General features: G+C 58.7%; 115 protein-coding genes, 3 tRNA genes, 2 other RNA genes, 1 riboswitch and 1 other annotated feature (1 of these 122 cut by a window edge). Of the genes, 75 read left to right on the top strand and 45 right to left on the bottom strand.

What is annotated here, in order from left to right:
• From smpB to ACZO0A_RS02545, 5 genes are all read left to right on the top strand, one after another.
• A protein-coding gene (gene smpB / locus ACZO0A_RS02565; RefSeq protein WP_215692034.1) for an SsrA-binding protein SmpB crosses the window boundary here: on the top strand, positions 1-321 show its 3' portion. 147 nt of this gene lie to the left of the window's left edge; 321 of the gene's 468 nt are visible here — the last part of the coding sequence; its start codon lies beyond the left edge, outside the window; the stop codon is at positions 319-321.
• A 48-nt stretch (positions 322-369) separates the two neighbouring features.
• Positions 370-722, top strand: a transfer-messenger RNA (tmRNA) gene (gene ssrA, locus ACZO0A_RS02560).
• 79 nt (positions 723-801) lie between these two features.
• The gene (locus ACZO0A_RS02555) at positions 802-1,350 is read left to right on the top strand and encodes a GNAT family N-acetyltransferase (RefSeq protein WP_486845999.1); all 549 of its coding nucleotides are present in this window, start codon (positions 802-804) and stop codon (positions 1,348-1,350) included.
• Positions 1,351-1,448: 98 nt separating this feature from the next.
• A tRNA-Pro gene (locus ACZO0A_RS02550) sits at positions 1,449-1,525 on the top strand.
• Between the two features lie 241 nt (positions 1,526-1,766).
• Positions 1,767-1,843, top strand: a tRNA-Pro gene (locus tag ACZO0A_RS02545).
• Between the two features lie 216 nt (positions 1,844-2,059).
• Here the strand turns inward: ACZO0A_RS02545 and ACZO0A_RS02540 are convergent.
• Entirely contained in the window at positions 2,060-2,899 is an 840-nt protein-coding gene (locus tag ACZO0A_RS02540) for an SDR family oxidoreductase (RefSeq protein WP_486845998.1), read from the bottom strand.
• 208 nt (positions 2,900-3,107) lie between these two features.
• On the opposite strand from ACZO0A_RS02540, the gene ACZO0A_RS02535 reads away from it, so the two are divergent.
• Positions 3,108-4,439, top strand: a complete 1,332-nt coding sequence (locus ACZO0A_RS02535; RefSeq protein WP_294717837.1) for an MATE family efflux transporter — start codon at positions 3,108-3,110, stop codon at positions 4,437-4,439.
• 193 nt (positions 4,440-4,632) lie between these two features.
• On the opposite strand, the gene ACZO0A_RS02530 is transcribed toward ACZO0A_RS02535, so the two are convergent.
• From ACZO0A_RS02530 to rpmB, 3 genes are all read right to left on the bottom strand, one after another.
• Positions 4,633-5,826 carry an ATP-grasp domain-containing protein gene (locus ACZO0A_RS02530; protein WP_486845996.1) on the bottom strand — a complete coding sequence of 398 codons (1,194 nt, stop codon included), beginning with the start codon at positions 5,824-5,826 and terminating at the stop codon, positions 4,633-4,635.
• A gap of 36 nt (positions 5,827-5,862) precedes the next feature.
• Positions 5,863-6,036 carry a DUF4250 domain-containing protein gene (locus ACZO0A_RS02525; RefSeq protein WP_215692029.1) on the bottom strand — a complete coding sequence of 58 codons (174 nt, stop codon included), beginning with the start codon at positions 6,034-6,036 and terminating at the stop codon, positions 5,863-5,865.
• Between the two features lie 78 nt (positions 6,037-6,114).
• Positions 6,115-6,303: a 50S ribosomal protein L28 gene (rpmB, locus tag ACZO0A_RS02520; protein ID WP_040917667.1), complete on the bottom strand. Its 189-nt coding sequence runs from the start codon at positions 6,301-6,303 to the stop codon at positions 6,115-6,117.
• A 214-nt stretch (positions 6,304-6,517) separates the two neighbouring features.
• Between rpmB and ACZO0A_RS02515 the strand changes: the two genes are divergently transcribed.
• From ACZO0A_RS02515 to nrdR, 29 genes are all read left to right on the top strand, one after another.
• Entirely contained in the window at positions 6,518-7,174 is a 657-nt protein-coding gene (locus ACZO0A_RS02515; protein WP_302375652.1) for a site-2 protease family protein, read from the top strand.
• A gap of 4 nt (positions 7,175-7,178) precedes the next feature.
• Positions 7,179-7,904, top strand: coding sequence for a segregation and condensation protein A (locus tag ACZO0A_RS02510; RefSeq protein ID WP_215692027.1), 726 nt, complete (start codon positions 7,179-7,181; stop codon positions 7,902-7,904).
• Positions 7,901-8,476: an SMC-Scp complex subunit ScpB gene (gene scpB / locus ACZO0A_RS02505; protein WP_215692026.1), complete on the top strand. Its 576-nt coding sequence runs from the start codon at positions 7,901-7,903 to the stop codon at positions 8,474-8,476. Before ACZO0A_RS02510 ends, scpB begins: the two co-directional genes overlap by 4 nt.
• 6 nt (positions 8,477-8,482) lie before the next feature.
• On the top strand, positions 8,483-9,343 hold the full coding sequence (locus tag ACZO0A_RS02500) for a hypothetical protein (protein ID WP_302375648.1): 861 nt from the start codon (positions 8,483-8,485) through the stop codon (positions 9,341-9,343).
• Positions 9,344-9,376: 33 nt separating this feature from the next.
• On the top strand, positions 9,377-9,772 hold the full coding sequence (gene ytfJ / locus ACZO0A_RS02495; RefSeq protein ID WP_215692024.1) for a GerW family sporulation protein: 396 nt from the start codon (positions 9,377-9,379) through the stop codon (positions 9,770-9,772).
• Between the two features lie 7 nt (positions 9,773-9,779).
• Positions 9,780-10,589: a pseudouridine synthase gene (locus ACZO0A_RS02490; protein WP_252261501.1), complete on the top strand. Its 810-nt coding sequence runs from the start codon at positions 9,780-9,782 to the stop codon at positions 10,587-10,589.
• A gap of 147 nt (positions 10,590-10,736) precedes the next feature.
• Positions 10,737-12,059, top strand: coding sequence for a carboxyl transferase domain-containing protein (locus ACZO0A_RS02485; protein WP_302375646.1), 1,323 nt, complete (start codon positions 10,737-10,739; stop codon positions 12,057-12,059).
• Between the two features lie 31 nt (positions 12,060-12,090).
• Entirely contained in the window at positions 12,091-12,468 is a 378-nt protein-coding gene (locus tag ACZO0A_RS02480) for a biotin/lipoyl-containing protein (RefSeq protein ID WP_078783769.1), read from the top strand.
• Positions 12,469-12,490: 22 nt separating this feature from the next.
• Positions 12,491-13,894 (top strand): oxaloacetate decarboxylase subunit alpha, encoded by a 1,404-nt coding sequence (locus tag ACZO0A_RS02475; protein ID WP_302375644.1) that lies wholly within the window; start codon positions 12,491-12,493, stop codon positions 13,892-13,894.
• Positions 13,895-14,055: 161 nt separating this feature from the next.
• Entirely contained in the window at positions 14,056-14,934 is an 879-nt protein-coding gene (locus ACZO0A_RS02470) for a YicC/YloC family endoribonuclease (protein WP_302375642.1), read from the top strand.
• 15 nt (positions 14,935-14,949) lie between these two features.
• The gene (locus ACZO0A_RS02465) at positions 14,950-15,204 is read left to right on the top strand and encodes a DUF370 domain-containing protein (protein ID WP_215692020.1); all 255 of its coding nucleotides are present in this window, start codon (positions 14,950-14,952) and stop codon (positions 15,202-15,204) included.
• Between the two features lie 2 nt (positions 15,205-15,206).
• Positions 15,207-15,785 (top strand): guanylate kinase, encoded by a 579-nt coding sequence (gmk, locus tag ACZO0A_RS02460; protein ID WP_302375640.1) that lies wholly within the window; start codon positions 15,207-15,209, stop codon positions 15,783-15,785.
• Positions 15,782-18,049, top strand: coding sequence for a replication restart helicase PriA (gene priA, locus ACZO0A_RS02455; protein WP_302375638.1), 2,268 nt, complete (start codon positions 15,782-15,784; stop codon positions 18,047-18,049). The genes gmk and priA overlap by 4 nt, the downstream gene beginning before the upstream one ends.
• Positions 18,050-18,067: 18 nt before the next feature.
• A complete protein-coding gene (gene def, locus ACZO0A_RS02450) occupies positions 18,068-18,583 on the top strand; it encodes a peptide deformylase (protein WP_215692017.1) in 516 nt (171 codons plus the stop codon).
• Between the two features lie 5 nt (positions 18,584-18,588).
• Complete coding sequence (gene fmt, locus ACZO0A_RS02445) at positions 18,589-19,509, top strand: methionyl-tRNA formyltransferase (RefSeq protein ID WP_302150126.1); 921 nt, start codon at positions 18,589-18,591, stop codon at positions 19,507-19,509.
• Positions 19,506-20,813, top strand: a complete 1,308-nt coding sequence (rsmB, locus tag ACZO0A_RS02440; RefSeq protein WP_302375636.1) for a 16S rRNA (cytosine(967)-C(5))-methyltransferase RsmB — start codon at positions 19,506-19,508, stop codon at positions 20,811-20,813. The genes fmt and rsmB overlap by 4 nt, the downstream gene beginning before the upstream one ends.
• A 37-nt stretch (positions 20,814-20,850) precedes the next feature.
• Positions 20,851-21,888 carry a dual-specificity RNA methyltransferase RlmN gene (rlmN, locus tag ACZO0A_RS02435; protein ID WP_291208770.1) on the top strand — a complete coding sequence of 346 codons (1,038 nt, stop codon included), beginning with the start codon at positions 20,851-20,853 and terminating at the stop codon, positions 21,886-21,888.
• 35 nt (positions 21,889-21,923) lie between these two features.
• A complete protein-coding gene (locus ACZO0A_RS02430) occupies positions 21,924-22,673 on the top strand; it encodes a Stp1/IreP family PP2C-type Ser/Thr phosphatase (RefSeq protein ID WP_302150129.1) in 750 nt (249 codons plus the stop codon).
• Entirely contained in the window at positions 22,666-24,567 is a 1,902-nt protein-coding gene (gene pknB / locus ACZO0A_RS02425; protein ID WP_302375633.1) for a Stk1 family PASTA domain-containing Ser/Thr kinase, read from the top strand. The genes ACZO0A_RS02430 and pknB overlap by 8 nt, the downstream gene beginning before the upstream one ends.
• Before the next feature lie 14 nt (positions 24,568-24,581).
• Positions 24,582-25,442: a ribosome small subunit-dependent GTPase A gene (gene rsgA, locus ACZO0A_RS02420; RefSeq protein ID WP_302375631.1), complete on the top strand. Its 861-nt coding sequence runs from the start codon at positions 24,582-24,584 to the stop codon at positions 25,440-25,442.
• Complete coding sequence (locus ACZO0A_RS02415; RefSeq protein ID WP_302375629.1) at positions 25,439-26,071, top strand: thiamine diphosphokinase; 633 nt, start codon at positions 25,439-25,441, stop codon at positions 26,069-26,071. Before rsgA ends, ACZO0A_RS02415 begins: the two co-directional genes overlap by 4 nt.
• Before the next feature lie 226 nt (positions 26,072-26,297).
• Positions 26,298-27,842 carry a DUF3794 domain-containing protein gene (locus ACZO0A_RS02410; protein WP_302375627.1) on the top strand — a complete coding sequence of 515 codons (1,545 nt, stop codon included), beginning with the start codon at positions 26,298-26,300 and terminating at the stop codon, positions 27,840-27,842.
• A 15-nt stretch (positions 27,843-27,857) separates the two neighbouring features.
• Entirely contained in the window at positions 27,858-29,333 is a 1,476-nt protein-coding gene (gene spoIVA / locus ACZO0A_RS02405; protein ID WP_215692009.1) for a stage IV sporulation protein A, read from the top strand.
• A 12-nt stretch (positions 29,334-29,345) separates the two neighbouring features.
• A complete protein-coding gene (locus ACZO0A_RS02400; protein WP_291208788.1) occupies positions 29,346-29,558 on the top strand; it encodes a hypothetical protein in 213 nt (70 codons plus the stop codon).
• Positions 29,555-29,809 (top strand): pro-sigmaK processing inhibitor BofA family protein, encoded by a 255-nt coding sequence (locus ACZO0A_RS02395; protein ID WP_302375625.1) that lies wholly within the window; start codon positions 29,555-29,557, stop codon positions 29,807-29,809. Before ACZO0A_RS02400 ends, ACZO0A_RS02395 begins: the two co-directional genes overlap by 4 nt.
• A 47-nt stretch (positions 29,810-29,856) precedes the next feature.
• An RNA gene (rnpB, locus tag ACZO0A_RS02390) (RNase P RNA component class A) lies at positions 29,857-30,195 on the top strand.
• A gap of 217 nt (positions 30,196-30,412) precedes the next feature.
• Entirely contained in the window at positions 30,413-31,696 is a 1,284-nt protein-coding gene (locus ACZO0A_RS02385) for an aspartate aminotransferase type Ic (protein WP_294717850.1), read from the top strand.
• A 53-nt stretch (positions 31,697-31,749) separates the two neighbouring features.
• Entirely contained in the window at positions 31,750-34,062 is a 2,313-nt protein-coding gene (secF, locus tag ACZO0A_RS02380) for a protein translocase subunit SecF (RefSeq protein WP_215692005.1), read from the top strand.
• Positions 34,063-34,088: 26 nt separating this feature from the next.
• Complete coding sequence (nrdR, locus tag ACZO0A_RS02375) at positions 34,089-34,562, top strand: transcriptional regulator NrdR (protein ID WP_302375622.1); 474 nt, start codon at positions 34,089-34,091, stop codon at positions 34,560-34,562.
• Here nrdR and ACZO0A_RS02370 read toward each other — a convergent pair.
• Positions 34,542-34,910, bottom strand: coding sequence for a DUF4363 family protein (locus tag ACZO0A_RS02370; protein WP_302375619.1), 369 nt, complete (start codon positions 34,908-34,910; stop codon positions 34,542-34,544). The genes nrdR and ACZO0A_RS02370 overlap by 21 nt on opposite strands.
• Before the next feature lie 9 nt (positions 34,911-34,919).
• A complete protein-coding gene (locus ACZO0A_RS02365; RefSeq protein ID WP_302375617.1) occupies positions 34,920-35,570 on the bottom strand; it encodes a DUF421 domain-containing protein in 651 nt (216 codons plus the stop codon).
• A gap of 67 nt (positions 35,571-35,637) precedes the next feature.
• Here ACZO0A_RS02365 and ACZO0A_RS02360 point away from each other — a divergent pair, with 67 nt between their 5' ends.
• Genes ACZO0A_RS02360 through ACZO0A_RS02350 form a run of 3 tightly spaced genes read left to right on the top strand, consistent with a single transcriptional unit; the run spans position 35,638 to position 38,955 of the window.
• Positions 35,638-37,083: a spore germination protein gene (locus ACZO0A_RS02360; protein ID WP_302375615.1), complete on the top strand. Its 1,446-nt coding sequence runs from the start codon at positions 35,638-35,640 to the stop codon at positions 37,081-37,083.
• On the top strand, positions 37,073-38,071 hold the full coding sequence (locus ACZO0A_RS02355) for a hypothetical protein (protein ID WP_302150361.1): 999 nt from the start codon (positions 37,073-37,075) through the stop codon (positions 38,069-38,071). Before ACZO0A_RS02360 ends, ACZO0A_RS02355 begins: the two co-directional genes overlap by 11 nt.
• On the top strand, positions 38,041-38,955 hold the full coding sequence (locus ACZO0A_RS02350) for a hypothetical protein (protein ID WP_291230483.1): 915 nt from the start codon (positions 38,041-38,043) through the stop codon (positions 38,953-38,955). Before ACZO0A_RS02355 ends, ACZO0A_RS02350 begins: the two co-directional genes overlap by 31 nt.
• 90 nt (positions 38,956-39,045) lie before the next feature.
• On the opposite strand, the gene ACZO0A_RS02345 is transcribed toward ACZO0A_RS02350, so the two are convergent.
• The 3 genes from ACZO0A_RS02345 to ACZO0A_RS02335 all read right to left on the bottom strand — a co-directional run bounded on the left by ACZO0A_RS02345 (position 39,046) and on the right by ACZO0A_RS02335 (position 42,317).
• Complete coding sequence (locus ACZO0A_RS02345; protein ID WP_486845994.1) at positions 39,046-40,233, bottom strand: DHHW family protein; 1,188 nt, start codon at positions 40,231-40,233, stop codon at positions 39,046-39,048.
• A gap of 16 nt (positions 40,234-40,249) precedes the next feature.
• A complete protein-coding gene (locus ACZO0A_RS02340; RefSeq protein ID WP_291230487.1) occupies positions 40,250-41,644 on the bottom strand; it encodes an MBOAT family O-acyltransferase in 1,395 nt (464 codons plus the stop codon).
• A 76-nt stretch (positions 41,645-41,720) separates the two neighbouring features.
• Positions 41,721-42,317, bottom strand: coding sequence for a DUF4358 domain-containing protein (locus ACZO0A_RS02335; protein ID WP_302375613.1), 597 nt, complete (start codon positions 42,315-42,317; stop codon positions 41,721-41,723).
• A gap of 292 nt (positions 42,318-42,609) precedes the next feature.
• On the opposite strand from ACZO0A_RS02335, the gene ACZO0A_RS02330 reads away from it, so the two are divergent.
• The 26 genes from ACZO0A_RS02330 to ACZO0A_RS02205 all read left to right on the top strand — a co-directional run bounded on the left by ACZO0A_RS02330 (position 42,610) and on the right by ACZO0A_RS02205 (position 64,020).
• A complete protein-coding gene (locus tag ACZO0A_RS02330; RefSeq protein WP_291208822.1) occupies positions 42,610-43,143 on the top strand; it encodes a Gx transporter family protein in 534 nt (177 codons plus the stop codon).
• A 120-nt stretch (positions 43,144-43,263) separates the two neighbouring features.
• The gene (locus tag ACZO0A_RS02325) at positions 43,264-43,800 is read left to right on the top strand and encodes an NADH peroxidase (RefSeq protein WP_078783802.1); all 537 of its coding nucleotides are present in this window, start codon (positions 43,264-43,266) and stop codon (positions 43,798-43,800) included.
• Positions 43,801-43,879: 79 nt separating this feature from the next.
• Positions 43,880-44,509 carry a sporulation protein YunB gene (locus ACZO0A_RS02320; RefSeq protein WP_291230491.1) on the top strand — a complete coding sequence of 210 codons (630 nt, stop codon included), beginning with the start codon at positions 43,880-43,882 and terminating at the stop codon, positions 44,507-44,509.
• 69 nt (positions 44,510-44,578) lie between these two features.
• Entirely contained in the window at positions 44,579-46,570 is a 1,992-nt protein-coding gene (ligA, locus tag ACZO0A_RS02315; RefSeq protein ID WP_291230493.1) for an NAD-dependent DNA ligase LigA, read from the top strand.
• Positions 46,571-46,742: 172 nt separating this feature from the next.
• Positions 46,743-47,630, top strand: coding sequence for an ATPase, T2SS/T4P/T4SS family (locus ACZO0A_RS02310; RefSeq protein WP_302375611.1), 888 nt, complete (start codon positions 46,743-46,745; stop codon positions 47,628-47,630).
• Entirely contained in the window at positions 47,627-48,100 is a 474-nt protein-coding gene (locus ACZO0A_RS02305) for a hypothetical protein (RefSeq protein ID WP_302375609.1), read from the top strand. Before ACZO0A_RS02310 ends, ACZO0A_RS02305 begins: the two co-directional genes overlap by 4 nt.
• Before the next feature lie 13 nt (positions 48,101-48,113).
• On the top strand, positions 48,114-48,308 hold the full coding sequence (spoIIIAC, locus tag ACZO0A_RS02300) for a stage III sporulation protein AC (protein WP_215691991.1): 195 nt from the start codon (positions 48,114-48,116) through the stop codon (positions 48,306-48,308).
• Positions 48,309-48,311: 3 nt separating this feature from the next.
• Positions 48,312-48,695, top strand: coding sequence for a stage III sporulation AC/AD family protein (locus tag ACZO0A_RS02295; RefSeq protein WP_215691990.1), 384 nt, complete (start codon positions 48,312-48,314; stop codon positions 48,693-48,695).
• The gene (locus tag ACZO0A_RS02290; protein WP_302375607.1) at positions 48,692-49,723 is read left to right on the top strand and encodes a stage III sporulation protein AE; all 1,032 of its coding nucleotides are present in this window, start codon (positions 48,692-48,694) and stop codon (positions 49,721-49,723) included. Before ACZO0A_RS02295 ends, ACZO0A_RS02290 begins: the two co-directional genes overlap by 4 nt.
• Positions 49,720-50,151, top strand: coding sequence for a hypothetical protein (locus ACZO0A_RS02285; RefSeq protein ID WP_302375605.1), 432 nt, complete (start codon positions 49,720-49,722; stop codon positions 50,149-50,151). The genes ACZO0A_RS02290 and ACZO0A_RS02285 overlap by 4 nt, the downstream gene beginning before the upstream one ends.
• The gene (locus ACZO0A_RS02280) at positions 50,148-50,675 is read left to right on the top strand and encodes a SpoIIIAG-related protein (RefSeq protein WP_302375604.1); all 528 of its coding nucleotides are present in this window, start codon (positions 50,148-50,150) and stop codon (positions 50,673-50,675) included. The genes ACZO0A_RS02285 and ACZO0A_RS02280 overlap by 4 nt, the downstream gene beginning before the upstream one ends.
• 13 nt (positions 50,676-50,688) lie before the next feature.
• On the top strand, positions 50,689-51,339 hold the full coding sequence (locus ACZO0A_RS02275; RefSeq protein ID WP_215691986.1) for a SpoIIIAH-like family protein: 651 nt from the start codon (positions 50,689-50,691) through the stop codon (positions 51,337-51,339).
• Between the two features lie 98 nt (positions 51,340-51,437).
• Positions 51,438-51,800, top strand: coding sequence for an Asp23/Gls24 family envelope stress response protein (locus tag ACZO0A_RS02270; RefSeq protein WP_302375601.1), 363 nt, complete (start codon positions 51,438-51,440; stop codon positions 51,798-51,800).
• Between the two features lie 31 nt (positions 51,801-51,831).
• Positions 51,832-52,245: a transcription antitermination factor NusB gene (gene nusB / locus ACZO0A_RS02265; RefSeq protein WP_486845991.1), complete on the top strand. Its 414-nt coding sequence runs from the start codon at positions 51,832-51,834 to the stop codon at positions 52,243-52,245.
• Positions 52,239-53,186, top strand: coding sequence for a tRNA (adenosine(37)-N6)-threonylcarbamoyltransferase complex transferase subunit TsaD (locus tag ACZO0A_RS02260; protein WP_302375598.1), 948 nt, complete (start codon positions 52,239-52,241; stop codon positions 53,184-53,186). The genes nusB and ACZO0A_RS02260 overlap by 7 nt, the downstream gene beginning before the upstream one ends.
• Positions 53,165-54,379 (top strand): exodeoxyribonuclease VII large subunit, encoded by a 1,215-nt coding sequence (gene xseA, locus ACZO0A_RS02255; protein WP_302375596.1) that lies wholly within the window; start codon positions 53,165-53,167, stop codon positions 54,377-54,379. The genes ACZO0A_RS02260 and xseA overlap by 22 nt, the downstream gene beginning before the upstream one ends.
• 6 nt (positions 54,380-54,385) lie before the next feature.
• Positions 54,386-54,607, top strand: a complete 222-nt coding sequence (gene xseB / locus ACZO0A_RS02250) for an exodeoxyribonuclease VII small subunit (RefSeq protein ID WP_291208859.1) — start codon at positions 54,386-54,388, stop codon at positions 54,605-54,607.
• Positions 54,597-55,490 carry a polyprenyl synthetase family protein gene (locus ACZO0A_RS02245; RefSeq protein ID WP_302375595.1) on the top strand — a complete coding sequence of 298 codons (894 nt, stop codon included), beginning with the start codon at positions 54,597-54,599 and terminating at the stop codon, positions 55,488-55,490. The genes xseB and ACZO0A_RS02245 overlap by 11 nt, the downstream gene beginning before the upstream one ends.
• 15 nt (positions 55,491-55,505) lie before the next feature.
• Positions 55,506-55,973 carry a divergent PAP2 family protein gene (locus tag ACZO0A_RS02240; protein WP_215691980.1) on the top strand — a complete coding sequence of 156 codons (468 nt, stop codon included), beginning with the start codon at positions 55,506-55,508 and terminating at the stop codon, positions 55,971-55,973.
• A gap of 16 nt (positions 55,974-55,989) precedes the next feature.
• On the top strand, positions 55,990-57,864 hold the full coding sequence (dxs, locus tag ACZO0A_RS02235; protein ID WP_302375593.1) for a 1-deoxy-D-xylulose-5-phosphate synthase: 1,875 nt from the start codon (positions 55,990-55,992) through the stop codon (positions 57,862-57,864).
• Positions 57,861-58,682 (top strand): TlyA family RNA methyltransferase, encoded by an 822-nt coding sequence (locus ACZO0A_RS02230; protein WP_215691978.1) that lies wholly within the window; start codon positions 57,861-57,863, stop codon positions 58,680-58,682. The genes dxs and ACZO0A_RS02230 overlap by 4 nt, the downstream gene beginning before the upstream one ends.
• 18 nt (positions 58,683-58,700) lie before the next feature.
• Positions 58,701-59,546, top strand: coding sequence for an NAD(+)/NADH kinase (locus tag ACZO0A_RS02225; protein WP_291230514.1), 846 nt, complete (start codon positions 58,701-58,703; stop codon positions 59,544-59,546).
• The gene (locus ACZO0A_RS02220) at positions 59,543-60,013 is read left to right on the top strand and encodes an arginine repressor (protein WP_215691976.1); all 471 of its coding nucleotides are present in this window, start codon (positions 59,543-59,545) and stop codon (positions 60,011-60,013) included. The genes ACZO0A_RS02225 and ACZO0A_RS02220 overlap by 4 nt, the downstream gene beginning before the upstream one ends.
• A 29-nt stretch (positions 60,014-60,042) precedes the next feature.
• On the top strand, positions 60,043-61,710 hold the full coding sequence (recN, locus tag ACZO0A_RS02215) for a DNA repair protein RecN (RefSeq protein WP_291230516.1): 1,668 nt from the start codon (positions 60,043-60,045) through the stop codon (positions 61,708-61,710).
• 106 nt (positions 61,711-61,816) lie between these two features.
• Positions 61,817-62,069: a binding site (T-box leader), on the top strand.
• A 63-nt stretch (positions 62,070-62,132) separates the two neighbouring features.
• The gene (tyrS, locus tag ACZO0A_RS02210; protein WP_302375591.1) at positions 62,133-63,353 is read left to right on the top strand and encodes a tyrosine--tRNA ligase; all 1,221 of its coding nucleotides are present in this window, start codon (positions 62,133-62,135) and stop codon (positions 63,351-63,353) included.
• Between the two features lie 136 nt (positions 63,354-63,489).
• Positions 63,490-64,020: a hypothetical protein gene (locus tag ACZO0A_RS02205; protein ID WP_178845557.1), complete on the top strand. Its 531-nt coding sequence runs from the start codon at positions 63,490-63,492 to the stop codon at positions 64,018-64,020.
• Between the two features lie 118 nt (positions 64,021-64,138).
• Here the strand turns inward: ACZO0A_RS02205 and ACZO0A_RS02200 are convergent, their stop codons facing one another.
• From ACZO0A_RS02200 to ACZO0A_RS02190, 3 genes are read right to left on the bottom strand one after another with little or no spacing between them, the layout of a single operon-like run.
• Positions 64,139-65,575 (bottom strand): M20/M25/M40 family metallo-hydrolase, encoded by a 1,437-nt coding sequence (locus tag ACZO0A_RS02200; protein ID WP_486845988.1) that lies wholly within the window; start codon positions 65,573-65,575, stop codon positions 64,139-64,141.
• A 21-nt stretch (positions 65,576-65,596) separates the two neighbouring features.
• Positions 65,597-66,277: a hypothetical protein gene (locus tag ACZO0A_RS02195; protein ID WP_215691969.1), complete on the bottom strand. Its 681-nt coding sequence runs from the start codon at positions 66,275-66,277 to the stop codon at positions 65,597-65,599.
• Between the two features lie 14 nt (positions 66,278-66,291).
• On the bottom strand, positions 66,292-67,026 hold the full coding sequence (locus ACZO0A_RS02190; RefSeq protein ID WP_291209524.1) for a DUF5058 family protein: 735 nt from the start codon (positions 67,024-67,026) through the stop codon (positions 66,292-66,294).
• A gap of 181 nt (positions 67,027-67,207) precedes the next feature.
• On the opposite strand from ACZO0A_RS02190, the gene radA reads away from it, so the two are divergent.
• The 3 genes from radA to ACZO0A_RS02175 are packed head-to-tail and all read left to right on the top strand — an operon-like array spanning position 67,208 to position 70,442.
• A complete protein-coding gene (gene radA / locus ACZO0A_RS02185) occupies positions 67,208-68,608 on the top strand; it encodes a DNA repair protein RadA (RefSeq protein ID WP_486845987.1) in 1,401 nt (466 codons plus the stop codon).
• A gap of 11 nt (positions 68,609-68,619) precedes the next feature.
• Positions 68,620-69,516 (top strand): enhanced serine sensitivity protein SseB C-terminal domain-containing protein, encoded by an 897-nt coding sequence (locus ACZO0A_RS02180; protein WP_294780862.1) that lies wholly within the window; start codon positions 68,620-68,622, stop codon positions 69,514-69,516.
• A complete protein-coding gene (locus ACZO0A_RS02175) occupies positions 69,513-70,442 on the top strand; it encodes a DUF7916 family protein (protein ID WP_215691965.1) in 930 nt (309 codons plus the stop codon). Before ACZO0A_RS02180 ends, ACZO0A_RS02175 begins: the two co-directional genes overlap by 4 nt.
• A 53-nt stretch (positions 70,443-70,495) precedes the next feature.
• Here the strand turns inward: ACZO0A_RS02175 and ACZO0A_RS02170 are convergent, their stop codons facing one another.
• Together ACZO0A_RS02170 and ACZO0A_RS02165 are read right to left on the bottom strand one after the other, a co-directional pair.
• Positions 70,496-70,795 carry a hypothetical protein gene (locus tag ACZO0A_RS02170; protein ID WP_294717876.1) on the bottom strand — a complete coding sequence of 100 codons (300 nt, stop codon included), beginning with the start codon at positions 70,793-70,795 and terminating at the stop codon, positions 70,496-70,498.
• A gap of 12 nt (positions 70,796-70,807) precedes the next feature.
• Entirely contained in the window at positions 70,808-71,014 is a 207-nt protein-coding gene (locus ACZO0A_RS02165) for a hypothetical protein (RefSeq protein ID WP_291230530.1), read from the bottom strand.
• A gap of 427 nt (positions 71,015-71,441) precedes the next feature.
• Between ACZO0A_RS02165 and ACZO0A_RS02160 the strand changes: the two genes are divergently transcribed.
• Entirely contained in the window at positions 71,442-72,512 is a 1,071-nt protein-coding gene (locus tag ACZO0A_RS02160) for a tyrosine recombinase XerC (RefSeq protein WP_302375580.1), read from the top strand.
• Here the strand turns inward: ACZO0A_RS02160 and ACZO0A_RS02155 are convergent.
• The 6 genes from ACZO0A_RS02155 to queA all read right to left on the bottom strand — a co-directional run bounded on the left by ACZO0A_RS02155 (position 72,450) and on the right by queA (position 76,858).
• The gene (locus tag ACZO0A_RS02155; protein ID WP_302375578.1) at positions 72,450-73,100 is read right to left on the bottom strand and encodes a hypothetical protein; all 651 of its coding nucleotides are present in this window, start codon (positions 73,098-73,100) and stop codon (positions 72,450-72,452) included. The two genes, ACZO0A_RS02160 and ACZO0A_RS02155, sit on opposite strands and share 63 nt — an antisense overlap.
• Positions 73,100-73,456 carry a TIGR04086 family membrane protein gene (locus tag ACZO0A_RS02150; protein ID WP_302492937.1) on the bottom strand — a complete coding sequence of 119 codons (357 nt, stop codon included), beginning with the start codon at positions 73,454-73,456 and terminating at the stop codon, positions 73,100-73,102. The genes ACZO0A_RS02155 and ACZO0A_RS02150 overlap by 1 nt, the downstream gene beginning before the upstream one ends.
• A gap of 122 nt (positions 73,457-73,578) precedes the next feature.
• The gene (gene yajC / locus ACZO0A_RS02145) at positions 73,579-73,929 is read right to left on the bottom strand and encodes a preprotein translocase subunit YajC (RefSeq protein ID WP_291209531.1); all 351 of its coding nucleotides are present in this window, start codon (positions 73,927-73,929) and stop codon (positions 73,579-73,581) included.
• Positions 73,930-74,010: 81 nt separating this feature from the next.
• Positions 74,011-75,144, bottom strand: coding sequence for a tRNA guanosine(34) transglycosylase Tgt (gene tgt, locus ACZO0A_RS02140; protein WP_291209532.1), 1,134 nt, complete (start codon positions 75,142-75,144; stop codon positions 74,011-74,013).
• A gap of 146 nt (positions 75,145-75,290) precedes the next feature.
• Positions 75,291-75,551 (bottom strand): GyrI-like domain-containing protein, encoded by a 261-nt coding sequence (locus tag ACZO0A_RS02135; protein ID WP_302375573.1) that lies wholly within the window; start codon positions 75,549-75,551, stop codon positions 75,291-75,293.
• Between the two features lie 278 nt (positions 75,552-75,829).
• On the bottom strand, positions 75,830-76,858 hold the full coding sequence (gene queA / locus ACZO0A_RS02130; RefSeq protein ID WP_302375571.1) for a tRNA preQ1(34) S-adenosylmethionine ribosyltransferase-isomerase QueA: 1,029 nt from the start codon (positions 76,856-76,858) through the stop codon (positions 75,830-75,832).
• Between the two features lie 69 nt (positions 76,859-76,927).
• Positions 76,928-77,104, top strand: a riboswitch (Lysine riboswitch).
• 126 nt (positions 77,105-77,230) lie between these two features.
• Between queA and asd the strand changes: the two genes are divergently transcribed.
• The 5 genes from asd (at position 77,231) to ACZO0A_RS02105 (ending at position 81,775) form a co-directional block, all read left to right on the top strand.
• A complete protein-coding gene (asd, locus tag ACZO0A_RS02125; protein WP_291209536.1) occupies positions 77,231-78,307 on the top strand; it encodes an aspartate-semialdehyde dehydrogenase in 1,077 nt (358 codons plus the stop codon).
• 40 nt (positions 78,308-78,347) lie between these two features.
• On the top strand, positions 78,348-79,238 hold the full coding sequence (gene dapA, locus ACZO0A_RS02120) for a 4-hydroxy-tetrahydrodipicolinate synthase (protein ID WP_302375568.1): 891 nt from the start codon (positions 78,348-78,350) through the stop codon (positions 79,236-79,238).
• Positions 79,239-79,304: 66 nt separating this feature from the next.
• Complete coding sequence (gene dapB / locus ACZO0A_RS02115) at positions 79,305-80,072, top strand: 4-hydroxy-tetrahydrodipicolinate reductase (RefSeq protein WP_302150229.1); 768 nt, start codon at positions 79,305-79,307, stop codon at positions 80,070-80,072.
• Entirely contained in the window at positions 80,063-81,292 is a 1,230-nt protein-coding gene (locus tag ACZO0A_RS02110) for a CapA family protein (RefSeq protein ID WP_302375566.1), read from the top strand. The genes dapB and ACZO0A_RS02110 overlap by 10 nt, the downstream gene beginning before the upstream one ends.
• A gap of 27 nt (positions 81,293-81,319) precedes the next feature.
• The gene (locus tag ACZO0A_RS02105; protein ID WP_291209538.1) at positions 81,320-81,775 is read left to right on the top strand and encodes an ACT domain-containing protein; all 456 of its coding nucleotides are present in this window, start codon (positions 81,320-81,322) and stop codon (positions 81,773-81,775) included.
• Between the two features lie 118 nt (positions 81,776-81,893).
• Here the strand turns inward: ACZO0A_RS02105 and ACZO0A_RS02100 are convergent, their stop codons facing one another.
• Genes ACZO0A_RS02100 through ACZO0A_RS02090 form a run of 3 tightly spaced genes read right to left on the bottom strand, consistent with a single transcriptional unit; the run spans position 81,894 to position 83,547 of the window.
• Positions 81,894-82,883 carry a CPBP family intramembrane glutamic endopeptidase gene (locus ACZO0A_RS02100; protein ID WP_302375564.1) on the bottom strand — a complete coding sequence of 330 codons (990 nt, stop codon included), beginning with the start codon at positions 82,881-82,883 and terminating at the stop codon, positions 81,894-81,896.
• On the bottom strand, positions 82,870-83,346 hold the full coding sequence (locus ACZO0A_RS02095) for a DUF6773 family protein (RefSeq protein WP_291230557.1): 477 nt from the start codon (positions 83,344-83,346) through the stop codon (positions 82,870-82,872). The genes ACZO0A_RS02100 and ACZO0A_RS02095 overlap by 14 nt, the downstream gene beginning before the upstream one ends.
• Before the next feature lie 3 nt (positions 83,347-83,349).
• Entirely contained in the window at positions 83,350-83,547 is a 198-nt protein-coding gene (locus tag ACZO0A_RS02090; protein WP_291230559.1) for a helix-turn-helix transcriptional regulator, read from the bottom strand.
• Between the two features lie 169 nt (positions 83,548-83,716).
• Here ACZO0A_RS02090 and ACZO0A_RS02085 point away from each other — a divergent pair, with 169 nt between their 5' ends.
• Positions 83,717-85,654, top strand: a complete 1,938-nt coding sequence (locus ACZO0A_RS02085; protein ID WP_302375562.1) for an NAD(+) synthase — start codon at positions 83,717-83,719, stop codon at positions 85,652-85,654.
• A gap of 47 nt (positions 85,655-85,701) precedes the next feature.
• Here ACZO0A_RS02085 and ACZO0A_RS02080 read toward each other — a convergent pair whose 3' ends face one another.
• The 6 genes from ACZO0A_RS02080 to alaS are packed head-to-tail and all read right to left on the bottom strand — an operon-like array spanning position 85,702 to position 93,024.
• Positions 85,702-86,298, bottom strand: a complete 597-nt coding sequence (locus tag ACZO0A_RS02080) for a ribonuclease M5 (protein ID WP_302375560.1) — start codon at positions 86,296-86,298, stop codon at positions 85,702-85,704.
• Complete coding sequence (gene holA / locus ACZO0A_RS02075) at positions 86,298-87,326, bottom strand: DNA polymerase III subunit delta (RefSeq protein WP_302375558.1); 1,029 nt, start codon at positions 87,324-87,326, stop codon at positions 86,298-86,300. The genes ACZO0A_RS02080 and holA overlap by 1 nt, the downstream gene beginning before the upstream one ends.
• Positions 87,313-89,385: a ComEC/Rec2 family competence protein gene (locus ACZO0A_RS02070; protein WP_302375556.1), complete on the bottom strand. Its 2,073-nt coding sequence runs from the start codon at positions 89,383-89,385 to the stop codon at positions 87,313-87,315. The genes holA and ACZO0A_RS02070 overlap by 14 nt, the downstream gene beginning before the upstream one ends.
• A 3-nt stretch (positions 89,386-89,388) precedes the next feature.
• Positions 89,389-89,928 carry a phosphoribosyltransferase family protein gene (locus tag ACZO0A_RS02065; protein ID WP_215691942.1) on the bottom strand — a complete coding sequence of 180 codons (540 nt, stop codon included), beginning with the start codon at positions 89,926-89,928 and terminating at the stop codon, positions 89,389-89,391.
• A gap of 51 nt (positions 89,929-89,979) precedes the next feature.
• Positions 89,980-90,324 carry a histidine triad nucleotide-binding protein gene (locus tag ACZO0A_RS02060; protein ID WP_291209546.1) on the bottom strand — a complete coding sequence of 115 codons (345 nt, stop codon included), beginning with the start codon at positions 90,322-90,324 and terminating at the stop codon, positions 89,980-89,982.
• Between the two features lie 39 nt (positions 90,325-90,363).
• Entirely contained in the window at positions 90,364-93,024 is a 2,661-nt protein-coding gene (gene alaS, locus ACZO0A_RS02055) for an alanine--tRNA ligase (protein WP_215691940.1), read from the bottom strand.
• Between the two features lie 401 nt (positions 93,025-93,425).
• Here alaS and ACZO0A_RS02050 point away from each other — a divergent pair, with 401 nt between their 5' ends.
• On the top strand, positions 93,426-94,115 hold the full coding sequence (locus ACZO0A_RS02050) for a DUF421 domain-containing protein (protein ID WP_302375553.1): 690 nt from the start codon (positions 93,426-93,428) through the stop codon (positions 94,113-94,115).
• A gap of 41 nt (positions 94,116-94,156) precedes the next feature.
• On the opposite strand, the gene ACZO0A_RS02045 is transcribed toward ACZO0A_RS02050, so the two are convergent.
• The 16 genes from ACZO0A_RS02045 to ACZO0A_RS01970 all read right to left on the bottom strand — a co-directional run.
• Positions 94,157-94,232 (bottom strand) — tRNA-Ala (locus ACZO0A_RS02045).
• Between the two features lie 150 nt (positions 94,233-94,382).
• On the bottom strand, positions 94,383-95,357 hold the full coding sequence (gene pfkA / locus ACZO0A_RS02040; protein WP_215691938.1) for a 6-phosphofructokinase: 975 nt from the start codon (positions 95,355-95,357) through the stop codon (positions 94,383-94,385).
• 166 nt (positions 95,358-95,523) lie between these two features.
• The gene (locus ACZO0A_RS02035; protein ID WP_302375551.1) at positions 95,524-99,066 is read right to left on the bottom strand and encodes a DNA polymerase III subunit alpha; all 3,543 of its coding nucleotides are present in this window, start codon (positions 99,064-99,066) and stop codon (positions 95,524-95,526) included.
• Positions 99,059-99,991 (bottom strand): DNA-binding protein WhiA, encoded by a 933-nt coding sequence (gene whiA, locus ACZO0A_RS02030; RefSeq protein ID WP_291209825.1) that lies wholly within the window; start codon positions 99,989-99,991, stop codon positions 99,059-99,061. The genes ACZO0A_RS02035 and whiA overlap by 8 nt, the downstream gene beginning before the upstream one ends.
• 16 nt (positions 99,992-100,007) lie before the next feature.
• Positions 100,008-100,871 (bottom strand): RNase adapter RapZ, encoded by an 864-nt coding sequence (rapZ, locus tag ACZO0A_RS02025; RefSeq protein ID WP_294717948.1) that lies wholly within the window; start codon positions 100,869-100,871, stop codon positions 100,008-100,010.
• 16 nt (positions 100,872-100,887) lie between these two features.
• Positions 100,888-101,814 (bottom strand): UDP-N-acetylmuramate dehydrogenase, encoded by a 927-nt coding sequence (gene murB, locus ACZO0A_RS02020; protein WP_294717949.1) that lies wholly within the window; start codon positions 101,812-101,814, stop codon positions 100,888-100,890.
• A gap of 23 nt (positions 101,815-101,837) precedes the next feature.
• Entirely contained in the window at positions 101,838-102,794 is a 957-nt protein-coding gene (locus tag ACZO0A_RS02015; protein ID WP_294717950.1) for an ROK family protein, read from the bottom strand.
• On the bottom strand, positions 102,791-103,540 hold the full coding sequence (locus ACZO0A_RS02010) for a phosphatase (RefSeq protein WP_291209818.1): 750 nt from the start codon (positions 103,538-103,540) through the stop codon (positions 102,791-102,793). The genes ACZO0A_RS02015 and ACZO0A_RS02010 overlap by 4 nt, the downstream gene beginning before the upstream one ends.
• An 18-nt stretch (positions 103,541-103,558) precedes the next feature.
• Positions 103,559-104,491, bottom strand: a complete 933-nt coding sequence (hprK, locus tag ACZO0A_RS02005) for an HPr(Ser) kinase/phosphatase (RefSeq protein ID WP_215691931.1) — start codon at positions 104,489-104,491, stop codon at positions 103,559-103,561.
• Between the two features lie 137 nt (positions 104,492-104,628).
• Positions 104,629-105,609, bottom strand: a complete 981-nt coding sequence (locus ACZO0A_RS02000; protein ID WP_302375676.1) for an acyltransferase family protein — start codon at positions 105,607-105,609, stop codon at positions 104,629-104,631.
• A 39-nt stretch (positions 105,610-105,648) separates the two neighbouring features.
• Positions 105,649-107,055 (bottom strand): rhamnan synthesis F family protein, encoded by a 1,407-nt coding sequence (locus ACZO0A_RS01995; protein WP_302375546.1) that lies wholly within the window; start codon positions 107,053-107,055, stop codon positions 105,649-105,651.
• Between the two features lie 6 nt (positions 107,056-107,061).
• Positions 107,062-109,005, bottom strand: a complete 1,944-nt coding sequence (locus tag ACZO0A_RS01990; RefSeq protein ID WP_215691928.1) for a rhamnan synthesis F family protein — start codon at positions 109,003-109,005, stop codon at positions 107,062-107,064.
• A gap of 23 nt (positions 109,006-109,028) precedes the next feature.
• Positions 109,029-109,877: an NAD-dependent epimerase/dehydratase family protein gene (locus tag ACZO0A_RS01985; protein WP_302375543.1), complete on the bottom strand. Its 849-nt coding sequence runs from the start codon at positions 109,875-109,877 to the stop codon at positions 109,029-109,031.
• Positions 109,874-110,890 (bottom strand): glycosyltransferase family 2 protein, encoded by a 1,017-nt coding sequence (locus tag ACZO0A_RS01980; RefSeq protein WP_302375541.1) that lies wholly within the window; start codon positions 110,888-110,890, stop codon positions 109,874-109,876. The genes ACZO0A_RS01985 and ACZO0A_RS01980 overlap by 4 nt, the downstream gene beginning before the upstream one ends.
• 19 nt (positions 110,891-110,909) lie before the next feature.
• Positions 110,910-112,628: an HAD family hydrolase gene (locus tag ACZO0A_RS01975; RefSeq protein ID WP_215691925.1), complete on the bottom strand. Its 1,719-nt coding sequence runs from the start codon at positions 112,626-112,628 to the stop codon at positions 110,910-110,912.
• On the bottom strand, positions 112,625-113,185 hold a 561-nt coding region (locus tag ACZO0A_RS01970; RefSeq protein WP_486845984.1), incomplete at its 5' end, for a glycosyltransferase family protein. The genes ACZO0A_RS01975 and ACZO0A_RS01970, both read right to left, overlap by 4 nt.

Raw genomic sequence — 113,185 nt, 5'->3', positions numbered from 1 at the left:
GATTCCTGGGCGGATATCGATGACGGCGAGTTGATAGCAAAAGGTATCCACATCAGCCCCTATGAGCAGGGCAACATCTTCAACAAAGACCCGCGCCGCCCGCGGCGGCTGCTGGCGCACAAAGCAGAGATTCGCCGCCTGGGCCAGCAGATCAAGCTGCAAGGGTATACGCTGGTTCCTCTTTCGCTCTATTTCAAAAAAGGGCGCGTCAAGCTGGAATTGGGTCTTTGTAAAGGCAAAAAGCTCTATGACAAGCGTGCAACTGCTGCGGCACGCGATGCCAAGCGCGACATTGACCGCGCACTGAAAACGCAGCGATAAGTTGTTTTCCCTTATCTTTCCCGGCAGGCTCACACCTGCCGAATATGCGGGGCTGTAATGGTTTCGACGGGGAGAGAGAGGCGTGAGCAGCGGGCCGTGGCGGTGACCCACGATAAAAGCGCCAACTTAAATTAACTGACAACAATTATCCTGTTGCCGTAGCTGCCTAATTAGGCTCTACCGTTCTGCCCGCGTTAGTACCGCGCGGGGTCAGGGCGTCGATTAGGTACTGAACGTGAACGGGCTTAAGCTTTGCGGTCCGGCATGAATTTATGAAGCTACCGCGGTGTAGTGCGTGTGTGTTCGCCCGCACCAAGGGAAATTCAATAAGCACACTGCGCCCGGAGATACTCTAACCGATTTCTTTTCGGACACGGGTTCGACTCCCGTCAGCTCCACCATGAAAAACGTCGTAGATTTGTTAAAATCTACGACGTTTTTGTTTATAAGTACACACATTAGTGCGCTAAGGAGGGTACCATGCAATATCAAAAGAACTTGACCCTGCGCGACGGCACGCCCTGTGTGCTGCGCAATGCTGGGGCAGACGACGCCGAGCAGGTACTGCGCATTTTCAATCTGACCCACACACAGACCGAGTTTCTGCTGACCTATCCGGGGGAAAGCCCGATGACCGTAGAAAATGAGCGGGATTTTCTCGCCAAATCCGCTGCCAGCTCCAACAGTATTGAAATCTGCGCTGTTATCGGCGGCGAAATCGTCGGCACCGCCGGCATAACCCTCATAGGCAGTCAGGAGAAGCTGCGCCACCGCGCCGAGTTCGGCATCAGTATCGACCGGGCCTATTGGGGCAGGGGCATCGGCCGCGCCCTGACGGAGGCCTGTATTGAGTGCGCCAAAACGGCAGGGTATACTCAACTGGAACTGGACGTCGTGGCCGAGAATACCGCCGCACGAATGCTGTATGAACACGTTGGTTTCACCGAGTATGGCCGCAATCCGCGCGGTTTCCGCACCCGCAGCGGCGCATGGCAGGAGCTTATTTTGATGCGCTTGGAGTTGGACTGAAATTCGGACAAAATTTCCCATTTATTTTTCAAAATTGCTTGACATTTGTGATTTCCTCCGCTATAATGAATAAGCTGATTTGAGACAGCCCGGTTCGACCGGGTGTAGCGCAGTTTGGTAGCGCGCTTGAATGGGGTTCAAGAGGCCGTGAGTTCGACTCTCGCCACTCGGACCAAACGTTGGGCTGTCTGTTCAGTATACCGCCAAATCCTTATGGGTCTGGCGGTTTTTGTTTTGTGGTAAACTTGGGGTCAAGTTGGTCAACAATCGGGACTTTGGGGACAGCCGCTACGGTTGCAGCATAATCCATGAAAATTAAAAATGTCAAAATCCGCAACTTTTTATGGTGCAGGGTATTGACATTTTCTGCGCAGTCGGTTATAATATATAAGCTGATTTGAGACAGCTCGGTTCGACCGGGTGTAGCGCAGTTTGGTAGCGCGCTTGAATGGGGTTCAAGAGGCCGTGAGTTCGACTCTCGCCACTCGGACCAAACGTTGGGCTGTCTACTCAGTATAACCGCCAAATCCTTTCGGATTTGGCGGTTTTTTATTACGTCTTTGAGAAAGCGATATTTTGAAAGAACAAACTTGCCATCCGCTGCTACCAGCGTGCAGGCTTCGCCATTGACGGCGGCATCGTTCACCAGGCAACGACCGCCGGGGACGGCGACTTTTACCGTATGGTGCGCCGCTGATTTTCGCCGCACTTATTCCAGCCCATACTCCCGCAAGCAGTGCTTTATACCGGCCTGTGTGTCTGCAAATCCCACACCTGCGGCGTTGCGGAACTTGCTGCCGTCCATCAGCAGGCTGCGCGGCCACTCCTGTTTTTCAATCTCTGGGTGGATGCCCAGCGTCTCACAGACCCGCAACGCGGTCGTGTACATGTTGCAGTCGTTCTCACTGCCAAAGTTGTACACGCCGCCGGGCAGTTCCATTGCCTGGGTCAGCTGCTCCACGGCCTCGCGCACGTAGGTAATGCCGCGGTAGTCACGGCAGGAGAACCGCAGTGTGCCGCCGTGCAAAGCCGCACTGTACAGGTTCAGCAGAAAATTTCCACGGATCGGCAAGCCATACCCGGGCAGATCGTACATCCAGGTAGCACGCAGCAGCACAGCATCGGGCCGGGCATCCAGCACGCGCTGTTCGGCTTCCAGCTTGTGGCGGCCATAGACGTTGGCAGGGGCGAGCGGCGTATCCTCGGCAAACGGCCCAATGTCCGTCAGCCCCGTGTATACCTGATCCGAGCTGAAACACACGAGCTTTGCACCCACTGTCTGCGCGGCCCTGGCCACCCAGAGCGGCAGCTGCACATTGGCGCGATAGGATTCCTCCGGGTGTTTTTCGCTGTATCCAGTGTCCGAGATTGCCGCTGTGTGCAAAATTACGTCAGGCTGTTCGTGCCACACAAGCTCAGCCACCGCCGTTTCATCGGCGGCGGCCAGCATCCCTTTCGGGAAAGCGCACAGTTCATACCGGCCTGCCAGCTGCGCCATAATGCGTGCCCCCACAAAGCCGCCTGCACCGGAAACCAACACTTTTTTCATCAGAGATTCTCCTTACAGAACTATTTTGTCTTTATTGTACCGTTTTTGCGCACCCGGCGCAAGCATCTTGACAAATTCGGCGGTAGTTTGTATAATAAAGGCACCTAAAATAAGGTGTGGATTTTTACAGTTTTGATACTACTTTTCGCCACACAATGGCCCGCCGGGCTGTTGTGTGGCGTTTTTGCGTGCCGAAAAGGAGAAACCCATGAACGATACCTTTATGAAAGAAAAACCGATTTTCCCGCTGCTGACTTCGATGGCGCTGCCCATGGTCATTTCCATGCTGGTCAACGCGCTGTACAACATTGTGGACAGCCTCTTCGTTGCCCGCATCAGTGAGGAAGCCATGACCGCGCTCTCGCTGGTGTACCCGGTGCAGAACCTCATCAATGCAATCGCGGTTGGTTTCAGCGTCGGCATCAGTGCGCTGATCTCGCTGCACATGGGCGCAGGCAATAAGGAAAAGGCTGACACTGCCGCCACCCACGGCATGGTGCTTTCGCTGATTCACGGCGTCATTATCTCCATCGTCTGCACGGCCATCATGCCGCGCTTTCTGCGGTCCTTCACCAGCGATGAATCGGTCATCGCCATGGGTCTGACCTATTCCAGCATCGCCTTTATGTTTGCCGTTGTCATCATGGCGGCCATGTCGTTTGAGAAGATTTTTCAGGCCGTTGGCCGGATGAACGTCACAATGATTGGCCTGATGGGCGGCTCCGTCTGCAACATCATCCTTGACCCGCTGCTGATTTTCGGCATCGGCCCCTTCCCGGAAATGGGCATTGCAGGCGCGGCGCTGGCTACCGGCATCGGCCAGCTGGTACCGGTCGTGTTCTACCTCATCGTTTATAACGTGCGGCCCATCCCGGTCAAGCTGCGCCGCGCCTGCCTGCGGGCCGACGCCAAGCTGGACCTGCAGCTGTACGCCATCGGCGTGCCAGCTATCCTGAATTTGGCGCTGCCTTCGGTGCTTATCTCTTTCCTGAATGGACTGCTGGCGGCGTTCTCCCAGAGCTATGTTGTGGTGCTGGGCATCTACTACAAATTGCAGACTTTCCTGTATCTGCCCGCCAACGGCATTGTGCAGGGCCTGCGTCCCATCATTGGCTACAACTACGGCGCAGGGGAGTATGACCGTGTCAAGAAGCTCTACCGCACGGCCATGGGGATGTGCGCGGCCATTATGGCGGCGGGCACGGTACTGTGCCTGGCGCTGTCCGGGCAACTGATTGGGCTGTTCAGTTCCAGCGCGGAGACCATCGCCATCGGCACAGTCGCATTGCGCATTATCTGCGCGGGCTTCATCGTCTCGACGATCTCGGTCGTTGTCTCCGGTGCGCTGGAGGGCCTAGGCATGGGCGTACAGTCGCTTGTTATTTCGCTGTGCCGCTATGTGGTAGTCATCATGCCGCTGGCCTGGGCGTTCTGCCGCGTGCTGGGTGCAAACGGCATCTGGAACGCCTTCTGGGTGACGGAGGTCATCACCGCCGTGATTGCGCTGGGCGTATACCATAAGAGCGTGAAATTGAAGTAAGGGTATACAAAGAGAGCCTGACCGGGGATGGTCAGGCTCTCTCTGTATAAAGGTCTCCCCTTGGGGGAAGCTTGTCACCGAAGGGGACTGATGTGGGGCGCACTTGCTGCAGCAGCCCATTTATGCGTAATCATGGGCACGCCTCCCCTCATCCGGCCCTTTGGGTCACCTTCTCCCTCGTGAGAAGGCTTTTTTACGCTTTCTCCTGCACGTAGCGAATGAACGCGTCGCGCTCGGCGGTGGAGCGCACGACGGCGGTGTACATTTGGTCGCCCATGTCCAGGCGCAGGGCCTGGGGGATGCGCTCTGCCATCTTCATGCGACTGCCGTACTTGGCCATGATCTGTGCGTGGGTGTGCTTGTACTCGTGGCAGTCGCGGCGGCCTGCATAGACGCAGAAATACTTGGGGCCGTCCAGCTCAGCGTTGCGCACCTCATCATAGCAGACCATGTCGGCCCAAATCTGGTAGCAATCCACCGAGTTCGCATAATTGATCATATCTGGCGTGTAGCCGCCGGCCGGGCGCATATTGACTTCCAGCGCAACGTAATCGCCCTTTTTGCCAAGGCCTGGCTTGTCCTCGTTGAGCTGGAAAAACTCACAGTGGAAGAACCGGCTCTTTGCGCCGAACGCCTTGATGGTGCGGAAGCCCGCATCCTTCAGCGCGGCGGGCACAGTTTTCTGCGTCCAGTAGCTCAAATCGCCATTCTCGCTGACGATATCCAGTATCGGGGTGGGGAACACATTGGAGGTGTAGAACAGCGGCACGCAATGGCTGTCGGCCACGCCGTCAAAGCTGACGATGGTGCCGTTGATATATTCCTCCATAATATACTGCACATTATGCGGCTCTGCATAGAACTTTTTCAGTTCGGTAAAGTTATTCAGCTTGTAGGTGGCCTCGGCACCGCAGCCGTTGTCCGGCTTGACGATGACCGGGTAGCCGACTTCCTTAATAAAGGTGCGGGCCTCATGCAGGGTGCTGACCATATGGTGGCGGGCCACCGGCACACCGGCGGCAATGTAGCTTTCCTTCATCTTGCTCTTGTACTTGATGCGCTCGATGAAGTCGTTCTGTGCGCCGGTCGTGATGTTGAAATCCGTGCGCAGCTGGGCATCCATTTCCAGCCAATATTCGTTGTTGGACTCGATCCAATCGATTTTGCCGTAGTGGAAGGTGAAGTAGGCGACAGCACGGAGCATCTCGTCATAGTTACCGAGGTTGTCCACGCGGTAATACTCCGTCAGGCAGTTTTTCAGTTCCCACGGAATCTCGTCGAACGGCGCGTCGCCGATGCCCAGCACATTGACACCATTGCGGTGCAGGCGGTCGCAGAAATTCCAGTAGGTCTTGGGGAAATGCGGGCTGACAAAGATAAAATTCATCGGGTTCTTCAACTTCCTCTCTCTATTTGGGGGGTATCACACAAATCGGTTCTGTTCGGCGTTGTACTCATAGCCGATTTCGGCCAGAGCCGCACACAACGCCTGCTTGTCGGCATCCTCGCGGTCGCAGAGCGCATCCAGAGAAGCGTCCCTGTCGCGCAACTGGGTGTTGACATAGCTCAATAGCATTACGGGGTCATGGGGGAGCATGGGCGAACCTCCTTAAAAAAGCAAACCAAAAGAGAAAAAGCCGGTCACACGGATGTGACCGGCATTTTTTCCTTCCAATCAGACCGCGCGGGTAACTTTACCAGAGCGCAGGCAGCGGGTGCAGGCGTAGATATACTTCGGGGAACCGTCCACGATCGCCTTCACGCGCTTGACATTGGGGTTCCAGGTACGGTTGCTCCGACGATGAGAGTGAGAAACCTTGATACCGAACGTGACACCCTTGCCACAGCAAGAACATTTGGCCATAATGCTTGCACCTCCTTTTCAATAGCTTTAACAGTATAGCGTATGATGGCAGAAAATGCAAGTGTTTTCGAAGATTTTTTTTGAATTTTTTTCATAATTTTGCGTTTTTGCTCAATTTTGCCCCCAAATATTGTGTTTTGCCGCTCTGCGGGGCTTGTTTTGCTGCCGTTTCTACGATATAATAGACTAAGTTTTAATGGGGTGGTGTGTGCTTTTGAACGGTTTGTTGTCTTCCGCAGTGATTTTGCAGTATCTGCTGCGCGCCATCGTTGTGCTGATTGCCATACCATTCCACGAGTCCGCCCATGCGCTGGCCAGCCACCTGCTGGGCGACGACACCGCCGTGCGGGCGGGTCGGCTCTCACTGAACCCGATGCGCCACTTTGACCCGCTGGGCGCATTGTGCATGCTGGTGGGCGGTGTCGGCTGGGCCAAGCCTGTTTCCATCAACCCTTACAACTATAAGAACCCGAAAGTCGGCATGGCGCTGTCCGCCGCAGCCGGGCCTGCCAGCAACTTTTTACTGGCGTGGGTATCGATGATCCTGTACAAGCTCTGCTGGTACAGCGGCGCGGGGCAGGCTGTGCCCGCGCTGTCGATGTTCCTTTATTATATGGTTGCCATGAACCTGAGCCTGGGTGTGTTCAACCTGCTGCCGGTGCCGCCGTTTGACGGCAGCCGCATTGCGCTGTTGTTTTTGCCGCAGCGGCTTTACTTCAAGGCGATGAAGTACGAGCGGTATATCATGCTGGCCGTGCTGGCGCTGGTATTCCTGGGCCTTTTGAACACGCCGCTCTCGATGCTGGTCAACGCCATGTGGAATTTGATGCTGCGCCTGACAGGCTTTGTGGAACTATTGTGGGGGTATTGAGTTTTTGCCGGAAGTTCTGACATTTAAAATTGAAGATTTTGAGGGCCCGCTTGATTTGCTGCTGTATCTCGTGGGCAAAAATAAAATGAACCTCTATGATGTCAACATCATGGAGCTGATCGAGCAGTACACCGCCGCCATCCGTGAAATGCAGCAGAACCGCATGGAGATTTCCAGCGAGTTCATCGATATGGCGGCCCATCTCGTACAGATGAAAAGTGCGCTGCTGCTGCCCCGCAGCCCCGAGGCCGAGCGGATGAAGGCCGAGCTGACCGGCCGCTTGATTGAGTACAGCGCCTGCAAGGAGGTCGCCGCCCAGCTGGGCAGCCGTGCGCGGGATTTGTATACCGTCGCGCGTGAGCCGATGCCGCTGGTGGGCGCAGCCGAGTACACTCGCCGCCATGACCCCAACTGGCTGGTGCAGGCATGGTTCAACTTAATGGGCCGCAGCACCCGCAAGAAAAAGCCCACGCAGGAAAAGTTCGAACCTCTGGTCACAGCGCCGTTTGTCTCGGTGGCGAGCCGGGTCTCCCATATGCTGCGCGGGCTGCTCAAGGGCAGTTTGCAGAAGATGGGGGAGCTGTTCAGCCACGAGGAGAGCCGCAGCACCAATGTCGCTACATTCCTGGCACTGCTGGAACTGATCCGCGCAGGCCGCGTCAAGGTAGATGACAGCGGCACTTTGCAGCTTGACCATACCCACCGCAGAAGAAAGGACAAAACGCAATGACAGAACGACAGGAGTTGGGCTCGCTGGAAGCCATGCTGTTTGCCCACGCCGAGCCGGTGGAGACCGCCCGCCTGGCCGACGCCCTGCGGCTGGACACAGACGAGACCGCCGAACTTTTGCAGAAATTGCAGAAGCTCTACGACGAGCGGGAAAGCGGTATGGTCCTTTTGTATTTTGAACCGGACCGCTGGCAAATGACGACCCGCCCGTACTACGGCGAGATGGTGAAGCGCATTTTGGACACCCGCCGCAACGCGCCGCTTTCTCCCGCTGCGCTGGAAGTACTGGCTGTCATCGCCTACAATCAGCCGGTCTCCCGCAGCTTTATCGAGCAGGTGCGCGGCGTGGATTCCTCGTCCACCGTCACAAAGCTGCTGGACAAAGGGCTGATTGAAGAAGCAGGCCGCCTGGATCTGCCTGGCAAACCGGTGGCGTTTCAGGTCACGGATACCTTTTTGCGGGTGTTCGGTCTGGGCAGCCTGGCCGACCTGCCGCCGCTGCACGGCGAAGCACCGGAAAACAGCGAGCCGGAGGAAGCAGAGGACGACGACGGCCAGTTGGAATGGAAGTGATTGCCTATGGCCATTCTTTTCTTCATCCTGCGGCTGATCGGCTGGGTATTGCTGACAATCCTGCTGCTTTTGGTCGTCGCGCTGCTGCTGCCACTGGGCATACAGGCGGCGTACAGGCCGGGGGAGGCATTCGCCAAAGCCTTTTACGGGCCGCTGAAATTCACCCTCTGGCCGCGCGGCGGCACGCAGGGCGCACAGTCCAAAGCGAAATCCAAGCCCACGCAGAAGTCGCCGGAAAAGCCCGACACATCCCCGCCGCCCACTGTCATCAAGACCGTGGAGGGCGAGAAGGCCAGCGTGACCATCAAGGTCGAGCCGGATAAGTCTGCACTGCCTGCCCCCGCACCGCGGCCCGCAGCGACAGCTGCGCAAGCCGAGGCCAAAACCACACCAGCGTCCGCGCCAGAGGAAACGCCCCCCGCACAGGACAGCAAGGGTGGTCTGCCGTTCGGCATTTCTGACCACATCGACGCCGCTATGCAGCTGCTCTCCGATGACCCGATGGCCTTTGCAAAATGTATGCTGGGGCATACCGGTTGGCTGGGCCGCCGCCTGCTGCGCACCGTGCGGGTGCAGCATCTGGATGTGTTCTGGACCGTCACCGCAGACGAGGCCAGCACCACCGCCGAGCTGTACGGCGCGGAGATAGCAGCGCTGAACAATCTGCTGGCGTTTTTGCAGCAGTACATCCGTTTGCAGAGCGACCGCCTCTGGCTCGAGCCGGATTTCACCGGTGAGCGGACAGGGGAGCGCAACATCTCTTTCCGTGTATCCATCGGTACCGGCGTGCTGCTCTGGTTGCTTTTACGGCTGCTTTGGCGGCTGTGGAAAGACCCGCAGCTGCAGCCCGCCGCCAAAAATTCATAAACGATTTTCGTATTATAAAAGGAGGAATTTCTTATGGCTGAACATCCTATCCAGGGCCTGATGGGCGTCACCATCGAAAAAATCCGCAACATGGTCAACGCCGAAACCATCATCGGCGATCCCATCCATGTGGACGATACCACCATCATCCCGGTCTCCCGCGTCACCTTCGGTTTTGCATCCGGCGGTTCCGACGTCGGGCCAAACTCCAACAAGCAGATGTTCGGCGGCGGCAGCGGCGCGGGCGTCTCGGTCACGCCGGTGGCGTTCCTGGTCGTGTCCAACGGCAATGTGCGCACCGTCCAGCTGGTGGAAAAAGTCTCCGCCGTGGATAACGTCATTGCGTCCCTGCCGGAGCTGGTGGACAAAGTTGCCGCGCTCATCAAGAAAGAAAAGCCGGGTGCTGACGCCCCCGCTGATAAGGAGTAAATTTTTCATGGCAGAACAAAGAGTTCAAAAGGTACTGGCTGACCAGGGTATCTGCTCCCGCCGCGAGGCCGAGCGTTTGATTGCCGCTGGCAAAGTCAAGGTCAACGGCCACCCGGTCGGGCTGGGCGACAAGATGGACCCTGATTTTGACAAGGTCATGATTGACGGCAAGACCGTCCGCATCGTGCGTAAGCGCCAGTACACCTATATCATGCTGCACAAGCCCCGTGGCTACCTGACTACCCGCTCCGACGATCGCGGCCGCAAGACCGTCATGGACTTGGTGTCCGACGTGCCCGCCATGCTGCGCCCTGTCGGCCGCCTGGACAAGGACAGTGAGGGCTTGCTGCTGATGACAGACGACGGCGCGTTCATCAATATGCTGACCCATCCGTCCGGCGGCGTCGGCAAGCTGTACCGCGTCACGGTCAACCCCCGCGCCACCGAGCAGCAGATCATTGAGATGTCCTCCGGCGTCGTGCTGGACGACGGCGTCAAGACCAAGCCCTGCGTCATCCATGTTGTGGTGGACGAGCCGGGCCGCAGCGTGCTGGAGATCACCCTGCACGAGGGCCGCAACCGTCAGATCCGCCGCATGTGCTCGGCAGTCGGCCTGCAGGTCGTGCGCCTGCGCCGCAGCGCCGAAGGCCCGGTCAAACTGGGTATGCTGCAGCCGGGCGAGTACCGCGAACTGAAAAAGAGCGAGATCAACGCCCTGCGCAACGCGGCCATGAAATCGTCTAATAAGGGTGAAAGCCGCCCTTCCGGCACGGCACGCCGCCCCGGCCCCATCAGGAAGCGCACAAATTCTGACTAAAATTGCAGAAAATCCTGAAAAACGTGCAAAATTCCACTTGTGAAAATAGCGCAATCGTAGTATAATTATGTTAAATGGCGGATTTTTGTAAAATATTTTTATAAGATTTTATAAAAAACAGTCAGTTTTACCATAGGAGGAAACTGTATGGCAGCAAATAAGCCCGGCAAGGCAGAGATCCTTGCAGCATTTTTTGATGACGGCACCTACGCGCCGCTGTTTACTGACGGCGCTGTAAGTGCAGCTTACGGCTGTGCAAACGGCCAGAACGCCTACGTCGTGTTTGAGGACGGTTCTCCCGTCGGCGTGCAGGATATCGAAAAGAATATCCGCGTGCTGGAGATGGCCGCCGAGACCGGTGCACCGGTCGTTACGTTCTATGACTCCACCGGCGCTAAGCTGGAGGGCGGCCTTGACCTGCTCAACGCCAACGCCCGCCTGACCGCTGAGATTGCGCGCGTGTCCGGTGTTGTGCCCCAGGTCGCCGTTGTTACCGGCACCTGCGCCGGCACCAACGCCATCAACGCCGCCGCCGCTGACGTCTGTGTCATGGCTGAGGACGCCGAGCTGTTCCTGAACGCTCCGTTCAACGCTGAGGACAAGGTCGCCAACGCCGGTTCTGCTGCGTTCGCCGCCAAGGCCGGTGTCGCCGCCGTTACCGCCGCGGACGCTGTTGCCGCTGCCAAGCAGGCTGCGTCCATCGTCGCCCTGCTGCCCGCCAATAACCTGGCCGGCCCCGCTCTGTTCGACTTTTCCGCACCTTCCAAGGCTCTCGACCTCGTAAAGTACACCGCCGCTGACGCCGTCGCCGCTTTGGCTGACGAGGGCAGCGCCGTCGAACTGTACGCCGGTTACGGCGAGAATGTCGTTACCGCGCTGGCTACCATCAACGGCAGCGCCGTCGGCATTGTCGCCACCGAGAAGAAGGCCCTGTGCCACAAGTGCACCGCCAAGGCTGCCCGCTTTGTCCGCCTGTGCGATGCGTACAGCATCCCGGTCGTGACCGTCGTCAACACCGAGGGCTTCGGCCGCAGCGAGGGTGACGACGAGGCCGGCGGTATCCGCCAGGCCGCCCGTATGGCCGGTGTCTATGCCGAGGCTACCACCGTCAAGGTCGCCGTTCTGGCCGGTGAGGCTGTCGGCCCTGCTTACACCGTCTTTGCTGCCTGCGCTGACTGGCGCGTCGCCGTGCAGGGCTGCACTGTGGCTCCGCTGGCCCCTGAGGCCGCCGTCACCGTTCTGTACAAGGACGAAATTTTTGCTTCCGATAACATCGTCAACGCCACCAAGGCCAAGGCCGCCGCTTACGCCAAGGACGTTTGCAGCGCTGACGCCGCTGTTGCCAACGGTGCCGCTGACGCCGTTGCCGATGCTGCCACCGCCCGCGGCGCTGTTGTCCAGGCCCTGGATATGCTGGCCAGCAAGCGCGCTGTGCGTCTGGCTAAGAAGCACGGCAATATCACGCTGTAATCATCAACCTTGAAATAGGGAGGAACTTTCTATGAAAAACCTGATCGTTACCGTAAACGGCGTTGCTTATAATGTCACCGTTGAGGAAGGCACTGGTGCCCCCGTTGCCGCTGCCGCTCCTGTTGCTGCCCCCGCAGCCGCACCGGCTCCCGCCGCTGCACCGGCACCTGCTGCCGCCCCCGCTGGCGCTGCCGGTGCTGTCTCTGTCACCGCTCCCATGCCCGGCAACATCCTGGATGTCAAGGTCAAGGCCGGCGACTCCGTCAAGGCTGGCGACACCCTGCTGATCCTCGAGGCCATGAAGATGGAGAACGAGATCAGCGCCCCGCAGGACGGCACCATTGCCAGCGTCAATGTGCGCAAGGGCGACGTTGTCAACTCCGGCGACCTGCTCATCACCATGAACTAATAGAAAGGCCGGGTGAATCACATTGGCTAAGAAACCCATTAAGATTACTGAGGTCGTCCTGCGTGATGCCCACCAGTCTCTGCTGGCCACCCGCATGACCATGGACGAAATGCGCCCCATCCTGCCCGAAATGGACAAAATCCCGTACTTCTCTGTGGAGTGCTGGGGCGGCGCTACGTTTGACTCCTGCATCCGTTTTCTGGATGAGGATCCTTGGGAGCGCCTGCGCATCCTGCGCAAGGAGCTGCCCCACCAGAAGCTGCAGATGCTGTTCCGCGGCCAGAATATGCTGGGCTACCGTCCCTACGCCGATGATGCCGTCGAGTACTTCGTCCAGAAGTCTGTCGCCAACGGCATTGACGTCATTCGTATTTTCGACGCTCTGAACGACCCGCGCAACCTGCAGACCGCCATCAAGGCCGCCAACAAGGAAGGCGCTCACGTTCAGGCCTGCATCAGCTACACCTTGAGCCCGGTACATAACAACGAGTACTTCGCCAACTACGCCAAGACTCTGGAAGAGATGGGTGCCGACTCTATCTGCATCAAGGATATGGCCGGTCTGCTGAAGCCCTACACCTGCTATGACCTGGTCAAGGAGCTGAAAGAGACCATCAAGATTCCTGTGGATATCCACAGCCATTACACCGCAGGTCTTGCTTCCATGTCCATTCTGAAGGGCATCGAGGCTGGCGCAGATATCGTTGATACCGCCATGAGTCCCCTCGCTCTGGGCACCTCTCATATGCCCACTGAGAGTTTGGTCGCCGCCCTGCAGGGCACCGACTACGACACCGGCCTTGACCTGAACCAGCTGAATGTCGTCCGCGCTTACTTCAACAAGCTGCGCGAGAAGTACATCGCCAACGGCCAGATCAACCAGAAGTCCCTGGGCGTTGACGCCAATACCCTGCTGTATCAGGTGCCGGGCGGTATGTTCTCCAATATGCTCAAGCAGCTGAAGGACGCCGGCAAGGAGGACAAGCTTCAGGAGGTTCTGGAGGAGATTCCCCGCGTGCGTGAGGATGCCGGTTATCCGCCGCTGGTCACCCCGACCAGCCAGATCGTTGGCACCCAGGCTGTCTTTAACGTCATCATGGGTGAGCGCTACAAGATGGTCACCAAGGAGTTCAAGGGCCTGGTTCATGGCGATTACGGCAAGACCCCCGCGCCCATCAAGAAGGAATTCAGCGACTTCATCCTGAAGGGTGAGGAGCCCATCACCTGCCGCTTTGCCGACACCCTCGAGCCCGAGATGGAGAAACTGAAGGCTGAAGCCTCCAAGTACGCTATCCAGGAGGAGGACGTCTTGACCTACGCCATGTTCCCGCAGGTTGCGCCCAAGTTCTTCGAGAAGCGCAACGCCCGCCTGCAGGGTGTGGATGCTCTGCATGCCGACTACGAGAACAAGTCTCATCCCGTCTAATTGGCACTATGCCGTCTCCGCTTTGCTGCGGGGGCGGCTTTTTGTTTTGGATAAATTGTAAAAATCCACGTGAAATTTTGCAAAATACGACTGCCAGCCTTGCATCTGGCCCCCAAAAATAGTACAATATACAATATATGTGTTTTATGAGGTGTAAGGTTATGGTTTTGAGCATGACAGGGTATGGCCGCGCGGGTGCGCTGCTGCACGGCCGTGACATCAAAGTGGAACTTCGCAGCGTCAATGCACGATTTTTTGAGTATTCCTCGCGCCTGCCGCGCTCCTGCGCATTTTTGGAAGATAAGCTGAAAAAGCTCGTCGCCGCCAAGGTCAGCCGCGGCAAGGTGGAGCTGAGCCTTTCCATCCAGACCGTCACAGCGGCGGACACCGTCGTCACTGTCAACTGGCAGCTGGCCGAGGGCTACCGCGCCGCGCTCAACGCCATGGCGGAGCGGATGGACTTGAAAAACGACGTCTCGGTCGGGATGCTTTCCCGCTTTCCGGACGTGCTGACTCAGACCGCCGCTCCAACGAACGAGGATGAGCTGTGGGAGGATGTCAAATCCGTGGCCGAGCAGGCCGTGGACGCCTTCATTTCCATGCGCGCCGTCGAGGGCGAGAAAATGAAGGCCGATGTTGCGAGCCGCCTGACCACCATTGAGACGCTGGTCGGCCAAATTGAGGAGAACAGCGCGGGCCGCGTGCAGGCGTACAGCGACAAGCTCTATGCCCGCCTGCAGGAGCTTCTGGGCGACCGTAGCATCGACGAGGGCCGTCTTGTGACCGAGGCTGCAATCTTCGCCGACAAGACCGCCATCGACGAGGAGACCGTCCGCCTGCACAGCCATGTGGCACAGTACCGCGAAATTTTGGAGCTGGACGAGCCGATTGGCCGCAAGCTGGACTTTTTGACGCAGGAATTGAACCGTGAGTCCAACACGATTGGCTCCAAGTGCCAGGATGTCTCCATCACGCGGCTGGTCGTGGAGCTGAAATCCGAGATTGAAAAGATTCGCGAGCAGATCCAGAACATCGAGTAACAGGGGAGGTACGCCATGAAGCTGCTGAACATCGGCTTTGGCAATATGGTCAACGCCGACCGCATCATCGGCATCGTCAGCCCGGACTCTGCGCCCATCAAGCGCCTGGTGCAGGACGCCCGTGAGAAGGGCGCCCTCATCGACGCCAGCTATGGGCGGCGCACTCAGGCTGTGCTCATCATGGACTCTGACCATGTCATATTATCGGGCATCCCGCTGGAAAGCATTACCGGGCGTGCCGCAGAAGAAACGGAAGAAAAGAGGAAGTAACGATGAAAGGTGAAAAATATCTGTTTGTTGTCTCCGGCCCCTCCGGCACTGGCAAGGATACCGTCGTGGCCGCACTGCTGAAAAAGCACCCGGAGATCCAGCACACCGTCTCCGCCACCACCCGAGCCCCGCGCGAGGGCGAGAAGGACGGCATCAACTACCACTTTATGTCGGTGGCGGATTTTGAGGATCACCTGGCCCATGACCAGATTGTCGAGCACACGAAATATTGCGAGAACTACTATGGCACCCTGCGCAGTGAGATCGAGGGCCGCATGAAGCTTGGCATCCCGGTCATTCTGGTTATCGAGGTCGAGGGCGCAGGCAACATCAAAAAAATATACCCCGGTGCCACAACGATTTTTGTGCTGCCTCCGGATATGCAGGAGTTGGAACGCCGTCTGCGCTGCCGCGGCACCGAGGATGAGGAAACCATCCAGCGCCGCCTGAAACGTGCCGAGGCCGAGATTGCGAACTCCGTCAACTATGATGAGCACGTTGTCAACGTCGAGGTCGACTCCTGCGCCGAGAGCCTCTACTCCATTATCCAGTTCAAGCTGCAGCACGGCAGCGACGAATGACGCTGACACTTGCCCAAGCCGCCGTAAACGACGCGAACATCCACTTTGACCGGCTGTATTCCTACACCATTCCTACACAGCTGGTCGGCAGGGTTTTTCCCGGCAGCATGGTGTTGGTGCCGTTTGGCCGGGGTGACAAAGCCCGGATGGCCGTTGTGCTGGCTGTGGAGGAAGTGGACGAGGCTGACGCCCCCAAGCGGCTGAAAACCCTGTACGACGCCGCGCCCGAGGACGCTCGCCTGACGCCGGATTTGTTGGAGCTGGTGCGCTTTTTGAAAGAGCGCACCTTCTGCACCTGGTTCGAGGCCGTCAAAGCGGTAATCCCTTACGGTGCGCAGTACCGCCCTGCCGTCGTGGACGGTAAGCACGTCATGCAGAGCCGTCTGCGCCGCTCGACCGAGCGGCTGTACACGCTGGCGGGGGAGCTGCCCGAAAAGCCGAAGCCCGGCCCGCGCCAGCTGGCCGCCGTGGAAGCGCTGAAAAGCGGCCCCCTGACCGCCCGACAGCTGGACGAGGTGGGCATCTCCAAGGCGACGCTGGACGGCCTTGTGAAAAAGGGCGTGCTGACCGCCGCCGAACAGGACAAATCCCTTGACCTGTTTGCGGCCATCCCCTTTGACCCGCAGCCGTTGGAGCTTTCCCCTGAACAGCAGCAGGTTTTTGACAACCTGCTGCCAAACTTAGCAGATTTCAAGCCCCACGCGGCACTTTTACACGGCGTGACCGGCAGCGGCAAGACTATCGTGTTTCTAAAGCTCATCCAGCGCACGCTGGAATTGGGCCGCCGCGCACTGGTACTGGTGCCGGAAATTAGCCTGACACCGCAGATGATACGGCGGCTCAAGTCTACCTTCGGCAGCCGCCTGGCCGTGCAGCACTCGGCCCTCAACAACACCGAGCGGCTGCTGCAATGGCGGATGATCCAGCAGGGAAACGCCGATATCGTCGTAGGTACGCGCAGCGCTGTCTTTGCGCCGCTGCAAAACCTGGGGCTTATCATCATGGACGAGGAACAGGAGCACACCTACCAGAGTGAATCCGCCCCGCGCTATGACGCCCACGACGTTGCCAAAAAGCGCGCCGTGATGGAGAACGCCTTGTTGCTGTTCGCCTCGGCCACGCCGCTGACCGAGACTTACCACGCCGCCGAGAGCGGCAAATTGCAGCTGGTGCAGCTGACCCACCGTTACGGCGGGCGGCCGCTGCCCAGCGTGAATTTCATCGATATGCGTGCCGAGCTGGCCGCGGGCAACCCCCGCGAGGTCAGCGTGCGGCTGGCGCGGGAGCTGCGGGAAAACATTGACAACGGCGAACAGAGTATTCTGCTGCTCAACCGGCGCGGCTACCGCACCATCGGTATGTGCGCCACCTGCGGTCATGTGCTGAAATGCCCGAATTGCAGCGTGCCGCTGGTCTACCACAAACCGCAGCAGGCGCTGATGTGCCACCACTGCGGCCACACCATGCAGCCCTTGCCCCAGACCTGCCCCGAGTGCGGCGGTAAGATCAATTACAGCGGCTTTGGCACCCAGCGGGTGGAGGAAGAGCTGGCCGAGCTTTTACCCGATGCCCGCATTTTGCGGATGGATCAGGACTCGACCGCCCGTAAGGACGCCCACGAGACGATGCTGGCCCAGTTTGCGCGGCAGGAGTACGACATCCTGCTTGGCACCCAAATGGTGGCCAAGGGCCTTGACTTTGAAAAGGTCACGCTGGTGGGTGTTTTGGGTATCGACTCACTGCTGTTCGGTCAGGGCTTCCGCGCGTATGAGAGCGTGTTCAGCCTGATTACTCAGGTCGTGGGGCGCGGCGGCCGAGCCGAACTGCCGGGCCGGGCGCTGATCCAGACCTGCGTACCGGACCACCCGGTTCTGCAGCTGGCCGCAGCCCAGGATTACGAGGGCTTCTACCGGGAGGAAATCACCTTCCGCAGGTTTGGTCTCTACCCTCCGTTCTGCTCGTTTGTGGTCGTCGGCTTTGTCGGCGACCAGGAGGGTGCGGTGTTCATCGCAGCGCAGCGGTTTGGCGCACTGTTGGCCCAGCACGCCGCGCAAAAGCCGAATATCCCACTGCGGGTCTTAGGCCCTGCGCCAATGAACATTACGATGCTCAACAACAAATATCGCTACAAGCTCACGCTGAAATGCCGCAACGATGCAGCGTTCCGCGGGCTTTTGCATGAGACACTGGACGCCTACGACGCCGAAAAGCTGCCGCAGAAAGCGTCCGTGGTACTCGATTTCAATTCTGACGGTGATTTATAACATTTGGAGGTTATTTTTATGGCACTGCGTACCATCGTACAGGACGGCGACCCGATTCTGAAAAAAGTCTGCCGCCCGGTCACGAAGTTTGACGACCGCCTGGGCACTCTGCTCGACGACATGAAGGAAACCCTGCTGGCCGCCAACGGCCTGGGCCTGGCCGGCCCGCAGGTGGGCATGATGCGCCGCCTTTTCATCTGCCTGGACGACCGCGACCTGCCCGAGGAAGTCCCCGAGAATTACGAATACAAGTTCATCGAGTTCATCAACCCTGAAATCCTCGAATTGAGCGACGAGCAGGTCGAGCTGTATGAGGGCTGCCTGTCCTTCCCGGGGCATAACGGCGCAATCAAGCGCTCGAAGCATGTCAAGGTCAAGGCCCAGGACCGCCATGGCGAATGGTTTGAAATGGAGGCCGACGATATGCTGGCCCGCTGCATCCAGCACGAGAACAATCACCTGGACGGCATCACCATCATGGACCTGGCCGAGCATTTCTATGAGGACGATTACCCTGAGGAAAACGAGGACTAAGATTTATGCGCATCCTGTTCATGGGCACCCCTGACATTGCCGCCGAAAGTCTGGCCGCCCTGCTGGGGGCCGGGCACGAGGTCTGTGCCGTCTTTACCCGGCGCGACAAGCCGGTGGGCCGCAAGCAGATTTTAACGGCCCCGCCGGTCAAACAGCTGGCGATGGAGCGCGGCATTCCGGTGTATCAGCCCCGCACTCTGCGGGATGGTTCGTCCGACGATGTCATTAAAGAGCTGGCCCCCGACATCATCGTTGTTGTGGCCTACGGCTGCATCATTCCGCCGCAGCTGCTGCACGCGGCCAAGTACGGCTGTATCAACCTGCACGTCTCGCTGCTGCCGAAATACCGAGGCTCCGCGCCCATCCAATGGTCTGTCTTAAATGGCAATGCCGGGACCGGTGTGACCATCATGCAGCTCGATGAAGGACTGGACACCGGCGATATTCTGATGGTGGAACCGGTCGCCATTGACCCCGAGGAGACGAGCGGCGAACTGTTTGACCGTGTCAGCGCCGTGGGCGCGAAAACGCTGGTGACGGCGCTGGAAAAAATCAAGGCAGGGGAGCTGACCCCGCAGAAGCAGGATGACGCCCAGGCTACCATGGCCCCGCCGCTGACGAAGGACATGGCCCGTTTTGATTTCACGCAGGACGCCGCCCACATCCACAACTGGGTGCGCGGCATGAACCCCTGGCCGGTCGCCTGGTTTGAGCACGACGGCAAGCGCATCAAAGTTTTGGAATGCCGTCTGGCCGAGAATGCCCAGAACGCCACCCCCGGCACGGTGCTGGCCCTGAAGCCGCTGACGATTGCCGCTGCAAATGGTGCGGTCGCTCTACTGACGGTGACGCCCGAGGGCGGCAAGCCGATGGCGGGCACTGCCTGGGCCGCAGGCCGCCGCCTGAAAGCGGGGGACAGCCTGTGACGCCGCGCCGCCTGGCCGTCAAGGCCCTGATGCACCAGGAACAGGCCGGTTACGCCAACCTGGTGCTGGACGCTGAGCTGAAAAAGTGTGCGCCGCCCCTGGATGGCCGCGACGCCGCCTTTGCTGCGCGTATTTTCTATACAACACTGGAACGCCTACCGCTGCTGGATTACATCTTAAATCAATTCACGAAAAAGCCTGTCAACAAGCTGGACGCGCCGGTACGCGCTGTGCTGCGGGCGGGGCTGGCCCAGGCGCGGTACATGAATGTGCCGCTGCCCGCCGCCGTGAATGAATCGGTCAAGCTGACGAAGGCACTGGGTAAGGCCAGTGCTGCGGGCATGGTCAACGCCGTGCTGCGCCGCGCCGCTTCCGCCAAAGTTTGCGAGAGCGAATTTGCCGACCCGCTGGACCGACTGGCAACGTACTACTGCTTGTCCCGCCCGGTAGCGCAGCTGTTTTATGAGCAGTTCGGTGAGGAGGCTTTCCCGCTGGCCGCCGCCTTTTACGACAAGCCGAAAACGACCATCCGCGTGAACACCCTGCGCACCAACGACGCCGCGCTGACGGCGCTGCTGCAAAGCGAGGGCCATACCGTAAAGCCCGGCCCCTGGGCCGGGGCGCTGGTGATAGAGTTTGCCGGTTCGCCCGCCGCAAGCGCGGCCTTTAAAGAAGGGCTTTTCCACGTACAGGGCCTTGCCAGCCAGTTTGCCGCGCTGTGTGTGGATGCCAAACCCGGCCAGCAGGTGCTTGACCTCTGCGCTGCGCCGGGCGGCAAAAGCCTGACGCTGGCCGAGGCCATGCAGGACAAGGGCCAGCTGGTCAGCGGGGAGTTTGTCCCCACCCGCGTGCCGCTTTTGCAGAGATCCTTTGACCGCTGCGGCGTGACCTGTGCCGTGGCGGTGGAAAACGACGCCACCAGGCATAACCCCGGCTGGCCGAAATTCGACCGGGTGCTCTGCGATGTGCCATGCTCGGGCCTCGGCGTTATCGCCAAAAAGCCGGACATTCGGTACAAGGATTTGGACGGGATAGAGAATCTGCTCGCCACGCAGCAAAAAATCCTGCAAAATGGGACCGATTCACTTGCCGAAAACGGTCGTTTGGTGTATTCTACCTGTACAGTCAATTATAAGGAGAACCAGGCTCAGGTGGAAAAATTTCTCTCCGCCAACCCGGATTTCCATGTGGTGAAGCCGGAAACAGCCCTACCCGGGGCGGATATCGGCCCACTGGGCACGCTGTTCTTGCCCCACAAGACCGGGACGGACGGTTTTTTTGTCGCCATCCTGGAACGAAAGTGACACAAAATTCGTTATTATAAAAAGGAGGCGACCCTGCATGAGCGAAAGGATCTGCATTTCGGATATGACGCTGGACGCCCTGACAGCTTACATCGTGGGGCTGGGTCAGCCGAAATTCCGCGCCAAACAGATTTTTAAATGGCTGCATCAGAAGCTCGTGACCGAGTTTTCCCAGATGACCGACCAGCCCAAAACCTTGCTGGCCGCGCTGGAGGAGCAGTGTACGATTGCCGCACCCTCCATCCGCCGCCGCCAACAATCCAAGGATGGCACGGTCAAGTACCTTTTGCAGCTGGCCGACGGAAACTGCATCGAAACTGTTCTGATGCGTTACAAATACGGCAATACTGTCTGTGTGTCCACCCAGGTCGGGTGTGCCATGGGCTGCCGGTTCTGCGCCTCTACCCAGGCGGGCCGCGTGCGCGACCTGACGGCGGGGGAGATTGCCTCGGAAATTTACACCGCGCAAAAAGATTCTGGGGAGCGTGTCTCTCACATCGTTTTAATGGGCATCGGGGAGCCACTGCACAATTTCAACAATGTGATGGACTTTTTGGAGATTATCTCCTGCCCGGAAGGTGTCAACATCGGCATGCGCAACATCAGCCTGTCCACCTGCGGCCTGGTGCCGAAAATCGACGAGCTGGCAAAGCGGCATCTGCAATTAACGCTGTCCGTTTCGCTGCACGCGCCGGATAACAAGACCCGCTCCGGCATGATGCCGGTCAACGATGCGTTCCCGCTGGAGCAGCTCATTCCCGCCTGCCGCCGCTACCAGAAGGAGACAGGCCGCCGCATCAGCTTTGAGTATTCGATGGTGCGCGGCGTCAACGACAGCAGCGAAATGGCGCAGAAGCTCGCGAACCTTATCAAGGGCATGGGCGCACACGTCAACCTTATCCCCATCAACCCGGTGGACGGCAGCCCTTATTCTGCCACGGATGACGCCAATGTCCACCGTTTCCAGAAAGAACTGGAAGCGCTCGGCGTCAACGCCACGGTGCGCCGCCGCTTGGGCACCGATATCAGTGCCGCCTGCGGCCAGCTGCGCCGCGAGGATGCACAGGGAAAATAAGTCTTGCTTTTAGCAACGGAAAGGAACCAACCTGAATGAAGATTGCCGCGATCACGGACATCGGCAGCTGCCGGCAGGAAAATCAGGACAACTACTGTGCGCAGCAGCTGGCAGGCGGCACCGCCTGGGGCATCGTCTGCGACGGTATGGGCGGTGTCAACGGCGGGCGCATTGCCGCACGTATTGCCACCGACACCATGCAGCAGTATTTTGCCCGCCACATGAAAGCCCTGCAGCCGGGCATGGAAAAGACCTTCATCATGCGCGGGTTTGATATCACGAACCGCGCCGTGTATGAAAAGTCCACCTCTGACCCGGAAATGCAGGGCATGGGCACCACCGGTGTCTGCGCCTACGCCAGCCGCGGACTGGCCCATGTGGTACACGCCGGGGATTCCCGCGCATACCTGTTCCACGCAGGGGCACTGCGGCAGATCACCCGCGACCACTCGATGGTGCAGCAGCTGGTGGACAGCGGCCAGATCACCCGGGAACAGGCGGCCGTCCACCCGCAGAAAAACCTCATCACCCGCGCACTGGGTGTCTCGGCCAACATCGTGCCGGAGTACAACCGCTGCGAGATTGAGGATGGCGACATTCTTCTCTTGTGTTCCGACGGCTTGACCAACATGGTGTCGGATGAAGATATCGCGCAGGTTTTGCGTGAGGTACCTTTCTTTGATGCAACGAGCATTCTGGTAGACCGCGCCCTGCAGGCGGGCGGTCAGGATAACATTACGGTTCTGCTCATGGGCGTGGAAACTACGGAGGTCAACAATGGATAATCTGATTGGCAAGCGGCTGGACGGCCGGTATTCGATCGAAGGCCTGGTGGGCGTTGGCGGCATGGCCAATGTTTACCGCGGCACCGATCTGAAAACCGGCAACCGGATCGCCGTCAAAGTTTTAAAGGAAGAATTTCTTGACAATGAGGAACTGGTGCGCCGTTTCAAGAACGAGTCCAAGGCCATCTCCATCCTCAGTCACCCCAATATCGTCAAGGTCTATGATGTATCTGTCACCGACAAATTGCAGTACATCGTCATGGAGTATGTGGACGGCATCACGCTGAAAGAATATCTCAAGCAGCGCGGCGGTGCCCTGACCTGGAAAGAGGTCGTACACTTTGCCACCCAGGTCTTGAGCGCCTTGCAGCACGCCCACTCCAAGGGCATCATCCACCGCGACGTCAAGCCGCAGAACATCATGCTGCTGGCGGACGGCTCCATCAAGATGATGGACTTCGGCATTGCGCGCTTCTCCCGCGCACAGAGCCAGACCGTCAGCGACAAAGCCATCGGCTCAGTGCATTATATCAGCCCCGAGCAGGCCAAGGGTGAGCGCACCGACGCCCGCACCGACATCTACTCCGTCGGTGTCATGCTGTATGAGATGCTGTCCGGCCGCCTGCCCTTTGACGGCGACGGCGCAGTGTCCATTGCCATCATGCAGATTTCCGAGAAGCCGAAGCCGCTGGCGGAAATTGCCCCCAACACCCCGGCCGGTCTGCGCCAGATCACCGAAAAGGCCATGGAAAAGGATCCTGACAAGCGCTACCAGAGTGCCCAGGAAATGCTGGACGCCATTGAGGAGTTCAAGCGCAATCCCTCCATCCGCTTTGAGTATGAGTACCGCAATGCCGAAGATAACCCTGAAAGGAACATCAACCGCGTGGTAAACAGTGCCAAGCCCGGCGCAAAAGCCGCCAACATCCGCACCGGCGACGCCCGCCGAGTGGGCACCGCTAACCCGGGCCGCAGCAAGTCCGGCAAAAAGAAGAAGAAAGCCTCCAAGGGCTTCTCGCTTTTCCCGATTTTCTTCGGCATGGCCGTGGCGTTCGTCATCGGTGCGGCCATTCTGATTTATCTTATTTTCACCAATTCCAGCAACCTGCTGTTCTCCAACCGTGCCGACGTGCAGATCATCAGCTTTGTGGGCATGACGAAGGACGAGTTCCTTGCCACCGACTACAACAGCCTGCTGCGTGCCGAGTTCCCGGAGGAATATTCCAGCGAACCGGCGGGCACCATCATCCGCCAGACTCCCAAGGCCGGGCGTACCGTGAAGGAAAAGCAGCGCATCGTGCTGACGGTCAGCCTGGGCACCCAGTATGTCACGATCCCCGAGACAAAGAACATGGTCGCCGAGGATGCCGAGCAGACCTTGAAGGATATGGGTCTGCGCGTGACGAAGAAGCCCATGTCCGACAACACCGTCGCCAACGGCGCGGTCGTCTACTCCCAGCCTTCCTCCGGTGAGACGGTCGAGGGCGGCACCACGGTCATCCTGTATGTCAGCCGTTCCGAGGTCGCCAAGGAGAGCCAGGTTCCGAGCCTGACCGGCAAGACCATTGAGGAAGCCCGCAACGAGGTCAAGGGTCTGAATCTGTCCATCCGCACGGTGGAGCAGCCCAGCGAGCAGCCCGAGGGCACGGTTCTGAGCCAGTCTCCCGATGCCGGTACAAATGTGCGCAAGTCCAGCGTTATCACGCTGGTCGTCTCCACCGGTATCCCCGAGGCCGCGGTCGAGCCGGAAACGCCTTCCGGTGGTGACGGCGGCATCCAGGAGAGCACCTGGTGGAGTGCCGACGGCAGCCACCAGATCACCCAGCACACCGATGGCTCGATGTGGAACGAGAACGGCCAGCAGTGCGACGCCCAGGGCAATCCCATCGCCTGACAAGTGAGGGAACCATGGCTTATATTACAAAAGGCATCGGCGGCTTTTACTATGTAAAAACGCCGGACGGCATCGTGGAATGCAAAGCCCGCGGTATCTTCCGCAAGCGGGGCATCACGCCGGTGGCGGGGGATAACGTGGCCCTGTCCGCCGATGGCACGATGATTGATGAGATTTTACCGCGCAAGAATGTCTTTATCCGTCCACCCATCGCCAACCTGGATATTTTGTTCATCGTCACCAGCACGACCCAGCCTGTGCCCAGCACCTTGGTGTTGGACGAGCTGGCCGCCGCCGCCATCTACAAGGATGTGCAGCCGGTGCTGGTCGTGACCAAGGCCGACTTGGCCGCTGCGGATATGCTGCGCACCGCCTACACAGGCAGCGGCATCCCGCTGATACAGCTGAACTACGAAACCGGCGAAGGACTGGACGAGATACGCGGGTATATCCAGGGGCATTTGTGCGCTTTCTGCGGCAACTCCGGCGTGGGCAAATCCACACTGTTAAACACACTGGCACCGGAGCTGAAGCGGGAGACCGGGTCTATCAGCCAAAAGCTGGGCCGTGGCCGTCACACGACCCGCGAGGTGGAGATTTTTGAGATTTGCGGCGGCCGTCTGGCCGACACACCGGGCTTTGCCAGCCTGGAAGCGCAAAAGCTCTGCCGCATCCCCAAGGATGATATCCAGCATACCTTCCCGGAATTTGCGCCCTACTTCGGCCAGTGCCGGTTCACCGGCTGCTCCCACCGCAGCGAGACCGGCTGCGCCGTGCGTGAGGCCGTGGACTCGGGGACCATCAGCAAAACACGCTATGCCAGCTACCTTGCCATGTACGAAGAAGCCAGCGCACGAAAGGAGTGGGAAAAATGAGCAAGCGTGCCATTATCCTTTCCGCCGTGCCGGTATCCACCGCCGTGGGCCGCTATGTGCGCCCTGGGGATTTCATTGTAGCCTGCGATGCGGGCTACCGCAACGCCGAGCGGCTTGACCTGCGGCCTGATCTGATCGTTGGCGATTTTGATTCTGCCCCGCGCCCCAGGGCCGAGCACGAGACGATCGTGCTGCCCCATGTGAAGGACGACACCGACACCCAGTACGCTGCCCGCTGGCTGCTGGAACATGGCTATGACGAGATCACCCTGCTGGGTGCCCTGGGCGGTGCCCGGCTGGAACATACGCTGGCAAACCTTGCCACCGGGCTGTACCTTGCCAAAAACGGCGTGAAGGTCCTGCTTGCGAACGAGCGGAGTGAGCTGCATTTCCTTGTGCCGAACACCCCGATGGAGCTGCACCGCAGCGACTGGAAGTACGTCTCGGTGTTCCCTCTGGAAGGCCAGCTCACCGGGCTTGCCATCCGCGGTGCGTTCTACCCGCTGGAAAACGCGAAGCTGACCGCCGATTATCCTTTGGGCGTCAGCAATGAATTTGTCGCCGAGACCGCCCACCTGCAATGCAGCGGCGGCACCGGCGTTGTGGTGCTGACTCGCGACGATGCGTAACACCTGACCCGCCGCCCGCATAGTATGGCGTACACAGACATGGAAAGTGAGGTGTATGCCATGCATGTGGTCGTGGTCCGCTGCCCGCGCGCCTTCCGCTGGCTCCTGCGCGCAGCCTTCAAGGTCTGAAGTTTGAAAAATTCCCCTGCCCGTACCCGGGCAGGGGCTATTTTTTTGCCCCGCCGCATATAATGCCCCAGAACATAACCGGAAAGGGGCAAGCAATATGGAACTCAAGGTGTTCAAAGACACCATAGCATCCTATGGCGGTCGCTGGGAAACGCGGCTGGAACTTCCTGTCGAAACCGAAATTTTGATACCCGACTATCTGCCCGCAGTATTCAAGATCGTCAAGTGTCTGATTGCGCCGGTGGTGCTGCAAAACCGGGTGGCGGGCGGGCGCTGGCAGGTGGAGGGCTACCTGCGCTGCACGGTCTTTTACCAGAGCGAGGAACCTGGCACGCGCCTTTTGCGCACCGAACAGAAATTTGCCTTTGAAAAATCGGTCGAGCTGCCCGCCGGGCAGTACGCCGAGGGTCCGGCGCAGGTCTGGGGCGAACCGGAATACTGTAACTGCCGCGCCGTCAGCGAGCACCGTATCGACCTGCGCGGGGCGTACATCCTGTGTGCCGCCGTAGCCGTGCGCAAAGAGCTGGAGCTGCTGACCTCACTGGCCGACTGCGGCATTGAGCAGTACACCCGCACGATGCAGGGCCTGCAGTGCGCCGTGACCGAGGAAAAGACCCTGACCGCCGAGACCGTCGCCGCACTGCCCGGTGCAGGGGAGAGCGTTCTGGACATCACCGGCAGCTTTGCCCCTGGCGGCGTGACCCTTGCCACCGGGCAAGCCAGTGTGCAGGGCACTTTGCAGATACAAATTTGCAGCCAGAACGCCGACAGCGGCGAGCTGACCGTGCGCAGCAAGGAGCTACCCATCCAGCAGAATTTGGAACTGCCCGGCGCCGCCGAGGACGACACCGCCCTTGTGCGGGGCGAGGTGCTGGCCTGCACTTTAAGTGCCGACGACGGCGCAGGGGAGGCCGCCCTCACCGTCACCTGGAAGCTGCGCATCGAGGTCTGGCGCAGCGTGCAGTACAGCGTCGTGGCGGACGCCTACTCCACGCTCTGCAAGACCCAGACCGTGCAGACCGTCTGCCGCCTTTTGCAGCAAACCACAGCGCTTGCAGGCCGCATCCCCATCAGCATTGAGGATGATTTGCCCGACGCAGGCGGCACGGTCCTGGGTTGTTTTGTGACGCTGGGTGCGCTCTGCGCTGCGCCCGCCGAGGGCGACAAGGCCGAAACGCATCTGCGGCTGTCGGGCAAGGGGACCGCCCATGTTTTCATCAGCGATGCCAGGGGCGAACTGACCTGCTATGACAAAACTTTCAGCTGGCAGCCCGGCGACCTGTGGTCCGGTGTGGCCGATGCCGCCTGGCCCAGCGTGGGGGCGTCGGTCGTGCGGGTCTCCAGCAGTAAAAACGGTGCCCGGCTGCGGGTCGATCTGGAAATCGAAGTCAACGGTGCGCTATTGCAGGCACAGAGCTTTGATGCGCTGTGCGGTGTGGAGCTGGGCGAGGCCTACGATGACAGCGACGGCCCGGCCCTCTACATCTACTATGCCCAGCAAGGGGAGCGTATCTTTGACATTGCCAAGCGCTACCACGCCCGCGCTCGGGACCTGGCCGCCGCCAACCACCTGGAAAGCAGCGAGCCGACCCGGGAGACCACGGCCGACGCCGCCTGCCTGCTGATACCGGCTGCGCTGTAAAGGAGGGGAACATCCGTGACACAGGAGCAAATTTATCACAACATTGCCCAGCGCACAGGCGGGGATATCTACCTTGGCGTTGTGGGGCCGGTGCGCAGCGGAAAAAGCACCTTTATCAAGCGCTTTGCCGAATTGATGCTGCTGCCCCGCATCAAGAACGAAGCCCGCCGCGCCCGCGCCCACGACGAGCTGCCCCAATCCGCCGCCGGGCGCACTATCATGACCACCGAGCCAAAGTTCATCCCCGAAAAAGCCGTCAAAATCGACCTTTCGGGCGGCGGCAGTTTCAAAGCGCGGCTCATCGACTGCGTCGGCTACATGGTGGACGGTGCCCTCGGACACGAGGAAAACGAGGCCCCGCGCCTCGTCAAAAGCCCTTGGTTCGACCACGAAGTCCCCTTTGACCTGGCAGCCGAAACCGGCACCCGCTGCGTCATCCGGGAGCACGCCACCATCGGGCTGGTCGTCACGACGGACGGCTCAGTGGCCGACCTGCCGCGGGAAGCCTACCTTGACGCCGAGCGGCGCATCATTGCCGAGCTGAACGACAGCGGCAAGCCTTATGTCATCCTGCTCAACTGCGCCGAGCCAGACAGCGACGACGCCCGCCGCCTCGCCACTGAACTGGCTGAGCGCTATGCCCACGCCGTTGTGCCGCTGAACTGCACGACGATGACCGTTGAGACGCTGGATTCACTCTTGCAGACGCTTTTGTACGAGTTTCCCATCCGGGAGATTGCCGTGCGGATGCCCGGCTGGGTCACGATGCTGGAAAGTGGCCACTGGCTGCAAAGCGCCATCTATACAGCCATGCTGGAATTTGCCGCCTCGGTACACAAGATGGCCGACCTGGCAGGCCGCCGCCCCCAGCTGGGGTGCGAGTATATCACATCCGCGTCGCTCACCGGCATGGACCTTGCCAGCGGCAGTGTGGGCATCAACGCCGTAGTGGCCCCGGATATCTTTTACAAAATCCTTGGTGAGCAGACCGGGCTGGACATCGTGGACGAAGCCAGCCTTTTGCCATGCGTCGTCAGCCTGGCCCGGGCCAAGCGCGCCTACGACAAGATCAAATCCGCCCTCGACCAGGTCGAAGCCACCGGGTACGGGATCGTCATGCCGGGCATCGACGAGCTGACGCTGGAAGAGCCGGAGATTGTGCGCCAGGGCGGGCAGTACGGCGTGCGGCTTTCCGCCAGTGCGCCCAGTCTGCACATCATACGGGCGAATATCCACACTGAGCTTTCGCCCACCGTCGGCAGCGAGCAGCAGGGCGAAGAGCTCATCAAGAGCTTGCTCTCCGACTTTGAGACCGCCCCCGGCAAGCTGTGGAGCACGAATATCTTCGGCAAGAGCCTGAACGAGCTTGTCAGCGAGGGTGTGCAGGCGAAATTGCTGCATATGCCGCAGGAAGCCCGCGCCCGCCTGCAGCAGACGCTGGAACGCATCATCAACGAGGGCTGCGACGGCCTGATCTGCATTTTGCTGTGACGGAGGGGCCTTATGTTCAGACGCATAAGCAAAGCCGAGCGGGAGCGCCGCGCCGCCAGGGCCGAGCTGGAAACCACCATGCAGGCCCTGCACGCCAACGAGCGAGCCTTTAAAGAAGCGCAGGACCCCTTTTATATCGAGCAGCTGACCTACCAGCACGCCGCCCTGCTGTGCCGCTGGCGGGCACTGCTGCGCATACTGCGCGCAGACCGGGAGAACCTATGACGGAGTATTGGCCCTTCCTCGCTGCGGGCATCTGCGTACTGGCCGTGGTGCGGTGCGCCGCCCGCCAGCGGCACGGCGTGCGCAGTTTGCTGGCCGGGGCTGTCTGCGGGCTAGGGGCGCTGGCCGTGCTGGGGCTGCTGGAACCCGTAACGGGGATTGCGCTGCCGCTGACCCGTTTTACAGCCTTCTGCGCGGGTGTTTTGGGCGTGCCCGGGGTGACGGCGCTGCTGGTTCTGCAGCTGTTGTTGTAACTTTTGCTTGCCAAGGCGCTGTAAATATGCTATACTTGCTTAGAAAACGAGTGGAACATACGGCGGCGGGACAGCCCGCAAGGGCTGCCTGAGGAAAGTCCGGGCTTCACAGAGACAGAGTAACTGCTAACGGCAGCCGGGGGTGACCCCAGGGATAGTGCAACAGAAAGAAACCGCCGCGAAAGCGGTAAGGATGGAAAGGCGAGGTAAGAGCTCACCAGCGCACTGGCGACTTTGCGGCTATGTAAACCCTGCTCGAAGCAACATCCGTATGGGACATTATGCGGAGTCTCGCGCGTCCCGGTGATGGCGTGAGCCTTGCGGTGACGCAAGGACAAGATAGATCGTCGTTTGATACAGAACCCGGCTTACGGTCCAGTCGTTTTTTTTCTTTGTCTATTACAAAAGCACATCTGTTTTTTGGTGCAGATGTGCTTTTTTGTATTTTTCCGCATAAAAAAGTGCAAATCATGGCAAAAAGCGCTTGTTTATTTCTGAAAAATCGTATATAATGTAGTGTACTCCTGCGATTGTGCCAAGATAGAGGGGCGCAACTGCAGCGGGGAATAGGGAAAGTACATATTTTTTTAGGGGGATCGTATTATGGCTGATTATTTTGCAATGGATCGCAACGAACTCACCGCTGAAAAAGCCGCACTGGAAGCCCAGTACAAAAAGTTCCAGGACATGGGCCTGAAGCTGAACATGGCACGCGGCAAACCCGGCCCTCACCAGATGGACCTGGCTATGGATCTGCTCAAGATAGACAACTACATCACTGACAGCGGCTTCGACACCCGCAACTACGGCGAGTTGGAGGGCCTTCCCGAGGCCCGCGCCCTGTTTGCCGATGTGTTCGGCGTTAAGCCCAGCGAGGTTTTCGTCGGCGGCAACTCGAGCCTACAGCTGATGTACAATTTGGTCGCCATCGGCATGATGTTCGGCTTTCAGGAGTCCCCGAAGCCCTGGGGCCAGGTCGAACACCGCAAGTTCCTCTGCCCGGTGCCCGGCTATGACCGCCACTTTGCCATCACCGAGGAAATGGGCTTTGAGCTGATTTCTGTACCCATGAGCCCCGACGGCCCCGATATGGACATGATCGAGGAGCTCGTCGCCAACGATGACACCATCAAGGGCATCTGGTGCGTACCGCAGTACTCCAACCCCGACGGCTACACGTACAGCGATGAGACCATCCGCCGCTTCGCCGCTATGAAGACCGCCGCCCCGGATTTCAAGATTTTCTGGGACGAGGCTTACATCGTCCACCACCTGACCGATGAGATCATTGAGACACCCGTCCTGCTGAACGAGGCCAAGAAGTACGGCAACGAAGATCGTGTCTTTATGTTCACGTCCACCAGCAAGATCACCTTCCCGGGCGCAGGCATTTCTGCCATTGCCTGCAGCGAGAACTCGATGAAGTATATGTGCAAGCGGTTCTCTACCATGATTATCAGCTATGACAAGATGAACCAACTGCGCCACGTCCGTTTCCTCAAGAACAAGGCCGGTGTGCTGGCCCATATGGCCAAGCATCGCCGCCGCCTGGTGCCCTGCTTTGACGCCGTCAAAACCGCCTTTGCTGATGAGCTGACCCCCTGCGGCGATATCGCCCACTGGACGAACCCCAAGGGCGGCTACTTCATCAGCCTGTACGTCATGCCCGGCTGCGCCAAGCGCGTGGCCCAGCTGTGCAAGGACTGCGGCCTGACTCTGACAGGCGCAGGCTCTGCCTACCCCTATCACAAGGACCCCGATGACTCGCATCTGCGCATTGCGCCGACCTATCCGAGCCTCGACGAGGTCGAAACTGCTTCTGCACTGCTGTGCGTCTGTGTGCGCCTGGCAGTTGTTGAAAAGCTGCTGGCCGATAAGGCTGAATAAGCGGCAAAAATCTATCCCGCCCGCCGGTGCGGGCAAGTTTTTTGGAGGTTTCTATGAACAGAAAAGGGAAGTCATGGCCGTTGTTCGTCGTGGCAATTTTGATCGTGCTGTTCTCCCTGACGGCCATTTTGGGTGTGAGCTATACCTACGGCGACACCAAGAATGCCTATGTCAAGGGGGCATCTGACATCCGCTTCGGCATCGATATCCGCGGCGGCGTGGACGTTACATTCATGCCTGCCGACGATGTGGAGGCCACCGATGCCCAGATGGCCGCAGCTAAAACGGTTATCGAGGATCGCCTTGTCGGCCTCGGCATCACCGACTACGAGAGCTACGTCGACAACAACAAAAATCGTATCATCGTGCGTTTTCCCTGGAAGAGCGATGAAGCGGACTTCAACCCGCAGACCGCTATCGATGAGATCGGCACCACCGCCAAGATGGTGTTCCGCAAGGGATCTTCCTCCACGGGTGAGGAGATTCTGAGCGGTGACGACGTGGCTTCCGCAAGCGCCGCCTACAATGAGACCGAAGGCTGGGTCGTCCAGCTGAAGTTCAACTCCGACGGTGCGTCCGCTTTTGCCGCCGCTACCACCGAGCTGGCTGCCAACAACGGCACCATTTCCATCTGGCTGGATGACTCGAACATTTCCACCGCCACGGTCAACGAGGCCATCACCGGCGGTGAGGCCATCATCAAGGGCAACTTTGACCAGGACAGCGCTTCCACGCTGGCAAACCAGATCAACTCCGGTTCTCTGCCGTTTGCCCTGTCCGCGGAAAGCTACTCCACCATCAGCCCCTCGCTGGGCGCCAAGAGCCTGGACGTTATGGTGCAGGCCGGTATCATCGCCTTCATCCTGGTCGCGCTGATGATGATTTTCCGCTACCGTCTGCCCGGCACCATCGCCGTTATCTCCCTGATGGGCCAGGTCGCCGCCACGCTGGCAGTCGTCTCCGGCTACTTCAGCGTGTTCCCGGGTTCCACGCTGACCCTGCCCGGCATCGCCGGTATCATCCTGGGCATCGGCATGGGTGTTGACGCAAACGTCATCACTGCCGAGCGCATCAAGGAAGAGCTTGCCAAGAACAAGACCCTGGAGGGCGCTGTCAACAGCGGCTTCAAGATGGGTCTGACCCCCATCATCGACGGCAACGTGACCATCGTTATCGTCGCCGCTATCCTGATGGGTGCTTTCGGCCCCACGGACGGCTTCTGGGCCAAGGTCTTTAACCCCATCTTCTTCTGGTTTGGACCTTCCACGGCCGGCACCATCTACTCCTTCGGCTTCACCTTACTGACCAGTGTTCTGCTCAACTTCGTGTTCGGCGTTTGGGCCACCCGCGTTATGATCCGCGGTGCAGTCCACTTCAAGCCGCTGCGCAAAGCCTGGCTCTTCGGCGGCAAGAAGGAGGGCGGTGCCAACTTCAAAACGCCTTCCATCAACTTCATCGGCAACCGCAAGAAGTTCTACACCTTCTCCTGCGCACTGATTGCTGTTGTGCTCGTGTTCTGTGCCGTGTTCGGCGTCAAGATGGACGTTGAGTTCAAAGGCGGCTCTATGATCACGCTGGCCTATGAGGGCGACGTTGACCTGAACGACCTGAAGTCCGCCATCGGCAGCGAGCTGGGCAAATCTGATTTGACCCTGCAGACCGGCTCTGATATCTCCGGCAACCAGACCTTGACCGTCACCCTGCCCGGCAGCGACACACTGACCACCGAGCAGCTGGACAACCTGCTGGCCTCCATGAACGAGCAGTACCCCGACAACAACTTTGCCCAGAATGAGGTCAGCAACGTCGATGCCACCATCGGCAACGAATTCCTGCTCAAGAGCGTCGTCGCGCTGGTCGCCGCCTGTGTGCTGATTCTTCTCTATGTGGCCTATCGTTTCCGCAAAATCGGCGGCCTCAAGGCCGGTTCCACCGCCATTGTGGCGCTGCTGCATGATATGTTTGTCGTGTTCGGCGTGTTCGTCATCCTGCGCATTCCTCTGAACGGCAACTTCATTGCTGCGCTGCTGACCATCCTGGGTTACTCCATCAACGATACCGTCGTTATCTACGACCGTATCCGTGAGAACAGCGCCCTGTACGGCAAAAAGCAGATGAGCCTTGCCGAGCTGGTCAACCTGTCCATCAACCAGAGCTTTGCCCGCTCTCTGATGACCTCCATCACCACCTGCCTGGCACTGGGCGTCGTCTGCGTGATCTCCGTCATCTACCGTCTGGACAGCATCTACTCCTTCGCGTTCCCGTTGCTGTTCGGTATGGTCAGCGGTGTGTACAGCACGATTTGCATTGCTACGCCGCTGTGGGTCGACTGGAAGAACAAGAAGAAGGCCCCCAAGAAGGCTTGAGCTTGTAGAAAAGGAGGGTACCCGATATGAAATGCCCCTACTGCGGTGAAGTGGATTCCAAGGTCATCGATTCCCGCCCGACGGAGGATGGCGAAAAGATTCGCCGCCGCCGTGAGTGCCTGAACTGCAAAAAGCGCTTTACCACCTACGAGATCGTCGAGACGGTCCCGCTGATGGTCGTGAAGAAAGACCGTTCCCGCGAGGTCTTTGACCGCCAGAAGCTGCTGAATGGTATGCTGCGCGCCTGCGAGAAGCGCCCTGTCAGCTACACCCAGCTGGACGCTGCCGTAGACCGCATTGAGCAGCTGCTGCTCAACTCATACGACCGCGAGGTTTCCTCCATCCATATCGGCGACCTGGCTATGCAGGAGCTCAAGCAGATGGACGATGTCGCCTACGTGCGCTTTGCCTCTGTCTACCGCCAGTTCAGCGACGTCAACACCTTCATGGAAGAACTGAAGGATATGCTGGACAGCCGCTCAAAACCCGCCGAAAAATGATTGCCGCACCTGGGCAATCTGGGCACAGGCGCGCTGCGTCTCCATTTCCAGGTCAGCCAGACTGTCCGCTTCGGCACAGGGCGGCAGCACCTCCATCGTCTGGTTCAGCTGGTCGATAATGTTGCGCCGCACCAGCAGCGCCAGCAAGGCGCTGTCGCGCTCGGCCCGCCGGGTCGTCTGCGCATAGGCTGCGCGGGCGGCAGGGTAGTCGCCCTGTTCCGCCAAGGCGTAAGCCCGCTGCACACCCGCCTGCATGGCATCGGTGGTGTCGGTCACGTACCGCCCCGCCAGGTACAGCAGCAGGCAGAGCACCAGCAAAATTGCGGCTGCATACCAGTTCCGTTTCATAAGCACCTTTCAGGCCGTCCCTTTGGGGGCGGCCTTTCTCTGTATCAATACGATCTTTTCACCGTTGTAAAGCAGCATGAGCACCTTTTCCCGGGTTACGTTCTGTCGGACCAGCAGAGCGTCCAGTGCGGCAGCATCCATGCCGAAAAAAGCGAGATTTTCTTTGTAAACCGCCTTATCGATGAGCAGTGGCAGCATGGGCGGGGCCTCGCCGTCCTGTGGCATGGGCGCGGCCGTGATGCTTCCGTTCGGCTCCACCACACCCCAGTAGACATCCTCGGGCGAGAAAATATCCTTGCCGCGCAGTGCCTCGGCCAAATCGGACGCCGTGATGCGAAGCTGGGCCAATTCATTTTGCTGTATCTCGCCGTTGCGGATGATCGTTACCGGTTTGCCCAAGAGAAGCTGGGCATATTTCGGGCAGAACCAGACAAGTGTTGAGTTTAGAATTTCCAGCGCAGTTATTAAAAAAATCGGCACGAGACTCGCCGACAGCGGCAGGTCAGGCTCATCGATGCAGATGGACGCGACGTTGGAGATCAGCAGCGTCGTCACCAGCTCGGAGGGCTGCAATTCGCCCAGCTGGCGCTTGCCCATCAGCCGCATAGCCACCACCACGGCCAGGTACACCAGCACTGTACGCACGACCGAAGAAATCATTCGGGCCACCTCCTCATAAATCCCGGCGAAAGCGGCAACACTATTTTGCGTGAGAGGGGGAACACCGATGCCGCAAAAACCGCTGAACCGTTCGCTGGATGCAAACCTTGCGTTTCTCGATGAAATGTTTGGTCATTCTGATGATTTCTATACAAAGCGCCTGATGATTGCGGGCGTACCCTGCGCCGCCATTATGTTCACCGGGCTATCCTCACCGGAAAAGCTCTGCCGTATGGCGCTGGATATGCTGGACCGCGATCCGGCCATGCTGGGCGGCGGGGAGGGGCTGTGCGACTACTTGCTGACCCAAAGCCGCATCCCAGCTGAGCCGGACGCCATCACCGACGAGACGACACTTATAGAAATGCTCTCCAACGGCCTGTCCGTGCTGCTGATTGAAGGTGTTGCCAAGGCCGTGGCGTTTTCGACCCAGGAAATGCCGCAGCGGTCTGTCTCGACGCCCACCGGCGAGGGCAACCTGCGCGGGCCGCAGGAAGCGTTCACCGAGCTTTTGCGCAATAACATTTCGCTGCTGCGGCGGCAGTTCCGCACCGGGACACTGGCGGCAGAAATTTACACAGCCCGCACCCGCGCCAAGACCGAATACTGCCTGTGCTATGACAGCCGCCTAGCCCCGCAGGAGACCATTGACTCACTGCGGGCGCGGCTGGCCGCGGTAGAAATACCCGTTCTTTTGGATAGCGCCTACTTTGCGTCGTTCCTCAAGCAGGACAAGCTCAATCTGTTCCCGGCTGCCGCCTACACCGAGCGCCCGGCCACGGCCTGCGCCCGCCTGTGCGAGGGCAAGGCCGTTGTGCTGGTGGCTGGCTGCCCCTACGCGCTCATCATCCCCAGCTTTTTTGCCGAGCATTTCGAGTGCCTGGACGACTACGCCTCCAGTGCCGTGTTTGCGGGACTGATCCGCATTTTAAAATATCTGGCATTTCTGTTGGCCGTATTCGGGCCGGGTCTGTACGTCATGGCCGTGTCCTTTGCACCGGAGATCATCCCCATCCAGCTGTTGACCAAGCTCGCCCAGGGGGAGACATCGACGCCACTGCCGCCGATGATGGAAATGCTCTGCGTGACGCTGTTATTGGAGATCGTGCGCGAAGCCGGGCTGCGCGCACCGCAGTCCATCAGTCACACCGTCAGCCTCGTGGGGGCGCTCATCATCGGCGAGACCGCCGTCAGTGCGGGTATCGTCAGCGTACCAGTTTTAACGATGGCCGCGGCTGCTACCATTGCCACGCTGGCTGTGCCGTCGCTGTACGAGCAGACGATTTTGTTCCGCTTTGCTGTTATTCTGCTGGCCGGGTGCTTCGGCGTGCCGGGGCTGGCCTGCGCCGCGCTGACGATTTTAGCCATGGCCTGCGGCAGTGAGCCATTCGGGTATGACTACCTCTACCCGCTGCTGCCGCCCACCCACGCCAGCCTGCGGGACGGCTTTGTGCGCAGCATCTGGAGCCGCTTGGCCCAGTCCGGGGAGGTGCTCAGCCGCGATGAAACGTGAATGCCCAAGCCTGTTTGCGGCACTGCTGATCAGCCTGCTGGTCAACGTGCTGCTGCGCAGCCAGACAGCCTACTGGCCCCGGGCCGGGCTGGCGGCGGCGCTGGTCTGCGTGCCAATACTGGCCGCCGCCGGCTGGCTGTTCGCCCGATGCTGGCGGCTGGCCGCCGACCCGGTGTACAAATTGCTGTTCGTGGCGCTGCTCTTCTATACCTCGGTACTAGAGCTTCTGCGCCTGTGGCAGCTGGCGGGGCGGCTGTACCCCGGTGCGGTCACGCTGACATCGGTCTGCCTGCTCTGTGTGCTGCCGGTCGTCTATCTGCGGCGGGTGTCGGCGCTGTCCCAGACAGCCCACGCCGTTTTGTGCCTGTTGGTCCTCGTCACCGCCGTGATGCTGGTCTCCGTACTGCCGCGCCTGCGGGTGACGAATTTGCAGACTGCACCACTGACGCAGGGGAATTTTCGCGCTGCCGCAAAAGACCAGCTGACGCTCTACCCGGAGTATCTGCTGCCTGCCCTCTGGCCCGAGCAGGACAAGCGTGGCCGCCACGCGCTGCTGCGGCTGGCCGGGTATACACTGGCCTTTGACGTGGGGATGCACCTGCTTTTGGAGCTGTTCTACGGCGCGGCCATGCCGCTGCGGGTCGACCCCGTACACGCCGCCGCGCGGTGCGGGGCGCTTTCGATTTTCAATCGGCTGGAGTGGCTGCAATTTATTTTGTGGGTCATGGCGGTCACGGTCAAGCTGGCGCTGTATCTCTATGCGCTGGTGCGGCTGCTGGGCGGGCAGAGCAAGGCCGAGAACAGCGCCGCCGGACTGGACCGGTTCCCGCTGTACCTTGGCGGTATCTGGCTGCTCTGCGCCGTGCTGCGCAAGCTTGACCTGGACGCCGCGCTGCCGCTGCGCAGCACTATGACCTGGGGCTTTGTCGTTCTGACCTGGATGGGAGGTGCCGCCGCGTGTCTGTGCAAAAAGTTAAGGCGTGCCTGATTTTGTGTGTTGCCGTGCTGCTCTGTGGCTGCGGACAGGCGCTTTCTGAACGGGAGATCGTCCGCGCTGTGTTTTTTGCGCAGCAGCAGGGGCAGTATTCGGTCTGCCTGCTGCTGGCCGACCAGAACGGCGGGGAGGACGGCGTACACTACAAGACCGCCAGCGCCCGGGGTGCAACGCCTGCCCAGGCCCTACACCGGACTGAGGACACGCTGCCCGGGCAGCTCTATTACGGCCTGCTGGATCTGGCCGCCCTGCCACCGGGCTCAGACTGGCAGACAGCGCAGACCCTGGGCACACTATTGTATGACAAAGCCCAGCCAGCACCGGAGCTGTCTGTATTTGTGCTGGACGATGCTGCCTACAGCTGGGCGCAGGACGCCGCGAATCTATATGAGGACATGAAGGCCGTGGAGCAGGAATACGCCCTGCACTGCGGCTTGCAGCAGCTTTTTACCCAGGCCGACGGCTGTGCTGTGCCCGGCTACCGCACCGACAGTGGGTATGATTTTTACCTGCTGGCAAAGGATGCCCCCGCCAGGCGCGTCAGTGGTCTGCCTGCCCAACTGGCGGCGGTGCTCTGCGGGCAGGCAGATAATTTTTTTTCGGCGTACCACGATGGGCAGGCGCTTTGCAAAAGCGAAGTCAATGTGACTGTGGAGGATACCGCCGTGCAGCTGCATCTGCGGGATTGTACGCTGCAATCCCTGGCCGATGCGGATGACGATTTGCAGGGGTTTCTCTGCGCAGAGTTGCAGCACGCTTTCGCCGCGCTTACCAACGATGCCAAAGCTGATTTTTTCCATTTGCAATTCTGGCATGAGAATTTGTATGGCGTGGGAAGGGAAGCTCCGGCACCCACATTGGCCGTTGTTTTTGAGTAGAGGCGGCGTCCTCGACGCACTGCCATCGCACATCCATACAAAAAACGAGCCTGAACGTTTCACGAAACGTTCAGGCTCGCCTTCGTTCTTTTACTGTATCGTCGACGGCCGCGAAATATAGATCAAATTCGTGTCTGCGATGAAGGTCTGGAAGTTGTAAAGCACCAGCACTTCGTCATAGCCCTCTTTCTCGATCGTCGAGTCGAGGCCGTACTTGAAATTGCGGAAATCCACCACGCCGATCTTGGCATAATTTTCGGTCAGGTAGGGGATAAAGCTGTTGGCGTAGCTGTCCTTCACCACCAGAATACTGCCGGTGCCGCTGCCCTCAATCGTCGAATAGCCGTTGTTGCCGTCCAGGAACGCCGCATACTTGTCGCGGGTGGCAAATTTATCGGCATTCACAATGTTCTCGGTCTTGTCCGGCTCGTACTGGGCCTCGCCAGTGATTTTGTAAACCGTCATCAGGCTGTCCAGCGGGTAGTAGGTGATCTCGTCATTCTGCACATTCCACAGTCGCGTGGCCGAGTAGTGCGTGCCCTGGAAATCTGTCACCGTCACAGCCTCATGTGCGGTGCGGTCAAAGGGCGTCAGGCCCTTCAGCGTACAGAACTGCTCATAGGCGTGGTACGCACCGTTGGGCGTCCAGTGGTGGTCGGTCTTGAAATACAGGTACTCGTCCTTTAATTCAGTGAACGGTTCCCGCAGATCAATGACATCGGCATTCTGGCCGACTTTTGCAAAGATGTCATCGAACATTGCGTTTTCATCTACCATCGGTGCGACCAGGGGGAGCGCTTCGGGGTAGATGACACTGGCCGACGGTGCCAGCAGGAAGGTGACTTTGCCCGGGTGATTTGCGGCAAAATCGCTGACTGCCGTGATATTTTTGTCCAGCTGCTTCTTCGTGGCATCGTCCACGGTGAACAGCTTTGTAAACATCCAGTGGTCCTTGCCCAGCAGGATGCCGCCTTCCTCCACTTTCTGGAACAGCACCTCATCCGCCGCGCGCTGGGTGTTGACCGCTGCGTCACGGAAGGCAAACTGATCCTGCATCCAGCGGGAGAAGCCGCTCTGCCAGCTGCCGTCCAGCAGCGTACTGACGCTGAACGCCGGGAAGGAGGCTGCCTTGCGGTTTTCCAATTCCAGCTGGGTGCGCTTGGGCCACAGCAGGTTCACCAGTGAAAAGCCAAACAGCAGCGCACCGCAGAGGAATAGCAGCGCATAGCCCGGGCGGCGTTTGCCGCCGTCTTTACGGTAGACAACTTTCGTAGACATACAGCCATTCCTCCTCTCAGAAATTCGCGTACAGCGCCGTAGCATTCGTGGCAGCCACCACGTAACAGACGCACAGCACGGTCAGCAACGCAAACACAATGAGCTTGGCCGCCGTGTTTTTGCTGATTTTTGCCCACAGCCAGCTGGGCAAAGTGGACGAGCAGACGCAGCCCAGCGCCAGCAGCACACCATAGTTGCGCAGGTAGTACAGCGGGGCAATGCCGCCCTGGGGCACAAACAGCTTTTGCAGCAGCAAGCCCAGCGGTGCGCCGGGCTGGTTGGCCGTAAAGATGCCCCAGCCCAGTACCACAAAGAACAGCGTGTAGATGTGCGGCCAGACTTTGCCCCTTTTCAGGTATTTCATCAAAAAGTTCTTTTCAATGGTCAGCAGCACAAAGTAGTAAAGTCCCCAGGCGATAAAGTTCCAGCTTGCGCCATGCCAGATGCCGGTAGCCGCCCAGACCAGGAACATATTAAAAAGCTGCCGCGCCGCGCCTTTACGGTTGCCGCCCAAGGGAATGTAGATGTAATCCCGGAACCAGCCCGAAAGCGTGATATGCCAGCGCCGCCAAAATTCGGTGATGCTACCGGAGATATACGGCAAATTGAAGTTGGCCGGGCAATCAAAGCCAAGCAGAGCAGCCAGGCCGTTGCTCATCTCACTGTAACCGGCGAAGTCGAAATACAGCTGCAAGCTGTACGCGATAATGCCCAGCCATGCCAGCGGGGTCGAGACATTCGCCAGCCCCACGCCACCCGCACCGATGATATCAGTCCACAGCGCACCAATGGAATCCGCCAGAATGACTTTTTTTGCGAGGCCGAACACGAACAGTTCCGCACCTCGCTGGGCCTTTGCCAGCGTGCAGCGGTTTTGGCCATCGTGCAGCTGGTCGGCCATCTCGCGATATTTCACGATAGGCCCGACAATAAGCTGCGGGAAGAAGAGGACATATACCGCAAACGTCAGAAAATTTTTCTCCGGTTTGATTTTGCCCGTGTAGACATCGACCTCATAGCTGATGATTTTAAAGATGTAATAGCTGATGCCCAGCGGCAGCACCGCGCCGATATTCAGGGCTGCAATGCCAAAATGTCCGATTTGATTCAGCGTGTCGATCAGAAAGTTGGCATACTTGAAATACACCAATACTCCCAGGTTGACCAGCACCGCCACGGCTGGCAGCAGACCGCGCAACTTAGCCCCGGTCTTGGCTGTCAGCAGCGCCCACAGGTAGTTGAACACAATAAGCGCTGCAATCAGCGGCAGAAATTCAATGCCGGTCCAGCAGTAGAAAATCAGGCTTTCTGCCAGCAGCACTGCATTTTTGGCGCGGCCGGGCACCAGATAATACAGCAGCAGGGAAAGCGGCAGAAAGCAGAACAGGAACACCACACTGTTAAAAACCATGGCGTACTCCCTTCTTTTGAATCATGTTAAAAAAGGGCCGTTGCCGAACGGCAGCGGCCCTGCATCGGGTCATCTTTTAGAAGTTGAGGGCCGTCTCCAGCGCGGTGTCGATGGGGGCGTATTCCGGGTTAGCGATACCGGCTATGACGATGGCGACATAGTTGCCGTTGGTCACAATGCGGGCGTCCTTCGCCAGGGCAATCTTGTCAGCAAACTCGGCGTACAGGTCGTTAGCGGACAGGCTCTCTTTGTAGGCTTCCAACTCGGCCTTCACAGCGTCAACCTGGCCGTCCTTGGCCTGGGCCACAAAGACAAGGCCGCAATCTGCCTGGTCGTTGGTGACGTCGCCCTTGTAGCCGACGAGGTTGTCCATCGTCAGCATCAGCTCATTCTCCACAGAGAAGTCATCCAGCGCACGAGGGTTGGCGATGGGGTTGACAGCCTCGATAGCGGCAACGGCGGCATCAAGGTTGGCGGTGTTGGCCTCCTCGCCGGTGGAGGCATCGGTGATTTCGCTGATGACGATATCCGTCGGGCCATCGGCACCGCCGATGGTGCTTTCCGCAGCAGAGCTGCTCTCAGAGGAGACAGCAGTGGAGGTGCTGTCTGCAGAGGAGCCGCAGGCGGCCAGCAGCATAGCGCAGCAAAGAATTACAGGAATCAGCTTTTTCATAGGTGAAATTCTCCTTTTATATTTCGGTAAGGTTTTCCCTCACGTATAGGCACAGTTTTCCCATACTTTTATAAGGATACACTATTTGGCTGTTTTTTTCAAGATGTTTTGGGCGAAACACGAGCCGCCCGGCAGCAAAAATATGTAAACTTTTTATGCCTTGACAAACCGCCCTTCGGCAGGGTATATTCAAGACAAAGTAAAAACCAGATTTGTAAGGGCGGATGCTCGCCTCCGCCCGCGGGTCGATGGTGAGCATCGACCCCTACACTATGAGGAAGTGAACTGCCAGATGCGCAATCCAAAAGCCCGCGAGACCGCATGGACCGGGATGCTGTTTGCCCTTGCCATCGCACTGTCCTGGCTGGAATCCATGGTATCGCCCCTGCTGGGGCTGATGCCTGCCATTAAGTTAGGGCTGTCCAATATTGTAGTCATGTACGCGCTGCTGTTCCTGCGCACCCGCACGGCGGTATTGCTGGTGGTGCTCAAGGCACTGTTTGCCTTTCTGACGCGCGGCGTGACCGCTGGTTTTCTTTCCTTATGCGGCGGGGCGCTGGCGCTGGCCGTGTATCTTTTGCTGTTGCATCTGCCCGGGGTCAGCGGGTACATATTCTGCACCTGTGGGGCGCTGGCGCACAACCTCGGCCAGCTGATGGGGGCAGCCATCCTCCTGTCCAGCGGCATGGCGCTTGCCTATGCGCCGGTGCTGCTGGCGGCCGGGCTGATCGTTGGCGGCATCAGCTGCGTGATGACCAAAGCACTGTTCACCGCGCTGCCCAGTTCCGCCGGGCAGCAGCGGAAGGGGAGTCCCTTTAAAAATTAAGATTATTTCTTAAAAACTACAAAATTGCTATTGACAAACCTGTAAATGTATCGTATAATATAGCCACAGACACAGGAATGTGTCCTAGGAGCTATTACAAAATAACAGGAGGCAATTCTTATGACGAAGTACGTTTGCACCGTTTGTGGTTATATCGCTGAGGGTTCTATTCCCGAGTTCTGCCCGGTCTGCAAGGCCCCGGCATCCAAATTTATTGAGAAGAAGGACAACACCTACGTGACCGAGCATGTCGTCGGCATCGCCAAGGATGTTCCCGAGGAAATCAAGCAGGGTCTGCGCGAGAACTTCAACGGCGAATGCAGCGAGGTCGGTATGTACCTGGCTATGAGCCGCGTCGCTGACCGCGAGGGCTACCCCGAGATTGCCGAGGCTTGGAAGCGCTACGCTTTCGAGGAGGCCGAGCACGCTTCCAAGTTTGCTGAGCTGCTGGGTGAGGTCCTGACCGACAGCACCAAGAAGAACCTGCAGATGCGTGTTGACGCCGAGTGTGGCGCCTGCGCCGGCAAGATGGACCTTGCCAAGAAGGCCAAGGAGCTGAACCTCGATGCCATCCATGACACCGTCCACGAGATGGCAAAGGACGAGGCCCGTCATGGCCGCGGTATGCAGGGCCTGCTGGACCGCTACTTCAAATAATCATACCTAAAGCACACTGCGCCCCGGAGTTTGAACGCTCCGGGGCGTTTTTGCATAGGATACGCCGGGGGGTGGTGCCATGCGGCGGTGCAGTGTAAAAGCCATGCGGCGGGCGCAGCTGCGCGGGGTTTTGTGGCTGCTGGCGGCGTCTCTGCTGGCGGGAGGGCTGTGGCTGGACCGCTATGTCAACACAGTCATCAAACCCACTCTGCACGAGCTGGCCGAATACGAAGCCCGCGCAGCCACCGTGCAGGCCGTCAACCGAGCCGTGGCAGCGGCGCTCGCAGCGGATGCGTCCCTTACCGATGCGCTGTTTGTGCAGAGCGGCGGCATCGTCAGTCTGGACGCAGCAGCCGCCGGGGCCGCGCAGCTGCGCCTTGTCAGCGCCGTGCAGGAGGAAATGAACGTTTTGCCGGAGGAAGATTTCACGATTCCTTTCGGCAGCCTGACGAACAACTCACTGCTCAGCGGCCTTGGCCCGGGCTGGCGGATGCAGGTACAGCCCAAGGGCTACGCTGAGGGGCATATCCGGGAGGCGACGGAGTCTTTATCCATCAATACCACACGATACAGCGCAGTTTTGCAGCTATCCGTCACCGTCAATATGATTCTGGACGGCAGCACCGCCACGCTGACCGTATACGCCGACTACCCATTGGCAAGTGTGCTGATCGGCGGCGATACCCCGAGCGCCTACGCCGGGATTTGATTTGATTGTTGAAGTTTCTCTGTGCAGTGTGGTATACTAAAGTGATACCAACAAACGGAGTGGAACAGTATGGAACTTGAGCAAGCCCGCAAACGCGCCGAAGAACTGCGCGTCATCATAGAAAAAAACAACCGCCTTTATTACGACCAGGACGCCCCCGAGCTGGAAGATTTCGAGTACGACGCCCTGAACCGGGAGTTAAAGCAAATCGAGGCTGAATACCCTGAGCTGGTCACAGCGTCCTCGCCCACACAGCATGTCGGCGGCACGGCCAGCAGCAAATTCAGCAAGGTAACGCACGCCGTCAAGATGGAGAGTTTGCAGGACGCATTCTCGTTTGACGAGCTGCGGGAGTTTGACACCCGCGTGCGCGAGGCTGGCATCGAGCCGGAGTATGTCGTCGAGGCGAAAATCGATGGCCTTTCGGTCAGCCTTGAATACCGCATGGGCCAGCTCGTGCGCGGCTCGACCCGCGGCGACGGCGTTGTGGGCGAGGATGTGACCGAGAACATCATGACCATCAAAGACATCCCGCACGAACTGCCCGACGCGCCGGACTTTTTGGAGGTGCGCGGCGAAGTCTATATGCCGCACTCGGCATTCTTTAAACTGAAAGAACAGCAGGAGCTTGAGGACAAAATGCCCTTCAAAAATCCCCGCAATGCGGCGGCCGGTTCTCTGCGGCAGAAGGATTCCAAAATCACGGCAGAACGCGGATTGTCCATCTTTGTGTTCAACTTGCAGCAGTGCGAGGGTCGAACCTTCAAGACTCACCATGAAACGCTTGACTACATCAAAACGCTGGGGTTCCCGGTATCACCGCGGTACAGCGTATTTGAGAATATCGAGGACGCCATCAAAGAAATTGAATCCATCGGCGAAGCCCGCGGCACGCTGGAATTTGACATTGACGGCGCAGTCATCAAGGTCAACGACCTGGCCGCCCGCCGCACGCTGGGCAGCACGAACAAGTTCCCGCGCTGGGCGATTGCATTCAAGTATCCGCCTGAGGTTAAAGAGAGCGTCGTCCGTGATATTGAAGTTACCGTCGGCCGCACCGGCGTACTGACGCCGACGGCGGTGTTTGACCCGATTTTCTTGGCGGGCACCAGCGTTTCCCGCGCCAGTCTGCACAACGGCGATATCATTGCAAACCTCGGCGTTGGCATTGGCGATACCATCAAGGTGCGCAAAGCGGGGGACATCATCCCCGAGGTCATTGGCGTTTCGGCCCGGCTGCCGGGCAGCAAGACTTTTACGATGCCCACGGTCTGCCCCAGCTGTGGCGCACCGGTCGTGCATTTGCAGGACGAAACGGCCCTGCGCTGCGTCAACCCCGAGTGCCCGGCCCAAAGCCTGCGCAACCTCATCCACTTTGCGTCCCGCAACGCCATGGCCATTGACGGCCTGGGCGAGGCTGTGGCCGTGCAGCTCATCGACAAAGGGCTGGTCAGCACCGTGGCCGATCTGTACACCTTAACTGAGGAACAGCTGCTTACCTTAGATAAGTTCAAGAAAAAGAGCGTGCAGAATTTGCTGAATGCCATTGAGGGTTCCAAGCGCAACAACCTCGACAAGTTGATTTTCGGCCTGGGCATCCGCAATATCGGCGACAAGGCCGCCGCACTGCTGGGCGAGCATTTCGGCAGCATGGACGCACTTCGCCAGGCCACGGCCGAACAGATGTGCGAGATTGACGGCTTTGGCGAGGTCATGGCCCAGAGCGTGCTGGAATTTTTTGCAAAGGACGGAACGACCGACCTGCTGCGCCGCCTGGCCGACGACGGCGTGAATATGCAGTGGACCGGCGAAAAGAAGGGCACAGCGCTGGCCGGTATGACGCTGGTCGTGACCGGCACGTTGCCGACGCTCTCCCGTCAGGAAGCCGAAGCCCTCATCACCCAGAACGGCGGCAAGGCGGCAGGGTCTGTCAGCAAAAAGACGAGCTACGTTGTGGCCGGTGAGGCCGCCGGTTCCAAATTAACCAAAGCCCAGACACTGGGCATTCCGGTATTGGACGAGGCCGGGCTGTATAGGCTGATTGAGGAAAACGACCAATAACGCGCGGACGCATCGCATATAGAATGCGCCCCTACAACCGTAAGTGTCGGCATCCTCGATGACCCACAAAACATCACACTTTTCTACTGGACATTTCCATTCGGGGATGTCCTCTTTTTTGTTCTATCCGCCCGCGCGGCATCATACAGTGGCAGTGTGAGGTGAAGAAACGATGGACGAGTATTACCGCCTGCTGCAAAGCCTACCACCCGCACTGCGCGCACCGTTGGAAAAACTGGATATCCACTACGCGCCGTATGTCCAGGAAATACGCCTGCGGCTGGGGCAGCCCGTGCTGTTCACGATGCAGGGCCGCCTATGTCCGGCGGCGAAGTTTCTGCCGGGTGCCAGGCTGCCCACCGTATTGGATGCCGAGGCTCTGCGTGACTGCTTTTTGCAGCTCTGCCGCCGCTCGGTCTACGCCTATGAGGACGAGTTGAAACGAGGGTATTTCACTGTGCAGGGCGGCTGCCGCATCGGCGTGGCTGGGTGCCGCGGGCCGGGCGGTTTCTCGGCGGTGACGTCGCTCAACCTGCGCATTGCCCGCTGGCTGACCTGCCCGCTGCCATCGGAGTTGGAAGCCTACATAGCCACGCCCGCCGGCGGTCTGCTGCTGGCCGGCCCGCCGGGCAGCGGCAAAACCACACTGTTGCGATCTCTTGTGCAAAAGTTCTGCGAAGGGGAGACCATCGTCAGCGTCATTGACGAGCGCGGGGAACTGATGGCCTGCGAGAGCGGCAGCCTGCCACGCGCCGCGCGGATACGCTGCGACGTCTACGCCCGCTGCACCAAGGCCGAGGGCATTGCCATGGCGCTGCGCTGCATGAACCCGCGCATCATCGTCTGTGACGAGCTGGGCACACCGGGGGACGCAGAGGCCATAGCGCAGGGTGTGGCCTCGGGGGTCATCTTTCTCGCCGCCGTGCATTGCGACAGCCCCGAGGGTCTGCGCAAAAAGCCCCAGCTGGCACAGCTGCTCGCCACAGGCGCATTTGAAAAAGCAGCTTTTTTGTCGGGCCGTGCGAAGCCCGGCACCGTGGTTCGGTTGGTGGCGCTGTGACGGTTTTTCTGCGCACTGCCGGGGCGCTGCTATTGATTTTAGCCGGGGCTGGCGGTGGGTTTGCCGCAGCCGCCCGCATCGGCACGCAGCAGCGGCAGTGCCATACCTTTGCCCGGCTGCTGGCCTACCTGGCGGAACTGCTGGAAGCGCAAGCCCTGGCCGGGCCGGAGCTGCTGGCCCGCGCGGCCCGCTGCCCGGCATTTTCCGCCTGCTGCCCTGCGGGTACAGCGGAGCTGTCAGCCCTACGCCCGCCAGACTGCCTGCCGGATGCCCTTTGCCGAGAGATTGCCGAGACACTGGCCGTTGCCGAAGAATCCCCGCGCCTGACCGCCTGTGCCGCGCTGCGCCGGTTGGCGGCGCTGTGTGAGGCCGAGGCCGACGAGCTTGCCGCCCGCGCCCACGATGCCCGCCGGCTGTGGCCCCGCCTGGGCGGCTGTCTGGGCGTATTGGCCGCCATTTTGCTGTGGTAAGGAGTGGCCCGAAATGGACATTGACCTTGTTTTCAAGATCGCCGCTACCGGCATCATCGTTGCCGTTTTGAACCAGCTGCTCATCCGTTCCGGGCGGGAGGATCAGGCCATGATGACGACGCTCGCCGGGCTGATCGTCGTGCTGACAATGCTGGTGCGGCAGATCAGCGACCTGTTCGTCCTCATCAAAGCGCTGTTTGAATTATGAGCTATGATACTGCTTTGCAAGCTGGCCGCCGCTGTGTTTGTGGCGGCCGTGTTGACCCTGCTGCTGAAAAAGGACCAGCCAGCCTTCGCGTTCCTTGTCTCGGCCTGCACTGCCGCCGGGCTGCTGGCGGTGGTGGTACAACAGGTAGACCCATGGCTGGACTGGCTGCGCACGCTGGACGTCTATTTTCAAGGGCAGAGCCCGGCGGTACTGCTGCGGGTGCTGGGCATTGCGTTGGTGGCCCAGTTTGCCGCCGACACCTGCAAGGAGGCCGGGCTTTCTGCCGCCGCGACCGCCGTCGAGCTGTGCGGCCGCGTGCTGGCCCTTTTGCAGGCGCTGCCGCTGCTGCAATCGCTGCTCGGCTCCTTTGCGGACTATTTGCAGTGATCCTTCTTTTCGCCGCGCCGCCCGCCGCATTTGCGGACGAGCTGCCCGCAGACGCTCAGGCTATTCTGGATGAAAGCGGCGTCGATATCACCGACGCTGCCGGGTGGAGCCTTTCTGACCTGTGCGATACGTTAGGCAGCTGGCTGGCCGAGGGCTTCCAGCCTGCACTGCACTTTGCAGCCCAGGCCGCCGGATACCTGTTGCTGGCGGGACTGCTGGGGCTTTTAGCGGGCAGCCCATACAGCGGCTATGTGGAAATTCTTGCCGTGCTGGGGTTCGGTTCGTTGAGCCTTTCCACCGTCATGCAGCTGACAGAACTCGTCGCCGCCACAGCGCAGGACTGCCGCACCTACTTAACCACCTTTGTGCCGGTGTTCAGCGGCCTTGCGGCGGCGGGCGGGCAGGTTTCCGGGGCGCTGGTGTACAGCGGCATGTTTTTGGCTATGTCGGGTTTTCTCGCGTCACTCATCCAAAAATTGCTGTTGCCCATCATGCAGATATACTTCTGCTTCGCCGTCTGCGCCTGCCTGTGGGGCAACCACGGCATTGAGGATGCCGCTGCGCTGTTTGCCCGCTGTATCAGCTGGCTATTAAAGGTCTGCGGGGCGCTGTTCAGCCTGGTGCTGGGGCTGCAAAGCACATTAGCCGCCACAGTGGACAACGCCGCGCTAAAGACCGGTAAAGGGCTTTTGCAGGGAGCCATCCCGGTGGTGGGGGACGCCGCTGCCGCCGCGCTGACTGGGGCCGCCGCTGCCTTACAGCTGCTCAAAGGCTCGCTGGCGTTAGCGGCACTGCTGGCGCTGGCCGCGCTGTTTGCCCCATTGTTTCTGAAAAGCCTTGCCTACACCGTCACCTTTGCGGCGGCAGGCATCGTGGCTGGGACTACCGGGCAAAAACAGTGCGCCCGGCTGTGCCATCTCTACTTTGAGGGGGCGCGGCTCTGCGGGTCGGTGCTGGTGCTCTACTTTTTTATGGTGTTTCTGTCCACCGCGCTTTTGCTGCTGGCAGGGAATGGAGGTTTTGGATGACTTCGCTGCGTCATTTAGCGCTGGGGTGCTGTGTGATCTCAGCATTGGCGGGGATGCTGCGGCTCTTCTGGCCGGAAAACGGCTTTAAAACCGTCATAAACGCCGTGCTGGTGCTGTATATTTTAACAGCGGGCGTGCAGATGGTGCGCGGCATTGATTGGCACGGCCTGGCCGACGAGCTGCGCAACCTGCCCGCAGGGGGCAGTACCGTCGGCTATGAAGCCTACCGCCGGGAATTGGCGCTGACGGCCTCGGTGGACGCCGTGCGGGAAGTGCTGCGCGGCGCGGGTATTGATGCGGCGGTCAGTTTGCAGGATGGCGTCTGCGTCATCACGCCGGTGGATATCCGCGACAAAGCGGCCATCGAGTCTCTTTTGGCCGTCAACGCGGGCACGCTGCCTTGGCAGTTTGCGGGGGATACCCCATGACCGCCCAGGAGAAGCTGGCCCCGCTGGCCGCCAAGCTGCACGCAGCCCTGGCTGACGAAAAGCAGCGGGTGAACCTGCTGGTCTGCACCGGGCTGGCTGGGCTGGTGCTGCTGGGTGTCACGGCCTGGCTGCCTGCCGGGAACAGCACACAGTCCCCGCAAACAGTGCAGACCGACACAGCCGCTGACTACGCCACCCAGCTGGAAAGCCGTCTGACCGCGCTGATTTTCCGCGTAGAAGGGGCTGGAAAGACCGCTGTCATGGTCACGCTGGAATCCGGCAGTGAGAGCATCTACGCCACCGACACCGACGCTGACGGTGCATCGACCCATGTGCTGCTGGGCAGCGGCAGGGCAGACGGCCTTGTCGAGACCGTGCAGACGCCGCAGGTTTTGGGCGTGGCTGTTGTGTGCGAGGGCGGCGGCAACGCAGCCGTACAGAACCGCGTGACCGCGCTGGTGGAGACATTGACCGGCGTCGGCGCGAACCACATCACCGTTGCAAAAATGGCATCGACCAGATAGAGGAGGAGCCGTTATGAAACAAGTTTCTGCCAAACTAAAAAACCGCGGTGCGACCGCCGCCGTCCTGATGCTGGCGCTGGGAGCCGCCGTGTATCTGAACTGGTCCTTCTCCCGCGAGGCCCCGTCGAGCCTGGTCGTCTCGGAGGATATTGCCGCCGATGCCGTGGAGACATCCGCCGCTGTATCCGAAATCCTGACCGACCCGCTGGCCGTAGAGACTGCAGCAGATGCCGAACCCGCCGCAGAGGAACTGGGCGATAAAAACTATGGCGAAGCCCAGCTGGTCAGTGTGAACCAGGATTCCGGCACAGAGTTTTTTGAGTCCGCCCGCTTAACGCGCAGCAAGGCCCGGGACGAAGCGCTGGACACCTTGAAAAAGTCCCTGAAGGACGCCAAACTCAGCGACGCCGAAAAAGACCAGCTGACCACTGAGCTCAGCGCCCGCATCAGCAATATTACGCTGGAAACCAAGCTTGAAACGCTCATCAAGTCCAAGGGCTTCGCCGACTGTGTTGTCAACCTGGAGGGCAGCAAGGCCAACGTCACCGTCATGACCGAGAACGATGCCCTGACGGCGGAGGAGGTCACCCGCATTCGCGACGCGCTGCTGAACCAGTGCAAGGGGCTGACCGCGCAGGATATCACCATCGTGGAAGTAAAATAACTGAACATTCTGTTGCAAACGCCGCCGTTTTGTGGTACACTGAATCATATTAGTAGAACTATGGCCAAAAGGCCGTTTGCAACGGGAGGGTACACATTATGGATGTACACAATACCATCGGCGGCAGCTTACAGATCTCGACCGAAGTTATCGCAAAAATCGCGCGTCTGGCCGCGCTGGAGGTTGACGGTGTTTCTGATGTAGCCACCGGCACCAGCCAGAACGTCCGTTCGCTACTGGGCCGTACCGGCCTGCAGAAGCCCGTCACCGTCGTTATGGAGGATGGCATTGCCACCGTCACGGTACACATCACCGTTGTGTACGGCAGTAAGGTCATGCCTCTGTGCGAGAAAGTGCAGGAGAACGTCAAGCAGGCCATCCAGAACATGACCGGCATCACCGTCGCCCGCGTCGATGTGCTGGTCGTTGGCCTGACCGACGTCGACAAGACTGAGAAATAAGAGAGAATCAGGAAAGACAGGAATTTTGAGTATGGAGAAAAAGCTGACCCGCCGCGAGTCCCGCGAGATGACCTTTCTGACGGCATTTGCCGCCACGTTTGAACCCGAAGAGCCCACCGTGCCCGCTGAGGACCACGCCGCCCCCGACGCCTTTGCCAACCAGCTGCTGGCCGCCATGAACGACCACGCCGCCGAGTTGGATGAGATCATCACCGCCCACCTGAAGGGCTGGACGCTGCGCCGCGTGCCCCGCGTGAGCCTGGTTGCCCTGCGCCTTGCCCTGGCAGAAATGCTGTACGGTGAGGAGCAGAAGCCCGGCGTCGCCATCAATGAGGCTGTGGAGCTGGTCAAAAAATACGGTGCTGACGACGATTATCAGTTTGTCAACGGCCTGCTGGGTTCCGTCGCGCGGGAGCGCGGAGAGGCCCCGGAATCCCAATGCTGACGCTGGGCATCGACACCAGCAATTACGCAACCTCTCTGGCAGTGTTTGACACAGACGCCGGAGAGGTTGTTTGCGATTGCAAAAAGTTTTTGCCTGTCAAAGAAGGTCAACTGGGCCTGCGCCAGAGTGACGCGCTGTTCCACCACACGGCAGCCCTGCCGGAGATGCTGGCTGAGCTTTCCGGCAAGGCCGACCTGACCAAGGTTGCCGCCGTCGGCGTTTCAGCCAAGCCACGCCCGGTGGAAGGGTCGTATATGCCGTGCTTTCTGGCTGGTGTCAGCGCCGCCACGGCGTTTGCACTGGCCAAAGGGCTGCCGATGGTCAAGCTGACCCACCAGCAGGGGCATATTGCCGCCGCACTGTACGCCACCGGCGATCTTACGCTGTTTGAGCGGGAGGCGCTGGTGTTTCACGTATCCGGCGGCACGACTGACCTGCTTTTGTGCCATGAGGCCGAGAGCATCACGCCGCTGGGCACCAGCAGCGATTTATATGCCGGGCAGGCCGTGGACCGGCTGGGCGTCAAACTTGGCTTTCCGTTCCCGGCGGGCGTCTATGTCAGCGAGCAGGCCGCTTTATGCACCGAGAAAGTGCGCCCCAAGGTCAGCGTAAAAGGGCTGACGTGCAGTTTATCAGGTCTTGAAAACCAGTGCGCCAAGCTGCTGGCGGAAGGGCACGACGCACCCTACGTCTGCAAATACTGCCTACTCTGCGTGGGTGAGACACTGGTGCGGATGGCGAACAACGCTTTAGCAGAGTGCCCGGGCCTGCCGGTCGTGTTTGCGGGCGGCGTGATGAGCAGTGATTTAATACGCACCTATGTGACGAACCGCGTGCCGAACGCGCATTTTGTGCCGGGCAAATTTGCCAGTGACAACGCCATCGGCATCTCGATTTTAGCGGCAAGGGAGTGTGGCGCATGGCCGACTACATCAATGTAACCAGCCTGAACCGGCTGGCCAAGCAGGTATTGGCCCAGTGCGACCCGCTGAACGATCTGATCGTCTGCGGCGAGATTTCCGGCTTTACCCGCCACTACAAAAGCGGCCACCTGTATTTTACGCTGAAAGACGAGAACGCGGCCATCAAGACCGTGATGTTCCGCTCCCAGGCACAGCTTTTGAATTTCACGCCGCAGAACGGTATGCTGGTGCTGGTCTATGGCCGCGCCACGATTTACGAACGAGACGGCGCGTTTCAATTATATGCCGATTATATGAAGCCCTTCGGCGCGGGGGCTGCCCAGATGGCCTTTGACGCGCTGTACAAAAAGCTGGACAGCGAGGGCCTGTTTGCACCTGAACGCAAACGCCCGCTGCCCGCCGTGCCCAGGTGCATCGGCGTTGTGACCAGCAAGACCGGCGCGGCGTGGCAGGACGTGCAGAACGTCATCGGCCGCCGCTGGCCGATGGTCAAACTGCTGCTGGCCCCGGTCAATGTGCAGGGCATTGAGGCTGAAAAGAGCATCACCGAGGGCATCCGCAGGCTGGACCGTGACCCGCGCCCTGATCTGATTTTGGTCACACGCGGCGGCGGCAGCAAAGAGGATCTGTGGGTCTTCAACTCAGAGCGTATCGCCCGTGCCGCCGCAGCCTGCCGCAAACCGGTGGTTTCTGCCGTCGGGCATGAGATTGACACCTCGATTTTGGACTATGTGGCTGACCTGCGTGCGCCCACGCCCTCTGCTGCAGCGGAGATGTGCGTGCCCGACCAGGCGGATGTGCGGCAGAAAATATTCATTTTACAGCAAAATATTCAAAAAAATATACAGAATCGTTGCAATCTATGCTATAATAGGTTTAATCAGCTGGCCGCTGCCCAGATTTTACAGCGCCGACACAGCCAGCTTACCCACCGGGAGCGGGAGTTGGCCGCGCTGCAGGCGTCTGTGCAAAGCGCCGCACAGCGACGCGTGCAGAGTGCTGAACGGCAGCTGCAAAACGCCGCCGCTGTGGCGGAATCCCTGAGCCCCTACGCCGTTCTCGCACGCGGCTATACGCTGACCGAGCGGCAGGGTGTGCCCTGCGCGGTGAAGGCACTGCGCCCCGGCGAGACGATCACGGTGCGCGGTGCAAAGGCCGCCGCCGAATGCCGCGTGGAAGCGGTGCATGATTTAGAAACAACAGGGGAGTGATACCCGATGAAACAGCCCAAATCCTTTGAGGAGGGTATGGATCGCCTGCAGGGCCTGCTGGGTCAATTGCAGGATGAGTCCACGCCGCTGGCAGATTCCGTCAAGCTGTATGCGGAGGCTGCCGGTCTGATCCACTATTGCAATACAGCGCTGGACAAAGCCAAGCTGCAGGTCGAGGAGATCGACGCCAGCCTCGCCCCGGGCGGGGAGGTATCCCATGAAGCATGAGGATTATAAGCAGCAGTTCACCGCCTGGGCGCAGCTGACGGAAGCCCGCCTGGCCGAACTGTGCGACACCTATCTGCCGCAGCAATCCGCACTGGGCCAGGCCGCCCGGTACAGCCTTTTGGGCGGCGGCAAGCGGGTACGCGCCGTACTGACACTGGCCGCCTGCCAGCTGTGCGGGGCCGATGCCGCCGACGCACTGGACTATGCCTGTGCGCTGGAAATGCTGCACTGCTATTCGCTCATCCACGACGATATGCCTTGCATGGACAATGATGATTTCCGCCGGGGCCGCCCCAGCTGCCACAAGCAGTTTGGCGAGGCCACGGCTCTTCTGGCCGCCGACGCACTCGTCACAGCTGCGTTTGAAGTCATTGCCAACGCGAAGCTCTCTGCCGAGAGCCGCATTGAGGCCGTGCAGCTGCTCTCCAAGGGCGGCGGCGACCGCGGGATGCTCTACGGTCAGGAGCTGGACAAGCGTTTCGAAACGATGCGTGCCAGTGAGAGCGAACTTTTAGAACTGCACGCCCACAAGACCGGTGCGCTCATCATTGCCGCTGTGGAACTGGGCTGCGCGGCGGCAGGCGTTAATGCGGATACTGCTATTCGCAAATCCCTTGTTCGCTATGCGGCCGAAGTCGGCCTTGTATTTCAGATTGTTGACGACATTCTTGACGTCACCTCTACGACAGAAGAACTCGGCAAGCCGGTCGGCAGCGACGCGAACAATGACAAAACCACCTTTATCACGCTGTACGGCTTGCAGGGTGCCCATGAGAAAGCAGCGCATCACAACGCCGCAGCTCTGGCCGCGCTGGATGCGCTTGGGCCAAAGGCAGATTTTCTGCGGCTGATGGCGGCGGAACTGCTGGAACGTAAGAAATAAGGATGTGATTTTCCTATGCCACTGCTGCGCGCTGCGCTGAGTTGGAATTTTGTGCTGGTCACAGCGGTCTGCGCATCGCTATTGGCACAGCTTATTAAGGTGCTGCTCAACCTGTTTATCTTCCACCGCTTTATTGCCGAGCGTATGTGGGGGGCCGGCGGTATGCCCAGCTCTCACTCGGCCACGGTCTGCGCCATGGTCGTTGCCACAGGGCGCTACTGCGGCGTCAGCTCACCGATTTTTGCCATTGCGGCCGTGCTGTCCATTATCGTCATGTATGACGCCATGGGCGTGCGCTATGAGACCGGTGAGCAGGCGAAAGTTCTGAATCGTATGTTCACCGAATGGATGGATCAGGGTTTTGAGCAGTTCCAACTGCCTCACGGCAAAAAGTTGAAGGAAATGGTCGGCCATACGCCGATCGAAGTTTTGACAGGCGCGGCGCTTGGCATTGTGCTGGGCTTTGCCATGCCGATGGTGTAAAAAACGAGGTGCATCTATGAGCTATCCTTTGTTGGAGCGCATCAATGCGCCCGGGGAGATAAAAAACCTGCCGATGACTGATATGCCCGCTCTGTGTGAGGAAATCCGGCAGTTTTTGATTAAAAGTGTTTCCGAGACCGGCGGCCATCTATCGTCGAACCTCGGCGTGGTCGAACTGACGGTTGCCCTGCATCGCGTGCTGGATTTCCCGCAGGACAAGCTTCTGTTTGACGTCGGCCACCAGTGCTACACCCACAAACTGCTGACCGGCCGCCGCGCGGGCTTTGCCCAGCTGCGCCGTAAAGACGGCATTTCGGGCTTTCCCAGCCCGAAGGAGAGCGACTGTGACGCGTTCATTGCCGGGCATGGCAGTGCGGCGTTATCCACTGCCATCGGCATTGCCCGGGCGAAAAAGCTCAAGAATGAGCCTGGCAAAGTCGTGGTCATCGTGGGCGATGGCGCTTTCACCGGCGGCATGGTCTACGAGGGCATGAACAATGTCAGCAAGCTGAACAATCTTATTGTCATTCTGAATGACAATAAGATGTCGATTTCCAAAAATGTCGGCCAGATGGCAAATTATCTGACCAAGCTGCGCACCGACCCAAAATACTCCCACGTCAAGGCCCATATGGAAACAACGCTGGAGCGCATCCCGGTGGCCGGTAACGCCATGGTCAAGGTGTTGCAGAGTGGCAAGCAGCTGATTCGCCGCGGCATTTACAAATCCACGATGTTTGAGGAGATGGGCTTCCAGTACATCGGGCCCATCGACGGCCATGATGTGGATATGCTGACCCACACGCTGACGAACCTGCGGGAGCAGTATGCCCCGGTGTTCCTGCACATTGTCACCCAGAAGGGCAAAGGCCTGAAACCCGCCGAGGAAAACCCCGGCGAGTTCCACGCGGTATCGTCCATCGATTTGAGCCATTTGACTGACCCCGAGCTTTCGCCGAAGGATTCCTTCTCGTCAACGTTCGGCTGTGCGTTAGCGGATTTGGGCGATGACGAGCCGCGCGTCTGTGGCATCACCGCTGCCATGAAGTACGGCACAGGCCTCAACTTCTTCAAGCACCGCCATCCTGGCCGCTTCTTTGACGTCGGCATGGCGGAAGAACACGCCGTCAGCTTTGCGGCGGGCCTTGCCAGCCAGGGGCTTTTGCCCGTGGTTGCGATTTACTCTACGTTTTTCCAGCGTGCCTACGACCAAATCATCCATGATGTCAGCCTGATGCAGCTGGATGTACTTTTCGCCGTAGACCGCGCGGGTCTTGTGCCCGGCGACGGTGCGACCCATCAGGGCATCTACGATGTGGCATTTTTCTCGAATGTAAATATCCCGGTCTTTGCGCCGTCCAACTATGCGGAGCTTCGCTATTGGCTGACCTATCTGGTGCGTGAGGCCCGCGGCCCGCGTGCCATCCGCTATGCCCGCGGGGAGGAAAAGCCCGCCCTTGCGGCGTTGCCCTGCACAGGGGCGCGGTACGATGTGCTGGAACCTGTGGAGGGTGCCAAAGTCGCCCTGGTCAGCTACGGTGCCGAAACCGAGGAAATTATTGCGGCCAAGGATCTGCTTGCCCAGAACGGCGTGCAGACCGACTGCGTCAAGCTGACGCAGATTTTCCCGCTGCCTGACGGCCTGTGCGACACGCTGCGCAGCTATGATACGATTTTGTTTGCCGAGGATTCCGTCCGCACCGGCAGCATCGGCGAACAGCTGGGCTTTGCCATGCAGCAATGCGGCTGGCAAGGGAAATACCTGCTGCACGCCGTAGACAATACCCACCTGCTGCACGCCAACGTGCCCGAACTGCGCAAGGATCAGCAGCTGGACGCGGCGGCCCTGTGCAAGGATATTTTGGACTATTTAAAGGAGAAACAGGCATGAGCAAAATTCGCCTGGATCAATACCTGTGCCAGAATGGTCTGGTGCAGAGCCGGGAGCGCGCCAAGGCGCTCATCATGTCCGGCATTGTCTTTGTCAACGAGCAGAAAGTCGACAAAGCCGGGGAAATGATTGCGCCCGACGCCAAAGTCGAAGTGCGCGGACACGACATCGGCTATGTCAGCCGCGGAGGCCTTAAGCTGGAAAAGGCTATGCAGGTCTTTCCGATGCGCCCGGACGGCAAAGTCTGCATGGATATCGGTGCCTCTACCGGCGGTTTTACCGACTGCATGCTGCAAAACGGCGCGGTCAAGGTCTATGCCGTGGACGTTGGCTACGGCCAGCTGGCGTGGAGCCTACGCACAGACGAGCGCGTTATCAATATGGAGAGAACGAACATCCGCAGCGTGAAGCCGGAGGATTTATCCGAGCCGGTAGCGTTTTTCAGCGTCGATGTTTCGTTTATCTCCCTCAAGCATATTTTCCCGGTTGCGGATGCAATCTGCACGCCGGATGCTGTTGGCGTATGCCTTGTCAAGCCGCAGTTTGAGGCAGGCCGCGAGAAGGTCGGCAAAAAGGGTGTCGTGCGTGACCCCGCCACCCATCGCGAGGTCTTGCAGATGGCCGAGGGCTACGCCATGGCAAACCATTTCACCCCTGCGGGCCTGGATTTTTCGCCCATCAAGGGGCCCGAGGGCAACATTGAATATTTGATGTACGTCCAGCACTGCGACACGCCGTTGCCGCTGCCGGAGGGCCTGATTGAAAAGGTCGTGGCAGCCTCCCATGAGACGCTGGACAAGGCCCCCAATCTGCACTGAGAAAGGAATCTGACGCCTATGTCAGTTTTGCTGATTCCGAACCCCACCAAGGACGCAGGGCTTGCCGTTACGCGGCAGGCTGCTGCTGTGCTGGCCGGGTTGGGCGTACAGGTGTTGATGCCGCAGACCTTCGCGGGTGAGGGCAGGCTTGCCGGGGTACAGTTTTTGCCGGAGGCTGACGCCTATCGCGCGGCGGACCAGGTCGTGACCATCGGCGGCGACGGAACGTTGCTGCGGGCCGGACTCTCCTGTATGCGGCACGGCAAGCCGGTTCTGGGTGTGAACCTGGGCCGCATGGGCTTTCTGGCCACCTGCGAGGTCGCCGAACTGCCCACAAAATTGCAGCGCTTGGCAGCGGAGGAGTTCACCCTCGTGAATCGCGGGCTGCTCCACGCCGAGGTCCCCGCCCACGGCTGGCGGGCCGATGCCATCAATGATATCGTTCTGTTCGGCCAGACGCGGCTGCACCCGATGGATTATAAAGTGTACTGCGACGGCGCGTTTGTGGGCAGCTACCGCAGCGACGGCATGATACTGGCAACGCCAACCGGCTCCACCGCGTATTCGTTTTCCGCAGGCGGGCCGATCTTGGATGTTTCCGCAGATGTGATGGTCTTAACACCGGTCTGCGCCCACAATGTTTACGTGGCACCGCTTGTTTTTGCCGCCAGCCGTCGGCTTGAAATCATTGCCGACGCCGAGAACCGCGACGGCAGCTTTGCCTGCGCGGACAGCAGCGACCAATGTGACCTGCTCCCCGGTGAGCGCCTGTGCATAACGGGCGGCGGGCAGGGCTTACAGCTGATTGCCTTTGACGACGCGGAGCAGTTCCACGCCATAGAGAACAAATTGATGAGGAGATGATCCCTGTGAAAAGTGCACGCCACCAGGCGATTTTGGATTTGATCGAGCAGCACCCCATTGACCGGCAGGAGGATCTGCTGGCCCATCTGCGGGAGGAGGGCTTCGACGTGACCCAGGCCACCGTGTCCCGCGATATCCGCGAGCTGCAGCTGGTCAAGACGGCCACTGCTGACGGCCGCTACCGTTATGTTCCGGCGTCGGCCTCCGGCAAGGTGACGCATTCGCCCAGCCGGTTTGAGATGCTGTTCCGTGAGTCAGTGCTCAAAGTCGATTACGCCGGGAACACCGTGCTGGTCAAGTGCTTTTCCGGTATGGCCAACGCCGCGTGCGAGGTGTTTGACGCCAAGCAGTGGGACAATGTCGTTGGTACGCTTTCTGGCGATGACACATTTTTTATTTTGATGCGCACCCCTGAGGCCGCCGCTGAGATCTGTAAGCAGCTGCAGCAGTACACCCGCCGCGGGTAATCAACAAAACGACAGGGAGGATCTATCCCATGCTGGCAAACCTGAAAATCGAAAATGTTGCCGTTATCGAAAAAGCCGAGGTGAACTTCACCCCCGGCTTTAACGTGCTGACAGGTGAGACCGGCGCCGGCAAGTCCATCCTGATCGATTCCATCAATGCCATTCTGGGCAACCGTACATCGCGTGAGCTGGTGCGCAGCGGCGCGCAGAAGGCCTGCATCTGGGCGACCTTTGAGCGTATCCCTGATTCGGTCAAGAAGCAACTGGAAAAGTGCGGCTATGAAGCCAACGACGACCTGCTTTTGTACCGCGAAATCAACGCCGAGGGCAAGGGCAGCTGCCGCGTGAACGGTATGCCCGCCACCGCCGCCGTCGTGCGGGATATCTCGGCGGGGCTGCTCTCCATCCACGGCCAGCATGACAGCCAGAGTTTGACGAACCCGGCGCTGCATTTGGGGCTGCTGGATCAGTACGCCCAGAACCGTGCGCTGTTTGCCGAGTATTACCGCCGCTACCGCGAACTGGTCACGGTCAAGCGTCAGCTGGACGCGCTGAACGCCAGTGAGTCCGACAAACAGCGCCGCATCGAGGCGCTGACTGCGGAAATTGACACCATTGACGCTGCCGCTTTGCAGCCCGGCGAGGAAAAGACCTTGCAGGAGCGCAAGAATGTCATCACCCACGCCCAGAGCATTTTGGAAGGCATCACCGCCGCACATCTGGCGCTGGCGGGCGACGAGGACGGCGAGCAATCCGGCGCGGCGGACCTGTTGGGCGGCGCGGTGGACGGCTTACAGAACAGCGCCCGGCTGGATGAGACGCTGGCCCCGATGAGTGAGCGGCTGAACGATTTGTATTACAGCGCCCGCGAACTAGCGACCGATCTGGCCGACCGGCTGGATGCCTACGGTTTTGACACCGGGGAGTTGGATCAAATCGAATCGCGGTTGGATACAATTTACCGTATCAAGCAGAAGTTCGGCATGGAGGTCGACGAACTGCTGGCCCGGCGCGAAGCCGCCGCCGCAGAGTTGGAGACCTTCCAGTCCTCAGGCCAGAAAATTGCCGAACTGAAAGCCCAGATGCAGACGCTGTACGCCGCTGCGAAGGAGGCCGCCGAAAAACTGACCCAGAGCCGCCTAAAGGGCTTTGCCGCCATGAACAAGGAAATGAAAGCGGCGCTGGAATTTCTGAATATGCCGGGCATCCGTTTTGCCCTCAAGCACGCGCGGGGGCCGCTGTCCTCCCATGGGCAGGACACGGTGGAATTTTTGATTTCCACCAACCCCGGCGAGGAACCCAAGCCGTTGGCGAAAATTGCCTCCGGCGGCGAGCTTTCCCGCATTATGCTGGCCTTCAAGAGCGCTTTGGCCGACCGTGATGCCCTGCCTACCGTTATTTACGATGAGATCGACACAGGCGTATCGGGTCTGGCGGCGGGGCGTATCGGGCAGCTTTTGCACCAGACAGCCAAAGGGCATCAGGTGCTGTGCATCACCCACACGCCGCAGGTGGCTGCGTTTGCGGACAACCAGCTGCTCATCCAGAAAAACGTCCGCAACGACCGCACGTTTACGGAAATTCATACTCTCGATATGGATGGTCGCGTGGAAGTGCTGGCGCGGATGATTTCCGGCGACAAGGTCAGCGAATTGAGCCTTGCCAGTGCGCGGGAGCTTATCGAAAAGTCGAAATGACGGCGGCGGGCTTGACGTGGGCATCAGCCCCTACAATGCGTAGAGGCACATTCCATATGTGCCCGCCTCTTGACAATCCATTTAGAATATGATACAGTAAACCATGTTAAATGCAGTGATGGGAACCAGTACCCATCTGCCACGCTTCAGAGAAGCCCCGGTCGGTGCAAGGGGTCAGCAGGTGCAGATGGCGAATACAGCCCGGAGCAGCAGGCTGAACGCTTAGGCTAGTAGGCTGTGCCGTGTGCGCACGTTACAGCGTTTGGGTGTACGCAGTCCTTTGTCTGCCGCACCCGCGAAGGCCCGCCGCCGTGAGGGGTGGGCAAACAGAGGTGGTACCGCGAAATTTCGCCCTCTGCCAAATTCACATTTGGCAGGGGCTTTTATTTTTGCCCTTGCCGCAACAAACGGAGGTAAAACCCATGACGATTTACGACGAACTGAAAGCCCGCGGCCTGATTGCACAGGTCACGGACGAGGATGAGATCAAGGAGCTGATCAACAACGGCAAGGCGACCTTCTACATCGGCTTTGACTGCACGGCCGACAGCCTGACCGCCGGTCATTTTATGGCCCTGACCCTTATGAAGCGCTTGCAGCAGGCCGGCAACCGCCCGATTGCCCTGATCGGCGGCGGCACAACGATGATTGGCGATCCCTCCGGCCGCACCGACATGCGCAAGATGCTGACCAAGGAGGACATCGACCACAACGCCGAGTGCTTCAAGCGTCAGATGGAAAAATTCATTGAGTTCGGCGACGGCAAGGCTATGATGCTGAACAACGCCGACTGGCTACTGAACCTCAATTACATCGAGCTGCTGCGCGAGGTCGGTCCCTGCTTCAGCGTGAATAACATGCTGCGCGCCGAGTGCTACAAGCAGCGCATGGAGAAGGGTCTGTCCTTCCTCGAGTTCAACTACATGATCATGCAGAGCTACGACTTCTACCATCTGTTCCAGAATTACGGCTGCAACATGGAGTTTGGCGGCGATGACCAGTGGAGCAACATGCTGGGCGGCACCGAGCTGATCCGCCGCAAGCTGGGCAAGGATGCCTACGCCATGACCATCACGCTGCTGACCGACTCTCAGGGCAAGAAGATGGGCAAAACTGCGGGCAACGCCGTCTGGCTTGACCCCAACAAGACGAGCCCGTTCGAGTTCTACCAGTACTGGCGCAACGTCGGCGACGCGGACGTTCTCAAGTGCATCCGTATGCTGACCTTCCTGCCGCTGGAGCAGATCGACGAGATGGACCACTGGGAGGGCGAGCAGCTGAACAAGGCCAAGGAGATTCTGGCCTACGAGCTGACGAAGATGGTCCACGGCGAGGAAGAGGCCGAGAAAGCCCAGGCCACCGCCCGCGGCCTCTTCAGCGGTGCCGCCGATCATGAGCATATGCCCAGCACGGCGCTGGATGCAGCGCTTGTCAAGGACGGCGCTGTCGGCCTGCTGGCTGCCATGGTAGCTGCCGGTCTGTGCGGCTCCAACCGCGAGGCCCGCCAGCTGGTTCAGCAGGGCGGCGTCCTCGTCGACGGCGAGAAAGTCACCGACCCGAAGGCTGTTCTGACCGTTGACGCGCTGAATAAGGGCGTTGTCATCAAGAAAGGCAAGAAGGTTTACCACAAGGTCACGCTGTAAAGCAAAGTTGCTTCACAGTCAATTTCATCACACACTATAAGCAAACAAGCCCCCTGTCCGCACGGCAAATGTTGTTGGACAGGGGGCTTTTGGTGTAGTATAATGGAACAAATCGGAATTTTGGGAGGAATAAAATTTGAAAGTAAAGAATAAGAAACGATTGATAATATTTTCAACTTTGTATATAGTTGGCTATTTATATTTTTGTATATTTGGTGGAATCAATTATGGAATGAAAATTTCAGATAATCCAGCTCTAGACATCATGATCAGATCTTCCGGCTTTCCTGTTGGTGTACGTAATTTGTCGCTTGTGATATTTATATGGATTATACTCTCTTTTTTTCTGGTGCTTTCTATTTTATGGCAAACAGATTTAGCTGGGCAAAAGTTAAACAGAACAGCTTTGATTTGCTTGGGAATCAACCTACTGTTCACTTGTTTATCGAGAGGTATTGTAGAGAGTATTGTCAGTGGTGTTGCTGAGGGACTTTTTACAATGCTGATAATTGTTGCTGTTCTCTTTGCTATCGTTGGTGTCGCTATAGGAATCACTTATTTCGTACAAAAAAAGAACGGAGTATTGAATTCATATGAGGCATTTTCTGATATTATGACTGAAGATGAGTTTGAACGATGGCAAAAAAGAAAGAATAAAATAAAATAACCAACTTCCAGTTTGTATGATTGGGCATCGAGAATGCCGCCCTCTATACATTTCGGGATATAAACAGTAAAAGGTGCAGCACTTCAAACGGGCTGCACCTCTTTGTATGCTTATTTTCTCAGCACTGCCGCATCAAACGGACGTAAAACTCCACGGCACGACCGACGGTCTCGACGCGGATACGCTCGTTGTTGCCATGCAGGGTACCGCGCTCCTCGGCGGTCAGATCCATGGCGGAGAAGCGGTACACATGGTCACTGATGCGGCCATAGTGACGGCTGTCCGAGCATTGCACCATCAGATACGGTGCTACCAGACAGCCCTTCCAGGTGCCTGCCACAGCGCTGGCGACCTTGTCCCAGGCAGGGCAGTTCGTCTCGCTGATGCGGCTCGGGTTCATGCCCTCCAGCTTTGTGATCTCAACGGCAGGGTCATTGATGGTTTCTTTTAAGTAGGCAAGGGCACTGTCCATCGTGTCCTCAGGGTTCAGGCGCAGGTTGCTGATGAGCGTTGCCTCGGGCGGGATGACGTTGCGGCCCGCACTGCCCTTGGCCTGGGTAAAGGCCACCGTCGTGCGCATCAGGGCGTTCAGCTCGCCGCCGCTCTTACGGCAGATGGAATCCAGCACGCCGCCGAACAGCCAGAGGTTGGCAAAGATCATGCGATAGGGAACGTTGGAGTAACGGCCCAGCGTATCGAACATTTCGGCCACTGGCTTTGTGACGTGCGCCTTGAAGGGGTGGCTCTCGATCTTGGTGCAAGCTTCGCTCAGGGCCACAAGCGGGCTGTGGGGCTTGGGCGCGCTGGCGTGGCCGCCGCCGGACTTGACCTTGTACTCCACGTTCAGCATACCTTTTTCCGCAATGCCGATCAGTCCGCAGGGCTGCTTGACGCCGGGGAACACATCCTCGACGACCGCGCCGCCCTCATCCACAACAAGCGCGGGGGTGATGTGGTTTGCCTCAAACCAATCAACGATATGCACCGCGCCGAGGCCGTTGACTTCCTCGCCGCCGCTGAATGCAAAGTAGATATCCTGCGCGGGGGTGTAGCCCTCGCCAATCAGTTTGTCAGCAGCGGTCAACACGCCGTTAAAAGTAACTTTCGTGTCCAGCGCACCGCGGCCCCAGAGCACGCCATCTTCCAGCACGCCCTCAAACGGCGGCTTCTTCCAGCCTGCCTCGTCAACGTCGACGACGTCATAGTGAGCCATCAATACGGTCGGCTCGGTGTGCTCCTTGCCGGACCAGGTGAACAGCAGGCCACGGTCCGCAAGGCGCTCAACCTTGCAGGTCTTGAAAACGTTGGGGTAGAGCGTCGGCAGGGTATTGATGAGCTTTTCAAACTCGGCATCGTCTTCCAGCGCGTGGTTCGTGTTGGAGACGGTACGGCAGCGGATGAGGGTGCGCAGATTTTCCACGGCCTTGTCACGGTCGATGGTTTCCTCGCCCTCGGGCACAGCGGGGGCAGTGCCCGGCGTAAAGCGGGCCGTGCGCACCAGCACCACGGCGGCCAGCACGACGACAGCCGCCAGAATTAACCATAAAACGATCATTTTGTATTCCTCCTTATGGGCTTAGACCAGGCCCTTTTTGTACAGGATACGCGCCACTACCAGGCTGAAAATGACACCGACCGGCACCATGATACCTACCGTGGACGCATTGAGCGCGGGTACAAAGATGAACAGCACCAGCATCAGCAGCAGTGGGGCCAGCGCCAGGCGGAAGTTTTTGGAAACAAACACCACCGCCAGACCGCCGAACAGTGCGGGTAAAATCTGCGAGAACGCCGGGGCTAGGATGGGGGAGGAGAGCAGCGGTGTCAGCGGGATGATGAGCACCACGCCCACTAAAATAATCAGCGTCGTCACGATGCTTGACACGGCAATGGCGATGGTAGAAATGACCTCACCTTCCTCACTGTTGGACTTGACGCCCGCCCGCTCCATGGCGTCAAGGGCGCAGGGGAGTTTCAGGTTGGAGATGTTACCGGTGACGAAGGACAGGTAGCTGCCGCCCGCGCCGAGCATCGGCACATAGGTAAAAATTTCCACAATGCCGACGGCCCAGTACATAGGCCCGATGGCGATAAAGCCCTTAATGAACGCGGGCCAGTTGACCTGTGCGTGGAAGATGAGCGACACTGCGATCGGGTATGCCACAATCAGCACCAAAAGCGTCAGGCCCCAAATGCGGCCCCAGCGGTGCACACTGTCGACATAGGTTTCTTTCTGTTCCAGAACTGTCTTTTCCATGAGTACCGCTCCTTTCAGCTCAGCCAGTTTGTCAGCGGGATGGACACTGCCATGCCGCACAGCATACTGATGGGCAGCGCATAGTCCTGTATCCAGCGCTTTTTCGTGCGCATGGCCGCCACGCCGCAAATAACCATCACGACCGCCGACGTCAGCATGACGAGCACCGGGATAAGACCCGAGAAATCGCCGTGGGTCACATTCATCACGTCGCTGAACACATAGCCGAGGAAGGCGCTGATCATACCGAGGAACATGGCATTATTAAAGATATCTGCCCAGCGGTGATCCTTTGCGCCCAGTTTCATCATACCACCCTGGATACGCTTGGTCAGCAGCGGCACCAAGACCAGGCCGACCATGATGCCCACCGTCATAACGGCGGCCACCGTGACATAGTCCGACGCCGTAGGGATGGGGGTATTGGTGTCCAGCCCCAGCTCCGTCAGTGAGGTTCCCGCCGCGACGGTCTCATAGGTCAGGGATCCTACGACCGATAGGCGCAGCCACGGCAGGGCGATACCCAGGCTCTTGCTCAGGGAGATAACGCCCACCAGAATGGCCACTGCTGGTGCTACCGTAAAGACGGCCGCCGCCGAAATGGTCTTGCGTATGGTTTCCTGCGGCAGACCGATTTCCCTTGCGCGGTTGACCGCACGCAACAGAAAGAACGCCGACTGTGCCAGCACGAACGCCACAATGATGCCGACCAGCACAAACAGGATCGGCGCGTTCACGTTGAAGTCCATAACACCACACCTTTTCTTTCGCTTTATAGCTTTAAAGCGTTTTTTTAACTTTAACACATTGTTCAAAAAATAGCAAGAGAAAAAGTACATTTTACAGCTACAAATGTTTTTGTTCAGTGGATACTTGCCCCCGCGCCCATTTTGGGCTATAATAGGTAAAGTATAGTTCAGGGAGGCGTCCATGCCCAAAGATAAACTCAAAACCATCTATGTCTGCACCCAATGCGGCGAGACCAGCCCCCGCTGGCTGGGACGCTGCCCCTCCTGCGGGGCGTGGAACACTATGACCGAGGATGTGGTGGCAGAACCCGCCAAGGCATCCGGCGGCAAGGCCGCTGCCGCGCCGCGCGTGACCGGGCAGACAAGCCTGGTGGCACAGAAATTAAAAAACATCAGCACGACCGAGGAAAAAAGCCGCATCATCACCGGCATCAGCGAGCTGGATCGCGTTCTGGGCGGTGGCATCGTCATCGGCAGTGTGACGCTCATCGGCGGCGAGCCGGGCATCGGCAAGTCAACGATTCTTTTGCAGCTCTGCGGCGAGGTCAGCAAGACCCGCAATGTGCTCTATATCACCGGCGAGGAATCGGTGCGGCAGATCAAACTGCGTGCTGTGCGCCTGAATGTGCCCGAGGATAATATCTCGCTGGTCGCCGAGAGCGACGTGGACGAGATATGCGGCCTGATCGAATCGATGAAGCCCGACTTGGTCGTCATCGACTCCATCCAGACGATGCGCTGCACCGATATTTCGTCGTCGTCCGGCACGGTCAGCCAGGTGAAGGAGAGTTCCGCCCGCTTTTTAAGTGTAGCGAAAACGCTGGAAATCCCCACCTTCATCGTCGGCCATGTCAACAAGGACGGTGCGATTGCAGGCCCCAAGGTCATGGAGCACATCGTTGATACGGTGCTTTACTTTGAGGGTGACAAGACCCTGCCATACCGCGTGCTGCGGGCCGTCAAGAACCGTTACGGCTCCACGAACGAAATCGGTATGTTCGATATGACCGGCCGAGGGCTGGCGCAAATCGAGAATCCCTCCCAGGTCATGCTGGAAGGGCGGCCCTTGGGCATCAGCGGCACCTGCGTGGCCTGCGTGATGGAGGGCACCCGCCCGGTGCTGAGCGAGATACAGGCCCTTGCCACCAAGACGAGTTTTCCCAGCCCGCGGCGCACCGCCAGCGGTTTTGACTATAACCGTATGTACCTGCTGCTAGCCGTGCTGGAAAAGCGCGCCGGGTATGCCTTTTATAACCAAGACGTCTATGTCAACATCATCGGCGGCCTGAAATTGGACGAGACCGCCTGTGACCTGCCGGTCTGCATTGCGCTGGCGTCCAGTCTGCTGGACCTGCCGGTGGGGGAAAAGACCCTTGCTATCGGTGAGGTCGGCCTTGGCGGCGAGGTGCGCAGCGTGACCCACCTGGAAACGCGGCTGCGCGAGGCGCAGCGCGTCGGTTTTGACACAGCCATTGTGCCGAAGCACAACCTGAAAATGATTGACCCTTCGCAATTTTCCGGCTTGAAGCTGGTGGGTGTGTCCTACCTGCGGGAAGCCATCAACGCAATAAAATTAAAGTGAGGAATCGACCCATGCCCGAACAGAATGAACAGAAAAAGCCCCAGGCACCGACTTTCAACCCGAAGGTCAAGGAGACGATTGCGGCCTTCAAAGAGGACAACAGCCCCAAAAATCTGAACAATATTTTAAACGAGCTGGTGCGCTCGCCGCTGCTGGCCCCTGCCGTGTTTGATTTACAGGGCCAGCCTGCGCCCAAGCCCGATGCGGATGGCCGTGTGCAGCTGCCCAAGGATACCAAAATCAGTCTGGTCATGGTCAACAGCCCCGAGGGCAAGCACTACTACCTGGCTTTCAGCGATTGGGACGCCGTACACGAGTGGCAGGCCAAGCAGCCCAAGGCTGCGCAGCAGATTATCCTGCTGCGCTTTGACGACTACGCCAACATGATTGCCAAGAACACCGACGCCTCCGGTCTGGTCGTCAACCCCGGCGACAACAGCCTGCGTCTGGAACGCCCGCTCATTGAGTCCGTCAAGAAGCAGAAGGACGAAGTCGCCAAGAAAATTGTGGAAAAAATAGCCGAGCAGAAGGCCCAGCAGGAAGCGCACCGCATCCATCCTGGCGACAAGGTTACGCTGGTGGAGCCCAGCGTGCTGCCTGATGCCATGATCGACCCGGTCTGCGAGGTGCTGGCCGGTGCGCCCGGCGTTGGCTCTGCCTATCTGCAGGTCATGATTGTCAATGGCGAGGCTCGCAGCTACTTACTGGTTCTGGATGGTCCCAAGGACGACAAGCTGTTCGCCGCCGTGGCGCAGGCTGCCCGCCCATACCTGGCCAGCCGTGAGAAGAAGATGGACTTGAACATTACAACGTCTGTTTCTCCGCTGGGCCAACAGGGTATGCGCGGCAGTGAGCCATTCTACCGCAAAGGCATCGGCCGCGTGATTGAGGAGGACGACGACGAATGAGCGTGAAGCGCCTGCTGGACTGCACGCCCAGTGACCTAGCTGCGTACAGCAAAACCGACCTGCTGGCGGCCATCGCAGGCAGCGAAGGCCGCGTGCTGGCCTGTGAGACCATTGGCCTGACGCCGCCGCTGCTGGTGGACGTGACGAACGCCGAGTATGCGGCTTCTTTGAGTGCGGACATTCTGCTTTTGAATATGTTTGATGTGCAGCACCCGGTCATCAATGCACTGCCCAAAGTACCCGAGGAAGAGACTGTGCGGGAAATCAAGCGCCTGACGGGCCGCGTGGTAGGCATCAATCTGGAGCCCTGCGACCCACAAGCCGCAAAAAGCAACGATGGTACGCTGTGGAAGATGAGCAGCGGCCGCCTTGCCACCGCGGAAAACGCCAGCCGTGCTGCCGATATGGGCGTTGATCTTATCGTGCTGACTGGCAACCCTGGCAACGGCGTCAGCAACGAATTGATCGTTGAATCGTTAAAAGATATTTCTGCCGCCGTTGGCGACCGCGTGATGCTGGCCGCCGGCAAGATGCACGCATCCGGCGTAGCAGGGGAAGGCGGGGAACAGATCATGACGCCCGCCGACGCCGAGGCATTTATGGCCGCTGGTGCGGATATCATTCTGCTGCCCGCACCCGGTACCGTGCCCGGCATCACGCAGAATTACGCGCATGATTTGATTAAAGTGGTACACAGCCACGGCAAATTGGCGCTGACCGCCATCGGCACTTCGCAGGAAGGCGCGGACGTCGCCACAATCCGTCAAATTGCGCTGATGTGCAAGATGGTCGGTGCGGATATCCACCACATCGGTGACACCGGCGTGCCTGGTATGGCCTTGCCGCAAAATATCATGGCGTATTCGATTGCCATTCGCGGTGAGCGCCACACTTACCATAAAATGGCGCAATCCATCAATCGATAAAAAATTCCACCCATAGGAAGCATTATTTGCTTCCTGCGGGTGGGATTTTTTGCTTATTGAAGGTTGCGATAGTATTCCGACTGGCCGTCATACAGCGTCTTTTCCTGCAATCTGTCAATCATATTCAGCTTGACCTTAATGACCGCGATCGCGGCCTCATTTTTCTCGGCGTTCCAATCCTGCTTCAGCAGCAGCAAACCGCGATAGTAGTCTTCTGTGCGTTTCATGCACTCGCGCAGCAAGTCAATTTCATCCGGCCGCAGGGAAAGATTGATTTTGCCAACAGTATCCGTTTTCGACTCTTGTTTGGGCTCCTGTGGGACTTCTTGTTTTTTCTTATTGAACAGCGCCATTCGTAACCACACTCATTTCTTTCGGATTAGTTTGACAACGAACACGATAATCGCAATCGGAATCACAATTTGAATAACCAAGGCAATCAACACTGACAGCAGCGAGGTCGTCACGATCAGTGTGCCGATAAGCATACCGCTGATGATGCGCCATACCCACGCAAACACCAGCAGAGCAATAATGCCCAGTAGAATTTTTATGATAGTATCCTTGTTCATGAGTTTGCAGCTCCTTTTTATTTAATCATAGCAGATTTTCTCTAAATTGCAAGATTGATTTTTGGCTTTTGGAGATTGGCAGCCCATACCATGCGGTTGAGGTTTTATGGCCGGGCACAGCTAACTGGCTCCACAGGCCCACGGAGGGCTTGTTTCGGCCTCCCTATATTTCGCTAAATTTGCATTTAGCGAAATAGTATGTTATGCCTTTTACAGAACGTATAAGCCCCTCCTTTTGGCTTTTAGGTTGTTTTGTATGAATATTCACACCTATGCAGAACTGATACACATTGTAATATGCACGACTGTTTGCATTTCTTATAACTCTGTGAAATTGACGTCTCATCCCCAACTGTGCTACAATAAAAAAGCAGAAACGGCATTTCGGCACGTTTCCGCAATCTGAATCTAACTGAGGGCTTGTGTTTTGAGCAGTTATATTGATGTCGTCCACCCGGATCGCCATGCACCGTATCTGGACATCCCCAACGATGTAATTGAATACCTGCATTATCTTGATTTCGTGAAGCTGCGCTCCCCGCGCACTGTCAACGGTTACTATCTCGATCTGCGCGGGTTTTTCCGCTATATGATGCTGCAATGGGATCGCGCGGATGATGCCGCACCCCCCGAGAAAATCGACCTGACTGGCATATCAACCAGGGACATTGCCGGTATCACCAAAAGGGATATTTTTGGCTACCTGGACTACGCCCGCAACGCGGACAACGGCCCCAAGGCCCGCGCCCGCAAATTGAGCGCCTTAAAGGGCTTCTTCCATTATATGTGTACCCAGGTCAACAAACTGACCGCCAATCCCACGGAAAATATCAGCCTGGGCACACCGCAAAAGGCACTGCCCAAGTACCTGACCGAAAACGAAGCCGTTGAATTGTTAAAAAATATACAAAGCGATTTTTATGAGCGGGATTACTGCATCATAACGTTATTTTTAAACTGTGGTATGCGCCTTGCCGAGCTTGTAACCATCGATTTGAGCGATTTTCGCGATGATACGATCCGCATTGTCGGCAAAGGCAACAAAGAGCGACTGGTCTACCTGAACGATGCCTGCTTATTTTCCTTGCAGCGCTATAAAAAAGCCCGCGCTGCCCTGCCGAATCTCGCCGACAAGGATGCCTTGTTCGTCTCCAAACGCACCGGCAAGCGGCTTTCGGCGCGCCGGGTCGAGCAGATCGTCGCACGTTGCCTGCAAAGTGCAGGTTTGAGCGGGCGCGGATTTTCGCCCCACAAGCTGCGCCACACCGCCGCCACACTTATGTATCAGGGCGGCGTGGATATGCTGGCTTTAAAGGAAATTCTGGGTCACGAAAACGTCTCCACAACGCAGATTTACACCCACATCAACCGCGACCAGCTACGCCAGGCGGTGGCCTCTTCCCCGCTGGCCGACAAAACGTTTGAAGAACAGCCGTCAGCGCCCGACCTTGGCAGTGACGAAGGCGAGGAAAGTCCCGACGGCACTGAAAACAGCTGACAGCACCAGCGCCGCGCCGAACCGTACGGCCAGCCGCCGCAGCGTGCCAGGCGTTTCCCGCGTGGCGCGGCCGCATATAACATTAAACAGTTCCCCTGCCAGGCGTGCCGACCAGCCCGCCAGCCACAGGCAAAAAAACAGCGTTGCCGCGTCGGAAACGATTGTTGCTAATCGGTACTGCACCAGCCCCGCCGCACCGTTCACCGCTGCCACCGAGGCCGCGCAGTAGCCCAGGAACACGCCGCGCGCCGCAAACAGCAGCACCAACAGACCCACGCCCAACACACAGAAGCCGCACAAAAATACTGCAGTCAGCTGTAAAAAGCTCACCGAAAATTCTGTCCCGAAAATTGCTGCGACCGCTGCATTTTCGGGACTTTTTGTGTAATACGCCGCCAGCTGCTGCCCCAGCGCCGAAACACCGCCCCGCCCCAGCCAGATGCCCGGCAGGTAGCCAGCCAGGAACATCGTGCCAAACAGCCACACCGCACCGCTGTGCGCCGTTCCCGCGCACTCTCGGCGCGGTCGTTCTGCCCGCCGGGGCAGCAGCAAGGCCGGGCGGCGCAGTGTCGTCTGTGCCGCCCGCATCAGCGGCTCCCCCGCAAGGCCGCCAGCGCACCGCCCAACAGACCGCCCAGCAGCAGGGCCATTGGCAGCATGGCGTTTGCCCCCTGCCAGTCCAGCTCACCGCTGGCTGCCAATGTCGCCGCCATCAGGCAGACCGTATAAAACGTACCACAGCCCAGACCGCAGAGCAGCAGCTTCTGTTTCAGCCTGCCCGCCAGTACCCGGGCCGATACCGCCGCACCGATTGCCGCCGCCATACACGCCATTGGGCGCACCGCCGCCAGCGGCAGACCCGTGTGGGTCAGCAAAAACGCTCCCAGCGCCAGCAGCACCATACACGCCCCCACGCCGCAGCCAAAGGCAAGCAGCACTGCCATCACAGCCGGATTTTTTGCCGCAGCTCTGCCTTGTTTCGGTCTTTGCAGATTTTTTCCACCCATAACAAAACGCCCCCTTGCACAGTCAACACTATGCAAGAGGGCATTAGTTTTATGTCAGATTACTTCTTGACCGGGGTGGATTTGCTATCCTTGCCGGCATCCAGCTTCTCCACAGAGGAAATTGCAGTGCGGCGGAAACGAATCTTGGTGCGGTCGCTGCCAGTCTCGATGACGATGGTGTCATCCTTATCAGCGATGGCGCAGACGATGCCGACAATGCCGCCAATGGTGGTGACCTTATCGCCGATCTCAATAGAGCTGCGCATGGCGGCGTCCTTCTTGTCCTGGCGCTTCTGCGGCAGGTAGATCAGAATGACCATGAAAACGATAATGAGAATCATCGGCAGGAAGCTGATGAGCATTTCGGCAGTGGTAGCCGTGCCGGTAGCGGCATCCAGGAACTGAATCATAGCAAGTATACTCCTTAAAAATAACGATTTCTTCTATTATATCGAATATGTGCGCATTGTGCAAGCGTTTTGCACGAAAAATCAGATGCGGGTGTCAAGTTTATGCACATAGGTGTCGTGGAACTGCTGGAAGGTGCCGTTGTCCAGCGCCTCACGGATGCGCTCCATCAGGTGGTTGTAAAAATACAGGTTGTGCATAACGGCCAGACGCATCCCCAGCAACTCGTCCGCTTTCTGCAGATGGCGAATGTACGCGCGGGAGAAGTTGCGGCAGACCGGGCAATCGCAGTGCGGGTCAATGGGCGACTCGTCGCGCTCGTATTTCAGGTTCTTGATGTTGATGATGCCGTCCCAGGTGAACAGGTGGCCGTGGCGGGCGTTACGGCTGGGCATAACGCAGTCGAACAGGTCAACACCGCGGTAGACGCCCTCGATGATGTTGCCCGGGGTGCCGACGCCCATCAGGTAGCGAATCTTGTTTTTCGGCGCAAACGGTTCAACAGCAGAGATAACATCGTACATGACCTCGGCAGGCTCGCCCACCGCCAGACCTCCGATGGCATAGCCGTCCAGATCATACTCAGCAATCTGCTTCATATGCTCGACGCGCAGATCCTCAAACGTGCAGCCCTGGTTGATGCCGAACAGCAGTTGATCCGGGTTGACGGCCTTTTCCTCGTGCTTGAGGCGGTTCATTTCGTCCTTGCAGCGCAGCAGCCAGCGTGCCGTGCGGGCACAGCTGTTCTTGGCGTACTCGTAGGTGGCCGGGTTCTCAACGCATTCGTCAAAGGCCATGGCGATGGTGGAGCCGAGGTTCGCCTGAATCTGCATGCTCTGCTCCGGCCCCATGAAAATGCGGTGGCCGTCGAGGTGGGAGTTGAAGGTGACGCCCTCCTCGGTGATATGACGCAGCTTGGCCAGGCTGAACACCTGGAACCCGCCGCTGTCAGTCAGAATGGGGCCGTCCCACTTGGTAAACTTGTGTAGGCCTCCCATCTCGGCCACGAGCTTGTCACCCGGGCGCAGGTGCAGATGATAGGTATTGCACAGCATGACCTGTGCGCGGATATCCTTGAGATCCAGCGCCGACAGGCCGCCCTTGATGGCGGCGGCTGTGGCGACGTTCTGGAACGCCGGGGTCTGTACCGTACCGTGGACCGTGGTAAACTCACCGCGGCGGGCGGCACCTTCCTGTTTGATAAGGCGGTAAGGCATAGGTTTCTATCTCCGTTTTTAAAATGATTCATCCGAAAAAGGCGGCACAGGGGGCTTTTTTCCCTGCACCGCCTAATAGATTATTATAAAAGAAAAATCGTGATTCGTCAACCGTAAAACGGAAGCCCAACGACCCTCGCACGGAATTATTTTACCATATAACGCAAAATGGTTTTGAGCTTGCTTTTTTCTGTGCGGTTGGCGTTATTCAGATAGATTTCCCTGTGGCAGCTTTCCGCACGTATCAGACTGAGAGCGCGTGTAAATTTGTCCAGCATTGCAAAAGACACTGGCTCATCATCATACGCGCCAATGTGCAAAATCTGCACGCAGGTTCCGCCCTGCACGATTTCAAAGCGGATTTCTTCCAAGAGCGGGTTCGGCTTTTTGACTTTTGCGCATTCCAAAGCAGCATCTTGGATTCGATTCCGCAACGGAATCACGCATAAACTCATGTACTAATGTTGCATGAAAAATCGGACAGAATTTTGTGTTCTGTCCGATTTTTATTTTCAACTACGGGTTAAATGATACATATACGGGTTTTTTACCTAGTAAGGATGCGATTTGCCCCATCTAAAGCAGCGAAAAAGGCCCCAAAATCCGAAGATTTCAGGGCCCAAAGAGGCTGATTTTATGCGGTTTTGCGGGTTATTTGAACAGACTGTGAGGATGTGTTAAATCCTTACTTAATGAACATCGCATCACCAAAGCTAAAGAAGCGATACTTTTGCTCGACAGCGACCTTATACGCTGCCATGGTCTTATCATACCCATAGAACGCGGCGATCAGCATAATGAGCGTGCTCTCCGGCAGGTGAAAGTTCGTAATCATGCCATCGATGGCGTGCAGCTCGATACCGGGATAAATAAAAATGCTGGTGTTGCCGCTGCAGGGTACAATCTTGCCGTAGCGGTCCCAGACGGATTCCAGCGTGCGGCAGCTCGTGGTACCCACAGCAATAACACGGTGCCCGGCGGCGCGGGTGTCGTTGATGAGCTTTGCGGTCTCCTCGCTGACAGAGTACCACTCGCTGTGCATTTGGTGGTCCTCGATGGATTCTTCGTTCACTGGGCGGAAGGTGCCAAGACCGACGTGCAGCGTGACCTCGGCGATGTTGACACCGCGGGAGCGGATGGTGTCCATCAGCTGCGGGGTAAAGTGCAGGCCCGCCGTAGGCGCAGCAGCGCTGCCCAGCTCCTTCGCATAGACGGTCTGGTACTGGCTCTGATCCTCGAGTTGCTTCGTGATGTAAGGCGGCAGCGGCATCTTGCCAAACTCGTCCAGTTTCTCGTACAGCGTCTCGGTATCGTAGGTGAACGTCACGTATTTGTTGCCGTCGGGCATCGTCTCGTCCACCACAGCGGTCAGGCTGCCGTCGCCGAACTCGACTTTCGTGCCGGGCTGCATACGCTTACCCGGTCGGGCCAGGCACTCCCAGGTGTCGCCCTTGACCTGGCGCAGCAGCAGCAGCTCACAAACCGCACCCGTGGGAACCTTGGTGCCCATCAGGCGGGCAGGCAGCACCTTGGAGTTGTTGACGACCAGCAGGTCGCCCTTTTCCAGATAGTGCGGCAGTTCGTGAAAGACCGAGTGCAAGATTTTGTCATTTTTGCGGTCCAGCACCATCAGGCGGGCAGCATCGCGGGGATTGGCGGGTTCCTGGGCGATGAGTTCTTTCGGCAGGTCATACCAGAAATCTTTTTTCAGCATATTTTCTCATCCTTTTTCACTTTAAAGCGCTATTGTCTTGACATTCCTATGCAGGAATATTATAATGAATCCAAACACAGAGGCGCGAAGCACATCAGTACCGTTTTCCTTATCCCCTTGCCAAGGGCGGAAACCGGGAAAGGGTCCTTCGCCGAAGGTGATGCGCGGCACGCATCCGCCTGGGTCCGCAGCCAAACAGGTGCGGGACTGTCACACTGTAAATCAGTGTGTTGCGCTGTGTTATATGCAATATGATATTATATTGCATTTTGTGCCGGTTTTCAAGCCGGTTTTTTTATTATCTGTGCAAATTTTTACGGGAACTCGCATAGATATAAGGAAGGGTATCGTGAAAGGAAGGTCTTAGTCAGGATGAAACAGTACAATGTTGGTGTTATCGGTGCAACCGGTATGGTCGGCCAGCGCTTTATCACGTTGCTGGAAAATCACCCCTGGTTTAATTTGGTTGCCCTCGCGGCCAGTGCACGCAGCGCAGGAAAAACCTATGAGGAAGCCGTCGGCAGCCGCTGGCTGATGCAGACTCCCATGCCCGAGAGCGTTAAAAAGATGGTCGTGCTGGACGCCGCCAACGTGGAAGAAGTCGCCTCCAAGGTCGATTTCGTGTTCTGCGCCGTCAACATGAAGAAGGACGAGATCAAGGCGCTGGAAGAAGCCTACGCCAAGGCCGAGTGCCCGGTCGTGTCCAACAACAGCGCCCACCGTTTCACCCCTGATGTGCCGATGGTCGTGCCTGAGATTAATGCTGACCACATCGAGATCATCCCCGCCCAGCGCAAGCGCCTGGGCACCAAGCGCGGCTTTGTGGCTGTCAAGTCGAATTGCAGCCTGCAGAGCTATGTGCCTGCCCTGCATCCGCTGCGCAAGTATGGCATCACCGACGTGCTGGTCTGCACCTACCAGGCCATTTCCGGCGCTGGCAAGACGTTTGATACCTTCCCTGACATCCTCGACAACGTCATCCCCTACATCGGTGGCGAAGAGGAGAAGAGCGAACAGGAGCCGCTGAAGCTGTGGGGCCGCATCGAGAACGATAAGATCGTTCCTGCCACTGCGCCCCGTTTTACGGCCCAGTGCCTGCGTGTGCCGGTCTCTGACGGCCACATGGGTGCAGTGTTCGTGCGCTTTGAAAATAAGCCCAGCAAGGAAGAAATCTTGCAGGCCTGGAAGGAGTTCCACGGCCCGGCACAGGATTTGAACCTGCCCAGCGCCCCGAAGCAGTTCCTGCATTACTTTGAGGAAAACGACCGCCCGCAGCCCAAGCTCGACCGTATGCTTGAAAACGGCATGGCTGTCAGCATCGGCCGCCTGCGCGAGGATACCCAGTACGATTACAAATTTGTCTGCCTGTCACATAACACGCTGCGCGGTGCTGCCGGCGGCGGTGTGCTGCTGGCTGAACTGCTGGCCGCCAAGGGCTATTTTGACTGATTTGCTGCGCCAAGCAGCTTTGGTGTAAGGAGAAATTCGTATGAAGAAACCCGTTTTTACAGGAGCCGCCGTGGCCGTCATCACCCCGATGAACGCAGACGGCAGCGTCAACTATGACGAGCTGGGCTGCATCATTGAGGACCAGATTGCCCATAGCACTGACGCCATCGTCATCTGCGGCACGACCGGTGAGTCCCCGACACTGACCGACGAGGAGCATACCGAGTGCATCCGCTATACGGTCAAAAAGGTTGCCGGGCGCGTGCCTGTGATTGCGGGTACCGGCTCCAACGATACCAAGTACGCCATCTGGCTGTCCCAGCAGGCTGAGGCCGACGGTGCCGACGCCCTGCTGCTGGTCACGCCCTACTACAACAAGACCAGCCAGGCAGGCCTTATCGCCCACTACACGGCCATTGCGGACGCGGTGCACCTGCCCTGCATCCTGTACAATGTGCCCAGCCGCACCGGCTGCAGCCTGACCCCCGCCACGCTGGCCGAGCTTGCCAAACACCCGAACATCAACGCCGTGAAAGAGGCCAGCGGCAACATCAGCCAGGTGGCTGAGATTGCGGCGGCCTGTGGGGATAACCTGAACATCTACTCCGGCAACGATGACCAGATTGTGCCGCTGCTGGCACTGGGCGGCAAGGGCGTCATCAGCGTGCTGTCCAACGTCGCGCCCCAGTACACCCACGACATCTGCGCCAAGTGGTTTGCAGGTGACACCGCCGGGAGCCTGTCCATGCAGCTGAAAGCCCTGCCTCTCATCAAGGCGCTGTTTGCCGATGTAAACCCCATCCCGGTCAAGTGGGCCATGAACCGCTTGGGCTGGCAGGCCGGTGAATGCCGTCTGCCGCTGGTCGCCTCCTCTGCCGCTGTGCAAGCACAGCTGGAAAACGCCATGCAGGATTTCGGCCTGCTGAAATAATTTCACAGCCGACCCACTGCATTTTTGCGGGTCGGCTTTTCGCTTTTTTCACGAAAGGACGTAACAATGACGGATATCATCATTCAGGGCATCTATGGCCGCATGGGCCGCGCCCTGCTGGAAAAAATCGGTGCGCGTGACGACTGCCGTGTCGTGGCCGGTGTTGACCGTGAGGCGGGCAATGTGGGCGGCATCCCGGTCTACGCAGGCTTTGCCGAGCTGCCCTGCAAGGGCGTTATCATCGACTTTTCTTCCCCCGCCGGGGCGGTGGCCGCCGCACAGTACGGTGCCAAGAACGGCCTGCCCTGCGTCATCTGCTCCACCGGCCTGTCCAAGGAGGATGAGGCCGTGCTGGAGGCCGCCAGCGCCAAGGTGCCCATCTTCCGCAGTGCAAATATGTCGGTGGGCGTGAATGTGCTGATCGAACTGGCCCGCCAGGCCACGAAGATCCTTGGCGGAGAGTTCGACATTGAAATTGTCGAGAAGCACCACCACAACAAGCTGGACGCCCCCAGCGGCACGGCACTGATGATTGCCGATGCTATCAACGCCGAGGCGGGCGGCAAGTATGAGTACGTCTACGACCGCTCCCAGGTGCGCCAGAAGCGCGGTGCGCAGGAACTGGGTATCAGTTCCATCCGCGGCGGCGGCATTGTGGGCGAGCACGATGTGCTGTTCTGCGGCCCCGACGAGGTCGTGACCCTGAGCCACAGTGCAGGCAGCCGCGGTGTTTTTGCCGATGGTGCCGTGCAGGCCGCGCTCTACATTGCAGCGCTGGCCCCCGGTTACTACACGATGACCGACCTGCTGCGGGGTAAACTCGTATGCGAATGAAAGGCAACGACCTTGCCGCCTGCCTGGTAATTGCACTGGGCGTGGGCGGTACGATAGTCGGCTCCCTGCTGGCCCCAGTCAATGAGCCTGTGACCCTGCCTGCCGTCAATCCGCAGCCGGTCATGATGGAAACGCCTGCCCCGGAACCCACCACTGCACCGGAGCCAACGCCCGAGCCGACACCCACCGTGGAGACTGTGCATTTTTCCGCGACCGGCGACGACCTGATCCACGACGGTATTTTCTTGCAGGCGAAAGAACGAGGCGGCGACCACTACGATTTTGACGCCGCCTATGCCGCGATGCAGGGCTACTACGACCAGTTTGACGTGAACTGGCTCAATCAGGAAACACTTGTCAACGATGAGTTTGCCGCCAGCGGCTACCCGATGTTCTCAACGCCCGGGGCCATCACCGACACGCTGTATAATCTGGGATTCCGGGTATTCAGCCTGTCCAACAACCACAGCTACGACAAGGGTGCGGCAGGCATTGAGGCTTCCATGGCGCACTGGGCCGCCATGCCGGACGATGTCGTCACGATGGGCTTTTACAATCTCAGCACCTACGACGACTACGTCTACCAGACCGTCAACGGCATCACTTTCGGCTACCTATCCTACACCGAACACACGAACGGCCTGCCGACGCCCTCGGGCGCGGAGTACGGCGTTGTGTACCTCGACGACCGGGAGACGATTGCCAAGCAGATTGCCGATATGCGCCCCAACTGTGATGTGCTCATCGTCAGCGCCCACATGGGCACCGAAGGCACGCACGAGATCAACGACTTCCAGAAGCAGACCGCCCAATGGCTGGCTGATCAGGGCGTTGATGTTATCATCGGCACCCACCCCCATGTGGTGCAGAACGCCGAATGGCTGACCGGGGCCAACGGCAACACGACCTTTGTGGTGTACAGCCTGGGCAACTTTATCAACGCCCAGTCCTCGGCCGACAATACCATCGGTGCGATTCTGGACGTTTACTTTGACAAAACGACCCAGCCGGACGGCAGTTCCAGCATCACGATACGCGACCCGAAGCTGCACTGCGTCATCAGCCAGTATGAGGCCGGCTACAAGAATATCCGCGTCATCCCGTACAGCCAGTATACCGACGAACTGGGCGCAGCCCACGGCGTGTTTACCCTCTCCCGCGCATACATTGAAAGTGTGCTTTACGGTGCGATTGATGAGCAGTTTATTACGTTGGATTAACATATTGCATAGAAAGGATGATTGTTTATGTACGGTGTCAGCAAAATCAACAGTGAGCAGAACATCATGCTCACCACCTTTCCCGGTGCGCAGTACAGCGCCCAAAGCCTGGCCGAGCATCTGGATGTGTTCGCCAAGGCAGGCATTGTGGTGGATATGATCTGCCAGAGCGCCCCGCGCGGCGCAGCGGTGGACTTCAGCTTCACCACGAGCTATGACAACTTTGCCGCTGTCATGAAGGCCCTGCCCGCTGCGGCCAAGGCCAATCCCCCGCTTGTTTCCGGCGGGTACAGCAAGATCAACCTCTTCGGTGAGGAAATGGTCACAAGCTGCGGCGTGGCCGCCCGCGCCCTGGCTGCCCTGTCCGGTGCCAATGTCGAGATCGTGCTCATCACGACCAGCGACCTGGACATTTCCCTGCTCATCCGCCAACAGGACGAGGACGCCGCCCTCGACGCACTGCACAAGGCGTTTGCGGTGTAATTTAATAGCAGAAGCAGCAACCCCGCCGGGCTTTTCTTTTGGGAATGCCCGGCGGGGTTTATTTTGTTTTGGTGATGCAAAGCTTACTATGCACTTCTGTTATCGAATTTCCGTAGAATTACACCGCCTTTTCCCCACGGCGGTAGCACTTTGCCGCCAAAAACGGCAGGAACACGGCCGCATACATCACGGCGCTGACACCCACGTCCGCCCAGTGGATGACCTGGTTGGAGATATCCGCCGTGCCTGTCCAGACGAGAATCATATTATTGTTCAAATAATGCAGCAGTATGGACACCCAAATGTTTTTGCCGCATTTTTCGTAGGCGAATGTGAAAAACACGCCAAGCGTCATACAGACAACAAGCTGCGACGCGATACTCTGCAAGGTTGTTTCCGGGCTGTAAAAGAACAGGTTCAGCGGCAGATGCCACAAGCCCCACAGCACACCCACGGCCAGCGCACCGCGCCGCGCACCGAAGCGGTTTTGCAGGGCGGGCGTCAGGTAGCAGCGCCAACCGTATTCCTCGCCAAAGAACGGCAGGAAGGACAGAAAGAAATTGGGAATCAGCGCCATCGCCATGATCCACGGTGTGGGGCTGCGCCAGTAGGCCAGGTAGTTGGCCCAGGTATCCCCGCCCTGCATTGCCACCGAGAGGAACACCATGCCGGTCTTGACTGCGAGGAAGTACACGCAGATAGCAAGTGCCGTCAAAAATTTGCCGTGCAGGCGCAAGCCGTAGGCTTCACGGCGCTCCTTTTTCTCGGTCAGCAGCAGTATCCAGCCCAGCACCGAGGCAATAATAATGGCAACGTTGGCAATGGTCAGCCACCCCGTCTGCGGCATAGCCACGGACAACACACTCATAACCAGCATCAGCACGGCGGACACGATGTGCAGACTGTAAAACCGCTTGGGCGTATCCGGTCGCCGCGCCAGCAGGAAGGCCAGCATGACACCCGCCGCCGGGTAGAACATCTGGGCGTTGGCAAAAATGCTTGTATCCTGCCCGTTCTGCAGGCAGATGTACAAAAGCGGCATCATCAGAAACGGAATTGCGTAAGCACAGAGCGCAAAGACAGTCAGCTCTTTTTTATTCGTTTTCATCGTCGTCCTCCTTGGGGTTTTCCAGTTCAGCGTGGCGCTTTTTGTAAGCCTTCATGCTGAGCTGCAGCAATGCAAAGCACAGCACCCAGGTACAGACCCCCATGATGACCGCCTGCAGCACCGCAATGCCCGTGCCAAGCGCTGCAAATTTGATAAGCCCCCACACAAACACGGCAGCACCGCCCGCAACGGACACAACGGCATTGGTTTTCGTGTTCGCCTTAAGGTGGCGGTCCCAGATACCGGCACGCAGATCACTTATGACCGAATAGGCACTCCCCAGCATAAAGATAAACCATTCTGCCGCCATCTCCCGCGGGGCAAAGCCCAGCAGACTTTCGATGATAAGCGCCGCCAGCAGCAGCACCCACAGCCCCCAGAAGCCGCGGGACTCGATCTTCAAAAGGGTCTGCTTTTGCATTTCGTCCAGATTCTCGCGCTTAAAAATTTCCCTCAGATTCATTGCTTATTCCTCCCAGAACAGCTCGTCCAATGTCTTGCCCAGCACCCTGCAGATGCTGCGGCACAGGTTGATCGTGGGGTTATACTCCCCTTTTTCAATGGCGTTGATGGTCTGGCGGGACACGCCCACCGCCGCCGCCAGATCCGCCTGCGTCATATCGCGCACGGCGCGGGCGGCCTTCAGCTTCAGGTTTTTTGCCATAGCCTTACGTTCCTTTCCTCTTGCTGTGGCTTTACTATATCATTTGCATTACATTTTGTCAAGTATATCTTACTTTTTGAAATTTATATTTTGCACACAAAACACATACTTGCGGCAAGCGGCCTGCTGTGCTATGATAGTTTTATATTATGATAAAGGAAGTTTGGCTATGAAGTACAGCTTTCCCGCTTTTGAAAATGGATTCATCCGCGCCGCCGCAGCCAGCCCCGCCCTGCGCGTGGCCGACTGCGCCTACAACGCCGACCAGATCATCGGCGTCATGCGCGAATACGCCGAGAAAAACGTCCAGCTGCTCTGCCTGCCGGAGTTTGCGCTGACCGGCTACACCTGCAGCGACCTGTTCTTGCAGGAAACGCTCCTGCGCGGGGCCGAGGACGGCCTTGCCGCGATTTTGAAAGCCAGCGAAGGGCTGAACCTCGTTGTCCTCGTCGGGCTGCCGGTACGCCACAACGGCAAGCTCTACAACTGCGCGGCGGTACTCTGCAACGGTGAACTGCTGGGCCTTGTGCCAAAAATGCACCTGCCCAACTATGGCGAGTTTTACGAGAAGCGCCACTTCATCCCCGGTATGCGTGAGCCGGAGTGCATTGAGCTGGCCGGGCAGGAAACGCTGATTGGCACGAACCTGTTGTTTGCCTGTAAGCAGATGCCCGCCTTTGTGCTGGCCGCCGAGGTGTGTGAGGATCTGTGGGCGCCCGTCCCGCCCAGCTGCGCCCATGCGCTGGCAGGGGCCACGGTGGTGGCGAATCTCTCTGCCAGTGATGAGACGGTCGGCAAAGCCGCTTACCGCCGTGAGCTGGTCTGCGGGCAGAGCGCACGGTTGCTCTGCGCCTATCTCTATGCCGACGCGGGCCACGGTGAGAGCACCACCGACATGACCTTTGCCGGGCACAATCTAATTGCCGAGAACGGCAGTCTGCTGGCCGACACCGCCCCCTTTGCGGGTGAGGACGCCGTGACCGAGCTGGACCTGGGCCGCATGGTACAGGAGCGCCAGCGCAACACGACCTTTATGCCCGAGACGGACGGCTATACCACCGTGGAGTTTGAGCTGCCGCCGGTAGAGTTTTCCCTGACGCGCCCTGTTTCCTGCACGCCGTTTGTGCCGCAGGACGCCGCCACCCGCGCCGAGCGGTGCGAGCTGATTTTGCGCATCCAGGCTGAGGGCCTTGCCAAGCGTATGGAGCACACCCACGCTAAGTGCGGCGTGTTGGGTATTTCTGGCGGGCTGGACAGCTGCCTGGCCCTGCTGGTGGCCGTGCGTGCCTGCAATGTGCTGGGCCGCGCCCCCAAAGATATCATTGCGCTGACGATGCCCTGCTTCGGCACGACGAGGCGCACCCGCTCCAACGCCGAGATTTTGTGCGAGGCTCTGGGCGTGACCTTTGGCGAGATCAACATCACCGAGACCGTCAAGAGCCATTTTGCCGACATCGACCAGCCCGCCGACAAATACGACGTCACCTTTGAAAACTGCCAGGCCCGCGTGCGCACGCTGGAACTGATGGACTATGCCAACAAAAACGGCGGCTTTGTCATCGGCACCGGCGACTTGAGCGAGCTGGCATTGGGCTGGGCCACCTACAACGGCGACCACATGAGTATGTACGGCGTCAATGCCGGCGTGCCGAAAACGCTGGTACGGCATATCGTGCAGTATGTGGCCGACACCTGTGGCAACGATACACTGCGGGACGTGCTGGTGGATATCCTGGACACGCCGGTCAGCCCCGAGTTGCTACCCACCGCCGCCGACGGCACGATTGCCCAGCAGACAGAAAAGCTCGTTGGTCCGTATGAATTACACGACTTTTACCTCTACTACGTGCTGCGCTTTGGGTTCAGCCCAACGAAGATTTACCACCTGGCCCGCACGGCCTTTGACGGCAAGTACGAGCCGGAAGTGCTGCTGGCCTGGCTGAAGAATTTCTACCGCCGTTTCTTCGCCCAACAGTTCAAGCGCAGCTGCCTACCCGACGGCCCGAAGGTCGGCTCTGTCACGCTGTCGCCCCGCGGCGACTGGCGTATGCCTAGCGACGCCTGCAACACCCTGTGGATGGCCGAGCTGGAAAAGTTGGAAGTTTGAGTGATACAAAAAAGTCCGAAACCGTTTTGCTCGGTTTCGGACATTTTTTATCTTCCTATTTTTTCGATTTCCGCGTTCAGCGCGTCGTAGGTGTAAAGCGTATTGAGAATTTGCAGCAGCTCTTTTTTGCTCAGGCGCGGCGGCAATCCAAGACGACGCAGTAAGACGCGGCGGTTGTCGGCGCTGTTGGCCGTGCCGGAAATGCCCCACTCGTACAGGTCGGTATACGCTATGGGCCGCAGCTGTGCGGTTTTCTGCTGACAAGTAGTTTTGCTTGCCAGCGCTGTTTCCAGCCCCTGCAAAATCAAATCATTGTTCACGCCCTCGACACCCAGCAGACCTTCCTTGCCGGGTTCTGCCTTGCGGGATTCCTTACCGGGGATGGCGGGCACATAGGCTTGCAGCACATTTTCCGCTCCCACTAACCCTGTGACGAAGTGACGTATCTTAAACCCCGCCGCGTCAGAGTCGGTCAAAATGATAAGTCCCTGCGCCGCGGAAATGCGTTTGAGCAGCTTTTGCAATGCGCCGTCCCTGAACACGCGGAAGCCATCGGTCGTCAAGATCGTGCCATCCACAAGATTTGCCAGCCGCGCGGCGTCATATTTTCCCTCCACCAGAAGGGCCTGTTCCAATTTCAGCATCACGCCCTCCCTGCCAGCGCCAACTCGCACAGGGCCTTCTGCATCAGCAGTTCTGCGTCCAGCTTGCTGCTTTTCAAGTCAGTGTCCAACTTTTGCAGGATGTGCAGGCAGCGTTCGAGCTGGCCACGCTTGAACCGCGAGGCCGTGCGCTCAGTGTTGTTAAGGCGGTAGTTCCAGTTGCCCTTGTAGCCGAAATCTTTTGCCACATCGGCCAGACTGCGGCGGCTGCGGCGGCCCAGCAACACACGGTACAAATCGAGATAGTTTGCGATGAGTGCGCCCGTGATCATGATGGGGTCATTTTGCAGCGCCAGCAGCGTTTTCATTTTTTGCTGGGCCTTGTCGGCCTGGCCGCCGGTCAGCAACTTGACCATGTCAAAGGTATCTGCGTCCAGCGTCACGGTGCCAATCTCGCTCACCATCTGCGGCGTGATAGTGCCGTAGTTTGCCAGCGCAGCCAGTTTTTCCACCTCGTTTTTCAAAAGGAACTGATCGTCGCCGCAGCGGGTCAGCAGGGCGTTTTCTGCCCCCGGCGCAAAGACCGCGCCACTCTCCTTCGCCCAGTCCCGGGCCATAGCCTGCAAGGCCACACCTGTGGGCTTGTTAATCTGCACGCAGTAGCCGAGCTTTTCACAGCAGCTGATGAGCTTTTGCTCCCGCTTGCCGGGGCGCAGCTTGCCGTAGCTTTCCTCGACGACGCTCGTCATCACAAAGATGGCGTTCTCGGTGTCAGACAGCGTATCGCAAAGCTCCTGTAAATCCTTGTCCGAGTAGGTCGAGGGACGCACCAGCGGCATCAGCACCAGACGCCGCCCGCCGAAAAAGGAGATCGTACCGGCAGCCAGCACGATTTCCTCCACAGCGGGTGTCGGTCCGTCCAACACGGTGGTTTCGGGGTCATCCTGGTTCAGGAATTTCAGCGCCTTTTGCGCGGCGTTGTGGACGAGTGCTTCGTCCGATGCGTAAAAATAGTACAGTCCGCAGCCCGCTTTCAGACGCTTATTGAGTTCATTTTCACTGTACAGCAACGGTCTGTGCCTCCTCCCAAAGTATGCTGCGGCCGGGGCGCAGGGTCAAGCCCGGCTCCTCTTCGCCATAGCGCAGTGTGCAGTTTTCGGCTTTGTCCAGCCATTTCGGCGCGGTGCTGGTGTACAAAACGGTGTCCGGCTGCACGGCGTCCGGCCAACTGCCCGGTGCGCAGAGCACATCCACCCGCACAGGCTCCGCCAGCTGGATATTACCCGCACCCACGGCGATATGCCGCCCGCCCACCTCCAGCACGGCGAGGCTGGCACTTTTATTATGATACAGGTCCAGCGCCAATCCGTCAAGCACCGGGCGTGTTGCAAAGTCGGGCTGTTCCTGCATCGTCACGACCTCGGCGGCGGCGAAGTCCAACTCGGTGGGCTTGGCCCGTAGGTCAACAAGCAGGGCCGGTTCGCCCCGGCTGCGCCCGGCAAGGTAGTTTTTCACGGCGGCCAGGTTGCTCTCCCCGCCGCGGAAAAACACCACCGCCTTTCCATTCTGCACACAGACCACGCAGGGGTTGTTGACCGCACCCACGAGAGCCAGCTGCACAACGTCCCTTTGCATACACAGTCCCATGCCCACAGCCAGCACCGCGCAGGCGGCCACTGCGGGCAGGCAGGCCCGCAGCTTTTTAGCATGCCAGTAGGCAGCCGCCAGCATACCCAGCACCGCCAGCACAAACAGCGTGTACCGCTGCGGCAGGCAAACCGACGCGAACGGCAGCGCGGCACAGCGCTCTACCAACCAGAGCAGTAGTTTAAGCCACAGACTTAGCAGCAGCGCGGTCAAGTTCGTAAACGGCAGCAAAAACGGTACAGCGCTGACTGCCAACAACAGGATACCCATTTGCAGCGCGGGCTGCAGCATCCAGACGACCAGTACGTTGCAGACAAGCCCCGCCAGGCTGGCAGCCATGCCGTGGGCTACCAGCACCGGCAATGTGGCAAGGCTGGCAAGCGCGGCGCTCTGCACCGGCTCTGCCAGGCGGCAAAGCAGCCTGACTGCGGCGGGCTTGTCCTCCGCTGCCCGCTCCTCGGCGCGGGTCAGCGCGGCGGCTGCCTGTACGCCCAGCACGGCGCAGAAGGACAGCTGAAAGCCGATATCGCAGGGCGCGTAGGCGTTTTGCAGGCCCATCAAGATAGCCGCAAAGCCGGTTGCCGTCAGCAGGTCGAACGGCAGCAGCAGGAAGTCCCCCGCCAGCGCCACCGCAAACACCAGCCCTGCTCGCAGCACCGAGACAGGCACCCCGGTCAGCAGCACATAGAACAGCGCCACCGCGCCGCGCAGGATGATGAGCGGCTTGTAAAATTTCCACCTGCGGCCAAAGCTAAACAGCCCGCAGAGCAGCGCCAGGTGCAGCCCCGATACCGCCAGCAGGTGCGACACCCCCGCTGTGCGGAAGGCCTGCTGTACGGCATCGTCCAAGCGGCTTTTGTCTGCCAGCAGCATGGCGGTTTCCATGCCGTCCAGCTGCCGGGGCAGCCAGCGGCGCAGGACAGCGCTCCACCGCTGGCGCAGCCGGTACAGCGCAAAGCGCGGCGCACGGCTTGCCGCAAGGGGCTGGTAGCTGCCCAGGTATTCCGCCTGCAAATAGACGCCCTTGCTGTTGCGGCTCAGGCGGTATTTGTTGTCGGGCAGTTCGGCCAGGGCAAACTGCGCCGTGAACCGCTCCCCTGCATTCTCCCCGGGGAACGACGAACACTGTACCCGGACATTGGCGGGCCTGCCGTCGATCTCAGTCAGCCGCAGCGTGCCGCGCAGTCTGCTCTCGCTGTACGAGGCATCGGCATCTGTCTCAACGACCGCCGTGCAGGTCACAGTCTGCCCGGCCAGCGCCCTGGCGGGCCGCACCCAGACAAGGGAGAACATCAAAAACCACGCCAGGCCACACACCGCCCCCAGCAGGGGGATCCCATGATCTCTGCGCCTTTTCCTGCTGAAAAAGGCCAGCCATACCAAAAATGCCGCCGCGGGCACACAGACCAGCGGCGGCAGAATGGCCGCAGCAAGCTCAGCCCCGGCAAAACCGAGACCGAACCAACCGAGCTTTCGTTTCATTGCTTAGTGCAGGAAGAGCGGCAGCGGCTCTAGGAAGAAGATGTCGGTGCGCTTGGCAGCATCGCCCTCGGCGAGTGCTGCACAGCAGCCGACGACGGTGCCGGTGCTCTTGGCGGCCAGCGTCTCCAACGCGTGCAGAGAGCCGCCGGTGGAGATAACGTCATCCACGATCAGGATGCGCTTGCCGTCCATATACTCGATATCCTTCTTATCGATGACCAACATCTGCTTGCCGGCGGTGGTGATGGACTGATCCTCGATAATGACGGGCTCGCGCATATACAGCTTCGGGCCTTTGCGGGCAGGAATCCAATATTTGCCGCTTTGACGTGCCATTTCGTAGGCCAGTGGGATGCCCTTTGCCTCGGCGGTCAGGATAACGTCAAACTCAGGGGCCTTTTTCAGCAGGGCTGCGGCGCAGGCCTCGGTCAATTCAACATCGCTGAACATGATGAAGGCAGCAATGTCCATGTGGTCATTGACCTTGCAGATGGGCAGTTCGCGGGTCAGGCCTGCAATATGCAGTGTATAGGTATCTGCCATGTTGGTTTACCTCTCTTTATAATTTCACGAGTGTGCTTACAGCGCTCGGCATCAGCCCGGAGGCCATGCAAGGCTGCGCTTTGCCAGCACATGGAAGTGCAGGTGCTTCACGCTCTGGCCGCCGTCGGTGCCCACGTTGGTGACAACGCGGTAGCCGCTCTCATCGACGCCCAGCTTTTTGCACAGCTGCGCAATAACGGCGTAGATGTGGCCCAGCAGCGCGGCGTCATCCTCGGTCAGGGCTGCGGCAGACGCGATGTGCTGCTTGGGGATAACCAGGAAATGCACTGGAGCCTGCGGGTCAATGTCGTAGAACGCCAGCAGTTTGTCATCCTCGTACAGCTTGTTCGAGGGGATATCGCCCGCGGCGATCTTGCAGAACAGGCAATCCTCCATTCGGAATCCCTCCTTTGCTGTGGATTTTATCGTGGAAAATTACTGATTCATTTCAGCCTTGACGATCTCGGGCACAGCGTTCAGCGCGTCGTCGATCTTGCTGGTATCGCGGATACCGGCCATGGCGAAGTCGGGCTTGCCGCCGCCGTTGCCGCCTGCGATGGCAGCGATTTTCTTGACGAGGGCACCGGCTTTTAGACCGCGGGCCAGGGCGTTTTTGGAGACGCCGACGGCCATCATCGTCTTGCTGCCGTCGCTGCCAATGAGAACCGTAACAGCATTGGGGGCCTTGTCGCGGACCTTATCGACCATATCGCGCAAGGTGTCAGCACCGGTGCCGGTCAGGTAAGCGGAGACGATGCGCACACCGTCGATGTCGGCGGCATTCTCAAACAGACCATCGATCTTGGCAGAGGCCATCTGGGCCTTGAGGATTTCCAGCTGCTTGGCCGTCTCTTTCAACTCGGCAGCCAGGGCCTCGGCGCGGGCCGGGGCGTCCTTCAGGTTGTTGGCCTTCAGGGCAACAGCGGTCTTGGCCAGCGTCTCGGTGCGGTCATCCAGCAGGTCCAGCACGCCGAAGGCAGTAGTGGCCTCAATGCGGCGGATACCGGCGGCCACGCTGGACTCGCTCAAAATCTTGAAGCAGCCAATTTGTGCGGTGTTGGTCACATGGGTGCCGCCGCAGAACTCGGTGCTCCAGCCGCCAGCGTCGACAACGCGGACAACGCTGCCGTACTTCTCGCCGAACAGCGCCATAGCACCCATCTTCTTGGCTTCCTCGATGGGCAGGTTCTTGACGGTGACAGGCAGAGCCTCGTAAATCTTCTCGTTGACACGGCGCTCGACCTCAGCCAGTTCAGCCGGAGAAACCGCGCTGAAATGCGTGAAGTCAAAGTGAGTGATGCGGTCGTCCTGGTAGCTGCCGGCCTGGTGGACATGCTCGCCCAGAACCTCGCGCAGGGCCTTCTGCAGCAGGTGGGTGGCGGTGTGATTGCGGCAGATGGCGGCGCGGCGCTTTTCATCGACAGAGGCCGTGACCTCGTCACCCCCATGGATGGTGCCGTCCAGCAGCTCACAGGTGTGGACGAAGTAGCCCTTCGGGGTCTTTTTAACCTGGGTGACTTTCAGCTTGGCGTCTCCGCTGACCAGATAGCCATGGTCAGCGACCTGGCCGCCCATCTCGGCGTAGAACGGCGTGCGGTCCAGAACGACCAGAACGCCGTCCTTGGCCTCGCCTGCCTCGTCGGTGGCGATGGCGTCAACCAGTTCCTCACCGTCGGACAGGGCCAGGACCTTGGCCTTCTCGCTCAAGGTCTCGTAGCCGTCAAACTGGGTGGCATCGGCGGTCAGCTCGCCGAACAGGTCAGCGCTCCAACCGGAGATATCCTTTGCCAGACGCTCGGCGCGGGCGCGCTCACGCTGCTTGGTCATTTCGATGTGGAACGCAGCCTCGTCGACGGCCAGGCCTGCCTCGGCGGCGATCTCGCGGGTCAGATCAAGCGGGAAACCGAAGGTATCGTTCAGCTTGAATGCCTCAACGCCGGACAAAACCTTCTCGTGGGTTTCCTTCAGGCGGCCCATCATGCCGGTCAAGATGTTCAGTCCAGCATCGATGGTGCGGCCAAAGCGCAGTTCCTCGGTGCCGATGACCTTTTTGATATAGGACTCATGCTCACGCAGCTCGGGATAACCCGCTTCGCTGGACTCGATGACAGTGTCAACCAGCTCGGTCAGGAAGGGGCGGTTGATGCCCAGCATACGGCCGTGGCGGGCAGCGCGGCGCAGCAGACGGCGCATGACGTAGCCGCGGCCCTCGTTGGAGGGCAGGATGCCGTCGGAGGCCATAAAGACGGTAGCACGGATGTGGTCGGTGATAACGCGGATGGAGATATCGTCCTTCTCGTTCTCGCCGTACTTCTTGCCGGCAATACGCTCGACATGGTTCAGAACAGCGGCGACGGTGTCGACCTCGAACAAGTTGTTCACGTCCTGCATGACGACGGCCAGACGCTCCAGGCCCATGCCGGTATCGATGTTGGGCTTAGCCAGCAGTTCATAGTTGCCCTTGCCGTCGGCGTCATACTGGCTGAACACGAGATTCCAGATCTCCATGAAACGGTCGCAGTCGCAGCCGACACCGCAGGTGGGCTTGCCGCAGCCATATTTCAGGCCGCGGTCGTAGTAGATTTCAGAGCAGGGGCCGCAGGGGCCGGAGCCGTGCTCCCAGAAGTTATCCTCTTTGCCCAGGCGGACCATGTGATCTTCGGGGATGCCGACTTCCTTCGTCCAGATATCGTAGGCCTCGTCGTCGTCCTGGTAGACGGAGATATACAGGCGGTCAGCGGGGATTTCCAGTTCCTTGGTCAGGAACTCCCAAGCCCAGGGAATGACTTCCTTTTTGAAGTAATCCTGGAAGCTGAAGTTGCCCAGCATCTCAAAGAAGCAGCCGTGGCGGGCCGTGATGCCGACGCGCTCAATATCCGGGGTACGGATGCACTTCTGGCAGGTGGTCACGCGGTGGCGCGGAGGCTCCTCCTGGCCGAGGAACCATTTTTTCATGGGGGCCATGCCGCTGTTGATCAGCAGCAGGCTGGGGTCATCTTTCGGCACCAGCGGGAAGCTGCCCAGGCGCAGGTGGCCCTTCGTCTCAAAATAATGCAGGTACTTCTCGCGAAGTTCGTTCAATCCGGTCCATTGCATAGGTTGTGTTCTCCAATCCATAAAATTGCGAATAAGTGCCGCCACAAAAAAATACAGCCCACGCCCCAATACAGGGACGAAGGCTGTTATGCTTCCGTGGTACCACCCGGTTTGCGGCGCCATGCTGTAAAGCATTGGCACCACCGCTTTGTGTCTGCGTTAACGCCGCAGGTACGCTCGGCTCTACGCCGAAAGCTCCGGGGTGGCTCTGCCGTGTTCACGCTGAAAGCCTTACACCAAGCGGCTTTCTCTCTGAAAAGCGGAGGGGCGGCATTGGCCCTTTCATCGCTATTTTCCTTTTTACAGGCTTATTATATGCCGTTTTTGTCCTCTTGTCAACCGCTTTTTTCCGCATAAAAGCGCCCAGATGCGCAAAACCTAACACGGAGAGGAGTGTTTTTATGGCAGATGTTTTTGTAGAGATCCGGCAGGTCGTGCTGACAAGCCTGCTGTCCCTGGTGGTAATGTTCGTTTTCACCCGAATCGGCGGCAAGCGGCAGATCGCACAGATGAGCCCCTTTGACTATTTAAATGCCGTCACCGTAGGTTCTATCGGGGCCGAACTGGCGACGGACTTAGAGCAGTGGTGGCGTCCCCTGTCGGCGCTTATCATCTATATCCTTGCCACCTGGCTTGTACACTATACTGCCTGCAAAAGTAACGCCATGCGCAGCTTTTGGAGCGGGCGCAGCCTGATCCTGATGGACGGCGGCGTGATATCAAAAACAGCCTTGCAGCGGGCCGCTATTGATGTAAATGAGTTTTTGGGCCAGGCCCGGATAGCCGGGTACTTTGACCCGAACGAAATTGAAACAGCCATTTTGGAGACAAGCGGGCAAATCAGCTTTCTGCCCAAAAGTCTCAACCGCCCGCTGACGCCCGAGGACATGCAGCTGCATCCCGACGCCGCCAGCATCTGGTATGATTTAATTATCGACGGTCAGCTCATGCAGGACAATTTAAAGGCTGCAGGCCGGGATGAACGCTGGCTGGATGCCCAGCTCCACACCCAGGGCATCGGCCAACGCAGCGAGGTATTCTACGCTGCCTGTGATAAGGCTGATGGATTTTTCGTCTGTCGGGTAAAATAAAAAGAAAACCCGCCTGACAGAAACTCTATCAGGCGGGTTTGTGGTGGAGAATACCGGGATCGAACCGGTGACCTCTTGCATGCCATGCAAGCGCTCTCCCAGCTGAGCTAATCCCCCACAGCTGGCGTCGTCTGGGATGTTTGCTCCTGACGACGTGTGTTATTATAGCAAAGCTGTTCGCAAATGTCAACAGGTTTTTGCAAAAAAACTTATAAAATATTTTATAGAAAAGGGCCGCCCCCAAATGGGATGCGGCCCTTGCAAGCATCAGATAGAAATAGCCTTGGCAATCTCGATCATGTCGCGGTCGATGGTCTTGTGCATGGACAGCGCAACGTTGACATCGTAATCGACGATCTTGTCGCCAGAGACAGCCACAACGCGGTTGTAAATGCCCTTGTCCAGCAGGTCGATGGCGTGGTAGCCCATCAGAGAGGCATTCACACGGTCGCGCACCGTGGGAGAACCGCCGCGCTGGATGTGGCCCAGAACGGTGGCACGAGAGTCAACGCCGGTAGCCGCCTGAATCTGATTGGCCAGCTCCTGGGCACCGACAACACCCTCGGACACGATGATGATGAAGTGCTTCTTGCCAGTGACCTGGGTCTGGCGCATACGGTCGAGGATGTCACGCTCAAAGTCGAACGGGATCTCCGGCAGCAAAACGGCAACCGCACCGGTGGCGATGCCAACGTTCAGTGCAATATAACCAGCGTGGTGGCCCATGACCTCAACGACCGAGCAGCGGTCATGACTCTGGGTGGTGTCGCGCAGCTTATCGATGGCCTCGACAGCGGTGTTCATGGCCGTGTCGTAGCCGATGGTATACTCACTGCAGGCGATATCGTTGTCGATGGTGCCGGGCAGACCGATACAGGGAATGCCCTGGTTTGCCAGCGCACGGGCACCCATGAAGGAGCCGTCGCCGCCGATGACGACCAGCGCGTCAATGCCCAGTTCCTTACAGCGGGCAAGGCCCTTGGCCTGGCCTTCCTTCGTCTTGAACTCCAGGCAGCGTGCGGTATACAGAATCGTGCCGCCGCGGTGGATGATCTCAGACACGCTGCGGACGTTCATTTCATACACTTCGCCATTGATCAGGCCGTTGTAACCACGCTGAATGCCCATCATGCGGTAGCCCTTGCTGATACCTGCACGGACGATTGCACGGACAGCGGCGTTCATGCCAGGTGCGTCACCGCCGCTGGTGAGAACACCGATCGTTTTGATTTCCTTAGCCATAAAGCGAGCCCCTCCTATTTCGGGAACTATGGACCCGCCTGAAATGTACGATGTATTCAGGCGCGGTCATCACGTTACAATAAATTTTTAACAATCTCGTGACCATCCACATTATACCACACTTTGGCCTTGGTAATTATGGACAAATCGCGCAAAACGCATGGATTTATTTTGCAGACTGTTCGATATCCTGAACTTTTACACAATTTTTGCCCAAAATCCGCTCCAATTCTGTACGCAGCAGTGGGTCGTCCTTGATTGCCATGTGCCGGGCCAGCACCGCTTTCCCGGTGTCCAGGAAGCGGAAGTATACCTTGACTGTGCCGCCGTCAAAGATGTTGCACAAAAGATTTTCAACCTTGTGCATTTCCGGACAGTCCCGAGCAGGCACGGTCAGGAAATACCCGGCGGCCCCTCCCCCGCTGGTCTCGCGTTTGACACGTTCGACACGGTTCATGCCAAAGTTTTTGTTCGGGTCATAACTGTCAATGGGCTGCACGCCCTCGACCAGCAACCGGGCGGCCTCGTCCTCCTTGACGGAGACGCGGCCATTGGCGACGACGACGGCGTTTTCCTGCAAGGCTGCGCGGCACTCTGCCAGGATGCGCGGGAAAACGATCATCTCCATGCTGCCGGTCAGATCCTCGACGGTGGTAAAGGCCATCAGGGTGTTGGACTTTGTCGTCATGATTTTGTTCTTGACGATGGTACAGACAAAGGTGACAGTCTGGTTGTCAAACTGCTTGGCGTCCTCCCCCAGCAGCTGGGCGATGGTGCAGGTAGCTATCTGCGCGATCTGGGCGCGGTAGGCGTCCAGCGGATGACCGGACAGGTAGAGGCCGGACACCTCTTTTTCCATTTTCAGCAGTTCGCCAGCCGAATATTCCGGCAGGTTCGGGATTTTATAATCGTCGGCAGGCTTGTCGTCGCTGCCGCCGCCCATCAGGCCAAAAAGATCCATCTGACCGTCCAGGTTCTGGCGGGCATCGTTCTCGACGCTCTTCAAGATGCCCTCGACGCTTTCCAGCATACCGTGGCGGGTAGCACCGAGGTTGTCGAATGCACCGGCCTTGACGAGGTTTTCCAGCGCGCGGCGGTTGAGGCCGCCGCCCCGCAAGCGCTTACAGAAATCGTACAGACTGCGGTAAGGCTGGTGGGTGCGTTCCTTAATGACGGCGTCAATTACGTCGCGCCCCACGCTCTTGACGGCGTTCAGGCCGAAGCGGATAAGGCCGCCATCCGCCGTAAAGCCGCCGCGGGAGATATTGATATCCGGCTGCTGGACCTTGATGCCCAGACGCTGGCACTCGGTCGTATATTCAATAACTTTTGACGTATTATCGAGCACACTGGTCAGGAGTGCCGCCATAAATTCATGCGGATAGTGGCACTTTAAATACGCCGTCTGGAATGCCACGTAGGCATAGCAAGCGGCATGGGATTTGTTGAACGCATACGACGCAAAGCTGATCATATCGTCGTAAATCTCGTTGGCAACGTTCTCGGGCACGCCGTTGGCCACGCAGCCCGCACACTCCTTTCCCGGTTCCTTGCAGCCGTGGACAAAGTGCTCGCGTTCAGCCTCCATGACCTTGAGCTTTTTCTTACTCATTGCGCGGCGGACATTGTCAGCCTGACCGAAGCTGAACCCGGCCAACTCGCGGCAGATCTGCATAACCTGTTCCTGGTAGATGACAACGCCGTTGGTAACGTCAACGATATGCGCCATCTGCGGCGTTTTGTAGGTCACTTGGGAAGGGTCCTTGCGGTTGCGCAGGTAGGTCGGAATGGAATCCATCGGGCCGGGGCGGTAGAGCGAAATCAAGGCAATGATATCTTCCAGGTTCTTTGGCCGCATGCTGACAAGCACCTGGGTCATGCCGGTAGATTCAAGCTGGAAGATGCCCTCCGTCTCACCTTTTGCCAGCATGGCGTAGGTGTCGGGGTCGTCGTAATCGAGGTTTGCAATACGGAAATCCGGATCTTTGGTATGGCGCACGGCCATCTCGGTATCATGGATGACGGTCAGCGTGCGCAGACCCAGAAAGTCCATTTTCAAAAGGCCCAGCCGCTCGATTTCCACCATGTTGAATTGGGTGACCGGCAAGCCGTCGTTCGTGGACAGCGGTACATACTCGGTGGCCGGGTCGCGGGTAATGACGACGCCCGCCGCGTGGGTGGATGCATGGCGCGGCATCCCCTCGACTTTCAGCGAGGTGTTGATGAGTTCATGCACCTGGCTGTCGCCGTCGTAGAGTGTTTTCAAATCGGGGCTGACTTCCAGCGCCTTTTTCAGCGTCATTTTCAGGTCGGTGGGAATGAGCTTTGCCACCCGGTCCACATCCTGGTAGCTCATGCCCATAACGCGGCCCACATCGCGCACGGCAGCGCGGGCGGCCATCGTACCAAACGTCACGATCTGGGCCACATGGTCACGGCCGTATTTCTCGTTGACATAGTCAATGACCTCCTGGCGGCGCTCGTAGCAGAAGTCGACGTCGAAGTCGGGCATTGAGACGCGCTCTGGGTTCAAAAAACGCTCGAAGATCAGGTTGTAGCGGATCGGGTCGATATCGGTGATGCCGACACAGTAGGCCGCCAGACTGCCCGCGCCGGAGCCACGTCCCGGACCGACCGGGATATCGTGGCTTTTGGCGTAGTTGATAAAGTCGTAGACAATGAGGTAGTAGTTCGTGTAGCCCATCGTCTTGACGACGTTGATCTCATAGGTCAGGCGCTCACGCAGGACATCGGTCACTTTACCGGGGTAACGGCGCTCCAGGCCCTCCCAGCAGAGCTTTTCAAAATATGCCTGGTTCTCCATGCCGTCGGGCGCTTTGAAGTACGGCAGCTTCGTCTCGCCGAAGGTAAACGCGAAGTTGCACTGCTCGGCAATTTTGTTCGTGTTCTCGCAGGCTTCGGGCACCATGGAGAAGAGGTCGTACATCTCATCGGTGGATTTCAGATAGAACTCGTCGGTCTGGAACTCCATCCGATCCACATCGTTGATGGTCTTGCCGGTCTGGATGCAAAGCAGAATGCTCTGCATCTTGGCGTCCTCTTTGGTGATATAATGGGCGTCGTTCGTTGCCGCCATCGGGATGCCGGTCTCCCGCGCCAAGCGGATGAGCTGTGGCAGCACGACCTGGTCTTCTTCAAGGCCGTGGTCCTGCAATTCGATGTAATAGTTGCCCTCGCCGAACAAGTCCCGATACCACAGCGCTGTCTGCTTGGCGCGGTCATAGTCCCCTGCCAGAATCGCGCGGGGTATCTCGCCCGCCAAGCAGGCGGACAGGCAAATCAGACCATCGTGGTGCTTTTCCAGCAGTTCCTTATCGATACGCGGCTTGGAGTAAAAACCCTCGGTAAAGCCGGCAGACACCATCTTGATAAGGTTCTTGTAGCCTGTCTCGTTTTTGCAGAGCAGAATCAGGTGGTTGTTGCCGTCGATACGGTTAACCTTATCAAAGCGGGTGCGGGTGGCTACATAGACCTCACAGCCGATGATGGGCTTGATGCCCGCCGCTTTGGCCGCATCAAAGAAAGCCACGCAGCCGTACATGACACCGTGGTCGGTGATAGCGCACGCCGTCTGCCCCATCGCTTTCAGCTGGTCAAACATCCGGTCAATGCGGCAGGCACCGTCCAACAAGCTGTACTCGGTGTGGACATGAAGGTGTGTGAATTGTCTCGGGGTCGTTTCAGGCATGGGGTGTTTCCTTTTCGTCAGGGGCCGTGTCCAGGCGGGCGGCAGCCTCCTGTATCTTCTTCATCCGGTGGGAAAGCCCGGCTTTGCTCACCGGCGGATCAAACTTCTGGGCCAGCTTTGCCAGCGGCAGGTCGGGGTACTGCATCCGCAGCTTGGCGGTGTGGCGCAGGGCCTCGGGCAGGGTGTTCATAGCTCCCGCCGCCTGCAGCTTTTCAATGGCAAGCTGCACCTGTACGGCGGCCTGGACGCTTTTGCCCAGGTTGGCTGTCTCGCAGTTGGAAAGACGGTTCGTCTTGTTGCGCATCTCGTTGTAAACACGCTGATCCATAATGCGCATGGCCGCGCCGCCCGCCCCCATAAAGGTCAGCAGATCTTCGATATGGTCGGCGGCCTTGATATAAATGGTGTTGGCCCCCTTGCGCAGGGCGCGGTGGGGATGAAAATCATGCTCGGCCAGCATGGCTTCCAGCTGTTGGGAAAGGTAATGCCGGGTTGAGAGGAATTCCAGATTGTAGCTTTTTTCAGGGTCGGTCATCGTGCCGCAGCACAAAAACGCCGTGGAGATAAATGCCTGCATACAGTTCTGGCATCTGAAATTTTCCGGACGGATGCGCAGGGTAGGCTCCTTGCCAGTGTGGCCAAACAGTGCCAGCATCCTGGCAACCTCGGCTGGGTCCTTTACGCTGAACTCATACACCGGGCCTGTGGGGCGTTCCTTGCTGATAACAGTGCCCTGCACACCGCAGCGACGGTAGAGCTTTTGGGCAAAATGGGCAACGCCCTCGTTTTCGGTCTGTAAGACAACACCGCGGTCATCAAAGTATTTGCCAAAACAGGCCACCGCATACGCGGCGGCCATGTTGCAGCAGGGTTTGCTGATTTTGCGGCGCAGTATTTCGTTTTTCACTTCTTGAGAAAAGCTCAAGGTGGTGGTCTCCTTATTATAAACTTCGGTTCACGTCGCGGTGCTGCACGCTGGGGGCATAGCCGAGTTTCTCGCAGAACTCGCCAATCTTCCGTGCGAACGTGATGGAGCGGTGCTTGCCGCCGGTGCAGCCCACCGCGATCATCAGCTGGCTTTTGCCCTCCTTGACATAGAGCGGCAGGGCGTATTCCAGCATACTCTCATAGCGTCGCAGCAGCTCCTGCGACGCTTCGGAGTTCATGACGTAGTCCACGACCTCCTGGTCGAGGCCAGTCTTGTGCTTGAGTTCCGGCACATAGAAAGGGTTTGGCAGGCAGCGCACATCCAACACCAGGTCTGCCTCCTGTGGCAGACCGTACTTGAAGCCGAAGGACACGACCATCAACTCCATCGGGCTTTCGCCCTTGTCCAGAAATAGGCTGCACACCCGCTCACGGTTCTGCGCCGCCGAAAGCAGCGACGTGTCGATGACATATTTTGCCTTCTCACGCAAAGGCTGTAATAGCTTGCGCTCCTTGGCGATAGCCTCGGTGATGGGGACTTTCTCGCTGATGGTGATGGGGTGCTGGCGGCGTGTCTCCTTGTAGCGGCGCTGGATGACGGAATCGTTCGCATCCAGGAACAGGATGTCGTAATCGATTTTCTTGGCATCCAGGTCGTCCAGAGCGGCTTTCAGCTGCTCGATGCTGCGCACGCCGCGCACATCCATAACGACCGCCACGCGGCTGAGCTGGTTCTCGCCTTGCAGGGCAAAGTCCACGATACGCGGCAGCAATGCCACTGGGATATTATCAATGCAGAAAAAGCCGATATCCTCCAGCGCATTGACAGCCATAGACTTGCCCGCGCCGGACAGGCCGGTCACGATCAGAAAGTTCATTTCCACCACCGCTCTCTTACTTTACCACGCGAATCTCACGTTCCAGCACAAAGCCGGTCTTTTGCTTCACGATTTGTTTGACCTGCTCAGTCAGTTCTACCACGTCGGCACAGGTCGCGCCGCCGCGGTTGATGACAAAGCCGCAATGTTTCTCGCTGATCTGCGCGCCGCCCACGGTAAAGCCCCGCAGGCCGCAGTCCTCGATCAGCTTGCCCGCAAACGCGCCCACGGGCCGCTTGAAGGTGCTGCCCGCGCTGGGCCACTCCAGCGGCTGCTTTTCCTTGCGCTTGCCCAGCAGCTCCTGCATCTTGGCAAGCACGGCAGCACCATCGCCGCGGTGCAGAACGACCGTGACCGACAGGATGCACCAGCCGGGATTTTGTTCAAAAATACTGGTACGATAGCCCATAGCCAGATCCGCCGCAGGCAGCGTACGCAGCTGTAAGTTGTCATCCAGGAAGGTCACGCTTTCCAGCACGTCCTTCAATTCGCCGCCGTAGGCACCGGCGTTCATATAGACCGCGCCGCCCACCGTGCCGGGGATGCCGCAGGCAAATTCCAGTCCGGTCAGGCCCAGCGCTTGGGCCTTGCTGCAAAGCCGGCCCAGGGTCTGCCCTGCCCCGGCGGTGATGCGCACGACATCGTTGTCTGCGTCGGAGTGCTCCATCTCGGCCACGCCTCGCATATCGATGACTGCGCCGTCAAACCCTGCATCGTCAAACAATGTGTTGGAGCCGTTGCCCAGCAGGTAGACCCGCGCGCCGTTTTCGCGGCAGAGGGCCAGCGTGCTGCGCAGTTCCTCCGCGTTATGCGGCGTACACCAGAACGCTGCCGGGCCGCCGATTTTGAATGTCGTGTGCCCTGCCAGCGGCTCGTCCTGCACAAACGGCAGTCCTGCCGCCGCCAGTGATTCACGCAGTGCCGTGATCGTTTGTTCCTGCATGGAAACCTCCGTAAAAACTGCTGTTAAATAGAATTTCCCAGGGCGGCTGCACCGATAACACCCGCGTCGTTATGCAGCGTGCAGGCACAGATTTTGGGGAATTTGCCGGTGGTGATGTTCTTCGTCTCGTTCTCAGCATATGCGCGAACCGGGGCCAGCAGGACTTCGCCCTGGTTGGACACGCCGCCGCCGATGCAAATGACCTCCGGCTCAAAGGTGTTGATGACGTTTGCAATGCCGACGCCGACATACTCGATCCAGCTGTCCACGACCTGCTTTGCCGTCTCATCGCCCTTAGCCATGGCGTCAAAGGCGAGCTTGGCGTTGACATGGTCGATATCCTGGGTCATCGTCCACATGATGGTGTTTTTGTTGGCCTGCATGGCGGCCTTTGTCTCGCGGGTCAGTGCGCTGGCAGAGGCATAGCGCTCCCAGCAGCCCTTGCGGCCGCAGGTGCACTGGATGCCGTCCTTAACGATGACGTTGTGGCCCATTTCGCCAGCCGCAAAGTTGAAGCCGCGCAGGATTTTACCGCCCAGGATGATGCCGCTGCCGATGCCGGTGCCCAGGGTGATGACGACTGCGTCGTTATAACCCTTGGCGCCGCCCGCAATGTACTCGCCGTAAGCGGCGGCGTTGGCATCATTTTCCACATAGACCTTGCAGCCCAGCATCTTTTCCATGTCGGGGCCAAGGTTCCAGTCATAGTAGCCGAAGTTCGTGTTGAAGCCGACAAAGCCGGTCTTGAAGTTCACGCTGCCGGGGGTTCCGATGCCCACATAGTTGATATCGGCAAAGTCAACTTTGTTTTCTTTGGCAACGGTGCGGCACAGGTCTGCCAATGCCTTTTCCAAATCCTCCGCCGGGCGGGGCAGGCGCGTAGCCCATGTGGTCTTGGCGACGATTTCGTAGTTCTCGTTGACCAAGCCGGCGGTCATGGTGGTGCCGCCCAGATCGATACCAATAGTGTACTTGCTCATAATAAAATTCCTCCTACTTTTTCTGCACAGGGTTTTTTATGCAATTTCAATTCACGGACCAAGTTTTCCCGCGTGGCGTTCACGATGAGCTCCTGCGGGAAATCCATCTCTTCCAGCATGGCGTAGAGGGCTGTCAGGCCGTGTTTCAACTGGTGTGTGCTGTGGGCATCGCTGTCCACAGCGATATGGCAGCCGCTTTGCAGGCAGGCCGCCAGCAGAGCGCGCATATTGGGGATGCCGTCCTTGCGGACATTGAAGGAGTTGCCGTTCAGCTCCACGACCTTGTGATTTTTGGCAAACGCCTTGGTGACAAGGTCGTAGTCGTAGCGGTAATTTTCCTGTTCGGAATGGCCGATGATATCTACGTAAGGGTTTTCCGCCACGGCCAGCCAGAGGCGGTTTGCCTCCTTGCGGGTCAGCAGGCCCGGCACACAGGAGCTGTGAATGGACGCCACGACCCAATCCTGGTCTTTGAGCTGGCTCTCAGGCATATCCAACCCGCCTTTAGTGTCCATGACATTGGCCTCGGCTCCGTAGAGCATAACGACATCGTTGATCACATGGGGCATGGCGCTCCAGTTGGAGAAATGCCACGAGTGCGGCGCATCGGGCATAGCGGGCGCGTGGTCAGTCACAGCCAGGGCGCAGTAACCGATTTCCTTGGCCGCTACGGCCATTTCGTTAAAGGTGTTGTAAGCGTGGGTCGCACACAGGGTATGGGTGTGCAGGTCTGCAATCATTTGCATGGAATGGAAAAACCTCTTTTATTTTGAGATATCGTCCGCCAGGCCCAGCTGGGTCAGCAGCTCCTTGGCAGCGTTGTAGCCCATTTCCTTCTGGCGGTTGTTGATGGCCGCCGTTTCCAGAATAACAGCCAGGTTACGGCCGGGCATGACCGGGATGAGCATGCTGGGCACCTTGACACCGAGGATATCATAATACTCGGTCTCAAGGCCGGTGCGGTCGTAGTTCTTTGTGCGGTCCCAGGGTTCGAGCTGAACGACCATCTCGACCTCAACGCTGGAACGCACTGAACCGATACCGAACACGCGGGCCACATTGATAATGCCAATACCGCGCAGCTCAATAAAGTGGCGGATATTGGCGGGTGCGGTGCCGAGGATTTTGCGGTAGGACACCCGGCGCAGCTCAACGGCGTCATCGGCGATCAAACGGTGGCCGCGCTTGACCAGCTCGATGGCCGTCTCGCTCTTGCCGACGCCGGAGTCGCCCAGAATCAGGATGCCTTCGCCGTAGACCTCGACCAATACGCCGTGGCGAGTGATGCGGGGCGCAAGCTCGGTGTTCAAGGTCGTGATGAGCTGGCCCATCAGGGCAGACGTCATCTCGGTGGACATCAGGAGCGGCACGCCGTACTGCTTGGCATACTGCATCATTTCGGACATGGGCCGCATCCCGCGCGTGAGCACAACAGCCGGCGGCTGGAAGGAAAACAGCTTTTCCAGGTGGGTGTTGCGCAGCGAAGTGGACAACTCATCCAGATAGGACATTTCGGTCAGGCCGATGATCTGGATGCGCTTGTTGTCAAAGTTTTCATAGTAACCGGCCAGCAGGATACCCGGGCGGTACACCTCGGTTGCCGTGACCTGAATCTTGTCCAGCTCACAGGGGGTGTAGGCGGTCGTCAGATTGGCTTCCTCAGCCAGCTTTGCCAGGGAAACAGAGAATTCGGACACAGTGGAACGCCCCTTTCCTTTTTGTAGAACATTATTACTTATTATACCGTACCTGCCGATTTTTGTACAGAGGGCGCAGGTGTACAATGTTAAAAAAATACCCGCTGTTTTTGGATAAAAACAGCGGGCAGCAGGTTTTATGTCTGGGGGCGCAGTTTGGCAAACGCCCCGCGCAGGGCTGTTTGCAGCCAGAGCAGCGCCTTGGCCGCGGCAAAAGCTGCCGCCAGATAGATAATGAAGAGGAACGCTGTGTCCCTGCGGGAGAGCGCCGCCAAGTCAAAGTGGGATGCCATATCCTGGATGAGCACATGATGCACAAGGAACACCGCGTAGGAAATTTTGGCAAGCTCTGCGCCGAGCGCACGAGGCCAGGGGCGATCCAGCAGCGTCGACACCAGCGCCAGCAGGATAAACACCCCCATGCTTGCCAACGCACAGGTGATTTTGCCGTCCCATCCTTTAGCCGGGATGGCCGCCATCAGCAGTGCCGGAGCCAAGATGTACTGCGCTTTTTTCGGCAGCATCAAAAACGTCATGCCGAAGAGAAATTCCGGGATATGTACGGCCACCAGCCGCGCATCCCAGCCCAGCAGGTGTACCGGGATACACACGGCCAGCGTCACAACCCAAGTCAGCCAGGCGTTTTTGCGCAAGGCCCGCTGCAGAAGCGGGAACAGCAGATATAAAAACAGGATACTGCCTAAAAACCACTCGCCTACGCAGGCAAAGTCCATGCCGACCCACCCCGCGGCAACGGCGAAGTTGTCAAGGCCCAAAAAGGTCAGCACCAGCGTGACGGTCCTGGCCCCGCCGAAACTGCCTGGGCGCGTGACGAACCGGCAGCTGAACACAACGAACCACGCGAGCCAGAACAGCGGATAGACAGCTCTTGCCCGCTTTTTGTAAAATTGCGGGGGGCTTTGCTCTGCCGGGACTGTCAGCGCCAGTGACGCGCCGGACACGATAAAAAACAGCGATGAGCCGAAATCCCCCAAGTAAATGCCCAGCGGCAGGTTGCTGGTGAAAATTTTATGCGGCAATGTGAAATAGCCTGTGACCGTCGCATTGAAATGCACGACCAGAATACAGATGAGCGCCACGGCGCGGACCAGGTCCAGATAAAAAAGGCGTTGCTTTTTGATGGCTCTTCTCCCCTTTTACTTTTGCAGTTTGTGCTTGATGAGCCGCCCCAGATGCTTGGCCACGGCGGCAGGCCGAGCGGCATCGGCCTCGTACACATCCAGAACATCCGCCCGCGCGGCAGCCTGGGCGGCGGTTTCAAAGGCGGCGGCATAATACCCGGCGGCCTGGGCTGTCAGGGCCAGCTGCCAGGCGTCGCGCTGGGTGGTGCAGGGCGGGATGCCGTCGAGGAAGGAAGCCTCCCGCACCAGCAGCCAGCCGCAGTTGGGTGCAGGCAGTGGGTCGCTGCCAACAGGCACGGCGGCTTTTTCGGCCAGTGTCCGGGCGTCGCGTTGCCACTGGGTACGCCGGGCTGCGGCGCAGCCCGGCCACAACGGCAGCGCCGGGCTGAGCACTCCCAACAGCGGCTTTTTTTCAAACAGCTGCGCGGCGCGGCCCAGCAGGGCGTCCGCGTCGGCAGAGGCCTTTTTATTGTACCAGTCCGTCACCGGGTCGGCGGCGGGCAGCGTGTACCGCAACAAGCGCAGACCCAGCGCGGCCAGGTCGGGCACTTCGGCGGCGGGTTCTGCTATCACGTAATTCCAGTGCAGGTTCTTTGCCAGTGCGGCCATGGGCTGTGTCTGCAAGAGCGACGCAAGCAAAAGGTCAACGGGAAACTCCGTGTGCGCTTTCACATAGCGGTACAGTTCCCCCGCCGCGCAGCCATCGGTGCGGCGCAGCTCGTCGGCATAGGGCGTGAACAGGCTGCGGCGCTTGAAAAACGGGCAGTCCCGTTTTTGCAGTAGTTCTGCCGGGCAGGCCATGATGGGGTTGACGAAAACGCCGCACAAATCGTCGGTATTTACATAAGTATCCCAGATATAGCCCTTGGCAGCAAAGTACGGCGTGAACCGCGTTTCGTGCAGGATAACCGACTGTTCATAGCTTGCGGGCAGCGCCATCTGCTGCCAATAGTCCCAGAAGGCGTCGCTGTTGAATAATCGCGGCCGCAGCGCCAGGAAGTGGGATTGCAGGTGTTCCGGCACCGCGCCGCCAAAGCGGCGGCTCTGCATGGCATAATGGCGCGTCAGGCCCCAGAAGTCGAGTTCCGCCCGCGCGTCCATAGCGGCGAACATCGGCCCCAGCGGACAGACAGGCCCCGCCAGCGTAAAATTCATGAGGATGACTTCCTCATACTCCGTCAGCTTCTCCCGGCCAAGGGTCAGCAGAGCCTCTTTGTAAGCACCTACATCAAAGCCGGTGTTGTCCCGCTCAATGCGGCCTGCGCCCGCCTGCCGCACCCAGACGCGGTCCGCCGGGGTCAGCGTGCCGTTGGTAACAAACAGCACCTTGGCGTACTTCTGCATGGCTTGCACAGCAATACGGCAGGCCGTATCGATGCGGCCTGCCGGGTCGTAATGGAAATAGATGACCAGTCGTTTCATAAGGGGTCAGTCCTCGTAGGGGCCTTCGTGCGGTCCAAAGATGGCACGCTTGGTGTTGATGATGACCTTGTAGGAACCTGCGGGCAGGTTGTCCCGCAGCCAGTTCCGCGCGTGGCGGCGCTTGCTGTCGGAGTACGGCCCATAGTGGCTGAACAGGTGGTGCTTTTTGTAGGCAAAGCCTGTGGCCGAGTTTTCCGCACCGTAGAAGGTCGTGCAGTCGAACACCCGGGCCAGCGGGCGGATCATGCCGCTGGCGTAGGCCTGCATCGTGTCGTTGTGGGTCACGGCATAGTTTTTGCTCATGACCACCGCCGGGTAGTAGCCCGCGCTCTGGGCCACAAATGGGTAAATGCGCTCGATGGCGTGGCTGATGGTGCCGTCCTGCGGTAAGGGTTCGGGCGGGAAGTCCGAATGCTGCCAGCCGTGGGCAAACAGCGGTTCCAGCGCCTTGGGGCGGAACCAGAACACACTGCCGTAGGGCGCAATGGGAGATTTTTCGCCGGAAATGGGTATATCGATGCCCAGATCTTTCATCAGCTTTTTCGTGTTCTCAAAGTTCGGGCCCCAGCCGCCGGAGCACATATTCATAAAGTACAAGCCGTGCGTCGGGTACGGCGGGCAGAGAATGCCGAGGTAGGGATCCTTTTCAAATTCACACAGCACGTTCAGCACATGGGCTGCATTTTTGCAAACGTTCTCGTTGCAGACATAGCCGAAGCTGGCCCCCACACTGCCGGGCTTGGTCTGGATGGCCTTTTTGTCGTGCATAAAGCAGGCATAGTCGTAGTCTTTGAGCTGCGGGGCCAGGTCACACAGAAACGCGGCCACATCGCGGCCCTGGTTTTCCACCACGGTCACGGTGACGCTGTGCAGGTTCAAATCAGCAAAGGCCGCTTCGATCTGCGGTTTTTTTTCGGCGCTGCTCGTCGAGATAAAAACGTCCGTCTCCGGCGGGAACTTGGCCGCAAACGCCTTGCTCTGGTCGAGCATATCCATAAAATAGAGGTGCATGGCCAGCGCAATGCGGCGGTTTTTGCAGATACTCTCCGCCGTAACGGCATCCAGCACAGTCGGCTCAATGATGCGGGTCAGGGCCAGGCTGCGGGTGAAGTCGTGGGGGTGCATCGTGCGGATCATGTTCTTCCAGATGAGAGCCATCGGATAGTCTGTCTCATCCCGTAGGTAAGCGTACAGTTCCTGCACCGGCTCCCCCGCTGTATAGTTGAGGTAGGCTTCCAGCTCGTGCATAAAGCTGCGGCGCTTGAACAGCGGACACTTTTTCTCCCGCAGAAGGCGCGTCGGGCAGACGAGCAGCGGATAGTCGGTGAACTCCTTCAAATCGTCGGTCTTGACATAGACGTCCCACTTGAAGCCCTTATCCTCAAACTGTTTGGTGAACACGGCCTCGTACCGCTGCACCGAGTCGGTGTAGCTTTCGATCATCGGCATATTGTCCCAATAATTTTGCAGTTCAGGGGCCTTGACAAAGCGCTGGCGGTAGACGATGAAATGGGACTGGATGTGCACCGGCAGATAGTTATAAAGGTGCTTGCCCTTGAAGGGGTTCGACTTTGCGCCGTGGTGGATAGACAGACCCCAGAAATCGAGATCCTGATTTTCCCACATGGCGTCAAACATTTCCTTGAGCGGGCGCACCGGACCCATCAAGGTCGAGTTCGTCATGACGATCTCGTCAAATTCAGTGAGCTTCGCCCAGCCGTAAGAATCCAGCGCCGTTTTGTAGGCCCAGACGTCGAGGCCCTTGTTCTCGCGCACGATGATGTTGTCGGTAAACTGTTCAAAGGCCGCGCGGCCCTGTGCGCTGAGCTTGCCGTTGCAGACGACGACCAGCTCGGTCAGGTTCTTATTCAGGTCAGCGAGATAGTAGGTGATGAAATCATCCACATCGCCGTTTTTTTCGTAAAAGAAAAAGATGCCCAATCGTTTCATTGCGTTTTTCCTTTTATGCTCTTTTATGCTTTTTTGTAGGTATCCATGGACAGAATCTTATTGATCTTGGCCGGGTCACCCCAAGTGCCCGGGCTGTCGTAGGGGCGATCCGGGAATGCGCCGTAGTTGAGCCTGATTTTATAGTTCTTGTCTTTGAGGAACTGCTCGACCCGCTCGGCCAGGCTCATCGGCTTGCCGGTACAGACGTTGATAATGCCATTGATCTCATCCTGCACGCTGGCCGCCACAATCATGTTTGCCAACTCGTCCACATCGATGAAATCATAGAGGTTCTTGCCGCTGGTGAACGGAAAGGTCTTTTTGCCGTCCTGCTCGGCCTGGGTGATTTTTGCAAAAATGGAGCTGCCGTGGGCTTCGTCGCCGGTGATGTAGTAGGCCCGCAGCCAATGCAGCTTGCAGGGGGCATCCTCCAGCGTCAGCATCATGCTTTGGCGCAGGGCGTTTTTGGCAATACCGTACTGGCTCTGGGGCTTGCATGGCGTGCTCTCGTTGATAGCCCCCTCCCAGTAGCCGACCTCGTGCATCGTGCCCATGATGCTCAAATCTTTGAGGCCGCCGTCGATGAGGGCGTTCAGGAACACGATATGGCTGGACAGATCCTTCATGTGGGCGGGCGAATTGTGGCGGAAGCCGTCGCGCCAGGCCAGATGGATGCAGATATCCGGGCTGCCCAGTTTGCGGTACAGGTCAGCGTCGCCGCTGAACAGCGGCACATCGCAGAACTCGGCGCGCTCGTCCACACCTTTAAAGTTGAAGTCTGCCGCAATGACCTTATAGCCGCGATCCAGGGCATTTTTGACCACATGGCGGCCGATATACCCGGCCGCGCCGGTGACAAGAATCGTTTTCATAGTTGTTCCTCTCTGATGGTCAGCAAATCGTACAGATTTTGCAGCCGCAGCTGGTATAAGAGCAGCGCGGCCGTCTGCTTTTTATTGTTTCCTGCATCGTGCAAAATGTCAAGCATTCCGCCTGGGTATGGGGCTAGAACTTCCCGCAGGGTGCGCCACGCCTGCCGACGCAGCGGATCGGGGGCGCGGGCATCCCGCAGCTGGTGCATCAAAAATGTCACGGCCTGGGCGCGGCGGTTTTTCCACACAGCCTGCATTTCGTCGGGGCTGCACCAGCGCTGGGCGGCGTGAAATTCCGCCTCCATCCAGGGTTCCAACGCCCGGATGCGCCCCATAAGTGCCTGCGCCGTCCGCGCACAGGAGGTGCTCTGCGCCCCCTCAAAGTGGCGGTAGACTACCTGCGGGATGTAGACCGCCTTGCAGACGCGCCGATAGGCCGCAGCGTTAAAGACGAAATCTTCCAGGCCGAAGCTGCACCGCTCATTAAAGCGCAGGCCCAACAGCGCTGTGCGGCGGTAAAGGGCGTTCCAGACAAACTGCGGGCCGCTGTTCTCCAAAAAGGCACCATAGCCGCCCTTGCCCAACTCTATTGTGCAAGGCTGCCCGGTGGGATGCCTCTGCTCGGCAAAGGTGCCGTCCGGGCGCTGGCGCAAAAGCTCATACCCGCCGCGCACAATGTCGGCGTGGGAATCCTCTGCAGTCTGCAGAAGCAGTTTAAGTGCCCCCTGCCAGAACAGATCATCGTCGTCGCAGAAAGCGATAAACTCGCCGCCCGCGGCTTCCAGCCCGCGGTTGCGGGCCGCGCAGATGCCAGCGTTTTTCTGGGTGATGACGTGGATGCAGTCGTTCTCGCTGGCAAGCACATGGCAGAGCCGGGCCGTGCCGTCGGCGGAGCCATCGTTGACGATGATGATTTCCATCCCCGGCACCTGCTGGGAAAGGATGGACTCCACGGCGGTGCGCAGGGTCTTTTCGGCGTTGTAGGCCGGTAAAATGACGCTGATTTTTGCCATGGTATCCCTCCTTTCCCGATCATTTTTTGAGTTTCAGATAGATTTTCCCGTAGGGCAGCGGCAGTGGGGCCAGCCGCTTTAAAAAGCCGATTTTCCACCGCGCTTCTGCCAGATCGCGTTTTACGTCCCTGGGGTGGGCCAGGTAGTGGGCGGCGCTCTCGGGGGCGGCCAGCGGATACACACCGCCATCCTCGACAGTCAAATCTCCCAGCAATTTTACCTGTAAAGCAGTCGGGCTTTCCACCAGCTGCAAAAACGGTGCAATGGCCCGTTCCGGCGGGATGGGCCAATCATGCAGCACGCTGTCCCGCCAGGCAACGGCGAAGTTCCGCACGCCCTGTTGGATACCCGCCAGCAGCGGCGCGACAGGCTGGGACGCCGCGACTGCTTCTATTTTGTCCTCTGCCGCCCGATAGCCGAGCGTCGCGCCAACATCCTCAGAAATGAGTCGTTCCAGCATCGGCTGACCTGCCCAGTACAGGCGCGGAGCGGGCTGACCGCCGAACAGGAACACCTCGGTGCGCGTCTCGTCAAAGCGGCTGCGCAGGCGCTCGTCTGCCGAGAGCTGCAAGCCGTGCAGCTGCACGCCCAGCAACCGTTCCAGCAGCAGCTGGGTCGTGCCGCCGCTGCCGATATCCACCAGGATATCCCCCTCCCGCACGCCCATTTGGCGCAGGTAGGCGGTCACGGCCTCGGCGTTTTCCGGGGCGGGCAGTTTTTGCAAAAAGATATCCAGTTCTGCGGTGTTCGGAGCTTTCAAGTCAAATTTTTGTACAGCCAGCTCCGGCGGGCAGACTGCACCGCAGTAGGCGGCGATCTGCGCCCCGGTCAGGCTTTGCCGTGGCAGTGCCGCCCTCACACTGGCATAATCCCCCGCCGCCAAAAACGCCGGGGCCAGGCTGCGGCGGGAGACCCGCAAATATTCGGTTTCTTCGTCCGGGTACAGTGCGGCGTATACTGCGCGCATCAGGTACATATCCCGCGCGAGGAAATAGAGTTTCGCGTCCGGGTGCACGGCACGGCGTTCATGCAGCCAGCGGCAGTAGGCCGTAGCCAGCGGCCCCAGCACCGAAATGCCCAGCGCCTCCCCCGCCGTTTTGCACAGTTGCAGCCGGTTTTGTATAAAGGCATCGAGGTCAGACGCCGGGGCGGGGCCTGTGGGCAGATGCCACGAAGCTATCCCTGCCAGCGCGGCCCCGGCCACATCGGCGCGCCAGCTGTCCCCGATGAAAAGCACCTGCCTGGCGTCCAGTTCCGTCTCGTGCAAAAACTGTTTGAACAGTCTGCCGCTGCGCTTCTGCACACCGTAGGTGCAGGAGGCGAAGCCCCCCGCAAACTGGGTGTAGCCGCAGCGGCGCAGCATGGCGTTGATCTGCGTCTGCGGCAGGTACATATCGGAAATATAATAGAGTTTTTTGCCCTGCTGCGCCAATTTCTGCACAGCGGCCTGCACCGGTGCGTAAGCCGTGCAGGCGGCCAGCTCGGCAGCGCACTCCTGCGCGGTGTCATAACCCGCAAGGCAGGGCCGGGCGTAGATTTCCGCCAGTGTTACTTCCCCGCTTTTGGCGGCGCGGGCTTCGCGCTCGGCCCGGGTGCGGGCGGTATAAAACGCCTCGCCCCGCAGGCGGAAAAGATTCGTCGGCGCGGCAGTGTCACGCTTGATGAGCGTGTCAAACACGTCGAAAGCCACCGCGTCATACCGGGCGGCCATATGGCAGATGTGTTCCGTTAGATTCATGGCAGGTACGGTGTCTGCGGGTGGAACTTGACCCCCGCAGCAAAGCCTTTCCAGATGATTTTGATGCGTTCGGCCCGGCTGCCCTGGCCGTCGCGCAAAACCTGCACGGTGTGCCAGGCATCCTTTGCCAGCAGCCACAGCCAGCCGATGACTCCTTCCCGCCGGTAGAGCACGACATCATTGCGGTAAAAGTAGCGGTATCTGGCCCAACGGGCGGGCACGTCCTTCGCGATATTCACCACGCCGGGGTTCTGCATGGCGTGCACGACCCGACTGGATGGCACGACATAGCAGGGCTTTTCGCGGGAAATGCGGCGGGTGTACTCCCAATCGTCGGACCAGATGAAGAACTCGGCGATGGGCAGGCCGAACTGCCGCACGGTCTCGACGCGCAGAAACAGCGAGACAAAGCTCGCCATCACGGCGGGTATCTCGCCTTTGCCATCACAGAAACCGTCGATATCGCGGTACATCGTCTTGCGCTGGAGGTTCATAGGCTGGTCGGCGCCATCCGGGGCCAGGGCGCGGCCAGACAGCCAGCCGTAGTCTCCACCGTG

It is taken from the genome of Gemmiger sp. (assembly GCF_057431175.1).
Note: the sequence above shows the minus strand (reverse complement) of the source record. Positions and strands in the feature narration are given on the sequence as shown.

Coding starts and splice junctions, on each gene's coding strand:
- rpmB (WP_040917667.1), bottom strand. CDS start 6,303: ATGGCCAAATGTTCTTGCTGTGGCAAGGGTGTCACGTTCGGTATCAAG.
- ACZO0A_RS02360 (WP_302375615.1), top strand. CDS start 35,638: ATGCCGCAAAAACCGCTGAACCGTTCGCTGGATGCAAACCTTGCGTTT.
- ACZO0A_RS02065 (WP_215691942.1), bottom strand. CDS start 89,928: ATGGCAGATACCTATACACTGCATATTGCAGGCCTGACCCGCGAACTG.
- ACZO0A_RS02530 (WP_486845996.1), bottom strand. CDS start 5,826: ATGAATTTTATCTTTGTCAGCCCGCATTTCCCCAAGACCTACTGGAAT.
- ACZO0A_RS02310 (WP_302375611.1), top strand. CDS start 46,743: ATGGACGAGTATTACCGCCTGCTGCAAAGCCTACCACCCGCACTGCGC.
- ACZO0A_RS02085 (WP_302375562.1), top strand. CDS start 83,717: ATGAAGTACAGCTTTCCCGCTTTTGAAAATGGATTCATCCGCGCCGCC.
- ACZO0A_RS02080 (WP_302375560.1), bottom strand. CDS start 86,298: ATGCTGAAATTGGAACAGGCCCTTCTGGTGGAGGGAAAATATGACGCC.
- ACZO0A_RS02270 (WP_302375601.1), top strand. CDS start 51,438: ATGGATGTACACAATACCATCGGCGGCAGCTTACAGATCTCGACCGAA.
- ACZO0A_RS02105 (WP_291209538.1), top strand. CDS start 81,320: ATGTACGGTGTCAGCAAAATCAACAGTGAGCAGAACATCATGCTCACC.
- ACZO0A_RS02285 (WP_302375605.1), top strand. CDS start 49,720: ATGACTTCGCTGCGTCATTTAGCGCTGGGGTGCTGTGTGATCTCAGCA.
- ACZO0A_RS02400 (WP_291208788.1), top strand. CDS start 29,346: ATGTTCAGACGCATAAGCAAAGCCGAGCGGGAGCGCCGCGCCGCCAGG.
- ACZO0A_RS02490 (WP_252261501.1), top strand. CDS start 9,780: ATGGCAGAACAAAGAGTTCAAAAGGTACTGGCTGACCAGGGTATCTGC.
- ACZO0A_RS02170 (WP_294717876.1), bottom strand. CDS start 70,795: ATGGCGCTGTTCAATAAGAAAAAACAAGAAGTCCCACAGGAGCCCAAA.
- queA (WP_302375571.1), bottom strand. CDS start 76,858: ATGCTGAAAAAAGATTTCTGGTATGACCTGCCGAAAGAACTCATCGCC.
- ACZO0A_RS01980 (WP_302375541.1), bottom strand. CDS start 110,890: ATGGCAAAAATCAGCGTCATTTTACCGGCCTACAACGCCGAAAAGACC.
- gmk (WP_302375640.1), top strand. CDS start 15,207: ATGAAAGGTGAAAAATATCTGTTTGTTGTCTCCGGCCCCTCCGGCACT.
- ACZO0A_RS02095 (WP_291230557.1), bottom strand. CDS start 83,346: ATGAATCTGAGGGAAATTTTTAAGCGCGAGAATCTGGACGAAATGCAA.
- ACZO0A_RS02410 (WP_302375627.1), top strand. CDS start 26,298: ATGGAACTCAAGGTGTTCAAAGACACCATAGCATCCTATGGCGGTCGC.
- ACZO0A_RS02240 (WP_215691980.1), top strand. CDS start 55,506: ATGCCACTGCTGCGCGCTGCGCTGAGTTGGAATTTTGTGCTGGTCACA.
- ACZO0A_RS02100 (WP_302375564.1), bottom strand. CDS start 82,883: ATGAAAACGAATAAAAAAGAGCTGACTGTCTTTGCGCTCTGTGCTTAC.
- ACZO0A_RS02480 (WP_078783769.1), top strand. CDS start 12,091: ATGAAAAACCTGATCGTTACCGTAAACGGCGTTGCTTATAATGTCACC.
- ACZO0A_RS02070 (WP_302375556.1), bottom strand. CDS start 89,385: ATGAAACGAAAGCTCGGTTGGTTCGGTCTCGGTTTTGCCGGGGCTGAG.
- nusB (WP_486845991.1), top strand. CDS start 51,832: ATGGAGAAAAAGCTGACCCGCCGCGAGTCCCGCGAGATGACCTTTCTG.
- ACZO0A_RS02010 (WP_291209818.1), bottom strand. CDS start 103,540: ATGCAAATGATTGCAGACCTGCACACCCATACCCTGTGTGCGACCCAC.
- ACZO0A_RS02370 (WP_302375619.1), bottom strand. CDS start 34,910: ATGAAACGGAACTGGTATGCAGCCGCAATTTTGCTGGTGCTCTGCCTG.
- ACZO0A_RS02220 (WP_215691976.1), top strand. CDS start 59,543: ATGATCCCTGTGAAAAGTGCACGCCACCAGGCGATTTTGGATTTGATC.
- pfkA (WP_215691938.1), bottom strand. CDS start 95,357: ATGGCTAAGGAAATCAAAACGATCGGTGTTCTCACCAGCGGCGGTGAC.
- ACZO0A_RS02500 (WP_302375648.1), top strand. CDS start 8,483: ATGGCCATTCTTTTCTTCATCCTGCGGCTGATCGGCTGGGTATTGCTG.
- ACZO0A_RS02280 (WP_302375604.1), top strand. CDS start 50,148: ATGACCGCCCAGGAGAAGCTGGCCCCGCTGGCCGCCAAGCTGCACGCA.
- ACZO0A_RS02110 (WP_302375566.1), top strand. CDS start 80,063: ATGCGAATGAAAGGCAACGACCTTGCCGCCTGCCTGGTAATTGCACTG.
- alaS (WP_215691940.1), bottom strand. CDS start 93,024: ATGCAATGGACCGGATTGAACGAACTTCGCGAGAAGTACCTGCATTAT.
- ACZO0A_RS02200 (WP_486845988.1), bottom strand. CDS start 65,575: ATGATCGTTTTATGGTTAATTCTGGCGGCTGTCGTCGTGCTGGCCGCC.
- tyrS (WP_302375591.1), top strand. CDS start 62,133: ATGACGATTTACGACGAACTGAAAGCCCGCGGCCTGATTGCACAGGTC.
- dapB (WP_302150229.1), top strand. CDS start 79,305: ATGACGGATATCATCATTCAGGGCATCTATGGCCGCATGGGCCGCGCC.
- ACZO0A_RS02485 (WP_302375646.1), top strand. CDS start 10,737: ATGGCAGCAAATAAGCCCGGCAAGGCAGAGATCCTTGCAGCATTTTTT.
- asd (WP_291209536.1), top strand. CDS start 77,231: ATGAAACAGTACAATGTTGGTGTTATCGGTGCAACCGGTATGGTCGGC.
- ACZO0A_RS02330 (WP_291208822.1), top strand. CDS start 42,610: ATGCGCAATCCAAAAGCCCGCGAGACCGCATGGACCGGGATGCTGTTT.
- ACZO0A_RS02060 (WP_291209546.1), bottom strand. CDS start 90,324: ATGGAGGATTGCCTGTTCTGCAAGATCGCCGCGGGCGATATCCCCTCG.
- ACZO0A_RS02365 (WP_302375617.1), bottom strand. CDS start 35,570: ATGATTTCTTCGGTCGTGCGTACAGTGCTGGTGTACCTGGCCGTGGTG.
- def (WP_215692017.1), top strand. CDS start 18,068: ATGGCACTGCGTACCATCGTACAGGACGGCGACCCGATTCTGAAAAAA.
- scpB (WP_215692026.1), top strand. CDS start 7,901: ATGACAGAACGACAGGAGTTGGGCTCGCTGGAAGCCATGCTGTTTGCC.
- ligA (WP_291230493.1), top strand. CDS start 44,579: ATGGAACTTGAGCAAGCCCGCAAACGCGCCGAAGAACTGCGCGTCATC.
- ACZO0A_RS02050 (WP_302375553.1), top strand. CDS start 93,426: ATGGCAGATGTTTTTGTAGAGATCCGGCAGGTCGTGCTGACAAGCCTG.
- priA (WP_302375638.1), top strand. CDS start 15,782: ATGACGCTGACACTTGCCCAAGCCGCCGTAAACGACGCGAACATCCAC.
- ACZO0A_RS02015 (WP_294717950.1), bottom strand. CDS start 102,794: ATGAGCAAGTACACTATTGGTATCGATCTGGGCGGCACCACCATGACC.
- ACZO0A_RS02320 (WP_291230491.1), top strand. CDS start 43,880: ATGCGGCGGTGCAGTGTAAAAGCCATGCGGCGGGCGCAGCTGCGCGGG.
- ACZO0A_RS02540 (WP_486845998.1), bottom strand. CDS start 2,899: ATGAAAAAAGTGTTGGTTTCCGGTGCAGGCGGCTTTGTGGGGGCACGC.
- ACZO0A_RS02195 (WP_215691969.1), bottom strand. CDS start 66,277: ATGGAAAAGACAGTTCTGGAACAGAAAGAAACCTATGTCGACAGTGTG.
- rapZ (WP_294717948.1), bottom strand. CDS start 100,871: ATGAACTTTCTGATCGTGACCGGCCTGTCCGGCGCGGGCAAGTCTATG.
- ACZO0A_RS02525 (WP_215692029.1), bottom strand. CDS start 6,036: ATGCTCCCCCATGACCCCGTAATGCTATTGAGCTATGTCAACACCCAG.
- ytfJ (WP_215692024.1), top strand. CDS start 9,377: ATGGCTGAACATCCTATCCAGGGCCTGATGGGCGTCACCATCGAAAAA.
- ACZO0A_RS02155 (WP_302375578.1), bottom strand. CDS start 73,100: ATGCGGGCGGCACAGACGACACTGCGCCGCCCGGCCTTGCTGCTGCCC.
- ACZO0A_RS02395 (WP_302375625.1), top strand. CDS start 29,555: ATGACGGAGTATTGGCCCTTCCTCGCTGCGGGCATCTGCGTACTGGCC.
- rsgA (WP_302375631.1), top strand. CDS start 24,582: ATGGCTTATATTACAAAAGGCATCGGCGGCTTTTACTATGTAAAAACG.
- ACZO0A_RS02385 (WP_294717850.1), top strand. CDS start 30,413: ATGGCTGATTATTTTGCAATGGATCGCAACGAACTCACCGCTGAAAAA.
- ACZO0A_RS01975 (WP_215691925.1), bottom strand. CDS start 112,628: ATGAATCTAACGGAACACATCTGCCATATGGCCGCCCGGTATGACGCG.
- ACZO0A_RS02260 (WP_302375598.1), top strand. CDS start 52,239: ATGCTGACGCTGGGCATCGACACCAGCAATTACGCAACCTCTCTGGCA.
- ACZO0A_RS02345 (WP_486845994.1), bottom strand. CDS start 40,233: ATGTCTACGAAAGTTGTCTACCGTAAAGACGGCGGCAAACGCCGCCCG.
- secF (WP_215692005.1), top strand. CDS start 31,750: ATGAACAGAAAAGGGAAGTCATGGCCGTTGTTCGTCGTGGCAATTTTG.
- yajC (WP_291209531.1), bottom strand. CDS start 73,929: ATGATTCAGTTCCTGGATGCCGCTACCGGCACGGCTACCACTGCCGAA.
- ACZO0A_RS02090 (WP_291230559.1), bottom strand. CDS start 83,547: ATGGCAAAAAACCTGAAGCTGAAGGCCGCCCGCGCCGTGCGCGATATG.
- fmt (WP_302150126.1), top strand. CDS start 18,589: ATGCGCATCCTGTTCATGGGCACCCCTGACATTGCCGCCGAAAGTCTG.
- ACZO0A_RS02180 (WP_294780862.1), top strand. CDS start 68,620: ATGCCCGAACAGAATGAACAGAAAAAGCCCCAGGCACCGACTTTCAAC.
- ACZO0A_RS02465 (WP_215692020.1), top strand. CDS start 14,950: ATGAAGCTGCTGAACATCGGCTTTGGCAATATGGTCAACGCCGACCGC.
- ACZO0A_RS02295 (WP_215691990.1), top strand. CDS start 48,312: ATGATACTGCTTTGCAAGCTGGCCGCCGCTGTGTTTGTGGCGGCCGTG.
- ACZO0A_RS02245 (WP_302375595.1), top strand. CDS start 54,597: ATGAAGCATGAGGATTATAAGCAGCAGTTCACCGCCTGGGCGCAGCTG.
- radA (WP_486845987.1), top strand. CDS start 67,208: ATGCCCAAAGATAAACTCAAAACCATCTATGTCTGCACCCAATGCGGC.
- ACZO0A_RS02325 (WP_078783802.1), top strand. CDS start 43,264: ATGACGAAGTACGTTTGCACCGTTTGTGGTTATATCGCTGAGGGTTCT.
- recN (WP_291230516.1), top strand. CDS start 60,043: ATGCTGGCAAACCTGAAAATCGAAAATGTTGCCGTTATCGAAAAAGCC.
- dxs (WP_302375593.1), top strand. CDS start 55,990: ATGAGCTATCCTTTGTTGGAGCGCATCAATGCGCCCGGGGAGATAAAA.
- ACZO0A_RS01985 (WP_302375543.1), bottom strand. CDS start 109,877: ATGAAAACGATTCTTGTCACCGGCGCGGCCGGGTATATCGGCCGCCAT.
- spoIIIAC (WP_215691991.1), top strand. CDS start 48,114: ATGGACATTGACCTTGTTTTCAAGATCGCCGCTACCGGCATCATCGTT.
- ACZO0A_RS02230 (WP_215691978.1), top strand. CDS start 57,861: ATGAGCAAAATTCGCCTGGATCAATACCTGTGCCAGAATGGTCTGGTG.
- ACZO0A_RS02535 (WP_294717837.1), top strand. CDS start 3,108: ATGAACGATACCTTTATGAAAGAAAAACCGATTTTCCCGCTGCTGACT.
- ACZO0A_RS02225 (WP_291230514.1), top strand. CDS start 58,701: ATGTCAGTTTTGCTGATTCCGAACCCCACCAAGGACGCAGGGCTTGCC.
- ACZO0A_RS02190 (WP_291209524.1), bottom strand. CDS start 67,026: ATGGACTTCAACGTGAACGCGCCGATCCTGTTTGTGCTGGTCGGCATC.
- pknB (WP_302375633.1), top strand. CDS start 22,666: ATGGATAATCTGATTGGCAAGCGGCTGGACGGCCGGTATTCGATCGAA.
- ACZO0A_RS02555 (WP_486845999.1), top strand. CDS start 802: ATGCAATATCAAAAGAACTTGACCCTGCGCGACGGCACGCCCTGTGTG.
- xseA (WP_302375596.1), top strand. CDS start 53,165: ATGGCCGACTACATCAATGTAACCAGCCTGAACCGGCTGGCCAAGCAG.
- tgt (WP_291209532.1), bottom strand. CDS start 75,144: ATGCCTTACCGCCTTATCAAACAGGAAGGTGCCGCCCGCCGCGGTGAG.
- rlmN (WP_291208770.1), top strand. CDS start 20,851: ATGAGCGAAAGGATCTGCATTTCGGATATGACGCTGGACGCCCTGACA.
- ACZO0A_RS01995 (WP_302375546.1), bottom strand. CDS start 107,055: ATGAAACGACTGGTCATCTATTTCCATTACGACCCGGCAGGCCGCATC.
- murB (WP_294717949.1), bottom strand. CDS start 101,814: ATGCAGGAACAAACGATCACGGCACTGCGTGAATCACTGGCGGCGGCA.
- ACZO0A_RS02165 (WP_291230530.1), bottom strand. CDS start 71,014: ATGAACAAGGATACTATCATAAAAATTCTACTGGGCATTATTGCTCTG.
- nrdR (WP_302375622.1), top strand. CDS start 34,089: ATGAAATGCCCCTACTGCGGTGAAGTGGATTCCAAGGTCATCGATTCC.
- ACZO0A_RS02335 (WP_302375613.1), bottom strand. CDS start 42,317: ATGAAAAAGCTGATTCCTGTAATTCTTTGCTGCGCTATGCTGCTGGCC.
- ACZO0A_RS02175 (WP_215691965.1), top strand. CDS start 69,513: ATGAGCGTGAAGCGCCTGCTGGACTGCACGCCCAGTGACCTAGCTGCG.
- ACZO0A_RS02035 (WP_302375551.1), bottom strand. CDS start 99,066: ATGCCTGAAACGACCCCGAGACAATTCACACACCTTCATGTCCACACC.
- ACZO0A_RS02470 (WP_302375642.1), top strand. CDS start 14,056: ATGGTTTTGAGCATGACAGGGTATGGCCGCGCGGGTGCGCTGCTGCAC.
- ACZO0A_RS01990 (WP_215691928.1), bottom strand. CDS start 109,005: ATGAAACGATTGGGCATCTTTTTCTTTTACGAAAAAAACGGCGATGTG.
- dapA (WP_302375568.1), top strand. CDS start 78,348: ATGAAGAAACCCGTTTTTACAGGAGCCGCCGTGGCCGTCATCACCCCG.
- ACZO0A_RS02415 (WP_302375629.1), top strand. CDS start 25,439: ATGAGCAAGCGTGCCATTATCCTTTCCGCCGTGCCGGTATCCACCGCC.
- ACZO0A_RS02340 (WP_291230487.1), bottom strand. CDS start 41,644: ATGGTTTTTAACAGTGTGGTGTTCCTGTTCTGCTTTCTGCCGCTTTCC.
- ACZO0A_RS02430 (WP_302150129.1), top strand. CDS start 21,924: ATGAAGATTGCCGCGATCACGGACATCGGCAGCTGCCGGCAGGAAAAT.
- ACZO0A_RS02150 (WP_302492937.1), bottom strand. CDS start 73,456: ATGGCAGTGCTGCTTGCCTTTGGCTGCGGCGTGGGGGCGTGTATGGTG.
- ACZO0A_RS02275 (WP_215691986.1), top strand. CDS start 50,689: ATGAAACAAGTTTCTGCCAAACTAAAAAACCGCGGTGCGACCGCCGCC.
- ACZO0A_RS02355 (WP_302150361.1), top strand. CDS start 37,073: ATGAAACGTGAATGCCCAAGCCTGTTTGCGGCACTGCTGATCAGCCTG.
- xseB (WP_291208859.1), top strand. CDS start 54,386: ATGAAACAGCCCAAATCCTTTGAGGAGGGTATGGATCGCCTGCAGGGC.